This is a genomic window from Wolbachia endosymbiont of Phyllotreta cruciferae (genome assembly GCF_918697765.1).
GTDB classification, from domain to species: domain Bacteria; phylum Pseudomonadota; class Alphaproteobacteria; order Rickettsiales; family Anaplasmataceae; genus Wolbachia; species Wolbachia pipientis.
This window is the reverse complement of the sequence record NZ_OU953855.1, coordinates 1,211,099-1,326,441: the sequence shown is the minus strand read 5'-3', so window position 1 is coordinate 1,326,441 and position 115,343 is coordinate 1,211,099. Positions and strand designations below refer to the sequence as shown.

The 115,343-nt window shown below is 34.6% G+C and carries 115 protein-coding genes, 2 tRNA genes and 7 pseudogenes (2 of these 124 running past the window's edge); 65 read left to right on the top strand and 59 right to left on the bottom strand.

What is annotated here, in order from left to right; all coding sequences use genetic code 11:
• From NL281_RS06160 to carA, 29 genes are all read right to left on the bottom strand, one after another.
• Nucleotides 1-692 carry the 5' portion of a DNA-directed RNA polymerase subunit alpha gene (locus tag NL281_RS06160; RefSeq protein ID WP_253303172.1) on the bottom strand. It extends 376 nt beyond the left edge of the window, so only the first 692 of its 1,068 coding nucleotides appear in the window; its start codon is at nt 690-692; its stop codon lies off the left edge, out of view.
• A gap of 21 nt (nt 693-713) precedes the next feature.
• Nucleotides 714-1,100 (bottom strand): 30S ribosomal protein S11, encoded by a 387-nt coding sequence (gene rpsK, locus NL281_RS06155; protein ID WP_065094543.1) that lies wholly within the window; start codon nt 1,098-1,100, stop codon nt 714-716.
• A 24-nt stretch (nt 1,101-1,124) separates the two neighbouring features.
• Nucleotides 1,125-1,493 (bottom strand): 30S ribosomal protein S13, encoded by a 369-nt coding sequence (gene rpsM, locus NL281_RS06150; RefSeq protein WP_253303171.1) that lies wholly within the window; start codon nt 1,491-1,493, stop codon nt 1,125-1,127.
• Between the two features lie 59 nt (nt 1,494-1,552).
• Entirely contained in the window at nt 1,553-2,194 is a 642-nt protein-coding gene (locus NL281_RS06145) for an adenylate kinase family protein (protein WP_182366930.1), read from the bottom strand.
• Nucleotides 2,191-3,519: a preprotein translocase subunit SecY gene (secY, locus tag NL281_RS06140; protein WP_010962747.1), complete on the bottom strand. Its 1,329-nt coding sequence runs from the start codon at nt 3,517-3,519 to the stop codon at nt 2,191-2,193. The genes NL281_RS06145 and secY overlap by 4 nt, the downstream gene beginning before the upstream one ends.
• A 3-nt stretch (nt 3,520-3,522) precedes the next feature.
• Nucleotides 3,523-3,993, bottom strand: coding sequence for a 50S ribosomal protein L15 (rplO, locus tag NL281_RS06135; RefSeq protein WP_253303170.1), 471 nt, complete (start codon nt 3,991-3,993; stop codon nt 3,523-3,525).
• 3 nt (nt 3,994-3,996) lie between these two features.
• Nucleotides 3,997-4,509, bottom strand: coding sequence for a 30S ribosomal protein S5 (gene rpsE / locus NL281_RS06130; protein ID WP_010962748.1), 513 nt, complete (start codon nt 4,507-4,509; stop codon nt 3,997-3,999).
• A 12-nt stretch (nt 4,510-4,521) separates the two neighbouring features.
• Nucleotides 4,522-4,893 (bottom strand): 50S ribosomal protein L18, encoded by a 372-nt coding sequence (gene rplR / locus NL281_RS06125; protein ID WP_006279867.1) that lies wholly within the window; start codon nt 4,891-4,893, stop codon nt 4,522-4,524.
• A gap of 5 nt (nt 4,894-4,898) precedes the next feature.
• Nucleotides 4,899-5,444, bottom strand: coding sequence for a 50S ribosomal protein L6 (gene rplF / locus NL281_RS06120; protein ID WP_007551152.1), 546 nt, complete (start codon nt 5,442-5,444; stop codon nt 4,899-4,901).
• Nucleotides 5,445-5,460: 16 nt separating this feature from the next.
• Nucleotides 5,461-5,856 carry a 30S ribosomal protein S8 gene (gene rpsH / locus NL281_RS06115; RefSeq protein WP_007551150.1) on the bottom strand — a complete coding sequence of 132 codons (396 nt, stop codon included), beginning with the start codon at nt 5,854-5,856 and terminating at the stop codon, nt 5,461-5,463.
• Between the two features lie 21 nt (nt 5,857-5,877).
• Nucleotides 5,878-6,186 (bottom strand): 30S ribosomal protein S14, encoded by a 309-nt coding sequence (gene rpsN, locus NL281_RS06110; RefSeq protein ID WP_006279345.1) that lies wholly within the window; start codon nt 6,184-6,186, stop codon nt 5,878-5,880.
• Nucleotides 6,187-6,202: 16 nt separating this feature from the next.
• Nucleotides 6,203-6,736: a 50S ribosomal protein L5 gene (gene rplE / locus NL281_RS06105; protein WP_010962750.1), complete on the bottom strand. Its 534-nt coding sequence runs from the start codon at nt 6,734-6,736 to the stop codon at nt 6,203-6,205.
• 6 nt (nt 6,737-6,742) lie between these two features.
• Complete coding sequence (gene rplX / locus NL281_RS06100; protein WP_006279347.1) at nt 6,743-7,060, bottom strand: 50S ribosomal protein L24; 318 nt, start codon at nt 7,058-7,060, stop codon at nt 6,743-6,745.
• Entirely contained in the window at nt 7,060-7,419 is a 360-nt protein-coding gene (gene rplN, locus NL281_RS06095) for a 50S ribosomal protein L14 (protein WP_006279348.1), read from the bottom strand. Before rplN ends, rplX begins: the two co-directional genes overlap by 1 nt.
• A 13-nt stretch (nt 7,420-7,432) precedes the next feature.
• On the bottom strand, nt 7,433-7,669 hold the full coding sequence (gene rpsQ / locus NL281_RS06090) for a 30S ribosomal protein S17 (RefSeq protein WP_007549925.1): 237 nt from the start codon (nt 7,667-7,669) through the stop codon (nt 7,433-7,435).
• Entirely contained in the window at nt 7,662-7,865 is a 204-nt protein-coding gene (gene rpmC, locus NL281_RS06085) for a 50S ribosomal protein L29 (protein WP_006279350.1), read from the bottom strand. Before rpmC ends, rpsQ begins: the two co-directional genes overlap by 8 nt.
• 11 nt (nt 7,866-7,876) lie before the next feature.
• Nucleotides 7,877-8,290: a 50S ribosomal protein L16 gene (gene rplP, locus NL281_RS06080; protein WP_182320428.1), complete on the bottom strand. Its 414-nt coding sequence runs from the start codon at nt 8,288-8,290 to the stop codon at nt 7,877-7,879.
• A 14-nt stretch (nt 8,291-8,304) separates the two neighbouring features.
• Nucleotides 8,305-8,919 carry a 30S ribosomal protein S3 gene (rpsC, locus tag NL281_RS06075; protein ID WP_253303169.1) on the bottom strand — a complete coding sequence of 205 codons (615 nt, stop codon included), beginning with the start codon at nt 8,917-8,919 and terminating at the stop codon, nt 8,305-8,307.
• A 39-nt stretch (nt 8,920-8,958) separates the two neighbouring features.
• A complete protein-coding gene (gene rplV / locus NL281_RS06070) occupies nt 8,959-9,306 on the bottom strand; it encodes a 50S ribosomal protein L22 (RefSeq protein ID WP_007549821.1) in 348 nt (115 codons plus the stop codon).
• A 5-nt stretch (nt 9,307-9,311) separates the two neighbouring features.
• Nucleotides 9,312-9,596: a 30S ribosomal protein S19 gene (gene rpsS / locus NL281_RS06065; protein ID WP_006279181.1), complete on the bottom strand. Its 285-nt coding sequence runs from the start codon at nt 9,594-9,596 to the stop codon at nt 9,312-9,314.
• A 3-nt stretch (nt 9,597-9,599) separates the two neighbouring features.
• Entirely contained in the window at nt 9,600-10,424 is an 825-nt protein-coding gene (gene rplB / locus NL281_RS06060) for a 50S ribosomal protein L2 (protein WP_253303168.1), read from the bottom strand.
• A gap of 1 nt (nt 10,425) precedes the next feature.
• Nucleotides 10,426-10,713: a 50S ribosomal protein L23 gene (locus NL281_RS06055; protein WP_253303167.1), complete on the bottom strand. Its 288-nt coding sequence runs from the start codon at nt 10,711-10,713 to the stop codon at nt 10,426-10,428.
• A complete protein-coding gene (gene rplD, locus NL281_RS06050; RefSeq protein ID WP_012673183.1) occupies nt 10,710-11,324 on the bottom strand; it encodes a 50S ribosomal protein L4 in 615 nt (204 codons plus the stop codon). The genes NL281_RS06055 and rplD overlap by 4 nt, the downstream gene beginning before the upstream one ends.
• A 2-nt stretch (nt 11,325-11,326) precedes the next feature.
• The gene (gene rplC / locus NL281_RS06045) at nt 11,327-12,049 is read right to left on the bottom strand and encodes a 50S ribosomal protein L3 (RefSeq protein ID WP_253303166.1); all 723 of its coding nucleotides are present in this window, start codon (nt 12,047-12,049) and stop codon (nt 11,327-11,329) included.
• Between the two features lie 9 nt (nt 12,050-12,058).
• Nucleotides 12,059-12,379, bottom strand: a complete 321-nt coding sequence (gene rpsJ / locus NL281_RS06040) for a 30S ribosomal protein S10 (RefSeq protein WP_012673184.1) — start codon at nt 12,377-12,379, stop codon at nt 12,059-12,061.
• A 14-nt stretch (nt 12,380-12,393) separates the two neighbouring features.
• The gene (tuf, locus tag NL281_RS06035; RefSeq protein WP_253303165.1) at nt 12,394-13,566 is read right to left on the bottom strand and encodes an elongation factor Tu; all 1,173 of its coding nucleotides are present in this window, start codon (nt 13,564-13,566) and stop codon (nt 12,394-12,396) included.
• A gap of 78 nt (nt 13,567-13,644) precedes the next feature.
• A tRNA-Gly gene (locus tag NL281_RS06030) sits at nt 13,645-13,715 on the bottom strand.
• Between the two features lie 4 nt (nt 13,716-13,719).
• Nucleotides 13,720-13,802, bottom strand: a tRNA-Tyr gene (locus NL281_RS06025).
• A gap of 114 nt (nt 13,803-13,916) precedes the next feature.
• Complete coding sequence (carA, locus tag NL281_RS06020; protein WP_253303164.1) at nt 13,917-15,008, bottom strand: glutamine-hydrolyzing carbamoyl-phosphate synthase small subunit; 1,092 nt, start codon at nt 15,006-15,008, stop codon at nt 13,917-13,919.
• Between the two features lie 205 nt (nt 15,009-15,213).
• Between carA and NL281_RS06015 the strand changes: the two genes are divergently transcribed.
• Nucleotides 15,214-15,708 (top strand): hypothetical protein, encoded by a 495-nt coding sequence (locus NL281_RS06015; RefSeq protein ID WP_010962761.1) that lies wholly within the window; start codon nt 15,214-15,216, stop codon nt 15,706-15,708.
• A 400-nt stretch (nt 15,709-16,108) separates the two neighbouring features.
• Here NL281_RS06015 and NL281_RS06010 read toward each other — a convergent pair whose 3' ends face one another.
• Together NL281_RS06010 and glpX are read right to left on the bottom strand one after the other, a co-directional pair.
• Complete coding sequence (locus NL281_RS06010; RefSeq protein WP_253303163.1) at nt 16,109-16,276, bottom strand: hypothetical protein; 168 nt, start codon at nt 16,274-16,276, stop codon at nt 16,109-16,111.
• A gap of 81 nt (nt 16,277-16,357) precedes the next feature.
• Nucleotides 16,358-17,284 (bottom strand): class II fructose-bisphosphatase, encoded by a 927-nt coding sequence (gene glpX, locus NL281_RS06005; protein ID WP_213863134.1) that lies wholly within the window; start codon nt 17,282-17,284, stop codon nt 16,358-16,360.
• A gap of 115 nt (nt 17,285-17,399) precedes the next feature.
• On the opposite strand from glpX, the gene NL281_RS06000 reads away from it, so the two are divergent.
• On the top strand, nt 17,400-18,275 hold the full coding sequence (locus NL281_RS06000) for an ankyrin repeat domain-containing protein (protein WP_253303162.1): 876 nt from the start codon (nt 17,400-17,402) through the stop codon (nt 18,273-18,275).
• Nucleotides 18,276-18,393: 118 nt separating this feature from the next.
• On the top strand, nt 18,394-18,690 hold the full coding sequence (locus NL281_RS05995; RefSeq protein WP_253303161.1) for a hypothetical protein: 297 nt from the start codon (nt 18,394-18,396) through the stop codon (nt 18,688-18,690).
• A gap of 85 nt (nt 18,691-18,775) precedes the next feature.
• On the opposite strand, the gene ppdK is transcribed toward NL281_RS05995, so the two are convergent.
• Entirely contained in the window at nt 18,776-21,511 is a 2,736-nt protein-coding gene (gene ppdK / locus NL281_RS05990) for a pyruvate, phosphate dikinase (protein WP_253303738.1), read from the bottom strand.
• 210 nt (nt 21,512-21,721) lie between these two features.
• Here ppdK and NL281_RS05985 point away from each other — a divergent pair.
• The 13 genes and pseudogenes from NL281_RS05985 to NL281_RS05925 all read left to right on the top strand — a co-directional run.
• A pseudogene (locus tag NL281_RS05985) lies at nt 21,722-22,270 on the top strand (Rpn family recombination-promoting nuclease/putative transposase); the annotation flags it as partial.
• Between the two features lie 426 nt (nt 22,271-22,696).
• Nucleotides 22,697-24,484: a group II intron reverse transcriptase/maturase gene (ltrA, locus tag NL281_RS05980; RefSeq protein ID WP_253302976.1), complete on the top strand. Its 1,788-nt coding sequence runs from the start codon at nt 22,697-22,699 to the stop codon at nt 24,482-24,484.
• Nucleotides 24,481-24,636 carry a hypothetical protein gene (locus tag NL281_RS05975; RefSeq protein WP_253303160.1) on the top strand — a complete coding sequence of 52 codons (156 nt, stop codon included), beginning with the start codon at nt 24,481-24,483 and terminating at the stop codon, nt 24,634-24,636. The genes ltrA (NL281_RS05980) and NL281_RS05975 overlap by 4 nt, the downstream gene beginning before the upstream one ends.
• A complete protein-coding gene (locus NL281_RS05970; protein WP_253303159.1) occupies nt 24,629-26,026 on the top strand; it encodes an ankyrin repeat domain-containing protein in 1,398 nt (465 codons plus the stop codon). The genes NL281_RS05975 and NL281_RS05970 overlap by 8 nt, the downstream gene beginning before the upstream one ends.
• Before the next feature lie 121 nt (nt 26,027-26,147).
• Nucleotides 26,148-26,897 carry an NTP transferase domain-containing protein gene (locus NL281_RS05965; RefSeq protein WP_265027770.1) on the top strand — a complete coding sequence of 250 codons (750 nt, stop codon included), beginning with the start codon at nt 26,148-26,150 and terminating at the stop codon, nt 26,895-26,897.
• 124 nt (nt 26,898-27,021) lie between these two features.
• Complete coding sequence (locus NL281_RS05960) at nt 27,022-27,975, top strand: NAD-dependent epimerase/dehydratase family protein (protein ID WP_253303157.1); 954 nt, start codon at nt 27,022-27,024, stop codon at nt 27,973-27,975.
• The gene (locus NL281_RS05955; RefSeq protein WP_253303156.1) at nt 27,932-30,259 is read left to right on the top strand and encodes a glycosyltransferase; all 2,328 of its coding nucleotides are present in this window, start codon (nt 27,932-27,934) and stop codon (nt 30,257-30,259) included. Before NL281_RS05960 ends, NL281_RS05955 begins: the two co-directional genes overlap by 44 nt.
• Nucleotides 30,220-31,896 carry a WG repeat-containing protein gene (locus tag NL281_RS05950; RefSeq protein ID WP_253303155.1) on the top strand — a complete coding sequence of 559 codons (1,677 nt, stop codon included), beginning with the start codon at nt 30,220-30,222 and terminating at the stop codon, nt 31,894-31,896. The genes NL281_RS05955 and NL281_RS05950 overlap by 40 nt, the downstream gene beginning before the upstream one ends.
• A 4-nt stretch (nt 31,897-31,900) precedes the next feature.
• Complete coding sequence (locus tag NL281_RS05945; RefSeq protein WP_155969548.1) at nt 31,901-32,890, top strand: phytanoyl-CoA dioxygenase family protein; 990 nt, start codon at nt 31,901-31,903, stop codon at nt 32,888-32,890.
• Nucleotides 32,891-34,666, top strand: coding sequence for an ABC transporter ATP-binding protein (locus NL281_RS05940; RefSeq protein ID WP_253303154.1), 1,776 nt, complete (start codon nt 32,891-32,893; stop codon nt 34,664-34,666). It abuts the gene before it with no gap.
• Between the two features lies 1 nt (nt 34,667).
• A complete protein-coding gene (locus NL281_RS05935) occupies nt 34,668-35,717 on the top strand; it encodes a threonine aldolase family protein (RefSeq protein ID WP_006280069.1) in 1,050 nt (349 codons plus the stop codon).
• Nucleotides 35,714-36,766 (top strand): threonine aldolase family protein, encoded by a 1,053-nt coding sequence (locus NL281_RS05930; RefSeq protein ID WP_006280070.1) that lies wholly within the window; start codon nt 35,714-35,716, stop codon nt 36,764-36,766. Before NL281_RS05935 ends, NL281_RS05930 begins: the two co-directional genes overlap by 4 nt.
• A 127-nt stretch (nt 36,767-36,893) precedes the next feature.
• Nucleotides 36,894-38,039 carry an MFS transporter gene (locus NL281_RS05925; protein WP_253303153.1) on the top strand — a complete coding sequence of 382 codons (1,146 nt, stop codon included), beginning with the start codon at nt 36,894-36,896 and terminating at the stop codon, nt 38,037-38,039.
• A 17-nt stretch (nt 38,040-38,056) separates the two neighbouring features.
• Here NL281_RS05925 and NL281_RS05920 read toward each other — a convergent pair whose 3' ends face one another.
• Entirely contained in the window at nt 38,057-39,313 is a 1,257-nt protein-coding gene (locus NL281_RS05920) for a UDP-glucose dehydrogenase family protein (RefSeq protein ID WP_253303737.1), read from the bottom strand.
• Between the two features lie 98 nt (nt 39,314-39,411).
• A complete protein-coding gene (locus NL281_RS05915) occupies nt 39,412-40,311 on the bottom strand; it encodes a DMT family transporter (protein WP_214303431.1) in 900 nt (299 codons plus the stop codon).
• A gap of 972 nt (nt 40,312-41,283) precedes the next feature.
• On the opposite strand from NL281_RS05915, the pseudogene ltrA (NL281_RS09265) reads away from it, so the two are divergent.
• The 11 genes and pseudogenes from ltrA (NL281_RS09265) to NL281_RS05860 all read left to right on the top strand — a co-directional run bounded on the left by ltrA (NL281_RS09265) (nt 41,284) and on the right by NL281_RS05860 (nt 50,462).
• A pseudogene (gene ltrA / locus NL281_RS09265) lies at nt 41,284-42,381 on the top strand (group II intron reverse transcriptase/maturase).
• 106 nt (nt 42,382-42,487) lie between these two features.
• Nucleotides 42,488-43,618: pseudogene (locus NL281_RS05900) on the top strand (IS4 family transposase); the annotation flags it as partial.
• Between the two features lie 201 nt (nt 43,619-43,819).
• On the top strand, nt 43,820-43,948 hold the full coding sequence (locus NL281_RS08485; RefSeq protein ID WP_256469364.1) for a hypothetical protein: 129 nt from the start codon (nt 43,820-43,822) through the stop codon (nt 43,946-43,948).
• A complete protein-coding gene (locus tag NL281_RS05895) occupies nt 43,948-45,924 on the top strand; it encodes an ankyrin repeat domain-containing protein (RefSeq protein WP_253303152.1) in 1,977 nt (658 codons plus the stop codon). Before NL281_RS08485 ends, NL281_RS05895 begins: the two co-directional genes overlap by 1 nt.
• Nucleotides 45,925-46,113: 189 nt before the next feature.
• Nucleotides 46,114-46,315 (top strand): annotated as a pseudogene (locus tag NL281_RS05890) (IS256 family transposase); the annotation flags it as partial.
• 527 nt (nt 46,316-46,842) lie between these two features.
• On the top strand, nt 46,843-48,012 hold the full coding sequence (locus NL281_RS05885; protein WP_253302993.1) for an IS4 family transposase: 1,170 nt from the start codon (nt 46,843-46,845) through the stop codon (nt 48,010-48,012).
• Entirely contained in the window at nt 47,984-48,475 is a 492-nt protein-coding gene (locus NL281_RS05880) for an ankyrin repeat domain-containing protein (RefSeq protein ID WP_253303151.1), read from the top strand. Before NL281_RS05885 ends, NL281_RS05880 begins: the two co-directional genes overlap by 29 nt.
• Before the next feature lie 60 nt (nt 48,476-48,535).
• Nucleotides 48,536-48,685: a hypothetical protein gene (locus NL281_RS05875; RefSeq protein ID WP_253303150.1), complete on the top strand. Its 150-nt coding sequence runs from the start codon at nt 48,536-48,538 to the stop codon at nt 48,683-48,685.
• Between the two features lie 229 nt (nt 48,686-48,914).
• Nucleotides 48,915-49,202 carry a hypothetical protein gene (locus tag NL281_RS05870; RefSeq protein ID WP_253303149.1) on the top strand — a complete coding sequence of 96 codons (288 nt, stop codon included), beginning with the start codon at nt 48,915-48,917 and terminating at the stop codon, nt 49,200-49,202.
• A gap of 25 nt (nt 49,203-49,227) precedes the next feature.
• Nucleotides 49,228-49,617 (top strand): IS4/Tn5 family transposase DNA-binding protein, encoded by a 390-nt coding sequence (locus NL281_RS05865; protein ID WP_253303148.1) that lies wholly within the window; start codon nt 49,228-49,230, stop codon nt 49,615-49,617.
• A gap of 116 nt (nt 49,618-49,733) precedes the next feature.
• Nucleotides 49,734-50,462 (top strand): hypothetical protein, encoded by a 729-nt coding sequence (locus NL281_RS05860; RefSeq protein WP_253303147.1) that lies wholly within the window; start codon nt 49,734-49,736, stop codon nt 50,460-50,462.
• Here the strand turns inward: NL281_RS05860 and NL281_RS05855 are convergent.
• A complete protein-coding gene (locus NL281_RS05855; protein WP_253303146.1) occupies nt 50,451-51,362 on the bottom strand; it encodes an Rpn family recombination-promoting nuclease/putative transposase in 912 nt (303 codons plus the stop codon). The two genes, NL281_RS05860 and NL281_RS05855, sit on opposite strands and share 12 nt — an antisense overlap.
• 569 nt (nt 51,363-51,931) lie before the next feature.
• Between NL281_RS05855 and NL281_RS09260 the strand changes: the two are divergent.
• The 11 genes and pseudogenes from NL281_RS09260 to NL281_RS05805 all read left to right on the top strand — a co-directional run.
• Nucleotides 51,932-52,589 (top strand): annotated as a pseudogene (locus NL281_RS09260) (IS3 family transposase); the annotation flags it as partial.
• A gap of 165 nt (nt 52,590-52,754) precedes the next feature.
• Nucleotides 52,755-52,883: a hypothetical protein gene (locus tag NL281_RS08480; protein WP_256469363.1), complete on the top strand. Its 129-nt coding sequence runs from the start codon at nt 52,755-52,757 to the stop codon at nt 52,881-52,883.
• Nucleotides 52,884-52,886: 3 nt separating this feature from the next.
• Nucleotides 52,887-53,051 (top strand): DDE-type integrase/transposase/recombinase, encoded by a 165-nt coding sequence (locus NL281_RS08835; protein ID WP_264705614.1) that lies wholly within the window; start codon nt 52,887-52,889, stop codon nt 53,049-53,051.
• Nucleotides 53,041-53,205 carry an IS3 family transposase gene (locus NL281_RS08830; protein ID WP_370273926.1) on the top strand — a complete coding sequence of 55 codons (165 nt, stop codon included), beginning with the start codon at nt 53,041-53,043 and terminating at the stop codon, nt 53,203-53,205. Before NL281_RS08835 ends, NL281_RS08830 begins: the two co-directional genes overlap by 11 nt.
• A 1,212-nt stretch (nt 53,206-54,417) precedes the next feature.
• On the top strand, nt 54,418-55,182 hold the full coding sequence (coxB, locus tag NL281_RS05835) for a cytochrome c oxidase subunit II (protein WP_010962498.1): 765 nt from the start codon (nt 54,418-54,420) through the stop codon (nt 55,180-55,182).
• A gap of 15 nt (nt 55,183-55,197) precedes the next feature.
• Complete coding sequence (ctaD, locus tag NL281_RS05830) at nt 55,198-56,748, top strand: cytochrome c oxidase subunit I (RefSeq protein ID WP_253303143.1); 1,551 nt, start codon at nt 55,198-55,200, stop codon at nt 56,746-56,748.
• A gap of 1 nt (nt 56,749) precedes the next feature.
• Nucleotides 56,750-57,637 carry a heme o synthase gene (locus NL281_RS05825; protein WP_064124674.1) on the top strand — a complete coding sequence of 296 codons (888 nt, stop codon included), beginning with the start codon at nt 56,750-56,752 and terminating at the stop codon, nt 57,635-57,637.
• Nucleotides 57,638-57,812: 175 nt separating this feature from the next.
• Nucleotides 57,813-58,250, top strand: a complete 438-nt coding sequence (gene rnhA, locus NL281_RS05820; protein ID WP_151807582.1) for a ribonuclease HI — start codon at nt 57,813-57,815, stop codon at nt 58,248-58,250.
• Complete coding sequence (locus NL281_RS05815) at nt 58,243-61,365, top strand: YhdP family protein (protein WP_253303142.1); 3,123 nt, start codon at nt 58,243-58,245, stop codon at nt 61,363-61,365. Before rnhA ends, NL281_RS05815 begins: the two co-directional genes overlap by 8 nt.
• Before the next feature lie 973 nt (nt 61,366-62,338).
• On the top strand, nt 62,339-63,496 hold the full coding sequence (ltrA, locus tag NL281_RS05810) for a group II intron reverse transcriptase/maturase (protein ID WP_253303141.1): 1,158 nt from the start codon (nt 62,339-62,341) through the stop codon (nt 63,494-63,496).
• Nucleotides 63,497-63,602: 106 nt separating this feature from the next.
• Nucleotides 63,603-64,840, top strand: a pseudogene (locus NL281_RS05805) (IS4 family transposase).
• Nucleotides 64,841-64,858: 18 nt separating this feature from the next.
• Here the strand turns inward: NL281_RS05805 and NL281_RS05800 are convergent.
• Nucleotides 64,859-65,429: pseudogene (locus tag NL281_RS05800) on the bottom strand (helix-turn-helix domain-containing protein); the annotation flags it as partial.
• Nucleotides 65,430-65,558: 129 nt separating this feature from the next.
• Here NL281_RS05800 and NL281_RS05795 point away from each other — a divergent pair.
• From NL281_RS05795 to NL281_RS05775, 5 genes are all read left to right on the top strand, one after another.
• On the top strand, nt 65,559-66,500 hold the full coding sequence (locus NL281_RS05795) for an Rpn family recombination-promoting nuclease/putative transposase (RefSeq protein WP_253303140.1): 942 nt from the start codon (nt 65,559-65,561) through the stop codon (nt 66,498-66,500).
• A 217-nt stretch (nt 66,501-66,717) separates the two neighbouring features.
• The gene (locus NL281_RS05790; protein WP_253303139.1) at nt 66,718-68,169 is read left to right on the top strand and encodes a cytoplasmic incompatibility factor CifA; all 1,452 of its coding nucleotides are present in this window, start codon (nt 66,718-66,720) and stop codon (nt 68,167-68,169) included.
• An 11-nt stretch (nt 68,170-68,180) separates the two neighbouring features.
• Nucleotides 68,181-72,788: a cytoplasmic incompatibility factor CifB gene (locus NL281_RS05785; protein WP_305879712.1), complete on the top strand. Its 4,608-nt coding sequence runs from the start codon at nt 68,181-68,183 to the stop codon at nt 72,786-72,788.
• Nucleotides 72,789-73,120: 332 nt separating this feature from the next.
• Nucleotides 73,121-73,348 carry a hypothetical protein gene (locus NL281_RS05780; protein WP_253303138.1) on the top strand — a complete coding sequence of 76 codons (228 nt, stop codon included), beginning with the start codon at nt 73,121-73,123 and terminating at the stop codon, nt 73,346-73,348.
• 693 nt (nt 73,349-74,041) lie between these two features.
• Nucleotides 74,042-75,988 carry an ankyrin repeat domain-containing protein gene (locus NL281_RS05775; RefSeq protein ID WP_253303137.1) on the top strand — a complete coding sequence of 649 codons (1,947 nt, stop codon included), beginning with the start codon at nt 74,042-74,044 and terminating at the stop codon, nt 75,986-75,988.
• Nucleotides 75,989-76,272: 284 nt separating this feature from the next.
• Here NL281_RS05775 and NL281_RS05770 read toward each other — a convergent pair whose 3' ends face one another.
• From NL281_RS05770 to NL281_RS05665, 22 genes are all read right to left on the bottom strand, one after another.
• Nucleotides 76,273-77,757, bottom strand: a complete 1,485-nt coding sequence (locus NL281_RS05770; RefSeq protein WP_253303736.1) for a recombinase family protein — start codon at nt 77,755-77,757, stop codon at nt 76,273-76,275.
• Between the two features lie 10 nt (nt 77,758-77,767).
• Nucleotides 77,768-78,199 (bottom strand): DUF2924 domain-containing protein, encoded by a 432-nt coding sequence (locus NL281_RS05765; RefSeq protein ID WP_253303136.1) that lies wholly within the window; start codon nt 78,197-78,199, stop codon nt 77,768-77,770.
• Nucleotides 78,200-78,203: 4 nt separating this feature from the next.
• Nucleotides 78,204-78,680, bottom strand: a complete 477-nt coding sequence (locus tag NL281_RS05760) for an ankyrin repeat domain-containing protein (protein WP_253303135.1) — start codon at nt 78,678-78,680, stop codon at nt 78,204-78,206.
• 33 nt (nt 78,681-78,713) lie between these two features.
• A complete protein-coding gene (locus NL281_RS05755; RefSeq protein ID WP_253303735.1) occupies nt 78,714-79,409 on the bottom strand; it encodes an ankyrin repeat domain-containing protein in 696 nt (231 codons plus the stop codon).
• A gap of 168 nt (nt 79,410-79,577) precedes the next feature.
• Complete coding sequence (locus NL281_RS05750) at nt 79,578-80,744, bottom strand: phage tail protein (RefSeq protein ID WP_253303134.1); 1,167 nt, start codon at nt 80,742-80,744, stop codon at nt 79,578-79,580.
• A 264-nt stretch (nt 80,745-81,008) separates the two neighbouring features.
• Nucleotides 81,009-81,809 carry a baseplate assembly protein gene (locus NL281_RS05745; RefSeq protein WP_253303133.1) on the bottom strand — a complete coding sequence of 267 codons (801 nt, stop codon included), beginning with the start codon at nt 81,807-81,809 and terminating at the stop codon, nt 81,009-81,011.
• Nucleotides 81,810-81,811: 2 nt separating this feature from the next.
• Nucleotides 81,812-82,147 (bottom strand): GPW/gp25 family protein, encoded by a 336-nt coding sequence (locus NL281_RS05740; protein WP_253303132.1) that lies wholly within the window; start codon nt 82,145-82,147, stop codon nt 81,812-81,814.
• A gap of 2 nt (nt 82,148-82,149) precedes the next feature.
• Complete coding sequence (locus NL281_RS05735) at nt 82,150-82,404, bottom strand: PAAR domain-containing protein (RefSeq protein WP_253303131.1); 255 nt, start codon at nt 82,402-82,404, stop codon at nt 82,150-82,152.
• Nucleotides 82,401-82,865 (bottom strand): phage baseplate assembly protein V, encoded by a 465-nt coding sequence (locus tag NL281_RS05730; RefSeq protein WP_253303130.1) that lies wholly within the window; start codon nt 82,863-82,865, stop codon nt 82,401-82,403. Before NL281_RS05730 ends, NL281_RS05735 begins: the two co-directional genes overlap by 4 nt.
• Complete coding sequence (locus NL281_RS05725) at nt 82,852-83,334, bottom strand: hypothetical protein (protein ID WP_253303129.1); 483 nt, start codon at nt 83,332-83,334, stop codon at nt 82,852-82,854. The genes NL281_RS05730 and NL281_RS05725 overlap by 14 nt, the downstream gene beginning before the upstream one ends.
• The gene (locus NL281_RS05720; RefSeq protein WP_253303734.1) at nt 83,331-83,846 is read right to left on the bottom strand and encodes a phage tail protein; all 516 of its coding nucleotides are present in this window, start codon (nt 83,844-83,846) and stop codon (nt 83,331-83,333) included. Before NL281_RS05720 ends, NL281_RS05725 begins: the two co-directional genes overlap by 4 nt.
• Before the next feature lies 1 nt (nt 83,847).
• Nucleotides 83,848-84,153 (bottom strand): head-tail joining protein, encoded by a 306-nt coding sequence (locus tag NL281_RS05715; RefSeq protein WP_253303128.1) that lies wholly within the window; start codon nt 84,151-84,153, stop codon nt 83,848-83,850.
• A gap of 124 nt (nt 84,154-84,277) precedes the next feature.
• Nucleotides 84,278-85,282, bottom strand: a complete 1,005-nt coding sequence (locus NL281_RS05710) for a major capsid protein (protein WP_253303127.1) — start codon at nt 85,280-85,282, stop codon at nt 84,278-84,280.
• Between the two features lie 32 nt (nt 85,283-85,314).
• Nucleotides 85,315-85,683: a head decoration protein gene (locus tag NL281_RS05705; RefSeq protein WP_253303126.1), complete on the bottom strand. Its 369-nt coding sequence runs from the start codon at nt 85,681-85,683 to the stop codon at nt 85,315-85,317.
• 67 nt (nt 85,684-85,750) lie between these two features.
• On the bottom strand, nt 85,751-86,785 hold the full coding sequence (locus NL281_RS05700) for a S49 family peptidase (RefSeq protein ID WP_253303125.1): 1,035 nt from the start codon (nt 86,783-86,785) through the stop codon (nt 85,751-85,753).
• The gene (locus NL281_RS05695; RefSeq protein WP_253303124.1) at nt 86,785-88,191 is read right to left on the bottom strand and encodes a phage portal protein; all 1,407 of its coding nucleotides are present in this window, start codon (nt 88,189-88,191) and stop codon (nt 86,785-86,787) included. The genes NL281_RS05700 and NL281_RS05695 overlap by 1 nt, the downstream gene beginning before the upstream one ends.
• The gene (locus tag NL281_RS05690) at nt 88,192-88,416 is read right to left on the bottom strand and encodes a gpW family head-tail joining protein (RefSeq protein WP_019236402.1); all 225 of its coding nucleotides are present in this window, start codon (nt 88,414-88,416) and stop codon (nt 88,192-88,194) included. It abuts the gene before it with no gap.
• A 3-nt stretch (nt 88,417-88,419) separates the two neighbouring features.
• A complete protein-coding gene (locus tag NL281_RS05685) occupies nt 88,420-90,246 on the bottom strand; it encodes a phage terminase large subunit family protein (protein WP_253303123.1) in 1,827 nt (608 codons plus the stop codon).
• On the bottom strand, nt 90,243-91,727 hold the full coding sequence (locus tag NL281_RS05680; RefSeq protein ID WP_253303122.1) for an ankyrin repeat domain-containing protein: 1,485 nt from the start codon (nt 91,725-91,727) through the stop codon (nt 90,243-90,245). Before NL281_RS05680 ends, NL281_RS05685 begins: the two co-directional genes overlap by 4 nt.
• 3 nt (nt 91,728-91,730) lie before the next feature.
• Nucleotides 91,731-92,210, bottom strand: a complete 480-nt coding sequence (locus NL281_RS05675; protein WP_253303121.1) for a hypothetical protein — start codon at nt 92,208-92,210, stop codon at nt 91,731-91,733.
• Nucleotides 92,207-93,439 carry a DNA modification methylase gene (locus NL281_RS05670; RefSeq protein WP_253303120.1) on the bottom strand — a complete coding sequence of 411 codons (1,233 nt, stop codon included), beginning with the start codon at nt 93,437-93,439 and terminating at the stop codon, nt 92,207-92,209. Before NL281_RS05670 ends, NL281_RS05675 begins: the two co-directional genes overlap by 4 nt.
• A 103-nt stretch (nt 93,440-93,542) precedes the next feature.
• On the bottom strand, nt 93,543-93,995 hold the full coding sequence (locus tag NL281_RS05665; protein ID WP_226079873.1) for a crossover junction endodeoxyribonuclease RuvC: 453 nt from the start codon (nt 93,993-93,995) through the stop codon (nt 93,543-93,545).
• Between the two features lie 591 nt (nt 93,996-94,586).
• Between NL281_RS05665 and NL281_RS05660 the strand changes: the two genes are divergently transcribed.
• The 22 genes from NL281_RS05660 (at nt 94,587) to NL281_RS05555 (ending at nt 114,470) form a co-directional block, all read left to right on the top strand.
• Nucleotides 94,587-95,081: a sigma-70 family RNA polymerase sigma factor gene (locus NL281_RS05660; protein WP_019236463.1), complete on the top strand. Its 495-nt coding sequence runs from the start codon at nt 94,587-94,589 to the stop codon at nt 95,079-95,081.
• 93 nt (nt 95,082-95,174) lie between these two features.
• A complete protein-coding gene (locus NL281_RS05655) occupies nt 95,175-95,996 on the top strand; it encodes an ATP-binding protein (RefSeq protein WP_253303119.1) in 822 nt (273 codons plus the stop codon).
• An 11-nt stretch (nt 95,997-96,007) separates the two neighbouring features.
• On the top strand, nt 96,008-96,796 hold the full coding sequence (locus NL281_RS05650) for an AAA family ATPase (RefSeq protein ID WP_253303058.1): 789 nt from the start codon (nt 96,008-96,010) through the stop codon (nt 96,794-96,796).
• A gap of 37 nt (nt 96,797-96,833) precedes the next feature.
• Nucleotides 96,834-97,334: a hypothetical protein gene (locus tag NL281_RS05645; protein ID WP_010962695.1), complete on the top strand. Its 501-nt coding sequence runs from the start codon at nt 96,834-96,836 to the stop codon at nt 97,332-97,334.
• Complete coding sequence (locus NL281_RS05640; protein ID WP_253303057.1) at nt 97,331-98,569, top strand: AAA family ATPase; 1,239 nt, start codon at nt 97,331-97,333, stop codon at nt 98,567-98,569. Before NL281_RS05645 ends, NL281_RS05640 begins: the two co-directional genes overlap by 4 nt.
• Nucleotides 98,570-98,586: 17 nt before the next feature.
• A complete protein-coding gene (locus NL281_RS05635; RefSeq protein ID WP_253303056.1) occupies nt 98,587-100,635 on the top strand; it encodes an AAA family ATPase in 2,049 nt (682 codons plus the stop codon).
• 90 nt (nt 100,636-100,725) lie between these two features.
• Nucleotides 100,726-101,409: a hypothetical protein gene (locus tag NL281_RS05630; protein ID WP_141456755.1), complete on the top strand. Its 684-nt coding sequence runs from the start codon at nt 100,726-100,728 to the stop codon at nt 101,407-101,409.
• 15 nt (nt 101,410-101,424) lie between these two features.
• A complete protein-coding gene (locus NL281_RS05625; RefSeq protein ID WP_253303055.1) occupies nt 101,425-103,362 on the top strand; it encodes a DUF4815 domain-containing protein in 1,938 nt (645 codons plus the stop codon).
• Between the two features lie 4 nt (nt 103,363-103,366).
• Nucleotides 103,367-104,551: a hypothetical protein gene (locus NL281_RS05620; RefSeq protein ID WP_253303054.1), complete on the top strand. Its 1,185-nt coding sequence runs from the start codon at nt 103,367-103,369 to the stop codon at nt 104,549-104,551.
• A gap of 4 nt (nt 104,552-104,555) precedes the next feature.
• Nucleotides 104,556-104,750, top strand: a complete 195-nt coding sequence (locus NL281_RS05615; RefSeq protein ID WP_015589010.1) for a hypothetical protein — start codon at nt 104,556-104,558, stop codon at nt 104,748-104,750.
• Nucleotides 104,747-106,123, top strand: coding sequence for a hypothetical protein (locus tag NL281_RS05610; RefSeq protein ID WP_253303118.1), 1,377 nt, complete (start codon nt 104,747-104,749; stop codon nt 106,121-106,123). Before NL281_RS05615 ends, NL281_RS05610 begins: the two co-directional genes overlap by 4 nt.
• A 6-nt stretch (nt 106,124-106,129) precedes the next feature.
• Complete coding sequence (locus NL281_RS05605; protein ID WP_253303117.1) at nt 106,130-106,681, top strand: hypothetical protein; 552 nt, start codon at nt 106,130-106,132, stop codon at nt 106,679-106,681.
• Complete coding sequence (locus NL281_RS05600; protein ID WP_253303733.1) at nt 106,674-107,861, top strand: phage tail sheath subtilisin-like domain-containing protein; 1,188 nt, start codon at nt 106,674-106,676, stop codon at nt 107,859-107,861. Before NL281_RS05605 ends, NL281_RS05600 begins: the two co-directional genes overlap by 8 nt.
• A gap of 20 nt (nt 107,862-107,881) precedes the next feature.
• Nucleotides 107,882-108,388 carry a phage major tail tube protein gene (locus NL281_RS05595; RefSeq protein ID WP_253303116.1) on the top strand — a complete coding sequence of 169 codons (507 nt, stop codon included), beginning with the start codon at nt 107,882-107,884 and terminating at the stop codon, nt 108,386-108,388.
• A 46-nt stretch (nt 108,389-108,434) separates the two neighbouring features.
• Nucleotides 108,435-108,692: a phage tail assembly protein gene (locus NL281_RS05590; protein ID WP_253303115.1), complete on the top strand. Its 258-nt coding sequence runs from the start codon at nt 108,435-108,437 to the stop codon at nt 108,690-108,692.
• A gap of 109 nt (nt 108,693-108,801) precedes the next feature.
• On the top strand, nt 108,802-111,222 hold the full coding sequence (locus NL281_RS05585) for a phage tail tape measure protein (protein ID WP_253303114.1): 2,421 nt from the start codon (nt 108,802-108,804) through the stop codon (nt 111,220-111,222).
• On the top strand, nt 111,222-111,560 hold the full coding sequence (locus NL281_RS05580) for a phage tail protein (RefSeq protein ID WP_265035237.1): 339 nt from the start codon (nt 111,222-111,224) through the stop codon (nt 111,558-111,560). The genes NL281_RS05585 and NL281_RS05580 overlap by 1 nt, the downstream gene beginning before the upstream one ends.
• On the top strand, nt 111,557-111,766 hold the full coding sequence (locus tag NL281_RS05575) for a tail protein X (RefSeq protein WP_353280185.1): 210 nt from the start codon (nt 111,557-111,559) through the stop codon (nt 111,764-111,766). The genes NL281_RS05580 and NL281_RS05575 overlap by 4 nt, the downstream gene beginning before the upstream one ends.
• Nucleotide 111,767: 1 nt before the next feature.
• Nucleotides 111,768-112,718 (top strand): phage late control D family protein, encoded by a 951-nt coding sequence (locus tag NL281_RS05570; protein WP_253303112.1) that lies wholly within the window; start codon nt 111,768-111,770, stop codon nt 112,716-112,718.
• 37 nt (nt 112,719-112,755) lie between these two features.
• Nucleotides 112,756-113,247 (top strand): ankyrin repeat domain-containing protein, encoded by a 492-nt coding sequence (locus tag NL281_RS05565; RefSeq protein ID WP_253303111.1) that lies wholly within the window; start codon nt 112,756-112,758, stop codon nt 113,245-113,247.
• A gap of 53 nt (nt 113,248-113,300) precedes the next feature.
• Nucleotides 113,301-113,528, top strand: a complete 228-nt coding sequence (locus tag NL281_RS05560; protein WP_253303110.1) for a hypothetical protein — start codon at nt 113,301-113,303, stop codon at nt 113,526-113,528.
• 21 nt (nt 113,529-113,549) lie between these two features.
• Complete coding sequence (locus NL281_RS05555; protein ID WP_253303109.1) at nt 113,550-114,470, top strand: patatin-like phospholipase family protein; 921 nt, start codon at nt 113,550-113,552, stop codon at nt 114,468-114,470.
• Between the two features lie 420 nt (nt 114,471-114,890).
• Here NL281_RS05555 and NL281_RS05550 read toward each other — a convergent pair whose 3' ends face one another.
• Nucleotides 114,891-115,343, bottom strand: partial view of a DMT family transporter gene (locus tag NL281_RS05550; protein ID WP_253303108.1) — the 3' portion only. It continues 447 nt past the right edge of the window; the window shows 453 of its 900 coding nt (coding positions 448-900); its start codon lies off the right edge, out of view; the stop codon is at nt 114,891-114,893.

The window sequence follows — 115,343 nt, the reverse complement described above, 5'->3', positions numbered from 1 at the left end:
TCAACAGCTTGACTCGGAGAAATTGTACCATCAGTTTCAATTGACAATATCAGCTTATCCTTATCAGTCACTTGGCCAACACGACTGTTCTCTACCCTGTACGAAACCCTGTTGACAGGGCTATACAAAGCATTAACTGGAATAAAACCAATTAAATCCTGTTCACCCATAAGCTTCAAAAGTTCATTTTCTTTATATTTAGTTACAGGAAGATAACCTTTTCCGCTAGCCACATATATGGTCATGTTAAGCTCCACATTTTGCCCCAGCGTACATATTAACAAATCTTTATTAACAATAGAGCATTGATCATCAGTTTCTATCATCCCAGCTAATACCTGGCAAGGCCCTTTAGCGTTTAAATTTAAGCATTTATTAGAAGCACCATTTAATTTACACCTCAACATACCCATATTTAATACTATATCAGTTACGTCTTCTCTCACCCCTTGAATTGAAGTGAACTCATGAGTTACACCTTCAATTTTTATTCCATAAACAGCACTACCTTTAAGAGAAGATAACATTACACGTCTTAATGCATTACCTAATGTTAAAGCAAAACCACTTTCCAACGGTTCTAGCACTATATCACTTTTTTCACTTGAATCATCTGATATTACCTTAACTGAACTAGGTTTAATCAATTTATCTAAATTGCTACAGAGAGAAACATCATTATTATAATACATAAAACAACCTTTTCAAATATCCTATACTCTTCTTTTTTTTCTTAACCTGCACCCATTATGAGGAATTGCGGTTTTATCTGCAATTGAAGTCACAGTCAACCCACAGCTCTGAAGTGCTTTAACCGCAGCTTCGGTACCAAAGCCAGGACCGCGAATTATTACAGAGACAACCTTCATACCAAATCTCTCCATTGCGTTCTTCGCAGCAGACTCCGCAGCCTTACCTGCAGCATAAGGTGTGGATTTTCTCGAACCTGAAAAACCACATGCACCCACAGAAGTTTGACATAGCGTATTACCATGAACATCAGTTACATTTACAAAAGTATTATTAAAAGTTGCACGAATATGGACAACACCAGTAATAAACTCCTTCTTACTCTTACCAACCGTTTTGACTTTTTTCATTAAAACTCACAATAATAATAAATTTTATTTTTTCCCAGCAATAGGCAACCGAGATCTACCTTTACGAGTCTTAGCATTAGTATGAGTCCTTTGCCCTCTCACAGGTAAACCTTTTCTATGCCTCACCCCTCTATAGCATCCCATTTCCACTAAAGATTTTATGTTCATAGCCACTTCTTTTCTGAGCTCACCTTCTATAACATAATTTTGTCTAATGAAACCGCTGATCTTTTCTATATCTTCATCTCGTAATTCTGAAACACGTTTGCGCTTATCAACTTCGCAAGCGTGACAAATTACATTCGCAGTAACAATACCTATACCATATATATAAGTTAATGCAAAAGGAACACATTTCCTCACTGGAATATTTATGCCTGCAATACGTGCCACTGGTACCTCGATACTTTATTAATAACAACTCTTAATTTATACCATAAAACAACTCAGAGTCAAACCAAATTACAAGAAATTTTACTTTCAATCTCTTGCGTTACCTCATCAACACTCAAATTAGCGTCAATTGTTAATAATTTGCCTTTATAATACTCGCGTAAACCTTTCATTTGAAGGTGATATTCACTTATTCTCTTATTAATTGCAGACATATCAGCATCATCAATTCTTTTCTCTAACCTCGTACTTTTACATTTAGCACAAGTAGTACTCTTAAAAGAAGATACACTATATATGCTTTTACAGTCCAAACACGCGAGACGATTTTTTAACCTATCGATTGCAATATTATCGTCAAGCTGCAGCTCAACTACAATGTCAACATCCCTATTATATTTTTCTTGCAAAACTTGAGTCAAAAAATGAGCCTGGTTTAAATTTCTCGGAAAACCATCTAATAAGCAATTATCATCCACTAATGCAAGCTGGTCACGTAATAATCCACATATAATTTCATCTTGAATTAAATTACCAGATTCCACGGTACCCTTTATTTTTTTACCTAACTCATTACTGCTAGATATAATATTCCTTAATAAATCCCCTACTGAAATTAATTTTAAATTATATTTTGCTATTAACAAGCTTGACTGAGTACCTTTACCAGAACCTGGAGGACCAAAAATCGTAATGATCATCTTACTTTCCTCGTTTTAGACTCATATTTCTTTATCCAGTTGTCGTACCTATTTGAAAAAATATAAGATTGTATTTGCATAATAGTATCAGTAATAACGTTCACTATAATCAGTAAGCTCGTCCCACCAAAAATAAATGGTATATCATAATAATATCTCATAACTTCAGGTACAGTACATATGACTACCAAATACGCAGAGCCAATGAATGTCAACTTAAAAACTATATCTTGAAGGTAATCAGAAGTATGTTTCCCAGGCCTTCTACCAGGTATAAAACCACCATTTTTTTTAAGAAAATCTGCGTTTTCCTCTGGATTAAATATAAAATTGGTATAGAAAAAATTAAAAAATACTATCAGCACCAAATAGGCTACAATATATACTACTTTATTTGCCATAAAGTAATTCAAAATAAAATCAGAAAAAGCGTGCCCCTTATAGAAATTTGCAATTGAAATAGGTGTCAATAAAATTGCATTAGCAAAAATGGTTGGTACTACACCAGATAAATTAATCTTCAATGGAATATAAGTAAAATCGTCATTATGTAATCTTTTAAATTGCTTTTTAGGATGTTGAACAATAACCTTTCTATAAGAAGACTCTACAAAAATAACTAAGAGTAGCAGCAAAAAAAACAATACCAAAACAAAAAGGATAATAAATAACGATACGCTACCGTTTTTATTTAACGTTAACAAAGATGACAAAGCGCTGTGTAACTCTGATATTATACCCGTGAAAATGATTAATGAGATACCATTGCCTATACCGCTAGCGCTGATTCGTTCACCAAGCCATATTAAAAGCATAGTTCCACCTAAAAGGCTGAAAACACCTATTGTACGAAACATAACACCAGGTTCGATTACAACCAATACCCCTTCCCTATTCATCCCTTCCAATCCAACCAAAATTGGAATTGATTGAAATACACAAATTACTATGGTCAGATAGCGTATATAAGAATTCATCTTTCTACGGCCTGACTCTCCATCATTCTTAACTTCCTTCATTCCTTTAATCGCAGAAGAAAGTAACTGAATAATGATAGAAGCCATTATATATGGCATAACGTTCAATGCTAGAATTGTCATTCTAGCCAATGCACCACCAGAAAATAAATTAAATACTCCAAAAACGCCTGAGCCATCTTTGGGAAATATATCATTAATTACATCAAGATTAATTCCAGGAATAGGCACATAAGTACCCAAGCGATAGCAAATTAAAGCTATTAGCGTAAAAAATATACGCTTTAATAAATCGCCTTTATATAACAACGTAGGATCCAAGCTATTAAATGCTGATTTATTGCCCATGACTTACGATAGTATTTCCACACTACCACCAACTGAAGCTACAGATTTTTTTGCAGCTTCTGACGCAAAATCAACACGAAACACAAATTTTTCGCTCAACTTACCTTTATTAAGAAGTTTAATTTTATCCTTAATAGACTTTATAAAACCTAATTTATACAGCCTCTCCTTATCTATAACAGAGTCTTTCACTATTTTTTTAGCTTCCATTAAGCGCTGTATATCGCCAACATTAATTATAGAGTATATGCTCCTACGTATAGGCTTAAAACCTCTTTTAGGCAAACGAGTATATATAGACTGTTGTCCACCCTCAAAACCATTTATAGAAACTCCACTTCTAGCCTTCTGCCCTTTATGCCCTCTACCGGATGTTTTACCTTTACCACAACCGATACCTCTACCCAGCAACTTAGGCTTCTTTTTCTTAGATAATTTAGTAAATATAGAGTTTAATTTTACAGCATTATTCATACTTTACCTGTTTCCAACTATCTCGCTAATCTTTTTGCCTCTTTTGCTTGCTACCTGACGAGGAGATAACATACTATCAAAAGCCTTAAACACCGCACATATAACGTTATGAGGATTATTTGATCTAGTGGATTTAGCTACCACATCCTTTATACCTAACACCTCAAAAACTGATCTAATCGCTCCACCAGCAATAATACCTGTTCCGGCTCTTGCGGTTCTTAAAACTATCTCACCAGAACAAAATTTAGCTTTAATATCATGATGCAAAGTTCTACCTTCACGCAAGTACACTCTAATCATTGATTTCTTTGCAGCATTTACAGCTTTGACTCTTGCTTCAGCAACTTCTGCGTGCTTACCTATTCCACACCCTACCCTACCCTTCTCATCGCCAACAACAACCAAAATTGAAAATGAAAATCTTCTACCACCTTTGGTAACCGTTGTCACTCTTCGTACCGAAACTAAAAGCTCTGATAAATCATTATTATTTTGTAAATTCTTTATAGCCATATTCAAAACCTTCTAAAATTCAAATCCAGAACTTCTTAAAGCCTCAGCAAATTGAGAAACTAATCCTGTGTATTTATACGCTCCACGATCAAACGTAAGCTGCTGCTCTAATTTCATGCCAGACAGACGCTCAACCATTAAAGAAGAAACCTGTTTTATAGTTTCAGCGTTGACTTTCCCTTTACATACATCCTTAATTTTAGCATCCAAAGTAGAAGCTGAAGTGAGAGTTATTCCTTTTACATCATTAATTAACTGGACATAAAAATGCCTATTAGATTTAAATATGGATATACGTAAACGTTCAGCGCTCTTGTCAAGCTTCGCTCTATTACGTAACTTCCTTTTTTCAGAATTACTTAAAAAATTATACGATCTTTTCATTTTTATTACTTCTTTTTACTTACAACCTTACGCAGCATAAATTTGCCTTTTATTACAACACCCTTACCTTTATAAGGATCATATTTTCTAATTTTGCATATATCAGACGCCACCATATAGACCTTCTGCTTATCCATACCACTAACTACTAAGTGAGTTGGCTTTATGCACTTAATCTCAACATCTTTAGGCACTTTATATTTAACATTATGGCTATAACCAAGATATAAAGTCAAATACTTACCATCACACTCTGCCTTATATCCCACACCGTTAATCTCAAGATTAACAGAAAAACCATCAACCATGCCGTTAATGATATTATTAATATTACTCCTATAAGTGCCCCACATAGGCTTTATTTTATCATAATTATCTTTATCTTGATCAACAGAAAGCAATAGCTGATTATCAATAATCTGACACACAACATCCCTGATCAAGCTAACTTCCTTTTCAGCCTTAGCACTCTTTATTAACATACTACCATTATTATATTCAACTGAAACACCAGCAGGAATATTGATAGGAGCAGCACCTATACGAGACATGAATTTCTCCTATTATTTAAAACACACGACACAAAACTTCTCCACCAACCTTTAACTTATGTGCATTATAATCAGTCATCACTCCTTTGGGTGTCGATATAATAAAAATACCAAGACCATTATATGCTTTAGAAATGTCCTTATACTTAGAATAACGACGACAACCAGGCTTTGACACCCTAACTATGTCACTAATTACAGGTGACTTCTCATAATACTTCAATTTTACAATGAAAGAAGGTAAATTATCTACAACTTGCTTTTCATAATCAAGGATATACCCTTCCTCTTTTAAAATCTCCAATATAGAAGAATTCATCTTAGAAAATAGTACCCTTGTTGCCCTATGCATTGCCAATTGAGCATTACGTATCCTTGTTAAAAAATCACCAATACTATCAGATAACGCCACAATATACTCCTTATATTATATTTACCAACTAGACTTTGTAACTCCTGGAATTTGCCCAAAAGAACATAAATCACGCAAAACAATTCTACATAAACCAAATTTTCTATATACTCCTCTTGGTCTCCCAGTTAAAGCACACCTATTTCTAATTTTGGTTTTAGAAGAATTTCTAGGCAATTTTTTAATTAATTTATTTTGAGCTGTAAACCTTTCTACAATAGACAAATTCTTATTATTTATTATAGATTTCAATTTTTCTCTTTTTTCTTTATATTGATCGCACAACTTTATTCTGCGAAGATTTCTTTCTATCATAGATTTTTTTGCCATATATTTCTCCTCTCAATTAATCAAAAAAAGGAAATTTAAGAGCCAGTAATAATTCCTTTGCTTCCTTATCACTAACTGCACTTGTTATAATATTAATATCCATACCTCTAATTTTACTTATTTTATCATAGTCTATTTCTAAAAACGAGATATGTTCCTTTATACCAAAGGAAAAATTACCATTACCGTCAAATTGCTTCACACTAAATCCTCTAAAATCTTTTTCCCTTGGCAAAGCAATATATATCAATCTTTCTAAAAACTCATACATTTTATCTCTACGCAAAGTTACTTTGCAACCTACTGTAGCACCTTTTCTGATCTTGAAGCCAGAAATAGATTTTTTTGCAAAAGTTGATAAAGGCTTCTGCCCAGCAATCAAATATAGGCTATCAAGTGGTTCATTTATTGCTTTACTATCTGTAGCAGCATCTCCAACGCCCATATTGATACACACCTTGACAAGTTTAGGCACTTGCATTATATTGCCGTAATTAAACTTATCCTTCAAGGACTTTACTATGCTATCTTTATACAATTCTTTAAACATATCAACCTAATCTATCACTTCTCCAGAAACTTTTGCAAAACGCACTTTTCTACCGTCTATAACCTTAAACCCCACTCTAGTTGGAGTTTTATATTTAGGGTCCAATGTTGCAACGTTGGATATATCAATAGCTAACTCTTTATTTAATATACCACCACTACTACCAGCTTTTGGTTTAGTATGTCTCTTATGCACATTCACTCCAGAAACAATTACTTTCTTTTTAGCATCACGTGCTATAACTTTGATTACCTTACCAATTTTTCCCTTATCTTTACCAGTTAAAACTATAACGTCGTCACCACTTTTTATTTTAGCACTCATTATAAAACCTCAACAGCTAATGACATTATCTTCATAAAAGAACCAGATGATAACTTTTTTACCGGACCAAACACCCGAGTGCCAAGTGGTTCACCTTGATCGTTAATCAAAACTACAGCATTGCTAGAAAAACGAATTACAGAACCATCAGATTTTCTAATAGGGCTTTTCACCCTCACCACAACTGCTCTATATACTTTTCCCTTCTCAACTTTCCCTCTTGGAGTAATAGATTTAGTAGATACAATAACTGTGTCACCTATAGATGCAGACTTTCTACCACCCAATAAACCAATACAAAGCACTGCACGCGCGCCAGAATTATCAGCTACTTCCAACAATGTATTTTTTTGAATCATATAAATATCCTATTCAATGTGAGCTATTAACAATAACCCATTTTTTAGTAGTAGAAATAGGCTTGTGTTCTTGTATTAAAACCTTGTCCCCTTCTTTACAACTATTATTCTCATCATGTGCTGTATACTTCTTGTATTTTTTTATAACCTTTTTATACAGCTCATCCTTATACACTTGTAATACCGAAACCTTTACAGTCTTATCACACTTAGCCTTAGTTACAGTACCACAAAAAACCTTTTTAGGCATTCTTTTCCTCTCTTCTTCTTTTATTTAATGTAGTTAAAATACGAGCTATGCTCTTTCTTATTAAGCTAAAACGCGAAATATTGTTGCACTGGCCCAGCTTCTTTTGAAAAACCAAATTAACAAACTCTTTTCTCAAATTCACAAGAATTTCATGCAATTCTTGCGAGGACCTCGATTCAATGTCAGCTATATCCATTGCAACTCCATTTAATTATGATTAGATACAAATTTACACTTCATAGGAAGCTTAGCAGTTGCCTTTTCAAGCGCCAATCTTGCTAAATGCATGGGAACATCACTGCTAATTTCAAACAACATTCTACCGGGCTTAGCTTTAAATACCCAAAACTCAACACTACCTTTCCCTTTACCCATACGCACATCCGCCGGCTTTTTACTAACAGGGGTATCAGGAAAAATTCTTATCCACACTTTACCAGAGCGTTTTAATGTTCTAGATATTACACGCCTTGCAGTTTCAATATGCTTAGATTGAATCCTACCTGCTTCCATAACCTTTAGACCATAATCTCCAAAAGATAATGTGCTACCACCTTTCGTGTTACCCTTAATTCGTCCTTTAAATACTTTTTTATATTTACTTTTTTTAGGAACAAACATTTCAATATACCTAATTAGCTACCAATATAAACCCAGACCTTAACTCCTATGATGCCATATATAGTTTTTGCTTCAGCAAAAGCATAATCTATATTAGCACGTAAAGTATGCAAAGGCAAACGGCCTTCTTTATACCACTCAGTACGAGCTATCTCAGCTCCGCCAAGGCGCCCAGAACAACTTACTTTAATACCTCTAGCACCCATCCTCAAACAACTTTGAATAGCTTTTTTCATCGCTCTTCTAAATGAAACCCTTTTTTCTAACTGCTGTGCAATGCTGTTTGATATTAAAACTGCATCTATTTCAGACCTTTTAACCCCTACTACATTCACTTCCACATTATTTTTTACTTTTTCAGCTATCTTTTGCTTTATCTTCTCAATATCCGAGCCTTTCTTACCTATTATCACTCCAGGTCTAGAAGAATGTATTATTACAGATACCAAATCGATCGTACGCTCTATAATTACTTTAGAAACACCAGCATGCTTAAAAGATTCATTTATATAACTGCGAATAGACAAATCTTGATGCAACCCTTGTTTATAACCCTTCTCAGCATACCAAATAGATGACCAAGTATTAATTATTTTTAACCTAAATCCTTTAGGATTAACGTTTCCCATATTTTTGCACTTTCCTTATTAATTTTCTATTTTTATGAATCATATAATTTCCCCCAATTTTACAGTTATATTACTATAACGTTTACTAACTCTATTAGCTCTACCCATAGCTTTTGGACATACCCTACGCAAAGTAAGAGACTTACCTATTAAAATTTCTTTTATATATAAATTATCGATATCCAATCCATAATTTTGAGCATTAGCAATCGCAGAATTTAATACCTTCCTTATAAGACCTGCAGCTTTCTTTTCACAAAATCTTAATTGCACAGTGGCAAAAGAAACTTTTTTATTACGTACTAAACCAGCAACCAAATTCAATTTACGAGGAGTTGATTTTAAAACCCTAGAACCAGCTTTAACTATTACATCTCTGTTTTTCATATCAATTACCTTCTTGTCGCCTTTTTATCACCACTATGCCCAGTAAATTTACGAGTGGGTGAAAACTCACCAAACTTATGACCTATCATATTCTGATCATTAACATTCACAGGAATGTAATCCTTACCATTATAAACAGCAAACTTTAAACCTAAACAATTAGGAAGAATTACAGAAGCCCTGGAATGAACTTTTATAGCCATGTTAACAAACCCCTTGTTTAAAGCATTATTCACCGACTTTAATATAGAAGGATGACAAAAAGGAGGCTTCCATGCAGATCTACTCATAAACTAACCTTTCAATTGTTTTATATACTTATCACTAGATTTATTTCTCCTTCGAGTTTTCTTTCCTTTTGTTGCAACACCCCAAGGAGTAACAGGATGACGACCACCAGAGGTTTTTCCTTCCCCGCCTCCATGAGGATGGTCAACCGGATTCATTGCAACTCCACGTACAGTAGGTCTAATCCCAAGCCACCTACTTCTCCCAGCTTTACCCAACTTTCTATTCTTATGGTCAGGGTTAGATACTACACCAATAGTAGCCTTGCAAGAAGATAAAATCAACCTAATTTGACCAGACCTGAGTCGTAATAAAACATATTGGCCATCACGACCAACGATTTGTGCATAACAACCAGCAGCTCTAGCAATCGCAGCACCATTACCTGGCTTCAGCTCAACATTATGAACGAAAGAACCAACAGGTATATGCTTGAGTAGTAAACAATTCCCTGGCAAAATATCAGCATCATTCCCAGCTGTAACAACATCACCTGGCTTCATACCTTGAGGAGCTAATATATAAGACTTAATATCATCTTCCTTATATGATATTAACGCCAAAAACCCACTTCTATTTGGGTCATACTCTATTTTTTCAACTATACCTTGACCACTTCTATTACGCTTAAAATCTATCATTCTATACTTCTTTTTGTGACCACCACCCCTATGACGAGTTGTAATTCTACCATGATTATTTCTTCCACCACTGGACTTTTTACCGGATGTAAGAGACTTTTCTGGCTCATCTTTTGATAAACCAACTTTACTTACTAACACAGTCCCACGAGAAGACGGAGTAACAGGATTAAAAAATTTCATACCCATACTAAATGCTCATTATATCTAATTTTTGACCATCCATCAAAGAAAAATAAACTTTCTTTTTCTGTTTTTCACAACCAATCACACCCCTAAAACGCCTATATTTAGGCTTAATTCTAACAACATTTATAGAAGAAATTTTAACATCAAATAGAGACTCTATTGCCAACTTTATTTGACGCTTATTTACATTTACAAAAACATACAAAGAATATTTATTAAACTTCTCCCTCAAAAAAGAGGCCTTTTCTGTAATTATAGGAGATTTTATTATATTATTATATTTGATCATAACAATCTACCTTCAAGATGCTTTAAAGTATCCTTTGTCAACATCACGCATTCGTGATTCAATATATCAAAAACATTTAACCCAATAGGTTTGATTAAGTCTACATAGTGCAAGTTTTTAGCCGCACGCAACAAATCATCTCCATAATCACCAACTATCAAAAAGGAAGAAAATTTAAAATTTTTAATACATTTACACATTTCAGACGTTTTCTTCACATCAATATTTAAATTATCCAGAATAATTACTTGATTATTTAAATACTTTAGAGATAAAGCAATTTTTAAACCAAATTTGCGTACCTTCTTATTAAGAGAATAAGTATGACTCCTCACAACAGGGCCGAAAATAATCCCACCACCTCTAAATTGAGGAGATCGCAAGCTCCCTTGTCTTGCCCTACCGGTACGTTTTTGACCATAAGGTTTAGCTGTTGTACCAGAGACATCACTAATACCTTTTGTTTTATGAGTACCAGCTCTTCTCTTCGCTAATTGCCATCTCACTATATCATGCAAAATACTCAATTTTTGCTTAGCAGAAAATATCAAAGGATTGAGCTGAGCAGTACCTACATTATCATTAGATAGATTAACTAAATTACATTCCATAACTAACTTACCAAATTACTAGCATCATCATTTACATCTAACAGTAAACCTACCGGAAAAGGAACATCTTTATGTAAAGATTTTTTAACTGCATCTCTTACAAAAACATAGGAATTTTTAAACCCAGGAACATTATTACCCTTCACAGCAATTATACTATTTTCATGATCAATGGATAATATCTTCATATTTTGTGCAGTTATCCTGCTGTTACCTAAATGACCAGCCATTTTCTTTCCTTTGAATACTCTACCAGGATCCTGACATTGGCCAGTGGAACCTTGTGATCTGTGAGCAATAGAAACACCATGAGATGCCCTAAGCCCACTGAAATTATGCCGCTTCATCACACCAGCAAATCCTTTACCTATAGAATAACCCGTAATATCAAGATATTGACCAACCACAAAATGATTGATTCCCACTTTTTTACCACATTCTATTCCCGACAGGTCATTTAATCTACTTTCGTATAACTTACATTTATTATTTATACCCCTTTTCTTTAAATATTCCAACTGAGGTTTTGCTATATTTTTAAAATCTCCTGTGCCTAAAATGACTGAATTATAGCCACATTTATCTTGTCCTTTTATATCAATAATATAAGTTTCGCTGAGATGCAATAAAGTTACAGCCATGCGACTATTGTCAGAATACATAGCAGTATGACCAATATTCATCATTAGTAAACCAATTCTCCTCAGCGAATTTATTCTCTTCATTTCCTTCTCCTAAACCTTAACTTCCTTGACTTTTAAATCCACTTCTACGCCAGCAGAAAAAGATAAACCTGTAAGCATCTGCATCATAGTAGGAGTAAGATCATGTAAAACAATCAAACGCCTAGAAGTTCTCATTTCAAACTGTTCACGAGATTTTTTATCAACGTGAGGAGATCTATTAACAATAAATTTAGAATCTTTCCTTGGCAACGCAATCGGACCAGATAATTTTGCACTGGACCGCTTTAATTCATCAACAAATTTTCGAACACACTCCTCCAATAAAGAACAATCGAAAGCCTTAATGTTAATATATATATCTTGCTTCATCTTAGTTACTACACTCACTCCAAAATTTCAGAAACAACACCAGAACCAACAGTTCTACCGCCTTCTCTTATCGCAAAACGCAATCCCTTATCCATTGCTATCGGTACTTGCAATTCTACTTCTACACTCACATTATCTCCTGGCATTACCATCTCCTTCCCATCTAGCAATTTTATGCTCCCAGTTACATCCGTTGTCCTTAAATAAAACTGTGGCTGGTAATTCGCAAAAAATGGTGTATGCCTTCCTCCTTCCTCTTTCTTTAATATATAAACCTCCGCCTTAAACTTTCTATGCGGTGTTATCGTCCCCGGTTTCGCTAATACTTGCCCTCTCTCCACTTCTTCTCTTTTTGTTCCTCTTAACAATATTCCTACATTGAGTCCTGCACTTCCCTTATCCAGCAACTTCTTAAACATCTCAACACCTGTGCATATCGTCTTTTGCGTCGCTTGCAGACCTATTATCTCTATCTCTTCTCCCGTCTTTATCTCTCCCTTCTCTATTCTTCCTGTTACCACTGTTCCTCGCCCCGATATCGAAAATACATCTTCGATTGGCAATAAAAATGGTAAATCCACAGGCCTTGGTGGAACCGCTACATATTCATCTAACTTTTCCATCAATTTGTCTATTGATTTCTTTCCATATTCGCTGCTGTCATCCTCCAGCGCCTTGAGTGCTGAACCAACCACCACAGGCACTTCATCCCCTGGAAATCCGTATTTACTCAGTAATTCCCTCACTTCCATTTCTACTAAATCTATCATATCAGCATCAGCAACATCAGCTTTATTTATATACACCACGATATATCCAACACCTACCTGCTTCGCCAGCAATATATGCTCTCTCGTTTGTGGCATTGGCCCATCAACCCCCGACACTACCAATATCGCCGCATCCATCTGTGCTGCACCTACTATCATGTTCTTTACATAGTCAGCGTGTCCAGGACAATCAACGTGTGCATAATGCCTTTTTTCCGTCTGATACTCAACATGCGCTGTTGCTATCGTTATCCCCCTCTTCCTTTCTTCTGGCGCTTTATCTATCTGATCGTACGCTACAAAATTTCCATAATGCTTCGTTATCGCCGCTGTTAACGTCGTCTTCCCATGATCCACATGTCCTATTGTTCCCACATTTACATGCGGCTTTCCAAATGCTTCCACTATTGCTGTCATAATTTAAACTTTTCTACCTAAAATACAAATACATCAATAAATAATATGTTGATTTTATAAAAATACAACAAAAAAAAGAGCGGATAGTGGGAATCGAACCCACGTCACTAGCTTGGAAGGCTAGAGCTCTACCATTGAGCTATACCCGCACAATGGAGGAGGTAGGATTCGAACCTACGTACGCTCACGCGGACAGATTTACAGTCTGTTACCTTTAACCACTCGGTCACTCCTCCGCAAAAATTTGTTAAGAGAATACTATTTTAGCATCTTAACTTAAGCTCTTATTGTATTTAATACTAAACGCCTAAAATTAAAAAATCAAGCAATAAAACCTACCCTGATTAAAATCACGCAGATTTCATTTTATACAACACAATATTGTCAATAAAACGTTTAAACAAATAATGCGAATCATGCGTACCTGGCGCTTCTTCTGGATGGTATTGCACAGAAAAGACTGGGTAATCCTTCATCATTATTCCCTCTACACTATTATCAAATAGAGAAATGTGAGTAATTTCAACATTACTTAGAAGAGAAGCTGAATCAACAACGAAACCATGATTTTGGCTAGTGATCTCAACTTTTCCACTAATTACATCATAAACTGGATGGTTACTCCCTCGGTGACCTATATCCATCTTGATGGTCTTTGCCCCCAAAGTAATCGCAAGTAATTGATGGCCCATGCATATGCCAAAAATTGGTATTTTAGATTTTATAATAATGTCTATTTCTGAAACTACACTTTCTCCTATTTCTTGCGGATCACCAGGACCATTTGAAAGCACTATCCCATCTGGATTCATACTCAACACTTTTTGAGCAAAACCTGTGCTTGGTCTGATTAATTCAACTGTACAACCAAGTTCTATTAAGCATGAAACTATACTGATTTTTACGCCAAAATCAACGATTACAACCCTATATTTTGCATTAAGGTCACTTTTAAAATTACTATGCAAGCTGACTTTATTGGTTATTTCTATCCCATTTACAGATTTATATTCCTTCAATTTGTCCAACGCATGCGCCTTACTCGATGAGCATATCATTCCATTTTGAGATCCATGTTCTCTCAAATGTCTCGTTAAAGCTCTAGTATCAACTCCTGATATCCCAATCACGTTATTTTTCTCTAACCAATCATTTAAACTGATATATGAAGAAGGGTGGGACATAGAAGAAAGTTCACGCATAACCACACCACTTGCAAAAATTTTCTTTCCTTCATTATCCTTATGGTTTATTCCAACGTTACCAATATGAGGAAAAGTGAACGTTATAATTTGATCGGCAAAAGAAGGATCAGTTATAGTATGCTGATAACCGGTCATACCAGTGGTAAAACAGACCTCACCTATGCATTTGCCTTTTTTACCTACTGATTTTCCCCAAAAGCACTTGCCATCTTGTAAAATTAAAACTGCGTCCTGCACTTCATTATCTATTTAACTGATTCAAAACAGTATACAAGAATTTCAAATAATACGTAACTCTTTCTAAAATTCCAAATTTAACCACGAAGCAGCAAAAAATAACATGAAAAACTTTTAATACAATCTTTCATATAAAATATATAGTTGACTACCTTCATATTTCGTATTAGATATAGGTAAATCATAAGTAAAGTGGAGGGTAATAATGAACACTGGTACAAATCAATCAAAAAAAATAAATGAGAAGTGGTTAGCTGGAGGAATTGGCGCGCTATTATTTGTAATGATGCTACCGTCGATTCTTCTTTTAGCAAAAATAGCTATAGGGCTAATTATGGTTTCAGTTGCAGCAATAGCGATAAAAGTTGCCTTAAAAACAATATCGAATGCTTTAGAGGATAAACAGGCAGATCAAAGCCAAGCGACGCAACAAACAACACAAAGTAAAATTATAAACCTGGCTATTGGATTAACATCTATATTCGTAGGAGGATTATCACTATTCATTATAGCACAAACTGGCTTAATTGCAGCATGTGCAGCTATAACTGCTTTAGCTCTACACGAATATGTTAAAAATCAAGAAATAGGAAAAGAGATAAATGATAAATTCGACAAGGTAGCTGACGATACAATCAATTTTATTGTTAGCAGTGTTGAAAAACTTATTCCAACAAAGCCGCCAGGCATAACAGCCTAAACTGTCTCCGTTCAGGGCATAAGTGTTACAAGTAGCATTATATAAAGCGATTAATGGCATCCTCCTGATAATAGAATAATTGTATCTGTTCAGGCAATGGCGTCAACTTAAGAGCCTCCATTAGCAAACTCTCCTAAAGATATGATGGCGTTTGGGCTTATCTACCTTATCGCGGCTATACAATCGTCCCGGTCGGATTTTAACTCTTACTATTACCCACAAATATAAATGTTTGTTGCATAGCTCTTAATGGCATAACTTTTGCTTGAAATAACTGTTTATATGGTGCAATTTACAGCTTTTAGTTGCTAAAATTATAACTCTTAGTTTAATAATTTTAATCTAATAAGCTTTCAGGTTAATAAAATTAAATTATTTGAGTAAATACAATACTATGTTTTTATTTGTGGGTAATAGTAAGCTCAAAATCTGAGAGCACACTTTGTACCTGAGTCTCATCGAATTGAAGATTTGCTTGAGGAGATAGAAGAGTCAACTTTTCTTCACTTTCCTTGGTACTCGAATTTTTGTACAAACCATTAAATAGATTTATAATACTAGAAAACATTTCACACCTCTATTGTTATAAGTAAACTTGATTATATCTTAATGCTAAATGTTGTAAAGCTAAAATTAGAAACTAAAAAAGCTAACATAAGTTCTGCATTGTTTGCAGCTTTATCAGCCTATTAGGCAGAATTATTAAAGAATTAGTTGAATAGGTATTATGATTCAATTTAACTCCATCCACAAGTTCTCCGCTTGTTACTCCAGTTGCAATGAACACTGATTCACCTCTTGCCATATCTTTTACGGCGTAGACTTTTTCTGGGTCATCAATATTTAAATTTTTTGCTCTTTCTCTTAACTGATCCGTATCAAGTACTAATCTTCCCTCCATCTGTCCGTCGATAGAGCTTAGCGCTGCAGCCGCAAGCACTCCCTCTGGTGCTCCTCCTATACCGATATACATATCATGATTGCCATTTACTAGTGAAACTATGGCCGCAACATCACCATCATCTATTAGTTTAATTTTTGCTCCTAATTTCCTGATTTTCTCTATTAATTCACCATGCCTTTCACGTTTAAGTACAGTTACCACGAGATCATTCACTTTGCATTTTTTTGCCTTGGCTAAATTGTCTAGATTCTTTTCAATGCTATTTTTTAGTGAGACTACACCCTCTGGAAGATTTTTTCCTACTGCTATCTTTTCCATATAAACATCAGGTGCATGTAAAAAATTACCTTTTTTCGTTGCAGCAAGAACGGACATTGCCCCTGATTTGTAATGAGCACAAATCGTAGTGCCTTCAAGTGGGTCAACAGCAATGTCAATCTCAGGACCATTTCCAGTGCCAACCTTCTCGCCAATATATAGCATCGGCGCTTCATCTCTCTCACCTTCACCAATTACGATAGTACCATTTATTTCCATTGAATTTAATACTGTACGCATTGCATCAACTGCAACCTGATCAGCCTTTTTTTCATCGCCGAAGCCTGCTAGTTTATATGCAGCAAGCGCCGCAGCTTCGGTCACTTTAACTAATTTATAGGCTAAATCTTCCATCATTTGCTTTAAGAACTATATTCAATATATATCATGCTGCTTGAAACTGCAATATGCCTTGACTGGTTGTGGGAAAGTTGCTATAATAAACTAACATATAGTAGTAGGGTTAGTTATGATATATAGTAATGATGATATTAGAGAGTTGTATCTAAATATAAATGAGACTGTAAAACAGAAGCCTCAAGCAAGTCTTGAAGAATTAAGTAAAGAGCTAAATGCAAGAATTGATCTAAAGCAAAAATTTCATAATGGCTGTGTGTTGGGAGATTTACTATTAGCACTTGCAATTGAAAAAAGTAATCTAGATTTTATAAAATTTCTCTTTAAAAATGAGCTAAAAATTATTAGTATCATTTCCCAACAAGAAGAAACATGCCATATTCCCAAAACTATAAATGGTCAATCTATATTAAATTATGCTGTCCATTTTGGTAATACCGAAATTTTAGATCTACTCTTACAAAATGTTAACGCAGAACAATCAAAGCTAATACCTAAAAGCAAGCTGTACAAGTTGTGTCAACAATTAAAGAGTAATGCGTTAGATAAGGCTATAGACAAAAACAATGAAAAACTTGTTACGTTACTCGTGTCAGCGATAGAGGAGAAACAAGAAAAGCAAAAAATATCTAATGAGGAAATTAAAGTAGGATCTGGCAGTAATAATAATGCCACTAGTAAATCTATAGCAACATCAACAAAAAAAACAAATCCAACTACTGTACCAAATAGTGGTAACGGTAGGAGTGTTATTAATAAACCAGTATCTCCTGTAGTATCAACAAACGCCGGCACATCCGCTATGTCAAGCGGTAATGATAAGTCTAGTAATATAAGAACTCACGGCGATGGTCTATCAAATCATACTATTACACCAAATAGTGGTAACGGTCAGCATCATAATAACAAAAATGAAACGCCTGTAGTAACAGTGCCTTCTATATTAACAAAGAAGACAAATACCAATCAAACTTGTTACACCAAATAGTGGTAACGGTCAGCATCATAATAACGAAAATAAAACGCCTGTAGTAACAGGGATTGACCAAACTGCCACACCAAATAATGATAATAAAGCTAACGGCTTTGTAGATGCTCAATTTTCTATGCCAAATGAACAAGAAACTAAATATAAAGAGAGCAAAAAGGATTTTTACACCTCATTGACAAAAGATGTTGTTGGAGTTGTTATTACAGGATTATTCATTACTGCTGCTGTGATGGTTCCATTTGTAGCTGGTGCAGTAGTTTGCAGTGTCATAGCTGCTTTGATTGCAATATATACCGGGTTGCATGTAAAAAATTCTACATTACCAAGTTATAGGGAGATGAGAGAGAATGAAGTTGAACGTGTAACAGGATGTCATCCCAGTGCCCAGACACTGGGATCCAAAAGGCCATAATAAAAACTAGATTCCAGCGTCACGCGCTGGAATGACACCCTCTGGTGGGCTCAAACCATATGAGTAGCCAACACTGCCACTATACTTACCTAGCAAATTTAGATCTAACACTAAACTGTGCTGCCACTAACTTTGCAATCGGTACTCTATAGGGTGAGCATGAAACATAATCTACCCCTGATTCGATGAGAAACTCTATAGATTTTGGATCTGCTCCATGCTCTCCACATATACCCAGTTTTATTTCTTTTCGGGTTTTTTTGCCTCTTTCAATGGCTATCTTGATTAACTCCCCTACCCCTTCGATGTCCAGCACTTCAAATGGGTCGTTTTCGAATATGTTGCTTTCCTTATAAGAATCGAGGAAATTAACTGAATCATCTCTTGAAAGTCCCATGGTTGTTTGCGTTAAATCATTAGTGCCAAAACTAAAAAACTCTGCATGTTTTGCTAACTTATCAGCAATCAGTGCTGCTCTTGGTAGTTCTATCATCGTTCCAATTGAATAAGCCTTGTCTGATGTCATTCCAGCGCGTGACGCTGGAATCTGCGTCTGGATCCCAGCTGAGATAACAGAGGATTCTTTCTTTGCTAGCTCGCATATCAGAATAAATTCTTTCTCGCTCATGATAAAAGGAATCATGATTTCAGGCTCCACTTCTATCTTCTTTTCTTTCTTTAATTCACTTGCAGCACTAAGTATTGCCCTAATCTGCATGCTATATATTTCAGGATGAGAAATAGCAAGTCTACAACCTCGATGGCCAAGCATTGGGTTCTTTTCTGATAACTGTGCTATTTTATTTTTTACTGATTCAACTGACTTACTAAGTGATTTGGCGATTTTTTCTATAGTAGACTGATTATTGGGTAAAAATTCATGTAAGGGCGGATCAAGCAAACGTATAGTGACTTCCCTGCCCTCCATAATAGAAAATATTTCTTTGAAATCAGACTTTTGCATTTCTTCTAGTTTAATGAGCGCATTTGCCCTTTCATTTTCATCGTCAGCTATTATCAATTTTTGAATGAATTCGATTCTATCACTAGCGAAAAACATATGTTCTGTGCGACATAAGCCTATACCTTCTGCACCGAATTCTTTTGCAATTTTTGCATCTTTTGGAGTATCAGCGTTCGCTCTCACTTTGATCGTTTTGATTTCATCTATCCAGTTGGTTATCGTTTTGAATTCTTGCGATAATTCAGGTGAAATTGTAGGAAGAATGCCAAGCATAACCTCCCCTGTTCCTCCGTTGATGGTAATTGGTTCACCTTTATTTACTTTTGCATCCCCTACAGAAAAGAAAGTTCCATCTTTATCGATATAAAGTCCACTCACACTGCAAATGCATGGCTTACCCATTCCACGGGTTACAACAGCAGCATGCGAGGTCATCCCTCCCCGTGCTGTTACTATGCCACTTGCAGCATTCATTCCATTAATATCTTCAGGACTCGTTTCTGACCTTACTAAAATCACTTTTTTACCCTGCTCTGCAGCTTTTTCAGCATCACTTGCACTAAACACTACATATCCAGAAGCAACCCCTGGAGAAGCCGGCAGTCCCTTCCCTATTACTTTCTGGTCACCCTTAACGTCAAGAACTGGATGCAATAAATTGTCAAAAGTTTTTGGATCAATTCTCAATATTCCTTCTTCTTTTGTAATCGTTCCTTCGTTTACCATATCAACTATTATGCGAATAGCAGCTTCAGCCGTGCGCTTGCCAGACCTAGTCTGCAAAATCCATAACTTACCGTCCTGCACAGTAAATTCGATATCCTGCATGTCTTTATAATGCCTTTCAAGTTTTTCACATACCACGCATAATTCTCGGTAGACACTTGGCAGCAACTTCTCCATGGTGTTTTTTTGCTCTCCGTCAATTGGCATAGGAGTATAAACACCAGAAACCACATCCTCACCCTGAGCATTAATCAGAAATTCACCAAAGTATTTTTTTTCTCCAGTTGAAGGATTTCGTGTAAATATCACACCAGTTGCAGAATTATCATTTAAATTACCAAAAACCATTGCTTGCACGTTGACCGCTGTTCCAAGGTTTTCAGGAATATTATGTATTCTTCTATAGGAAACAGCCCTATCATTTTTCCAAGAGGCAAATACTGCATTAACTGAGTTTAACAATTGCTCTTCAACGTTCTGCGGGAAATGTTTCTCAGTTTTTTCATATACTATCTTTTTAAAATCGTTAACAATTCTCTTTAAAACATCAACATCAAGATCAGCTAAGCTTTTTGCTCCACTCTTTTGCTGCTCATTATCAACAACATCTTGAAATAGGTGATGATCAAGCTGTAGTACAACATTGGAGTACATCATGATGAAACGGCAGTAGCTATCGTAAGCAAAACGTTCGCCACTTTTTTTTGCAAGCCCAACAACGGTTTCATCATTTAGACCAACATTTAAAATAGTATCAAGCATGCCCGGCATTGAACTAACACTACCAGAGCGTATTGAAACTAATAAAGGATTATTTAAATCCCCAAATTTACAACCGATGTCATTTTCGAGCATCGCCATGTAGTTTTTGATTCCACTACATATGTCATTCCAGTGCGTGACCACATTTTTTTCTGGATCCGAGTAGTCAGCTACTTGGATAACAGAAGATCTATTGTCTTGATAATAGACTTTGCAAGCAGAGGTGGAAATTGTGAAACCAGGTGGAACAGGAATGCCAACATTGCACATTTCTGCTAAATTTGCCCCCTTTCCTCCCAGCAGATTTTTCATTTCTGCATTGCCTTCGCATTTACCCTGGCTAAAGTAATGTATTAACTTTTCCCCCATCATTTTCTCCGGATTTTCACTGATAAACACATTGTACATATAGTTCCAATAAACCTGTGAGAACTTGAAACCTTAGGATAATAAATTTTACAAAATTTTGCAACAACGTTCCTTCTGGCAACATCAGTAAAGTTAACAAAAAAGATGACAAATTATTGAATTATTATCAATAAGAATATATAATATAAAGATACATTTAAAAATTTTTTTATGGCTCTTTCTAAATTTCTCGACCCCAAGAATGATGTTGCGTTCCGGCGTATTTTTGGTACTGAAAAAAATAAAGACATCCTCATTCACTTTCTCAATGATATTTTGGGGTTCACTGGCAAAGATGAAATAAAAGAAATAGAATTCCTCAGCACTATTCAAGATGCTGAAATTGCCTCTAAAAAACAAAGTATCGTTGATGTTCTTTGCAGGGATGAAAATGGGGTGCAAGTAATAGTCGAAATGCAAGTTGCCAAAACTAAAGGCTTTGAAAAACGCGCTCAATATTACGCTGCTAAAGCTTATTCAAGGCAAGCTGATAAAGGTGATCAATATCAGGATCTTAAAGAAATCATTTTTATAGCTATTGCTGATTGTATTCTCTTTCCTAATAAATCTGAGTATAAGTCAGATCATGTAATGTTAGACAAAGATAGCTATGAACATGATTTAAAAGATTTTTATTTTACATTTATTGAGTTACCAAAATTTCCTAAAACTAAAGAAGACCAATTGGAGAGTATAGTTGAAAAATGGATCTATTATTTTAGTGCGACCTGGAAGGTCATGGTTTTGTGGTGGTTAAATTCCATCTTCCCAGACATCAGGGATAATGTATATCTCACATTTCAAAGAGTGGCAACCTCTGGGATGCAAGCATGAGATAAAAGCAGGTAACACTAAATCTCGTGGTGAATCCCTGCAAACAGAGTTAGATATGATTACGAGAGAAACCTATGTTTGAATTGTCGTCAAAGCATAATATGCGAAAAGAGATTGAACTACGCATAGACCAAAATGGTACGAAGCAAAAAGGGGACTAAAGATTGAAGACTTTAGTTATTGATGTTCCAAGCTTCCGGCAAATAGTAGGAATCTAAGTTTAACGTGAAACGAAGCCATGGAACAGAGTAACCACATAGAAGCTCTTATATTCATTAAAATATAAGTAAGTAGCCAGCCACAAGCTACTATGTGGAAGGATTGTTTAAGAAGCTAATGCCCAAAGTAATATCTGGGATATGCAGACGTAAACACTTTAATTTGGAAGGTAAAGTGGTGAATAGTAGTGAATATGTTATGGACCAGCAAAAAGTTAGGTATGAATGGAATGGAATTCCTTGGCGCAAGCTAAAGAAATCTTCATTTAAGCTACAAAAACGAATTTACCAAGCTTCTAAATGTAATGATATCAAAAAGATGCATAATCTTCAGAGATTATTACTCAAATCAACAAGTGCAAAAACACTCGCTGTTAAGAAAGTAACACAGGACAATAGGGGGAAGAAGACTGCAGGTATTGATGGAAAAGCTAACCTTAATCAAAAAGAAAGATTACAACTATCATATTCTTTAGATATAAAAGAAAAAGCAAAGCCATCAAGACGTGTCTGGATTCCAAAATCTGGTAAGCCATCGGAGCATCGCCCACTTGGTATACCCACTATATCGTGTCGAGCAAAACAAACACTTGTAAAAATGGCTTTAGAACCAGAATGGGAGGCAAAACTTGAGCCAAACACTTATGGTTTTAGACCTGGTAGATCATGTCATGATGCAATTGAAGCCATATTTGATGTGCTAAAACAGAAAACAGCATATGTATTAGATGCTGATATTTCTGGATGCTTTGACAATATTAACCATAATAAATTGCTTGAAAAGCTCAATACCACACCAACATTAAAGAAAATCATAAAAGGATGGTTAGGAGCTGGTGTTATGGAAGATGGAAAGCTTCAATCCACAAAACGTGGTACAATTCAAGGAGGGACGATCTCACCGTTGCTAGCTTGTGTTGCATTACACGGATTAGAGCAACATGTCAAAAAAGCATTAACAAACGAACTCTTTCAATGCATGAAAAGAAAATATGGTAGGATATCGCATAGAAACGCGCAAAAGTCTATTAGTGTAATTTTCTACTGTGATGATTTTGTCATCATACATGAAAACGAAGAGATTATTCTTAAAGCAAAAATTTTAGTTGAAGAATGGTTAGAAACCATTGGACTAAAATTAAAGCCCTCTAAAACAAGAGTTTCTCATACATTAAGAACCATTGACGAAACAAAACCAGGATTTGATTTTCTTGGATTTTCAATAAGACAATATCCAATAAAAGAAAGTAAGAAAGGTTACAAGTTATTAATCAAACCAAGTCGTAATTCTATAAAACAGCATACACTAGCTATTAAACATAAACTCAGAGAAATGCGTGGAGCACCACAAGAACGTGTGATAAAGGATCTCAATCCAATAAACAGAGGATGGAGTCAATATTACTCCTCGGTAGTTTCATGTAAAATCTTTAGCTCATTGGATAATATTATGCATAGAAAACTCTGGAAGTGGGCAGTTTTTAGGCACCCAAACAAAGGGAGATGCTGGATAAAAAGAAAGTACTTTAAGAAGTATAATAACGAAAACTGGCGCTTTATGACAAGTAACAAGGTACGTCTTACTATACACAGCGATCATGTTATTAAACGACATATCAAAGTGCAAAAAACCAGATCCCCATATGATGGTGATTGGGTATATTGGGGTAAACGTCTGAGAAAAATACCAGATAAGCCACTAGGAGTAATAAAATTATTGAGGTTGCAACAAAGTAAATGCGATAATTGTAGACTATGGTTTAAAAGTGATGATACAATAGAAATACATCACAAAGACCGGAATAGACGAAACAATATGATCACAAACTTATCTTTGTTACATGGACATTGTCACGATGAATTACACAGGAGGTGTGCATGAAAAGCACCAAATTAGAGAGAAGCCGTATGAGGCGCAAAGTCTCACGTACGGTTTTGCAGTCGAGTGAGGAAGGGCGACCTTCTTCACTTAGACAACAAAATAGTAGAGAGCTTAATTGCAAAAGGAGCAAATATAAATGCAAAGATGGATGATGGTAGAAGAGCTCTACATTTGGCAGCAGAACATAATCACTTGGAAATAATGAATTTCTTGATTGAAAATGGAGCAGATATTAATGCTCTAGATAACAGAAGTTGGACTCCTCTACATTGTGCAGCATATGATGGTAGTTTAGAAGTTGCTAAATCTTTGCTTGATAAAGGAGCAGACATTAATGCTAAAACAGTTAAAAGTACTACACCTCTACACTTTGCAGTAGACCATGATCATTTAGAGGTGGTTGAATTGCTCTTAGAAAAGGAAGCAGATATTAATGCTTTAGATCACACAAATTGGACTCCTTTACATTTTGCAGCAGAAAAAGGTTATGATCAGATAGCAACCGTTCTATTGAAACATGGTGCTGATGTAAATGTAAAAGAAAATCAAAATAAAGGCACAGCCCTACATCTTGCAGCTCAATATGGTCATCCTAAGGTAGTTAAAACTCTTATTATAAATGGAGCGGATGTTAATGCAAAAATGGATAAAAATGCTACGCCTTTACACTTAGGGGCACAAATTGGTAATTTAGATATAGTTAGGTCTCTACTTATGAGCGGAGCATACTTTAATGCTAGAGCTGAAGGAGGTAGATATGTTTTACCATTACACTTTGCGGAAAGAAGAGGAAACCCAGAAGTTATAAAATTACTAAAATTGACTGAGAAGTTATTTAAGGCTATAGAAGATAATAATTATTTAGGAATTGAGAGTTCCATTAGAGATGGAGCAATCATTGATTCGAAAAACGTGGATGGAAGAACGCCATTACATTATGCTGTTAATAATGGGCACATAAAAGTTGTAAATATCTTGCTAGCAAATGGAGCTGATGCTGCTAAAGTTACTAACAAAGGTAATACACCATTACACACTGCTGCTTCCAAAGGTCATAAAGAAATTATTGAAGCTTTGTTACAACGTATAAGCCACAATAAATTGAGTGATTTTATTAATGCTAAAACAATAGTTAAAGGCACTACATCGTTGCATGTTGCTACTGAAAATAGCTTTTTCGAAGCTGTAAAATCTTTGTTGAAACATGGTGCAATTTATAACATCAAGAATAAAGAAGGTAAAGCACCACTTGATCTTTCTCGAGACCAAAATATTACTAACCTATTGAAATTAGTAGAAGAGCTGTTTGAGAATGCAAAAAATGGTAATGTTGAAATTATCAGTAAGCTGAAAGCAATAAAACCTGATGAGCGCGTAGCTGTAACAAATGCTCGTAATGATCAAGACAAGTCATTAGTCCAGGTTGCAGTAATCAATAAACACTCAAACCTTGCAAGTAGATTATTAGAAATATTAAAAAGTCCAGATCAGAGTTTACAAGATGTCAGCGTAGAAAATAGAGTAAAGAGTTTAAAGTTATAGCTCTCTTAAATGAAACTCTAATGAGGGTGCCAAGATCTAGAAAATATACAAAAATTACAGTGGGATTTACATCTTACTAATTATGAATTAACTTACTACCTAATCAATTCCTGAGTTATGTATGAGTAACATTTTGATAATATTAGCAGCAGGAAAGAGCAGTAGAATGAATTCTGAATATTCAAAAGCGTTGCACCAAGTGGGAAATCTTACTCTTTTAGAACATATAATTTCTAATGCAAAATTGCTGAGTCTAAAAAGCTTATCAATTGTTGTTAACAACTCCCTTCTAAAAGATTTAGAAAACTTTGATAGCCTAAAAAGTATAATCGATCAATACAATATAAAACTAATAATGCAAGAAGATATTACAGGCACTGGCACTGCAGTTAAAATTGCTCTAGAAAATCTGGAGGAGTTATCTGATCAAGACATAGTTTTAATACAGTATGGAGACACTCCCTTTATATCTAGTGATACAGTTATGAAAATGACTGATTGTTTAAAGTATAATAATTTAGTTCTTCTTGGATTCAATAGTCAAGATGAACAATATGGAAGATTAGTAATTGATAATTACGGAAATGTTCAAAAAATCCTAAAAAATGGAGATAAAATGCTTCTTGCAAACTCTGGAATAATGGTTTCATATGCTAAAGATCTCTTTACCTTAGTAAAAGAAATAAAATTTAATAATTCGACCAATGAATATTGTCTTAATGATATAGTGCCCATTGCAGCAACCAATAACTTGAGTGTAGGTTATGTAGTTTCTGATGAAAGAGAAGCAATGGGAGTAAATAATAAGGAGGATTTGATTAAAGCCGAACACTATTTTCAAGAAAGAAGGCAGCCAACTTTTCTTTCATAACTACATTTTTTTATTCATTAATTTAAGTTGACATTTGTTTTATACTGGTTTTATAATACCCTTTAATTCTTACTTGTAAGATAATTGGTATGACAAATTTTCCTAGTTGTAGTAGAGGGTATACATGGGGATATTAATAACAGGTGCTGCAGGTTTGATAGGGTCGACCTTGGTGAAAAAGTTAGAAAACCAAGGTCATGAAGTAATAAGCTGCGATATTAGGTTTCACGGTAATCCACTCAGTTTTTTTTCAGAAGATATAGTACCACTACTTGCTCAGTGTACAGGAATCATTCATCTGGCTGCAATTTCTAGAGTTATACATGGTGAACTTTATCCTACACTGTGTCAAAAAATTAATGTTGATGGTACAATGCGGTTTTTAGGGTTATGTAAGTCACTTCCAAATAAACCATGGTTTATATATGCAAGTAGTAGGGAAGTCTATGGAGAGCAGAAGGAACTGCCAGTTACAGAATCTGCTAGTATCGATCCAATAAATAATTATGCACAAGGTAAAGCATTTATTGAGGAACAAATAACAAGTTCAAAAGATTTTAATGTAGCAATATTACGCTTTTCAAATGTATACGGTGGTTTACTAGATCATAACAGTAGAGTAATTCCTGCACTCTGTATTAATGCATTAAGAGGTGATCCAATTAAAATAGAAGGTAAAGAATGTGTTTTTGATTTTACCTATTTGGATGATGTTATAGAGGGTATATGCTTAACTGTTAAATATTTACAAAGCGAAAAATCTTCTCTTCCTGCTATTCATCTTACTACTAATAGCCCATGTACTTTAGAAAACTTAGCAAAAACAATATTAAAAGTCACGAAAAGTGATTCTAGAATTGATTTTTATCCTCCAAGAAATTTTGATGTAACTAAGTTTCATGGTGATTTTACTAGAGCTAAAGAGCTACTTGGTTGGTCTCCAAAACATTCATTAGAAGTAGGATTAAGTAAATTTATAAAAAGTCTACAAAACAATACACAAGAATATCCTAACAATATAGATATGGTAATATATGAAAATATTAAAAGTTATTCATGGTTACCCTCCTTATTATAGTGCTGGTTCAGAGGTTTATAGCCAAACTCTTGCTCATGAACTAGCAAATAACAATGAGGTACAAGTATTTACTAGGTATGAAAATAGCTTTTTACCTGATTTTTATTACACTACAGTCCTAGATAGTAGTGACTCTCGAATCTTACTGCATTTAATTAATATACCCACAGCTAAATATCGTTACAAATTTATCAATGAAGAAGTAGATATACAATTTAAAAGAGTAATAGATAACTTTCAGCCAGATCTTATACATTTTGGTCATCTTAATCATCTATCAATTACTTTACCAGAAATTGCTTTTAAAGAAAATATACCTACAATTTTTACGCTACATGACTTTTGGTTAATGTGTCCAAGAGGAAGGTTTATTCAACGCAATTCTGAAGATTTGTTACGGCTTTGTGATGGACAAAAGGATCAAAAATGTGCAACTCAATGTTACAAAGGATATTTTACAGGAGATGAAGAATTCCTGAATTTAGACATAAATTATTGGGAACAATGGGTTGCAACTAGAATGAAGCACACAAGGAAAATAATAGACTATATAGATTACTTTATTTCCCCATCGAAATTCTTGATGGATAAATTTACTCAGGATTTTTATGTTCCGATAAACAAAATTTCTTATCTTGATTATGGTTTTGATCTCAATCGTCTTAAGAATAGAAATAGAGCACAAGAAAAAGAGTTTATTTTCGGTTATATTGGTACTCATACTCCCGAAAAAGGTGTTAATCTATTATTGAAAGCTTTTTCTCACTTATCATCTAAAGCAAAACTTAGAATTTGGGGAGCAGCAAGAGAAGAAACTAAAGCTTTAAAAGCGATTGCCGATCAGTTTTCACCTGTTGTTAAAGAAGGAATAGAGTGGATGGGAAGTTATGATAATAAGAATATAGTTACTGACGTATTTAATAAAGTTGATGCAATAGTCGTTCCTTCAATTTGGGGTGAAAATTCACCATTAGTAATACATGAAGCACAGCAACTTAGAATACCAGTTATAACAGCCGATTATGGTGGTATGGCAGAATATGTAAGAGATGGACTATTATTTAAGCACAGAGATGCAAGTAGTTTGTCAGAAAAAATGCAAGTCCTATCTACAAATCAGGAGTTATACAATAAACTTACCCAAAAAGGCTATCCTTATACTGAAAATGGGAATATACCTTCTATGAGTGAGCATATTGAGAAACTTAACAAGATTTACCGTAATGCTATTGAAAAGAAAGGCAAATCAGTAGCTGTGAAACCCGGTCCTTGGAGAATTACTTTTGATACTAATCCAGATTACTGCAATTTTGCTTGTATAATGTGCGAATGTTTTTCACCATACAGCAAAGTTAAAGAAGAAAAGAAAGCTAAAGGAATAAAACCTAAGATACTGTCGATAGAAACTATCAGAAAAGTAATTAAGGAAGCAGCTGGAACACCTTTAAGGGAAATCATTCCTTCTACTATGGGTGAGCCTTTAATGTATAAAAGCTTTGATGAAATAATCAATTTGTGCCATGAGTTCGGTCTTAAGCTTAACCTCACAACCAATGGTTCTTTTCCCATTAAAGGAGCTAGAAAATGGGCTGAACTATTGGTACCAATTTTATCTGATGTTAAGATTTCCTGGAATGGGGCAACTAAAGAAACTCATGAAAGAATCATGAAAGGTTCAAAATGGGAAGTAGTGACAGAAAATTTAAAAACTTTCCTTGAAGTTAGAGATAAATACTTTAGCGATACAGGTGAAAGGTGTACCGTTACTTTACAATTAACATTTTTGGAAAGTAATTTACATGAACTCTATGACATAGTTAAGATGGCCATAAAAAACGGCATAGATAGAGTTAAAGGACATCATCTTTGGGCACATTTTGAGGAAATTAAGGATCTATCTATGAGAAGAGATGAGTTAGCAATTAGTAGATGGAACACGGAGGTGAGAAGGTTATACGAACTTAGAGATAATATTCTATTGCCAAATGGTAAAAAGATAAAATTAGAAAATTTCACAATCCTTTCTCAAGAAGGTATTAAGGATTTGGCTCCAGGTGGTCAATGCCCATTTTTAGGTAAAGAAGCATGGATAAACAATGAAGGAAAGTTTAGTCCTTGCTGTGCTCCAGATGAACTCCGTAAGACATTAGGAAATTTTGGTAATGTTAATGAGGTTAAACTCGAGGAAATATGGCAGAGTAGTGAGTACCTAAGCTTACAAAAGAATTATTTAAATTACAAATTATGCAAAACATGCAACATGAGAAAACCTTTGATCAATTAATCAAAGATAATCTTAAATCTATTAAAATTTCACCGTGTGAGAGTTTTCACGAATTACTAGGAAATCCTTTGTATGAAAATAGGTTTATAAAGGTTGGTAAATTTCATGAGCCCGGTCTTGCACCGGTTTATGATCAGACAGGTGCTTATCATATCAATGTGAGAGGAGAAGCAGTTTATCATCATAGATTTCTAAAAACTTTTGGATTCTACTTCAATAGAGCAGCCGTAGAAGATGATACAGGGTGTTACCATATTGATTCATCTGGATGTAGAGTATACAAACAGTCGTATCAATGGATTGGAAATTATCAGGAAGATGCTTGTGTAGTTAGAAGACATGATAAATGTTTTCATATTAATTTAAATGGCAACAGGATTTATCAGGAGGAATATGATTATGTTGGAGATTTTAAGGATGGTATCTCTGTAGTCTATAAGGATGGCAAAGCTACACATATTAATCATCATGGAAAGTTAGTACATAATAAATGGTATAAAAAACTTAATGTTTTTCATAAAGGGTATTCTATTGCAGAAGATCAACATGGTTGGTTTCATATAGATATTAATGGTGATCCTGTTTACCAGCAGAGATTTAAAATGGTAGAAGCATTCTATAATGGCATGGCAAAGGTTGAAACTTTTGAAGGTGTGTTAGGACAAATCAATATTACCGGAAATGTAAAGTTTAGTATTTTTGATTTAGGTAAAGAATCTCAAGTGCATAGGATTTCTGCAGAACTTTCAGCCTTTTGGAAAACTTACCTAACAAGCGTTGCTATTGAACTTGATTTGTTAAATATTTTACCTGCAACTATGCCAGTTTTATCTAAAAAGTTAAACATTATCGTACCAAATCTAGAAAGGCTGTTAAGGGCGTTGTGGGAAATAGGGTTTATTGATTACGATAAGGACAAGGACTTATGGCAACTATCATCAAAAGGTAAGTGTTTTAAGGAAATACCATTTTTGCCAAAAGCAGCAACGATGTGGGCAAGAGTTGCCGCTGAAAAGAATTGGTTAAAGATTGCCGATATACTAAAACAGAAGTCCATCTCTTCATTTGAATCTTTTAAGGAAAGAGAAGCATCAGAAGATAAGAAAATAGCGTTTTACCAAGCATTGCTAGGATATTCTAGGTTTGATACTAAAGAGTTTAATTCTAGGATTAATATAGATGGTGCTAAGAATATATTGCTATTTGGTGTACACTCTTTATTTCTTGCTTATTCTGATATACACAATAAAGGTTCTATAGGCCTATATAACGAACATAAAGTACCAAGACAGTTAGTAGAAAATTTAAAAGTCAAACTTATAACTCAGGAAGAACTATCAGTTACAAATTATGAATTAGGTGTCTTTTGCCGCTTTCTGCAGCATTATGATGATGATAAAGTATTATCTTATTTAAAATTGGTCAAAGGAATATCTCGTATTTTATTGATAGAAACTATTTTAGATTACCGCTCTCCAACTGGAGGCTCTGTAGATATTAATGTAATGGTTGAAACAGGAGGTAAACTAAGAACATTAAGCGATTGGGAAAAAATATTAAAACAAGTAAAAGGATTCAAAATTTTTGCTGTTGTGCCTTTAACAGATTACTTATCAGTCATTGATGTCAGGTATTAATCATATGGAAATACTACAAAAAAATGGTTTTTTTATTATCAAAAATCTGGTTCCTTTAAAGCTAATAACTCAGTCTTTAAGTGATATAACAAATAAGATATCAGAGCTATCCCAAGAACTAAGTGTTTCAACTTCTGACTACTTAAACTGTACCGGCAGATGGGGCACGTCATCTCAAGTAACTAGAATTATCTCTCAAGCATTAGATGAAATTATTAAAAATTACCTTGAAAAGTCACTTCAGTGTCAGATACTGCAGAAAAAATCAAATGTTATATGTAAAACTGCTGATTTAATAGATGCAGTTCCCTTCCACCAAGACATCTCCTATAGTTTCAATGATCCTTACCACTTTTCTGTTTGGTTAGCTTTGAATAATGTAAGTGAAACTTCAGGTGCACTGCAAATTATAGAAAACAGTCATAAATGGGAAATACAGCCTTTAGTTGATTTTTGGTACCCATATTTTTTTGATCAGTACTCAAATAATCGGGAAAATTACAAAATTAAGTCATTACCTATTTCAGCAGGAGATGCAATAGTTTTTGATTCACGGTTATGGCATGGTAGTGATAAGAATACAGATGCTAAAGATAGATTTGCTTATGTAACAAGGTGGATTATAAAAGATCAAGATCTTCCCTATGTGCCAAAACCTCAGCCTTCAGTTTTTGGTATACTCAATTGTGGTGAGTTAACAGAATCTGTACTGAGAGAATGCTTGTCATTGTTTGGCTACCAGGAAAGTGTAAAAGCAAAAAACATGGAAGAACTTATCAAGAGCTGGTTAGCCTTTATTACAGACACAACTACAAATATTTCTGAGATCGACACTACTGAGGCTAAGCGAGATTTATATAAGCTACTTATTCTGAATCGAGCATCAGCACTACATGATGCTGGAGACATCTCAGGAAAAATATACAAAAATTTATGGTTTTCACTACTTGTATTTCTCAATAAAAAAGTCAACGTAGTGGAGCTAGCATTATAAATGAACAGAAGTAGAGTTGATAGCTTCAAATGTGTATTGATGTTCATCTTGAATATAGTATCTAAATTCAAACTTAATGTACTTATAATGTCTTTAGTTGCCCTGGTGGTAGCTGTTGATTTGTCTTTTAGAAAGTATTTAGTAAAAAATATTCTAGATACAGCTGTAAAATATCAGGAAGGTAATGTAATTGAGAATCTTTTATTACCTGTAAGCGCTTATCTTGGTATGGCATTACTTATCACTACTGCTTTTAGATTCTATGGCTATTTTGTTGACATTCGAATGTTTACCTTAATGCGTCAAAAGATAGCTGATATATCTTTTTGTAGACTACTCCAACAAGACCATTCCTATTATCAGAACAATTTATCTGGAAGCTTAGTACATAAGGTCAGTAGCTTAATGGATAGTGTGATAGAGTTAATAAGATTGCTTATAGATTGTTTTTTCGGTTACAGCATAGCATTAGTCTTAGCTATTTATACCTTATCATTGGTAAACATAAAATTTGCAATCGCTACATTCACTTGGGTAAGCATTTTTATTTTAGTATCGATTTTCAGCTTTCGTGTACTTACTGAACTAGCTGATAATTACTCTAAACAAAATTCACAAGTAATAGCTAGTATAGCAGATAGTATTTTAAATGTTATATCAGTAAGGCTATTTTCTCAGCAAGCACATGAGAGACACAAATTTTTTCAAATATGCAAGAAAAGAACTATTGCAGAGAGAAAATTACAATGGGCATACTTTTGTCTTTGGTTTATATATGGCTATTCATTTGATATACTCCAAGCAGTAAACTTGTACTTTTTAATTTATGACTATCAATTGAACAAGATCGCAATAGGAGATATAGCTCTTGTACTTGGAATTAATATATCTATTATAGAGTTTCTTAACCATCTAACTAGGAATCTTACGCAATTTTCTACTCATTTCGGCAAAGTTTCAGATGCATTGCCAATCTTAACTACCGTACCAGAAATTCAAGATAAGAAAAATGCTAAAGAATTAAATTTATTAAGTGGAAAAATAACGTTTAATAATGTTTCTTTTTCTTATGAAGGTCAGGAGTCATTATTTCAAGATTTCTCAGTTACCATTAATCCTTGCGAAAAAGTAGGTCTAGTTGGTTGTTCTGGAGGTGGTAAATCTACTTTTATAAACTTAATCCTAAGGCTATTTGATGTTAAAAAAGGTAATATACAGATTGATAATCAAATAGTATCAGAAGTTACACAGAGTTCTTTGAGGCAACAAATATCTGTAATACCTCAAGACCCATTGTTATTTCATGATACTATTTTAGCAAACATCATATATGGTAGACTTCAATCTACTATCGAAGAAATAATGAGAGCTGCAAAGCTGGCTGGTATTCACGATTTCATTATGACTCTACCAGATCAATATGGAACTACAGTCGGAGAAAAAGGCATCAAGCTATCTGGAGGAGAAAGACAAAGAATAATAATAGCCAGGGCATTTTTAAAAAACGCTCCAATATTATTTCTCGATGAACCAACTAGTCAGTTAGATTCTATAACAGAAAAAACAATTCAAATGAGTTTATTCAAATTGATGAAAAATAAAACTACGATTACTATAGCACACCGTATTTCTACACTTTTACACATGGACCGAATTCTAGTATTTAACAAAGGAAAAATTGTCCAAGATGGTAAACACGCTGAATTAGTTTCTAAGCAAGGTCTTTACAAGGAACTTTGGAATGCTCAAATTGGTTGTTTGAATGGCAAAAAATAAGATGGAAAAAATTATTGATCTGAGAAGTGACACTACAACTCTGCAGAGCTCCAACGTTATACATGCAATAAGTAATGCAACTGTTGGAGATTTTGCTTATGGTGAAGACAAAAGCTGTAATGACTTATCAGAATATTGCAAACAATTATTCAAAGTAGAAGAAGCATTATTTGCAACCAGCGGTATGCTTGCAAATAGATTAGCCATTGCCAGTCAAACAAGTCCTGGTGATGAACTAATAACTCATTATAATTATCACGTTAATTTTTTCGATAGCGCAGGCAATGCAAAAGTAAATAATATCGTATTTAATTGTATTAGAAATAATAGCGGAATCTTAGATGTTGCTGAAGTAGAATATGCTATTAATTCTAAGCCAAGGTACAAAATTTTTGCTCAGGTGAGTCTTGTTTCTATAGAAAATAGTATAAACGGGTTTAATGGTAAAATTTATCCTTTTGAAAAACAAGTCGAGTTATATCACTTTTTAAAAGCTCACAATGTAAATCTTCATTTAGACGGTGCAAGAATATTTAATGCTCATGTCGAAACAAATATTGCTTTAGCAGATTATGCTAAATATGTGGATACAATGAGCTTTTCTTTTACCAAAGGACTTGGAGCTCCTTTTGGTTCAATGCTTATGGGTAAAAGAGAGATAATTGAAAGGGCTAAAAAGCTACAGGTTTGGCTAGGTAGTGGTTATCATCAGATAGGGTATTGTGCTAATGCAGCAAAGTATGTACTACAGAACAATATTTCTAGGCTTAAAGAAGACAATAAACTCGCCAAACTGTTTGCAGACAAGATTAAGGAAATTCCACACATAAAACTGGTACTACCTTATCCAGAAACTAATATAGTAAGCTTTAGTATAAAAGCACTAAATGTAACTAATGAGGTTTTCTTGAGTAAGTGCCAAGCTTATGGTTTATTGCTTTTTCCTTGGCTCGAGTCTCATATAAGAGCAGTTACCCATCTTGGCACAAAGGAAACAGACATCATGAAAGCTGCTGAAATTATAAAGGAGGTTGTGTTAAATTTAATATGAGAGTAAAAATAGATTTCTTTAGCGATTCAAACACTGACCCTTCAGCTAAAATGAGGGAAGCGATGGCTAAAGCAAAAGTTGGAAACGAAGCTGCATGTGAAGATCCAACTGTGAACGAATTAGTGGCAACCGCATGTAAAATATTAGGTAAACCTGCAGGAATCTTTTTGATTTCAGGAACGATGTCCAATGTAATTGCTTATAAAGTACACATTCAAAGACCTGGTGATTACTTGCTGCTTGATGAAACTTCACATCCACTCATAGTACAATCTGGCTTGATCGCAGCCCAGGCACATGCTACTCCTTTGCCCATCAAAGGTACAAGAGGAATATTTACTGGAGAACAAATTGTTGAGTTTATTACTCGTCCTAGTTTAAGAAATATTCCGAGAGTTGGGCTTGTTTCTATCGAACAAACGACAAATTTTGGTGGTGGAGCTGTGTGGCCTTTAGAATATATTCAAGAGATCTCAAGTCTCTGCAAAGAGAATGACGTATTCACTCATTTAGATGGAGCAAGACTGTTCAACGCTTGTGCTCATACTAAAATATCTCCAAAGGAGTATGCAAGTTATTTTGATTCGGTATTCATTGATTTTAGTAAAGGATTAGGTGCTCCAATGGGCGCAATATTGCTTGGAAGTGAAGATTTTATTGAAAAAGCTTGGTACTATAAGTTTCAAATTGGCGGAGGTATGCACCAAGCTGGCATTATTTCAGCTGCATGTTTATATGCTCTACGTAATAATGTAAATTCTTTAGAAGAAGATCATAAAAAAATGCAGCACCTTATAGAAGGCCTAGACTCCATAGATCAAGTTATAATTGATATCGACCTGTATAAAACTAATATAGCGTATTTTTCATTACGTACTAATTGTATATCTACTCAAGAATTAATAAACGTACTAATGACAAATTATGGAATTAGAATGGCTAACATCAAAGGTAAAATCAGAGCTATAACACATAGAGATATAAGCTATGAAGATATTAATACTACTGTATCTGCTATAAGAAAGATACTAAGTAATTTTCTGCACTAATTGTTTGCAAACTTCTTGTCAAACAATATTATACCAATATAGTATTATGCTAGCATCTGCATAGAGCTATTTGGGAATAGGTGTGAACTTTGTCTTCTTTCAATATTTACTATTCTTCTGTGGATATATGCTGCTTTATTTATCAAGACAAAGTATACCAATTGCTCTACCACTGTTAATAGATACTGACCATGTAAAATTAAGCTATTTTTTTGCCTGCTTTTCTTTTTTTTATGGAGTATCAAAATTTGTTAATGGAATAATCATGGACTCCAAAAATAATCCACTATTTATGTTTGGGCTATGCAATATTGCAACTGGATTATTAACCATTGGTATAACTTTATCATATAATAATCTAACTTTATTACTGTTAACATTAATATTATTAGCTTGGACACAAGGGTTAGGTTGGCCAGCTATTACCAAGTTTATGGTTACAAACTCTAGCATCTCTTCAATTGCATCATCATGGGGAGTTATGAGCGCATCTCAGCAACTTGGTTCTTGTATTACTTTAATTGTATTACCAAGTATAATTAAAATATATGATGCAAAAAGTGCATTTTTGTACTCTGGTTTCTTATGCTTACTTTTTGGAATTTATATAATATTAAAGGCATATTACAAAGAAAGTGCCAACTTTACTACCTATTATAAGGTGCAGAAATCTCAAATAGGTATCAAGGTAACAAGTTCCATATGGTTTCTATGTTGTGCTACTTTTTGTGCTTATATTATAAAAATGGGAATCTTCTTTTGGTTTCCTATAATTTTAAAGAATAAATTACAAATTTCTCTTGTACAATCCTCACTAATAACAGGCATATATGATTTAGGTGGAATCCTTGGAACTTTAATCACAGGAAGAATTAGTGATATGTACTTCTTTCAAAATAGAAGCTTGCTGGCATCACTTTATATGTTGGGTATAGCACTCACTTTTATTGCAATGAACTTTGGTCAAAACATAATTCTTATGAACCTTGGTGCAATCTTATCAGGATTCTTTATATTTGGAGTGCAAGTACTGACAGGTGTTATAGCTGTAGAAATTGCTCCACAAAATAATGTATGTGCAATTGTAAGCTTAACAGGATTATTTGGGTATATTGCAAGTTCAATATTTTCATGCGTGCTCTTAGGAGTACTTGTTAAGCACTGTGGTAACAGTATTATGTTTTCATTTTTTTCCATTTGCTCTGTTGTTGCACTCGTTTGCTTTTCCATACTATCAAGCAAAGATCTAAAAAAACTAAGTAAAGCGGTGTAAAAAAAATTTCTCAACAGTTAAACTTTGTAGATAGATTTTTTACCCAAGGAATAAACATGGTAACCATATCTTAGTAATAGCTCGCTATCTAATAAATTACGGAAATCAAAAACATTAGGTGCAGCCATAATACTCTTTAAACTTGCAAAATCTTGATTTTTAAATTCTTTCCACTCCGTTAACAATAACAAGGCTTCCGCGTCCCTTGCAGCCCCTATAGCATTGTCCGCGTATTCTATATCCTTTAGAACTTGCCTAGCATTATCCATCCCCATTGGGTCATATGCAGTAATTTTAGCCTTGTTATTCACTAACAATTGTGCAATATCTATAGCTGGGCTATTTCTTACATCATCAGTACCAGACTTAAAAGTTAGCCCCCATATTGCTATTTTTTTATTTTGGACTCCATTTAATACATATTCTACCTTTTTAGCAATGTTTGTTATATGATTATAGTTAGATTCCTTAACTGAATTTAAAATTTGTAGCTTGACATTGTGATCTTCAGCAAGCCTTATTAAAGCTGACAAATCTTTAGGAAAACATGATCCTCCAAATCCTGGACCAGCTTTGAGAAATTCCTTACCTATTCTATGGTCCATTCCCATACTGTTAGCTAAAAGGTCAATGTCTGCTCCTAATAGCTCACATAAACCTGCCATCTCATTGATAAAAGCAACCTTTGTTGCTAGAAAAGCATTAGAAGCATATTTAATCATTTCAGCAGTAACTGTATCAGTGACTATTAACGGAATATTCTTATCTATAAATGATCTATATATAACTTCTAGTTTTGCTCTAGCTAGCTTAGTTTTTACTCCTATTATTATCCTATCTGGGTATAAAAAATCTGATACTGCAGAGCCTTGCTTGAGAAACTCTGGATTAACCCCCAAATCAAAGTTATAGCCCTTATTAGATAAATAATTATATATATTTTCTGCAGTACCAGGAGGAACAGTTGACTTTATCACTATTAAGCAATCTTGATTAACTCTCTCAGAAACTTCACTTACTGCATTATATACATTCTGTAAATTTGCATTTCCTAGGGAGTCTGATGGAGTATCTACAGTTATAAATACTACTTCTGTATTGGGATTTATTTGAAAATACGAATCGAAAAATCTTATCCTTTGTGACTTTATATTATTCTCTAAATAATCTGCTAATCCAGGTTCATATAGAGGAATTTTCCCTGATTTCAAAAGTTCAATCTTCTCAGTATTTATGTCAATGCAATCAACTTTATGGCCCTGCTCCGATAACATTGTACCAGATACTAAGCCTACATACCCTACTCCTATAATAGTTATGTGCATTTTATTATCACCTTAAAAATATAGCTTAGCATCTAAAATAAATACCATTAACAATTATAAACTTTTGTTGTTACATTATTTTTCTTAATTGCCTTACCTTCCGAATAAGCTATAAATAAGGTTGATGGTATTAATATCAAAGTACCATATAAAGCACTTTTATCAGGTAATTCATTAAATATAACGTATGTTACTATTGCAGAAATTATTAGCTCTATGTATCTATACGGTGCAAGTGCAGTAGCATCAGTAAGAGCAAAAGCTTTTAACATGAAGAACAGAATTAGGTTTGAACTTATTCCTAAAATCAGCAGTAATACTAACTCCAACAAGGAAGGCATATGCCAATAAAATAACAAAGGTGGAGTAGAAAAAATAGTTGTCGTTAGAGCTGAATAAAATAACATACTTATTACTGACTCTTTTATTACAAGTTTCTTATTAAGTATATCTAATATAGCAAAGATCAATGCAGATACAATAAAAATAAGAATTTTAGGATTAAAATCTTCACTATGAGCTTTGGTAGTAATAGCAATACCAACAAAGCCAATAACAGTTACTATCCATCTTTGCCAAATTATATTTTCGTTTAGCAAAGGGATTGCAAGAAGTATAACAAATAATGGTATAGAAAAACTTATAATCGTTGCAGTTACTATGGGGAAAACAGTCAACCCGTAAGTCCATAAGGTCATTCCACAAAACAACAACCCACCCCTGGTTATTTGAGTAGATATTTGACTTGTTTTAAAAGTTTCTATTCCATAGTAAAACATAAAAGGTACAAGGGTAATAGTGGTAAACAGAAAGCGGAAAAAAATTATTTCAAAACTCTGAAGATGTAAACTTAGATATTTTGATATAGTATCATTAGCTACACTACTAAGTAAGCTAAGTATAAACCAGATAACCCCAAACAAATAAGCTCTCAATCTGTAATCCATAAAGCTTCTGATTTAATAGATACGATGTACTCATATAATTTTACTACAAAACTAATAATATAAAAGTTTTCTGATGTACGTCCCCAGAATGTGATCGTAAGGGTTCATTCAATGGCGTCAACTTAAGGAAAAATATCAGCGATAGTGTATAAAATTTCTCTCTAAATTTTTTATCATTAAATTATCCAAAGAGTGCAATAAACAGCACTTTTGTTTCTGTTTTATTTCAATAAAGAAGTCTAAAATGTGTCCTTTTTAGGTGAAACATGCGTGCGCCAAGCAAAGTGCGTAAAGTCCAGTTGGTGAAAATCCAACCCAGGCAAAGCCTAGCCAGCAGGCTGGAACAAACCACTATGCTGCGTAAGGTAACGAGCGTAGTAAAGCTAGTGGAATGGACAACACAGGGTACAACGAAAGTGAAGGTATTGAGTCCCGAAATTCTCGATGTCATAGAGGTCGACACGTTGCATATAGTGGAAGACAGCAAGAAGGGTAACAATAGGGCAAGTTATCACTCACTCTATCGGGATCTGAGGCCGTATCACGTGTTGAGATGGAGTTTACGTAAACTTGGGAGATCCTTTGTATTCCTATTAAGGTACGTTGGAACAAGTCAACAAAGGCGAGTACTGACGGAAGATATAAAGGAAGTCGGACTGATTGATAGTACTCAGAGTGTGGGAAAGCCACATACAAGGGGAAGCGGTCAGCAATATAGTGACTGGTTTAGGAATTGCTATGCCAATACAACGGAGGTTGGAATAACGTGCAAAGAAAACTAAATCAGATAGCAGTAAGAGCCAGGCAAGATAAACGATTGAAATTTAATCGTTAATTCATCTGATAAACGCAGAGAATCTTGCTGAATGTTATAAAGAGCTAAAGCATAACAAAGCATGCGGTATAGATCAGGTGACAGTAGAAGCTTATGGAGAAAATCTTGAAGAGAAGCTCAACACTCTGGTGGATAGTATGAAAAGAAAGCGATATCAACCGCAACCAGTGAAAAGAGTATATATACCAAAAGCTGGAAGCAAAGAGAAACGCGGGCTTGGAGTACCGTCTACAGAAGATAAGTTAGTCCAGATAATGCTGAAGAAGATATTAGAAAATATTTATGAAGCTAACTTTCTGGATAACTCATATGGTTTTCGTCCTGGTAGAAGCTGTCATCAAGCGGTAAATGCACTAAATAAAGCAGTTATGTACAGACCAACTAACTATGTAGTAGAAGTTGATATCAAGAAATTCTTTGATAATGTCCAGCACAAATGGCTAATGAGATGCTTGAGAGAACGGATAACAGACCCAAACATACTGTGGTTAGTAAAACGATTTCTTAAGGCAGGAGTAGTCGAAGCAGGACATTATGAAGCAACTGAACTAGGCACACCTCAGGGGGGAATAGTAAGTCCTATACTAGCTAATATATAGTTGCATTATGTGCTGGATTTGTGGTTTGAAAAGAAATTCAAGCTAAGATCTAAAGGTTATATGGAGCTAGTTAGGTATGCAGACGATCACCTGATTTGCTGCGAAAGAGAAAAAGATGCTAGAGAACTCTTAGAGTCACTGAAACAAAGGCTAGGAAAATTTGGACTGGAAATATCTGAAGACAAAACAAGAATAGTAAAGTTTGGCAAAAAGGAGTGGCAACAAGGAATAAGGGAGAAACGAAAAACGGAAAGTTTCAACTTTCTAGGATTCACCCATTATGGTACAAGGAGTCGTAAAGGTAGAGTAATGGTAGGTCATAAAACCTCGAAAGAAAATCTATCTAGAAAACTTAAAGAAATCAAAGAATGGGTGAAAAAGATTCGAAATAAAGTTCACCTTAAAGATTGGTGGTCAATACTTAAAGCAAAACTAACAGGACACTATAACTACTTCGGAGTTAGCGGAAATTACCGGTGGTTGAATAAATTCTTCTGGCGGGTAATCAAGCTAGCGTATAAATGGATAAACCGACGTAGTCAGAAGAAGAGTATGAATTCAAAGCAATTTATACACTATCTACAAGTTAATCCATTACCAAAACCAAGAATATGCTACTCATTATATACAAAATAGGAAATGCTGTGAATACTACATTGTGGAGCCGTGTGCGGGAAAGCTGCAAGCACGGTTCTGGTGGGGGAGTCATAGCGATAAAACTTAATCAGGAGGATTTAAAACTATGACTTCTACCAAACAAAAAGGAAAAAATTTTATTCTACAAATTAAAAATATAATATACTCGAAAGCTTTTCAGAGAATCCATTGTGTTGAGTTTTACACGAACAAGAAAACTTCCTTTTTCGGCAGTATTTTCTATGATTTTAAAGTTAGTTAAAAAAAGTTTGGGAATAGAATGTGAACTTATGGAGCCATTGACATGTACCCTCAAAGCAAGCTTTTTCTAAAGCAAGATATAAGATTTGTCATACAGGTTTTAAAGAATTTAAGCATCCAAACAGCCTATCAAGATGAGCCTGAGTTGGAGAGGCTATAGGCTTATTGCAGCAGATGGTTCTGGTATTCGATTACCGAGCTCTGAGGAAATTGTATCCGAGTTTGAACCAAATGGAACAACAGGTATAATGCCACCATTAGCAAGGGTTTCTTTGTTTGTTGATTTATGTACTTCGCTGATTTGCAGTGCTCGCCTTGCGGCTTGGAATGTGGGTGAGCAAACGTTAGCAGAAGAACAATTACCTGAAGTCGTTACTCAAATGCGTTCATTAAATCAAGATAGATTATTATTTATCTACGACCGTCTTCAGTAAAATTCATTCAGCAGCATTATGATTTGGAAGTAGATTTTATTTTTCGCTTGCAAAAAAGAAATTATAGCAAGCTATGGGAACGAATTGCATCTGGAGAATTAGATTTCGATTTTATATTAGAAAATGAAAAGCTAAAAAATAAAATGAAAGGACAGAAAGTAAGAGTAATAGTGCTGACATTAGCCAACGGAGAAACAGAGGTATTGATTACTTCACTTTTTGACCGAGTAAAATTTACTTTGGAAGATATCAGCAAAGCTTATGTGTTAAGGTGGCATATAGAGGAGTGCTATAAACGACTCAAAATAGGTGCAGAATTAGAGAATTTTTCTGGCGTAAATTTAGAGGCTGTATTACAAGAATTTTGGGCAAACTTAGTCATGTGTAATATATTGTCGCTTCATATGTGTAATGCACAAGGGCCTTGGAATCCAGATCAAATTGCTGAGTATCGTTTAAATTTTTCGGTTTTATTTGGTGTAATGAGGCAGAAACTCTATCAGGTACTTATTGCGCCAAAAAACTTTCAAGCCCTTTTTGATCTTACTATTACCCACAAATATAAATGTTTGTTGCATAGCTCTTAATGGCATAACTTTTGCTTGAAATAACTGTTTATATGGTGCAATTTACAGCTTTTAGTTGCTAAAATTATAACTCTTAGTTTAATAATTTTAATCTAATAAGCTTTCAGGTTAATAAAATTAAATTATTTGAGTAAATACAATACTATGTTTTTATTTGTGGGTAATAGTAAGCTTTTTGATAGAGCAAGTATACGCGCTAAAGTTAAAATCCGACCGGGACGATTGTATAGCCGCGATAAGGTAGATAAGCCCAAACGCCATCATGTCTTTAGGAGAGTTTGCTAATGAAAGTTCTTAAGTTGACGCCATTGGCTGAACTTCTTCTTGGCCGTGGTACTATGATTGATGCTGAAGACTGTTTTGGTATGGCTCCTCTACACTATGCTGCTTACCACAATAGAAAAAATATGGTTAGCTTTCTTATAAAACAAGATGCCAAAATTGAGGCCGTGGATAAAGAAGCTAAAACACCTTTACATTATGCTGCTGGGAAAGGTCATTTAGATGTAGCTGAACTTCTTCTTGACCGTGGTGCTATAATTGATGCTGAAGACCGTTTTGGTATGGCTCCTCTACACTATGCTGCTTGCTACAATAGAGAGGATGTGGTTAGCTTTCTTATAAGCCGAGATGCTAAAGTTGAGGCCATGGATGAAGAAGATAAAACACCTTTACATTATGCTGCTGGGGAAGGTCATTTAGATGCAGCTAAACTTCTTCTTGACCATGATTCTATAATTAATGCTAAAGACCGTTTGGGTATAGCTCCTCTACACTATGCTGCTTACTACAATAGAGAGGGTATGGTTAGCTTTCTTATAAGCCAAGGTGCTAAAGTTGAGGCCATGGATGAAAAAGCTAGAACACCTTTACATTATGCTGCTAGGGAAGGTCATTTAGATGTAACTAAACTTCTTCTTGAATGTGATGCTATAATTGATGCTAAGGACTGTTATGATCGGGATCCTTTATATTATGCTGATTCGTATAATAAATTAGATGTAGTTAGACTGCTTGAAGGTAGGAATGGTGTGAACACTTGTAACCCTCTTACTAATTTTTTAAGTGCATGTATCCATTCCCCTATTGCTCGTTATTTCGGAAGTGTTTGCGTAGAAGGAGCGCCAATTTTATACAGAAGGCAACGTGCCTCTGCGATTGATCACAATGCTTTGGAAGGTAGTTTGCGACTCTTCAGTATCTGTAAAGGAGGAAGAGAAGGTATAGATAAAACACGTTTCAATAAAGAGATTAGTTATCTACATGAAAATGCTTATTTGTATGATGTTTTACTGTTACAAGATGAGGAAAATCAAAACACACTTTTGCATGTGGTTATTAAAGAAAATCAGGTTGATCTTGTAAAAGAACTTTTGTGTATTCTTAAGGAGCCATATCGTTCGAATAAGGTGTATGAGTGCAAGTATTTTGAAGGTAAGCAAGAAAATGAAAAGCCGCTTTCTAAAGTTATTAATTCTAAGGATAGAGATGGAAAAGATGCAATTACTCTGGCTATTGAAGGTAATGACCCAGAATGTATTTCGGCTCTTTTCAAGTATTTAACTTATGAAAATATTAACAGAAGGAAAGATGTTAAAAGCGATTACACACCTCTACATGAAGCTGTGCGTTCTAGAAGTAGTAACGCAATTAGTGCGCTTCTAAAATCAGAGCATGTAAACGTTGAGCTCATAGATGGAAGATCTTATAGAGCATGGAAATATGTTAATAATGAAGAAACAAAACAATTGTTTATTAGGTACTATAGTGATAAAATTGATGATTTGCGTAAAGAATTAGCACATTGCAATAAAAAATTAGCGCAAGTTGAGTATTTCCTGTGCAGAACAAAACTTGCTTTTGTATGCTCTGCAGCTTTTGGCTCTTGTCTTAATATGTATAAAAATTTTCATGATGCAGGAAGTGGAGATATGCCAGGTGTTACCATTCGTCCTCTCTTGTTGTTATTTCCTAGTGCTACAGGTCTAATAGTGTTTTGTAATCATTTTATCGATTTAATACTTTCAAAGTATAAAGAAGAAAGTGTTAGCTTGCAAAAAAAATTGGACAGTTTTAGAGAAGCAAGAGATAAGTTGGAAAATAAATTACTTCATTTTCAAGAAGGTACATCTCAGGGTATTAGAACGAATTCAATTCCTACGCAACTATCTGATTATGATGACGTACCTGGAACATTAGAATCACCTACCTCTATAAAGAGCTTTGAAAGCTCAGCAAAGGTATGTTCAGAACCTGTCTAAGGGATTAAGTAGCTAATTTAGTAAGCATAGAAATCATGTTAAAGAAGATATTGGTTTTTGAAGTAAGAGGAAAAAGCTCATAATCTTTGCTCATATGTCTAAATTGGAGAGCCAAGCAAAAGTTTGTTCCACAATAGAGATGTTCAAAAAAGTGTGTCAAATCAAAAAGAAAGTAATAAATTGATATAAAAAGGTGAAATAGAAAACCACTTATTGGCTGAAAGTGAAGAAAATAATAGAAAAAATGGGAGAAATGCAAAGGCTTTACGTACAAGTGCAGATTTATTTGAACTTTTAACACCAAGAGATAGAGAAGGAACCCCAAATAGTCAAAAAAAGGCAAACAAACTTACATCCAGGGCTTGAAACGAAGATTTTAAGCACATTTGCAATACCAATCGATTTCCAAAAAAATCTTCTCATGCTAGCTGGTTTTTATTGCTGAAAGTGGTTGTATTATTTAGGTTCTTAGTAATATTTAATATTAAATTAATAGTAATTCATTAAAAATTTTCATCAAAAATTATTTCAGAAAAATTTTAAATTAGGGGTTGACAAGTTTTAAAAGTGGAGTACTATTCCTGAAATACATTAGATTACTAATTTTTTATGGTATGTAAGTGTGTGATGGCTAAGGTAATTTTACTTTTGTGAGCGGGCTATGTTATGTGAGGGCATTCCAGAATTCTTGTTTGAGGGAAGATGGTCCTTTCTGTGTTGCTTGAGGAAAGAAAAAAGCTCAGGGTAAGAGTGGCTTGTTATAGTGTGATTGCTTAGTTAAGTTAGGTAAGTTTTTATAAATGTGGAGGGACAAATGACTTTAAACAATGATGATTTATTAGTTAGTGCTGCAGGAGTAGGACGCATAAGTGTTGAAAGTAACACAAAAAAGACATAAAGAACTATTATTGCAAGAAAATGGAGGCAATAATGGATCAAATAGAAAGAGTACTAAATTTAATAAAAGATGAGGATTTAGAAAGGCTAGGAAAATTAAGTGAAGTAGATAAATGTAATACTAAATTGTTGGGCAAGATTATATTTAAAGGTCTAATGAAGTTAATATTAATGGGGCAAAAAACAAGCCTAAGAGCGCTAGAAATGGTAATAAACAGGTGTATAATGGATAAGAATAGCGATAAAAGTACAGTAACATACAGTGGTTTGTCAAAAAGGTTAAAAGTTATAAATCCAGAATATTTTAAGGGAGTATATATTGATTTGATGAGCAAGATTAAAAAGCTATTACCCCAAAAAACATTAAATAACTTACATAAGTTTGATTCGACGATCATAAATTTATCGGGATATCTCATAAAAGATGGGCTAAAAATAGGCGGTAAAAGTAACGACAGTCAAGTTAAAGTGAGTGTAGGATTAAAGGATCAATTGCCGACAAGTATAAGATTTTGTAAAGGACAAGAAGAAAGTAGTGAAGATATAGCATTAGTGAGAGCAATTAATGAAGCTAAAGTTGAAAAAGAGGATATTTTATTATTTGATAGAGGAATCAGAAAAGTTGGAACTTTTGCCGAATTTGATGAAAAGGAGTACAAATTTATCACAAGAGTTAAAGTAGGAAGAAAACATGATGTTATAAGCAGGAACAAAGTTATAAGAGAACAAAAATCGGATGGATCAGAGATTTTAGAAGATATAATAGTTAATCTTTATCGTGCACGAGGTAAAGTGGCAGAAAAGCATGATCTACGGCTAATAAAAATCAGAAATAAAATTGGAGATGAAATATGGTTTTTGACAAACTTGTTTGAAATGCCAGCTTATGAAGTAACAGAGCTATATAGGCGCAGATGGGATATAGAAGTGTTCTTTAAATTTATAAAGCAAAATCTTGGATATAAGCACTTTTTAAGCCATACTATGAATGGCATGAAGGTGTATATTTACATGATTATTATTACGGCTTTGTTATTTCTTGTTTATAAAATCAAAAATAATCTACATGGGTTCAAAATAGCATTACTGCAATTCACATTGGATCTAAATGACTCTTTTATACGTTCGATTGTTTTACTGTCGGGAGGTAATTTACATGCCGTTGATCATCTCATATCACGTTATTTTTGATACTTTCAACACTTATGGAGTAGGACGCCTTAGTGACGTTAGAGAACTTCTTGAGAAAGGGGCTAATATTGAAGCTAGAGATAGTGATGGTTACACATCTTTGCATAGGGCTGCTGAAGGAGGTCATTTAGAGATAATTAGATTTCTTATAGATAAGGGGGCCAACATTGGAGCTAAAAATAAGGATGGTAAAAACCCTTTAGATGTAGCAAATGACCTTGGTAAAACAGAAGTAGTAAACTTTTTAGGACCAAAGCAAAGTGAGTATGATAGACTTTTATTTGCTGCTGTAGAAAGTGGGAATGTTAGTGAAGTTACAAATCTTCTCAATATTGGAGCTAGTATTGAAGTTAAAGGTGTAGAAAATGCGGAGTTTAGGTTAGCCCGTTATGTAAAAAGAATTATGGAGATGAGTAATTACCATAATGTTCATTCGGAAAAAAATCTGAGCTTGAAAGGATAAAAGGAGAATTACCAGAGTCAGTAAAGAATGCAGTATTTTCATCGGAGGTATGTATTAAAAGTGTTTACTATAGTAATGAGTATTTATATCCTGCTAGTGATTATCTTAGCCATGATAGGGATAGAAGGAGAGTATTTACTTGGAGGCCAGGGGGCAAAGATAGTTCATGTCAATGGAAATTTGAACCTGAAGGTAACAACATATATATAAAAAGCACTTATTTTAATGAGTATTTATATCCTGCTGGTAATGGTCTTAGCCATGATAGGGATAGAAGGAGAGTATTTACTTGGAGGCCAGGGGGCAAAGATAGTTCATGTCAATGGAAATTTGAACCTGAAGGTAACAACATATATATAAAAAGCACTTATTTTAATGAGTATTTATATCCTGCTAGTGATTATCTTAGCCATGATAGGGATAGAAGGAGAGTATTTACTTGGAGGCCAGGGGCAAAGATAGTCCATGTCAATGGAAAATTGAGGATTGTGGATCTACTCGCAAGAAGCGTGATGTACAATATAGTATTACAAAAGAAGCTAAGTATGATCTATCTTATGATAATGCATCAGACAATTCATCGCAAAGTGACGAAATAGGCTATAACAAAATAGGAGCTACAAGCGGAGCAAGTAAGCCGTCTTCATGGATAGATGCTGTTAAAGGTGTTTTTCAGTTTATCTCTTCCCCTTTAAGGCTTACTTTTACCCACAAATGTAAAAAGTGAGTAAGCTAAATAATTTAGGATCAAAATGATAGAAACAAGTACAAGCGTGCAATATACAGATGGCTTAGGGGATAAATGGCTGGAAAGAGAGTTAAAACACATTAATTTGGGAGATAAAAGGCTTAATAAAAGGCTTATAAAAACAAGTTATTGCATAGAGGGTAAGGCATCTGGTTCAATTAATCAAAGCTGTAGTGGGTGGAAAGAAGCTAAGGGTGCATATAGATTATTTAGCAATGAAAAGCTTGAAGATAAGGAAATTTATTCTTCCCATTATAAAGAAACTAAGGAAAGAATAAAAGGAAACCAGTTGGTCTTTTCAGTTCAAGATACAAGTTATTTGGATTTTGACTCTCATATAAAGACCTTACTATTACCCACAAATAAAAACATAGTATTGTATTTACTCAAATAATTTAATTTTATTAACCTGAAAGCTTATTAGATTAAAATTATTAAACTAAGAGTTATAATTTTAGCAACTAAAAGCTGTAAATTGCACCATATAAACAGTTATTTCAAGCAAAAGTTATGCCATTAAGAGCTATGCAACAAACATTTATATTTGTGGGTAATAGTAAGCCTTTAAGGGCTGCGTTGCCTTCATTTTCAGAAAATAGCTCTAGCCGTTCTGGTACAGCAGGAAGTAGCTCCAATCATTCTGATACAGTAAGAAACCCAAATATCCAATATACTAGCCAATTTAGTCGTGAAGTTTGTGCGAGTAATAATGCTAGCTTGATGTTTTTCTTGTTACAAGCTTTTCTAGATAAAAAGTGTCCTCTTCCTAAGTTTTCTGATGTTAATCCTGTAAAGGCTCTTTTTTACACATCGGATATTATAAAGTCGTTCAAGGAAGTATTAGAGAAGCAAGCTGAATCGAAAGGTGGTATAAAAATGCACCGCTTAGATATTAATTTTGAGAAATTATTTGAGAAGATTAATGAAAAAATTAGGAGTGGTGAATTTAATGAAATTTCAGGGATTTTAAAATCATACGCAGAGGAAGCATTGCCTGGTAGAGAACCCGGAGATCCCGGTAGATTAAGTCCGAAAAAGTTTGATAAGTTTATGGCTGAATTTAATAGAAGAATAGACCCAGTAATAAATCAATTAATGCAACAAATGTTAAGCAGATTAGAAGTGAGTGACGTAAAAGAACAACAAATAAGCTTGGAGCCTAAAAGTTATCTAAATAATACTTCTGTTCAATGTCATTTAACTCAAGCTAGAGGTCAAGGTAAAGTATTAATTCCTTAATTTTTGAATTTCATCTATCGAAAGGCCGGTAATTTGAGCGATAACATCAATAGAGACACCGGCCTTAAGTGAGTTCTTTGCCACTTCGATTTTCTCTGCTTTTCTGCCTTTTTCATGTCCGATTTGGATGCCTTCTTCTCTACCTTCTTCTCTACCTTTTGCAGTAGCATCATCAAGTTTTTGAGCGAGGACAGCCTGTTCATCAAGAATACGTTTTATTTCCTGTTCATAGGCAATAAATTCTTTTTCTGACCAGTTGAATCTATTTAGCTCTTCATAGGCCTTTTTAATTATTACATCACTACCTATTATTTTTTCCAGCTCTTCTTCACTAGTCTCATCTGCATATCGAAAAAAATAAACCCATTTTTCAACTATATTTTCCAACTGATCTTCCTTATTCTTTGGAAATTTTGGCAACTCAATAAATATAAAATAGAAATCTTTTAGATCATGCTCATTAGTGTCTTCATCTCGAATAGTATGCTTTGATTTGTACTCAGATTTATTAGGAAACAGTACACAATCTGCTATAGCAATGAAGATAATTTCCTTAAGGTTATGATACTGGTCACCTTTATCAGCTTGCCTTGAGTAAGCTTTAGCAGCATAGTATTGGGCACGTTTTTCAAAGCCTTTAGTTTTAGCGACCTGCATCTCGCAAATGTATTGAGCACCTGTAGAATCTCTACAGAGAACATCAACAATACTTTGCTTTTTAGCGGCGATATCGGGGTCTTGAATAGTACTTAAAAACTCTATATCCTTTATTTCATTTTTACCAGTAAAGCCAAGAATATCATTGAGGAAGTGAATAAGGATATCTCTATTTTTTTCAGTACCGAAGATACGCTTAAACGATACATCATTTTTGGGATCAAGAAACTTAGAAAAAGTCATAAGAAAGAACCTTAAAAAGCATTAATAATTATACACAATTCTGAAGAAATGTTCAAGTTTTTTATTTTTTTAAGTTTTGAATGCGTTGATGAAAAAAATGTCTCCCATAGATGGCTTTAGAATGCTACTACGCACCTTAGACGTCTTTTGTACATCTTTTATCAACCCTTCTATAAAGCGCCTTAAAAGGCCGGCAAATGGATGCTATGAGTTTGGAGCTGTAGGAGACATCAAAGATACCCTTTTTGGTGTATAAAAATACGAATCTACGACAACATCGTTTAAAGAAATTAGCAGCTATTAATATCTTCTACCTTTTCATAAAAAAATAAACAAAAAAAAATTGAAAATTTGATTTGACTTCACCCAAAAGCTATGGCTTTATGCCAATACTGCTAAGAAAATAACAGTAAACATTTAAAAATAATTTATTATTAGTGAAGGGTATATTATATGAACAATAAGAATAAAAGTAAAGATCGTAAAAAAGAAATAGTGACCTTACCCAGAAAAAGTGGAGAGAAAGAAAAGAGTTTTTTTGGGTAAAATAAAATTTTGGAGGATTAGAAATGGTAAGAGAATATACAGCAGAATTCAAATTGGAAGCTGTTAAGCTGGCAAATGAACAAAGAAAGGTAGGTCAACCAGTTGCAAAAGTAGCAAGAGATCTAGGAATAAGGGATAGTGTATTAGGAAAATGGATGAAGAAATATAACGAAAAAAGTCAGCGGCAAATGCATTTCCAGATGTAGCACCTTATGACAAAGAGAGATTTGATTTACAGAAAGAGTTAGCAAAAGTAACAAGAGAAAGAGACATTTTAAAAAAACCCTGGCCAGTCAAAAAGAGTAAAATATTTTTTCATAAAAGAGCATAGTAAACACTATAAAGTGCAGGAATTATGTAGGGTTTTCTGCTAGTGGCTACTATAAGTGGACTACAAGGAAAATAAGCAGTAGAGAATCAGCAAATAAAGAGTTATTAGCAGATATTCAAAAAATATATCAAGCTTCTAAATGTAGATATGGAGCTCCTAAAATTCATGCTGAATTAAAGGCTTTGGGTAAAAGTTGCAACTTAAAAACAGTGCAAAGTATTATGCAGAAAAATGACATCAGGGCTATACTGAAAAGAAAGTTTAAAATTAAAAAACAACAAACAGATAATAGAGCTGTAGCTCCCAATATACTAGATCAAAACTTTATTGTTGATCAACCAAATAAAGTACTTACTATTACCCACAAATAAAAACATAGTATTGTATTTACTCAAATAATTTAATTTTATTAACCTGAAAGCTTATTAGATTAAAATTATTAAACTAAGAGTTATAATTTTAGCAACTAAAAGCTGTAAATTGCACCATATAAACAGTTATTTCAAGCAAAAGTTATGCCATTAAGAGCTATGCAACAAACATTTATATTTGTGGGTAATAGTAAGAATAAAGTATGGGATTACTTACATCAAAACCAAGGAGGGATGGCTATATTTGGCAGCAATAATTCTCACGTATGGTAGTTAATGAGTAGTGCAATAAATAAACAATTGGTTATGAACTCTTTATTAATGGCCGTTAACAAGCGTAAACCTGCCAAAAATCTACTATTACATAGTGATCAAGGTTCACAATATACTTCGCAAGGTTATCAATATCTCTTATCCATAAAAAACATAGATGAGTCATAAAGGTTGTTGTTACGACAATTCTGTTGTGGAAAGCTTCTTCAGTTCTCTAAAAATGGAGTTACCAATAGACACCTCTCGGCACTCTAAACAGCATATCAAAACTGCTATATTTGAATATATAGAAATTTTTTATAACAAACAACGTCACTATTAACTATTGCATTCCTGAGCATTTTGATTCATCATTCTCTTTGTGAAAAACATTCCAAACTTTCTCTCCACTTTTTCTGGGTAAGGTCAAAAAAAACGCCGATATTTTAGTACATAGTAAATAGCCAACCACCACGGGGCTTCTTTTGCCTTTTTTTTTATTTGGTAGATTTCTTAATGTTTATGGCTAAACGACAATCGTCATCCCGCTACTTGTTAGCGGGATCTAGAGATACCGCGAATGAATCGCGGTATGACGGTTTGTGGCGGCATGACGATAAGGTTTATACCTTGTCATCCCAGTGCTTGACACCTTACTATTACCCACAAATAAAAACATAGTATTGTATTTACTCAAATAATTTAATTTTATTAACCTGAAAGCTTATTAGATTAAAATTATTAAACTAAGAGTTATAATTTTAGCAACTAAAAGCTGTAAATTGCACCATATAAACAGTTATTTCAAGCAAAAGTTATGCCATTAAGAGCTATGCAACAAACATTTATATTTGTGGGTAATAGTAAGGCTTGACACTGGGATGACAGCTAGCCTGACAATCGTCATCCCGCTACGTGTTAGCGGGATCTATGCTTTGAGATACTGCGAATGAATCGCGGTATGACGGTTAAGTAAGGGATCTATGCTAAGAGATGCCAAAGACCTTCATGAAACTTTGCCCATTTGGCTTCTCTAAAGATTTCGTTTACAGAATCTAGTAACTCAGCTATGCAGAATGAAAAAAGTTTGTATGGTATATAAATAGTGTGTTTTTTTTGTAATTATTTTCTATAATACGCAAACCTTTGGTTCAGTAAATGCTACCATAGGCATTAAAAGTTAATTAACAAACTGCAATGTATAATGAAATAAAGACACTTGCAAGATTTTGATCTTGCAAATCATAAACTTATCATAAAGTTTAATAGTGTCTGTTACTGCTTTTAGGTGTGAGGCTAGAGGGTTATTAGCAGTAACAGACACTATTAAACTTATTATAGAATTTACTTAAAGTAAATACTTAATTTAAAATATTATAATATTTTTACTTACAATAGATTTATGTAAATGCTTTTTTCCTCAATTAGTATTGTACTATTATACTTGTTGAATGCTAAAAAATTATTAACCATCACTAATCTCTATTTGCATAGTAAGTTTATATATACTATTATACAGTATATCACTTAGTTTTATAGCAAACAAACAAAAGATATGGTGAAGTTATTTGCACTATTGATAATATTTTACTCAAATATATCTGTTGCCTCTGCTCCTACTTCCTGGCAATTTGGATTTCCTGCTCCTGCAACTGAAGTAATGGAGGCTGTAGTTAGGTCACATTCGTTTGTGATGCTTGTGATGGTTACAATAATGCTTTTTGTGTGGGCGCTGCTTGCTTATATAGCGTTTCGCTTTCGTAAAAGCAAAGTAACAAACATAAGTAAAACTACCCATAGTGTTCCTTTAGAAATTATTTGGTTTGTTATACCAACTATCATTGTTGGAATATTAGCCTTTGAAAACGCTAAATTACTGAAGCTACAGGAAGAAATACCGAAAGCTGACATAACACTAAAAGTTATTGGCCATCAATGGTATTGGAGCTACCAATATCCAGAATATCAAGGTGTGTCATTTGATAGTTATATTAAGGGAAAAGAAGACTTTATCGAAGGAGATTTAAAGCTATTCTCTGTTGATAACAACATCATTTTACCCGTTAATACTAACGTTCGTTTACAAGTTACAGCAGGAGATGTGATACACAGTTGGGGAGTACCGGCTTTCGGTGTAAAAATTGATGCGATACCAGGTAGGCTGAATGAGGCGTGGTTTAATATCAAAAAGCCTGGTGTTTATTATGGGCAGTGCTACGAATTGTGTGGTCAAGGCCATGGATTTATGCCAATTGTTGTTGAAGCAGTAAGCAAAGAAGATTTTAATAAGTGGATTGAAAATAGAAAATTAGTGAGTTAAATTTGGAGTATAGATATGAGTGACGTACCAAAGGGCATAAAGCGTTGGTTGTTTTCCACTAATCATAAAGACATAGGGACACTGTACATTATTTTTTCCATATTAGCTGGAATTATTGGTGGATTATTATCGGTGATTATTCGCACTCAGCTAATGCACATTAATATACTTAACAATAATTATCAATTATATAACGTAATGGTTACAGGGCATGCGTTGATAATGGTGTTTTTTATGATAATGCCAGCCTTAATGGGAGGATTTGGTAATTGGTTTGTACCTCTCATGATTGGCGCACCAGATATGGCATTTCCTCGTATGAATAATTTAAGTTTTTGGTTATTAGTGTCATCTTTTATTTTGCTCATTCTCTCAGTGTTTATTGGTGAAGGTCCAGGTACAGGTTGGACTTTATATCCACCTTTATCACAGGTAATGTCCCATCCAAGTGCAGGAGTTGACCTTGCTATACTTGCACTTCATGTTGCTGGTATGTCGTCAATTGTTGGGGCGATCAACTTTATAGTTACTATATTTAACATGCGCGCAAAAGGCATGTCATTAACTAAGATGCCACTGTTTGTTTGGTCTGTCTTGCTAACAGCATTTATGTTGATTGTTGCTTTACCAGTGCTTGCCGGTGCTATAACTATGCTTCTTACTGATCGCAATATTGGCACTTCCTTTTTTGATCCTGCCGGTGGTGGCGATCCTGTGTTATTTCAACATCTATTTTGGTTTTTTGGTCATCCAGAAGTTTACGTAATTATTTTTCCTGCATTTGGCATCATAAGTCAGGTTGTATCAACTTTTTCTCACAGACCTGTATTTGGTTACATAGGGATGGTTTATGCAATGATAGGTATAGCAGTATTTGGCTTTATGGTTTGGGCTCATCATATGTTCACTGTTGGGCTTAGTGCTGACGCTGCTGCATTTTTTAGCACTACCACAATTTTTATCGGTGTTATAACTGGTGTAAAAGTCTTTAGCTGGATTGCAACTATGTGGGGTGGAGCAATTGAGTTTAAGACCCCTATGCTATTTGCACTAGGTTTTATTTTTATGTTTGTTGGCGGTGGCATAACGGGAATAATTCTTTCTCATGGTGGAATAGATAAGCTCCTGCACGACACCTATTATGTTGTTGCTCACTTCCATTATGTCATGTCACTTGCTGCATTATTTGGAGCTTTTGCTGGCTTTTATTATTGGATTGGTAAAATGTCGGGTAAACAATATAATGAGCGCTTAGGTCAAATCCACTTTTGGCTTACTTTTATTAGCACCAATATCACTTTTTTACCTCAACATTTCTTAGGATTAGCTGGTATGCCAAGGCGTATACCTGATTATCCTGATGCGTTTATCCCTTGGAATTATATATCCTCAATTGGTTCGTATATGTCCTTTGTTTCAGTTATGTTTTTTGTGTTTATAGTTATACATCTCTTTAAATGGGGCAAGAAAGCTGGAGATAATCCTTGGGAAGGTGACACCTTGGAATGGACGGTATCTTCACCACCGCCTTTTCATACTTTCGAAAAACCACCAGTGGTAAAATAGAATGTACACAAGTGTTTTGCTAAATGTTGAATCAACAATACTGGATTTTTGGCGTTTGCTGAAGCCAAGGATAATGTATCTTGTGGTATTTACTGCAGTTGCTGGTATGGTTACTGCACCAGGTAGTATGCACCCTTTTCTAGCACTAATATCTCTTATATGTGTTGCTCTTGGCTCAGGATCTGCAGGTGCTATAAATATGTGGTATGACAAAGACATAGATCTGCTCATGGAAAGGACAAAAAACCGCCCTATACCTTCAGGTAGAGTTTCTGCAGAAAGCGCGCTTGAATTTGGTATAACTCTTGGAATATTGTCAGTATTTATCATGGCAATAGCAGTAAATTATATTTCTGCTGCTTTGCTTGCAGTTAGCATATTATTTTACGTTTTCGTATATACAATTTGGCTAAAAAGGCGTACTCCGCAGAATATCGTTATCGGTGGTGCAGCAGGTGCTTTTCCTCCAATGATTGGCTGGGCAGCTGTAACTAATTCTGTCAGTTGGGAAAGTTTCATTTTATTTTTAGTAATTTTTATGTGGACTCCGCCACACTTTTGGGCCCTATCTTTAAATAAGTCTGAAGACTATGCAAAGGCATCGATTCCAATGTTCAATATTGTTTATGGTCCGGAAAAAACAAGAAAATATATATTAATTTATAGTGTCTTGCTGGTGCTAACTAGCTTGCTTCCAGCTCTATTCTTGAAAAAGGCTTTACTTTATCTAAGCATGGCAATTTTTGCAGGTTGCATCTTTATTTGGTACGCTATATCAATTCTCAGATTCAAGAACCACAACTCACAGAAACAAATGTTTTCTTACTCAATTTCTTATCTATTTTCCCTATTTGCCAGTATTATTTTTTGTTCTATTGATTTATTTTAGTTATGAAAGAACGGCAGAAACATAAAAACTATTTTTTCCTTTTCCTTTTGGTAATGCTCGTTGTCACACTTTTTTTTGTTTCTATAATAAAATTTAAAGGTGCAGCTTAAACTACCTTTAGAAATTGTGCTTTCATAAAAGCAACTATATACTTTGTTAACCGATATAAACAAAGATGAGTAAAAAAGAAGTGACAATATATACGGATGGGGCGTGTTCTGGTAATCCTGGAGCGGGAGGATGGGCAGCTATCATATTATTTCAAGATTACAGAAAAGACATTTATGGTAGAGAAGAAAATACCACAAACAATAAAATGGAGTTAACAGCGGTGATCAATGGGCTGAAAGTATTGAAATTTTCTTGTAATATTAATTTATATACGGATAGTCTTTATGTTAAGCATGGCATAACAGAATGGATAAATAAGTGGAAAATGAATGGCTGGAAAACAAGTAATAAAAAATCAGTAAAAAATATGGAATTGTGGAAAGAGCTAGACAACGTTGCTTCACAACACGAAATTGATTGGAAGTGGGTTAAAGCACACAGTGGCGATAAGTATAATGAGGAGGCTGATAGTTTAGCAAGAAAAGCAATAATCGATGCTTAAAAAAATTACTATATTATTTTCCGTAGCTTTATTATTCATATTGTGCTTCTTTATTTTTTTTAAGCCTTTAGAAATCAATATTAATTATATTGATTTTTATGTTAAACATAAAATATCAAAAATATTTGTTGGCTCAAGCGTTAATATGGAGAATACCTCAGTTGTTTGGCAGAAAGATGGCAAAGATCCGTATTTAGTCATTACGGATTTGGCAATAGCAAACCCTAATTTTACTATAAAAGTTCCTGAGCTTTTTGTACATTTTAAGTTAAGTTCCTTATTTAAAGCTAGCACAAATCTCTCTCAGGTTTCAGCTGATAATGTGCATGTATGTATCAAGAGAGAAGAAACTAATGTTAATCCGCAAAACTCATTAGACCTTTTGGATAATCATTATTTAAGTAGTAACCGCCTTCCTTCGGTGTCATTCCAGCGCGTGACGCTGGAATCTAGAAAAAAAGAAACAAGTAGTCAAGCTACTTGGATGACAAGGACGAGTGCTGGGATGACAGGAAAAAAAGATACTGGGATGACAGGGAAGAATTTCAAGATGACAGAAAGTAGTGCAAAAAATCTATTAAAAACAATAAGGGAATTTTTTTTTGACTTAAATGCGGATTCAAAAATTGAATTTACTAACATCGCTATTGATAAAAGCACAGAAGATGAATTTTTTATTGATAAATTATATATAGGGAAGGGGGAAGATTTTAATGTTTTAGATATTCATGTGAATACAAAAGATGGAAAGGGATTTTTGGATGATTTATCAATTACGATAAAAAATCGCAACAATTTGCTAAATGTGTACGGGACATTTTATGATCTAAAATTGGGACTATTGAGCAAGTTTTCTACATTAGTTAAAAGCTACAATTTGGACAAAAATATAGGATTCAAAGGAAGCTTCTCAGTGAAAATTAATAAAAAGGATGAAATTGTAGATGGAAATATATACGTATTAAATACAGAAAATTATTTGAACAAAAATTTGGCCTTAACTAATGTAAATATAAATTTAACATATAGTAATGGAATTATTAGTGTAAAAAACTTCCATTTTAAGTTAAATGACACGTATCTCTCTTTAATAGGCAAAATGAACTTTGGTACAAGTCATGCTTTGCTTAGAATTAATATTAGTAAGTTTGCTGCAAAGGATTTATGTACTTATATACCAGATAGTGTAGTAAATAGTAAATTTAAAAGCTGGTATTGTGATAATATTGATGGGGATGTTTTAAATACCATTGTAAGTTTCAATGGCAAAATTAACAATTTGGTTGATGACGATCTGTCAGACATTGTAATTGTTGCTGATATAGAAAACGGTAGCGTAAAATTTGATGAAGATTTTGAGCAAGTAAAGGAATTAAAGGGTGATTTGATCATCAAGAATAACGATCTTGAAATTACTGTAAATAGCGCTAAGTTTCAGAATTTCACTGTTAATGGTGGTGATATTGAAATGAAATCTCTAAATAAGGAAGATTCAGTTCTAACCATTAATGGCAAAGCTGTAAGTGATGCGTATGGTTTATATGAGCCTATAAGATTTAAGCTGGATGATGTGGTGAAGGTTGAAAGGGATAAAGTAAGTGGAATGGCAAAATCCGTATTTAATTTTCGCATTTTTAATCTAAATGCTGATGACAAAAAAGTAGACTTCTCAGCAAATTTTCATTCTGAAATTGACAATTTGGCCGTCTATAATGCAAGTCTTGGTAAATATGATATTAAGCTTAGTTTTGGCAGTGACTTTATAGATTTAAATGGTAGTGGTATGGTGAATAACACACAGCTATTATTTGACCTGAAAAGTAGCAATAGGAATGAAAGTTTCGCCTGGAATTTGACCGGAGATTTACCCGCTCAAATATTTAATTTTGATAGTGGCTATGTCAGTGCAAATTTAGAGTCAGTGATAAATCAAGATAAGACGGGGTATGTTAATGGTGATATAGATTTATCAGAATTTGAATCACATTCAAGCTACTTAGGGTGGAAAAATCGCTTTGAAGATCACAATAAAATTTTGTTTTCTACAAGGTTAAAAGGAGCAGGTGAATTGTTAGTAGATAAATTAGACATTGTAGGAAATGACCTAGATATAAAATTCAGCGGAAGAGTAGAAAATGGAAATTTATATTTAAATTCTAGTAGCTTTAAATTGCCTGATAATGATTTTAGTATAGAAATTGAATCAGGTAAGGAGAAAAATGCCATAACTATTTATGGTGAGGAAATTAACTTAAGTGATATTTTAGGCTTGCTTGGCAAAAACAGTAATGGATTAAATAAAGATATAGAGATTAGTATGAATGTTGACAATGTAATTATGAAAGAAGGCATCGTTATCAAAAATGCTAAGCTGAATGTAACCTGTACTAAAGGTAATTGCAATGGAAGTCAATGTACAGGGCAGTTTCTGGAAGATAGCAGCAACATACTAGCAGAATACAGTGGAATAGGGCTCGAAATATATGCGGATAATTCAGGTATGCTTTTGCGTTCCTTAGGCATTAGTAAATCAATTAAAAACGGCAAATTGTCTTTTTATCTCTCTCCTCAGAGAGAAAGTGGAGAACATTATGGTACGTTATCCATTAGCAATTTCTACATCAAAGATGCTCCACTACTTACTACTTTATTGTCGATGTCTTCATTGCCTGGCATTGTAAATGCCATAAAAAATGAAGGTGTATACTTTTACAAATGTAATGCACCTTTTTCATACAAAGATGGCACTATTGAAATTGAAGAATCTTGGCTTGAAGGGGCGGAGTTAGGTATTAGCACTGGTGGTAAGCTCGATATTAGAAATTATAAATTCCAGGTTGCAGGACAAGTAATACCAGCATATTCAATTAATAAATCTTTGTTAAAAATTCCTATAATTGGAAAACTTCTTACTGGTGGGAAAAGTAGGGGAATCGTTTCAATAGACTATAAAGCAAGTGGTGATGACAAAAACAATAACGTATCTGTTGATCTTATCTCTTCGCTAACTCCAAACCTATTAAAGAGGTTATTGGGAGTGTTTGATCGCATTATGACAAAAACTAACGAAAGTGGCTTAAAAGGTGGTGTGAAAAAGAAATTTGGTTCGATATGACCAAAAGGGAAGTTATTTAACAAAATTATGGACAAAAATGCAAGAATTTCAGAATGATCTACCTGGTTTTTTATTTAGTTGTTTAAGTAATACCACTCCCTTTAACCTCTCTATATTTGCTGAACAACTAAAAAGGGTAGGGGGGTGGTTGTAAATTGTATCTGTTCAGCCAATGGCGTCAACTTAAGGAAAAATATCAGCGATAGTGTATAAAATTTCTCTCTAAATTTTTTATCATTAAATTATCCAAAGAGTGCAATAAACAGCACTTTTGTTTCTGTTTTATTTCAACAAAGAAGTCTAAAATGTGTCCTTTTTAGGTGAAACATGCGTGCGCCAAGCAAAGTGCGTAAAGTCCAGTTGGTGAAAATCCAACCCAGGCAAAGCCTAGCCAGCAGGCTGGAACAAACCACTATGCTGCGTAAGGTAACGAGCGTAGTAAAGCTAGTGGAATGGACAACACAGGGTACAACGAAAGTGAAGGTATTGAGTCCCGAAATTCTCGATGTCATAGAGGTCGACACGTTGCATATAGTGGAAGACAGCAAGAAGGGTAACAATAGGGCAAGTTATCACTCACTCTATCGGGATCTGAGGCCGTATCACGTGTTGAGATGGAGTTTACGTAAACTTGGGAGATCCTTTGTATTCCTATTAAGGTACGTTGGAACAAGTCAACAAAGGCGAGTACTGACGGAAGATATAAAGGAAGTCGGACTGATTGATAGTACTCAGAGTGTGGGAAAGCCACATACAAGGGGAAGCGGTCAGCAATATAGTGACTGGTTTAGGAATTGCTATGCCAATACAACGGAGGTTGGAATAACGTGCAAAGAAAACTAAATCAGATAGCAGTAAGAGCCAGGCAAGATAAACGATTGAAATTTAATCGTTAATTCATCTGATAAACGCAGAGAATCTTGCTGAATGTTATAAAGAGCTAAAGCATAACAAAGCATGCGGTATAGACCAGGTGACAGTAGAAGCTTATGGAGAAAATCTTGAAGAGAAGCTCAACACTCTGGTGGATAGTATGAAAAGAAAGCGATATCAACCGCAACCAGTGAAAAGAGTATATATACCAAAAGCTGGAAGCAAAGAGAAACGCGGGCTTGGAGTACCGTCTACAGAAGATAAGTTAGTCCAGATAATGCTGAAGAAGATATTAGAAAATATTTATGAAGCTAACTTTCTGGATAACTCATATGGTTTTCGTCCTGGTAGAAGCTGTCATCAAGCGGTAAATGCACTAAATAAAGCAGTTATGTACAGACCAACTAACTATGTAGTAGAAGTTGATATCAAGAAATTCTTTGATAATGTCCAGCATAAATGGCTAATGAGATGCTTGAGAGAACGGATAACAGACCCAAACATACTGTGGTTAGTAAAACGATTTCTTAAGGCAGGAGTAGTCGAAGCAGGACATTATGAAGCAACTGAACTAGGCACACCTCAGGGGGGAATAGTAAGTCCTATACTAGCTAATATATACTTGCATTATGTGCTGGATTTGTGGTTTGAAAAGAAATTCAAGCTAAGATCTAAAGGTTATATGGAGCTAGTTAGGTATGCAGACGATCACCTGATTTGCTGCGAAAGAGAAAAAGATGCTAGAGAACTCTTAGAGTCACTGAAACAAAGGCTAGGAAAATTTGGACTGGAAATATCTGAAGACAAAACAAGAATAGTAAAGTTTGGCAAAAAGGAGTGGCAACAAGGAATAAGGGAGAAACGAAAAACGGAAAGTTTCAACTTTCTAGGATTCACCCATTATGGTACAAGGAGTCGTAAAGGTAGAGTAATGGTAGGTCATAAAACCTCGAAAGAAAATCTATCTAGAAAACTTAAAGAAATCAAAGAATGGGTGAAAAAGATCCGAAATAAAGTTCACCTTAAAGATTGGTGGTCAATACTTAAAGCAAAACTAACAGGACACTATAACTACTTCGGAGTTAGCGGAAATTACCGGTGGTTGAATAAATTCTTCTGGCGGGTAATCAAGCTAGCGTATAAATGGATAAACCGACGTAGTCAGAAGAAGAGTATGAATTCAAAGCAATTTATACACTATCTACAAGTTAATCCATTACCAAAACCAAGAATATGCTACTCATTATATACAAAATAGGAAATGCTGTGAATACTACATTGTGGAGCCGTGTGCGGGAAAGCTGCAAGCACGGTTCTGGTGGGGGAGTCATAGCGATAAAACTTAATCAGGAGGATTTAAAACTATGACTTCTACCAAACAAAAAGGAAAAAATTTTATTCTACAAATTAAAAATATAATATACTCGAAAGCTTTTCAGAGAATCCATTGTGTTGAGTTTTACACGAACAAGAAAACTTCCTTTTTCGGCAGTATTTTCTATGATTTTAAAGTTAGTTAAAAAAAGTTTGGGAATAGAATGTGAACTTATGGAGCCATTGACATGTACCCTCAAAGCAAGCTTTTTCTAAAGCAAGATATAAGATTTGCCATACAGGCTTTCAAGAATTTAAGCATCCAAACAGCCTATCAGGATGAACCTGAGTTGGAGAGGCTATAGACTTATTGCAGCAGATGGTTCTGGTATGAGATTACCCAGCTCTGAGGAAATTGTATCCGAGTTTGGCCGCTTTAAACCAAATGGAACAACAGGCACAATGCCACCATTGGCAATTTGTTTGTTGATTTGTGTACTTCGCTGATTTGTAGTGCTCGTCTTGCGGCTTGGAATATAGGTGAACAAACGTTGGCGGAAGAGCAATTACCCGAAGTTATCACTCAAATGCGTTCATTAAATCAAAAGAAATTATTATTTATCTATGATCGTCTTCAGTAAAATTCATTCAGCAGCATTATGATTTGGAAGTAGATTTTATTTTTCGCTTGCAAAAAAGAAATTATAGCAAGCTATGGGAACGAATTGCATCTGGAGAATTAGATTTCGATTTTATATTAGAAAATGAAAAGCTAAAAAATAAAATGAAAGGACAGAAAGTAAGAGTAATAGTGCTGACATTAGCCAACGGAGAAACAGAGGTATTGATTACTTCACTTTTTGACCGAGTAAAATTTACTTTGGAAGATATCAGCAAAGCTTATGTATTAAGGTGGCATATAGAGGAGTGCTATAAACGACTCAAAATAGGTGCAGAGTTAGAGAATTTTTCTGGCGTAAATTTAGAGGCTGTATTACAAGAATTTTGGGCAAACTTAGTCATGTGTAATATATTGTCGCTTCATATGTGTGATGCACAAGGGCCTTGGAATCCAGATCAAATTGCTGAGTATCGTTTAAATTTTTCGGTTTTATTTGGTGTAATGAGGCAGAAACTCTATCAGGTACTTATTGCGCCAAAAAACTTTCAAGCCCTTTTTGATAGAGCAAGTATACGCGCTAAAGTTAAAATCCGACCGGGACGATTGTATAGCCGCGATAAGGTAGATAAGCCCAAACGCCATCATGTCTTTAGGAGAGTTTGCTAATGAAAGTTCTTAAGTTGACGCCATTGCTTGTTCATATTCATATATTCTTTGATTTATTATGCCCACTTTGCTTGCTTTGAGTGTATCTTCGTATCGATCTCCATTCTTTTATTCTTTGACCTACTTTATACGGAATAGAAATTTTTTTCTCATCATTATCATATTCACCAATAGATAAATTGGTTATTCGAGAGAACAGAAACTCCTGCCTTAACTAAGCCCTTTGCCACCTCTATTTTTACTGCCTTTCCACTTTCTTCCTCACTAATACGGATGAATTTAGTTAATAAATAAAACGTTTCACGTAATTCTTGATCCTTAATCTCTTTATGTCTTCTTACTAATCTCCTCTCCCTCGTACCTTTTCTCGTTTGATACTTCTTGTCCGCAAGCTAGATCTCTAGCAGTTGTTGATAATGCTTCTGCTAATTCATATGATTTCTTAATTGAAATTCTGCGTGTTCCTTTTTCATATTGCAGTATATGTTGTATCGATTTTTTTTGCTAAATCTTTTTGAGTATATCCCTTTGCTAATCTACGATTTCTTACTTTTTGTGCTATTTGGTACCTTATGGAGATATTTGCCATAAATATTATACAGATTAATACTACCAAATAAAGATATACAAAAAGGATGCTTCCTTCTATGTTTGAATTTTAGTTGAATATTTCTTCAGAATTGTGTATAATTGTTAATGCTTTTTAGGTTAGTTCGTTATGGCTCTTTCTAAGTTTCTTGATCCCAAAAATGATGTCGCCTTTCGCCGTATCTTTGGTACTGAAAAGAATAAAGATATCCTCATTCACTTCCTCAATGATATTCTGGGTTTTACTGGCAAAAATGCAATACAGGATATAGAGTTTTTAAGTACTATTCAAGACCCTGATATTGCCTCTAAAAAGCAAAGTATTGTTGATGTCCTCTGTAGAGATTCTTCAGGTATTCAGTACGTTTGCGAAATGCAGGTCGCTAAAACTAAGGGCTTTGAAAAACGAGCTCAGTACTATGCTGCTAAAGCCTATTCAAGACAAGCTGACAAGGGTGATCAATACCATGATCTTAAGGAAATTATTTTTATTGCTATAGCAGATTGTATACTGTTTCCTGATAAGTCTGAGTATAAATCAAAGCACACTATTCGCGATGAAGATACTAATGAGCACGATCTAAAAGATTTTTATTTTATATTTATTGAATTACCTAAATTTTCCAAAACTAAAGAAGATCAGCTTTCAAATATAGTTGAGAAGTGGGTGTATTTTTTTAAGTACGCTGATGAAACAAGTGAAGAAAAATTGGAAAGGATAATAGGAAGTGACGTAATAATCAAAAAAGCGTATGAAGAGCTAAATAGGTTTAACTGGTCAGAAAAAGAATTTATTGCCTATGAACAGGAAATAAAACGTATTCTTGATGAAAAGGCTGTCCTCGCTCAAAAACTCGATGATGCTACTCAAAAAGGTAGACAAGAAGGCATCTTAATTGGTGAAGAACGCGGTATCAAAATTGGTGCAGAAAAAGGGAGAGAAGAGGGCGAAAAACAAGCTAAAATATCTGTAGCCAAAAACTCACTTAAGGCCGGTGTCTCTATTGATGTTATAGCTCAAATTACCGGTCTCTCTCACTCTGAAATTTTACAACTCAGGAAAAAAGCATAAGTATCCCAGCCTATTCACTTCACTTTTTAACATTTATGAAAATCTTTCCTAAGTTAGACATACCCCTTAATTAAGAGTCTAATGAACTGTCTAAAATAGCTATAATGTCTAAATATAGAAGATGTTTTTCATAAAGTTTTTATCCTTGATAATTTTAGTGTTGACATTTGATTCTAACTCTTGTATAACGCAGTAAATATTTTTTATGGGGGGTAAAATGCCAATAGAAACAAAGCGTCAAGCTGCAGTACTTAAAAAGCTACAAGATGTTATAAAATATACAGATCCTGAAGTTGCTGCTGGGAGGAAGTTAGCTATTAAAAGGTGGGTGGAGACCTATATAGAGAATATTAAATCTTTTGAGGGTGATAAGCTGCAGTTTTTGTACAATATATTCCAAGATAAAAATTGTTGGTCAGGTACAAGGTTAGATAATGCTGTTTTAGGTCAAAGATTAACTGAAGAGAAAATAAGAGAAATTGATAATCCACTTCGCAGATATGATATGGCTTGTAGATACTGTGTAGTAGATAAAATTCCTTCTCTCTTTAAGGAACAATTTGATTCCTATAAAAGAAGTTTTTCATCTAATGCAGTTGATGGTAATGGTCGTCCTGTAAAAGATGATAATAAATACATACTAAATTCACTTTTGTATGGGATGAAAAGGGAAGATCCTGTATTAAGTTTCTGGATAGATAAAGAATCTGGGGAATTAAGGCAACCTGGTAATGCAGAAGAGGGTTTTGACAGCGCTATAAAACTTAAGTGGAGTGAAGGAGCGGAATATTTTTCTAATCAGTTAGAGGAAAAAGCTAAGGAGAAGAAGCTTGCGGAAGCAATTATTGCTCTATCTCGCGTTCAATCTGTCGAGAAAGACGCTCCTATTTTAGATTTTTGTATAAGGAATGTAGATGATAAAGATACTCTTTTACAAGAATTATTACGGAGAGATGATGGAGTATATCACTTTTTTAGTAGATTAATACGTTCGTGTTTTTTTGATACAGTTCATGATTTGGTGCAGTGCTGGTGTTATAAAGAAGTTTCAGCACGTGGAAGCCATTCAGAGAAAATATTCTCACAGGATAAGTATGAACTTCTTCTTTATTCACTTTCAAATGTGATGTTGAAAAATCCTGAGTTAAGCGTTGAAGCTAGATCTCTTATTATGGAGATTTGGAAGTGTGACCGCTTTACTGAATACAGAAAGACTTCTGTTAATACTTCTAATTATACAGTTCCTATAAAGAGTGTACTTGGGGGATTAATCATTAATTGGAAACGAGGAGATGTTTGTAAGCCTGATGAGGAAAAGAAAATAGAGAAAAAAGAAATATTAGATATAATATCATTTGCTCGAGTTTCCTTTCCTAAAAAATTTGAACTTTTTAAAGAAATCATGATAGAAAACCTTAGATTATGTGGTAGAGAAGGAATGGAAGAAGATATAGACTATGGTAGTTTCGCAAAAGAGTTGTTTTCTGAGTTAGAAAAAGCAACTTTACCTCCTAGAGATGATGGTTCCGGTGATTATCGAAGACGGTCCATATCCACAGTGGAAGCTGAAGATTCTAGTCTTTCTATTAGACATGATGGTTCTGGTGATGCTCCGAAATCCATTCTTGGAACCCCTGGTATAAGAGATTTTTCTCCTCGTAGCAAATAAAGGTATATTATATGAGTAATGGTGATGGGATTATTAGAAGTTTAGTAGGTCAAGATTTTGAAGGTTTTAGACAAGAGTTTGAATCCTTTTTAGATCAATGTCCATCTTTCTTGTATCGTGTAGGTACAGGTCGTTTCCTTCCTGTACTCTTTTTCAGTATGTTTGCTACTGCACATGACGCAGGTATTTTAGCTCCAGATGAGAGAGTCTATATTCGTTTTGATAATCATGGTATTGATACAGGTGGTAAAAATAGAAGTACAGGAAACCTGAAGGTTGCAGTGTTAACTAATAAATTCCATGGTAAAAAGCGAATTGTCAGATGTTACAGCATTTCTGATGTCCCTAATAGTGATGGGTTGAGATTTAGTGAAAGGGAGATAAATGCTCTAGTGCGAGAGATTAGACGGCAAAATCCGGATTTAAGGGAAGAAGGCCTAAGTTTTGAGCAATACAAAGTGTGTATGCATGGGAAAGGCAAGAGCCAGGGAGAGAAAGGGGCAGTAGTATTTGAAGCGATTCGTGAAAAAGGTTCTGAAGGTAGAGATAGATTTGCTAAATATTCGGCATCTGAGATTAGTCTTCTTAGGCACATAGAGCGTGATAGGCTTAGGGAGATTAACGCGCCTGCGCCATTTAGTGTGTTGACAATTAAGGAAATAGAAGGTATGGTACTCAATCAAAATCAGCGTGGACAGCTTGATACGCTGATCAATTTTGCACAAGTTGAGCCTGGTCAACAAAGAATCGACGGTTTTATAGGAATGTTAGCAAGTAACAATGAAGAAAATACAGAACGTCAAATAAATGAAGAAATTTTGCCATACATAACTCGAATCTATCGTCATTACGCAGGCACACTAGAAAATAATATTCAAAATCGCAATCAAAAGTTTGAGAGTCATGGACTTTTTTTAGGTTTGTTAGCAAATTTTAGTCATCTCTACACGATAGATATTGACCTTAACTTGTCTCTTGTAAATTCATATGTTGCTTTTCTTGTACACCATCAAGCAGAGAGAGAAAACATTCCTATCGTTATTAATACTGGATGGAGGACATCGTTTGCATTAGAACGCGCTAGAGGTGACGCTAAAAGATTACATGCTTCTTCATTTATATCTATTCATACTGAATCAAGACATGCTGTTTGTGTTGGATTAAATTTTAATTCACGTCTAGCCCCTTTTAGGGTTGGCATAGCAGAGCTTCAACAGAATAGATTTCCTTTAGTACAAAGATTATTTGAATATGTAGAAGATGAAGAAATCGGAGAAAATATTAGAGATTTCTTGCTTCAACATCTTCTTGCTGAAATACCAAGAAATGCAGAAAATCGTGACAGAATACTTGATTGTATAACTGGTTTTGCTTTTGGGAATAGTGCTTTTGATCACGAGCAGGTATTAATACAAAACAATAGACTGCAAGTAATAAAATACATATTTAGATATGATAATGAGGATTTAAGAAAACATGCTTTAGCTATGGTCTTCCATGCTCAAGGTTTTCCTATAGTTATGCTTGATATTAGAAATCCCCATGATATACAATCAGTAAAAGCCATCGCTCTACCACCAGGTTATAATGGTGCTGTGAATAGAGTTACATACATACTTAATAATCAATATGGACTAAATGTTCTATTAGATAGATTTAATTCACCTAATCATTACCTAAATAGGAATAGATATGCTTCTTTTGATGGTAATCTTATAGAAGTGCCTAATGCTGAAAATGTACATAATACTTTGAATCAAGTTATGAATGATGGGTGGCAAAGTATAGCTCAGCATAGAGAATTATTGAGAGCTATTTCTAGAGTATTAATGCCAGAGAATATGAATGGTAGTGCAATAATAGATGTAAGTAACAATGACAAATTTCGTTCTATACTGCACGGTATATTTTATGTTTGTGACAATCCTGATAAAGTGGTTACTGAATACAGGGTAGGTCAAACGTATAGTCCTGATATAAGAATGGCAGGAGAAATAGTGGAGCAAGTAAGTACAAGAGTTGCAGAACAGAGATTAGGTCTTCTATTATTAAGATCTACAATAAATCATCCGGAAGATACTCATCCGATTGGATATGTATTAGGGTTTGCTAATACTGAACAAACATTAGCACAAGAGCAACGTAATACAGAACAGCAAATAACAAGACTTATGGACAAGCAAAGAGGATATTTGCCCATTACTTCTGGAAATGAGGTGGTCTTATCTTATGCTGTATTTTATGCAGGTGCACAGAGGGCAGAGAACCTTATATCTTTTCCACAAGAAGTGTATATACATAGATTCAACCGTGATGATACTTTAAGACGGGTAGGACTACGACAACCTGTAAGGCTAGTAGGACCTAATAGTGTTATTGATGAAAATCCACCAGAAAATCTATTATCAGATATAATTAGTAAGAGATTAATAGATTATTTTCAAGGCAATCAAAAACAGTCTTCGATTCCATTATTTAATCTTGGTAATAATCAATGGGTTGCATTTCGTTATCTTGAAGGTGATAAGGAACAGGTCATAAGAAGGTTAAGGTTTGGTACAGATGAAACACTTACAGCACAAGGAATATTAGAACGAATAAACAATATTCTTAGAGATCATGATCGTGGTACCATACAAGATGTTAATGATCTAATTACACTAGATTTTGCAACAGAAAATGGCTATTATCGTTATTGGTTTCAACAACATGATATAACTTATGTTGCAAGGGCACAAGGATATAATTTCCTAATTGGGAATGAAATGCGGTTTCATATTATGGGTATTGAAAATGGCCAGGTCGACGTTTTGAAAACTCATATTGAAAGTTTTAAAGATGAGGGAGGTGTAGGACCTCGAAGGTCAATTTTAATTGTTAATTTAGGTGGTAATCATTGGGTCACATTAGTGATTGATTACCGAAATGGGAATTATATTGGGTACTATGCTGACTCACTTGGTCATGATGTTCCACATGGTATCACACGAACTTTAGAAGATAATAGTGTTACTCTCCATAATGTTCTTATTGATCAGCAAGGTGGTCGGTTAGTACAGCAAAGAGGTGGATATAATTGTGGCTTCTGGGCATTGGAAAATGCTAGAGATATTAATGAAGTTTTACAACAAAATAACAATCTTGGAAACCAAGGTAGAGGTATGTTAGGTGAAATGCGTAATTCTCTTACATTAAATGTTCCAGGCTTAAATAATATAGTTGATGAAAACAATCTTAGAAATGAAGAGTACTTTAAAGGTCTGAGAAGAGATATCTCAAGGGAACTTCAAGACGTTAATACTAATGCTGGTAGAGCTCGTTCTGATGATGCTGGTGATCCTAATAGTGTCATGTCTTTTATTATAAACAATCAGAATAATCCTGAAATCAGTCGCTTACTATTAGAGTACTTAAAATTAACATTTCCTCATGTACAGTCATTACACTTCGATGAAGAGCAACAAGCAGCACTTTTGCAGTTTGTATCTAGCAGCTTTCCAAATGCATCTATTGAATTAGTGAAACAAGGCCTTTATTTGCCTTCTTTTGAAAAGCGAGGAGTTAATATTAATGGTAAATGTGTAGCAATTACTCGTGGTTTATCTCAAGCTTTATCTTTACACAAAGACAAATCACTTTTAAATAATCTAAAAACTTCAGCTGAAATTTATGAGCGTATAGCTCAAGGTAAGCAGATATCTAAAAGGGAAGAAAAAGAGGCTTTTGCTTTTAGTAAACTGCTTAGTAATTTTGAAGAGCAGGTAGATTGTGTTACAAGCACTTTGCCTTCAAGTTTAACTCATAGTAGGAGTTATAAAATGCTTAGTGATTTGTCAAATTATATAGCTGAAATTAATGATGATTTTGCTCTTCACTTAGTAACAAGTAACCATGTTGTAGCCATTTACAGAATAGGTGATAGTTACACGTATTTTGATAGCAATGCGGCATTTATTTCTGAGCTAAAAAGCGTTGATCAGCTTATGCAAGTTGTAGAAAAAGGAATAGAATTTGCCGGCTATGAAATGGGAGAAAAAGGCTTTCTAATTGAACACTTTGATGTTAATCAAGCTAATGGTCTATTAGATGATGAAGATAAGCAAACCCTAACAAGAGAAATTAAAACAGAACGAGAACTTCTTGCGGAACAGGATAAAGAGCTTGGTCTTATTAAAATTGATGGTCAAGAAGTATCCAGAGTGCAATTATATGACTTTGGGACTAAAATTAATGTAAAAGGTAGCGTGCCATTGCTTATTAATGCTGATATGAAGTTAAATAGCAAAAAATTTCTGGATTATTTAGATAAAAAAGAAGTAAGCATAACAGCTAGAGAATACCTTGATAACTTACAAAATAGCAAAAATGTGAAAGAGGTAGTACAAGCAACCAAAGCAATTCCTTTTGAAGGTTCAAATCAAGAAGTTAAGGAAGCAGAACACCAACGTAGCCAAGAACTTAAGTTTTCTATGAAGCAATTAATAAAATATCTTTTGACTGCTGTCATTAGGCAGAAAAGCCAACTGTCAGAGGATAATAGCAAAGCAGATGATAATCCTAATCATTATTTGAGTAGTGTAACAATAAGTAGTCAACCGAAAGAGTCACAAAGATATTAATCTGTTTATTTCTGAAGTTGTGAAATTTTATCTACAGAAAGATGCCGTCTTGTAATTCAACAAGAAAATTATAAAAATTGAATCTTAAGTTGTGTTGTGAAATAAAAAATATTTTCTATTCGCGACCTGTGTAGAGGTGTACAAATTATAGTAAGTGTGTATGTTGATAAGTAAATTGGTTTTATATATACTTAGAAATTTACTTATCAATATATATATTACATTCAATAAATTCATATAAAATACTATTTTACATAAGATCGGATGGTAGCATTTTTTGATTTTAAATTACTAAAACCTTCACTCAGTCTCCTAGTCCTGTAATTTTTAATGTGGTCAGGATTAAAAGTAATCTTGAATCTAAGAACATGTCTGCAAAGGAAATAGAAAGAAATCAAGAAGTAATCTTAGCCAGAAAAAGTGGTAGAGAAGTTAAGAATATTTTTCACAAAAAGAACGATACCAATAAAAAGGATTTCATTCTACTGGGGATAAAAACTGTTATGAATTTTCCTGTTATTTCCGAGTTCAATAATATTAATTTAGCAATATTTTATTAAGATCTTAAGCAATATAACCATGTTTAGCAACCCAAAACAGGTAAGTGTGAGAAGAGTTTGTTTTGGGATGTGTTGGTCTACCAAACGATACATACGAACTTTTTTATATGGTAATTTCACTGTACGCTAAAACCAACTATATTAGCCTACTTTAGCCATGTTTACATACGAACTGTTTTGTATAACTTCGTTGCAAAGATTGCAAGCTTCTATTTTTATAACCTTATTTTTACGCGACTTGTTCTCACAAATATAAGACCCTTTTTGCAATCTTAGGAAGAGTCAATAATTCAATTCTTTAACTAGCATGGTACTTTTACTAAAGTATTTTTTGAAAAAGTTAGTTGACTTGTAAATAATTCTCTACTAATACTGGCATGTGTTTGTTTATTCTGCTGAAGTGGCTCCATGCAGGTTTGCTGTAAAAACTTCAGCAGTTTCCGTACTCCTTTAAAGCATCATGCTCTTATAGTAGTGATATCAAATATAGGTCTTAACTATGTTCATCTATAGTAAAATTAGCTCAAATTTGCAGTCATAAGCAACTTTTAACCTCTCTATATACTCCATTGTTACTCACCACAAAAACTTAACAAAAGCTTAACGACGTGAGTAGTAAAAAGATTATGGTTATTGACTTAATGTTACATATCGCATACAATATATCATATATCTTAGCTTAGAGGGATAAGTATGGGTGAGTCTACTGGGATAGTAAAATCTATCATCAATCTACTAAAACCAAAATCCAAACCAGAACTATATGATTTTGAATATGAATCCATTATAGAACATTTATCATCTAAAGAGCATTTATTAAATGAACTGATGAATGATATGTGGTACTCAGGAGATTTACCATCAGTTAGAAATTATAATGAACCATCATCTTTGATAGATAGCAAACTTGGATTAAGTGAACAGATTTGTGTTTGGTTTGCTCTAGATCATGATCTTACACCAAGTCAAAAAAATTTAAACAAAAAGTTACTTAGTGCTCTAAAATGTTTAGCTTCTAACTGTGGTTCATTTGATAATACTGAGCCCCTTGAAGAATTTTTACATGATAATAAAAACAATAAAGATTTAAAAGTAATTCTTAACCTAAGAAGAGGAGAATCTCGATCAACAGTATTGCATGCGATTGCAGGAGCAAATATTGGTGGATTTCGTCGCACAGGAAATCAGGCTATAGATTTACTCTTAGAAGCAGGCGCAGATCCTAACATACAAGATAATAAAGGAAAAACACCACTATACCTTGCTGCTGCTAAAGGTCATTACGATAATGCAAACTCTCTTCTCTTGAAAGGAGCTAACCCTAATATAACAAGTAGAAAGGGAAAAACTCCACAACAAATAGCAACTAATAAACTCTGCTATAATATAGAAGAATTATTTCTAACTGATAAACAGAAAAAGTTAAATGCAGAATTGTATGACTTACTTGTACTCGATTCAGACTGCACTAAAAATTTAAAGGAGTTTTTAAGTAAGCATAAAAGAGATTCAGACCTAAAAGTGGTGCTAAATATTCGGCAAGGAATGGGTGAATCAAAAGTGTTTTCGTATGTTGATCGTTTTTCTTGGGACAATGAAGGTCTTATTCAAGAGTTAAGAAAGATATTTTTAGAAGCAGGAGCATTAGATTGTGGTATAAATATTTATCGTCAGCAAAAGGAAGTACAGGCCAGTAAATTACTCGTTAATTTAACTTCAAATCAAAAGGAGAAGTTAAATAAGTTTTCTGATAAGGTATTTCGAGCTCAAAACATGGCTGAACTTGAAAAGATTGTAAACGATGCTATAAAGTCTGGCGTACGATTAAACTATTCTCTTTCACAAGATTTCTTTTCAGGCAATGAGTACACTTTTACCGATTATGTGATGAAAAAAATCAGTGAGTTGGAAAAAAATCCTAAAGTTTCTAGTAGTATAATATGTCAATTAGTATCAAAAGGGGCAGTGTTTGGTAATACAGTTGATGCTAACACACTGACATCAGAATTTAAAGAGCATAAAACTAACCTAAAAAAAGCTTATATAGATTATGTTAGCAATTCTCATAAGTTTATTGAAATCGCAAAAAGTGCAACCAATAGCGAGCTAAAAGATGCAAGAATAGACAACTCCGTTTTTTACTTAGAATATTCTAAAGATAGTAAAATAGACATTATAAAGATAACAGATGGGGTAAGGGATTTAGGTCTAACCGATGGAGAGATAAAGTGTGGAAGAAATATAGTAAAGATCGGTAAAAGTGAAGTAGAAATTAAAACTGAAGATGGCATAAGGAATTACACAGATCTTACAGAAGGTAGCAGTATAGTATTAACTTTCTATACTAGTTTGGGAAATGTAGACGTTAGGCTGTATCCTGACATACAGAATAAAAGCAAAATTATAGTAGAAGTGAGTGATAGAGAAGAAATATTAGAAAAATTCAAAGGTCGCGAAGAAGAGTTGGGCAATGATTGCGAGCTTGGTAACTACTGGGTCTACGATGCTATTGAACAGGGATATTTTGAAAGATCTGGTGGATTAATACGTCCTGAAGTAATAAGCGAGTCTAACAACAAATGGACAGAACGTGAAGAGTTAAGAAGAACTTCTGATTCTAGGGGAGAAGTTTCTAGGTAGATTAATTTGCCATAAAGGTTAAAGATTATTATTTAAATATAAACTACTATAATTTATAGATTTTGGATCATTTTCTACCACTGTTGCATCCAGTATGCTAAAATCTTCATTATTTATATTGATATTTTCACATAATTGATTCTGTAACATTGACTTACTTTTCTATATCAATTTCAGCATCTTTTTGTGTGGCCCTTTGCAGTAGCTCCTTTTGCAATAACCTTTTTTAATTTTCTGGCACATACTTTTTTCGATGTTTTTTCATATTGTTGTTTTTATAAACGTTACGACGCTGAGCCGTAAAACTTCTCCAGTTGCTCACCCCAAAGCATCGGTATTTCTCTCAAATCAACTAGCTTCAAACCTCTCGGTTGTCTCCCATTTACTATGTCTTCTTTTATCTTTGGAGCTAAATAATTTAACCTTAAAATTTGCTGTATACGTCTTGTACCTATATTAATTTTCTTACTCAGCTCTTTTATATTTGCGTATTTCCCTTCCTCTAGTTGCCGTCTCCACAGATGGGCTCTTACCACTGCTTTCAGTAATGCATTGTTTGTTTTCCCCTCTGGCTCTACTACTGTGCATTTATTTCCTTTCTTCTTCATTGGTATAAATATCTTCTCTGACTCAGAATGCACTTCTAGTCCATCTTCCTTTACCATTACTCCCTTTATTAATTTCTTCACTGCTTCTTTCTGTTCCCCGAAACTTAAATTTTTCCATTCTTCCGCTTTTTCTTGCCAATTTTTGTATAGGTGCTCTGCTCTCTTCATTACTTCTTTTTCTACTTCTCCGGCTACTACTGTTCGGTTTATTGATTCACAATTTTTTCCTCTTAAATGATTATTGCACACATAATATCTATACCTTTTATTTTCCTTTTTTGCATACGTCAGCGTCATATTTGCATTACAGCTCTTGCACTTTATTATTCCCTTTAGCAGTGCTTCCTCATATTTTGCTTTTCTATATGGTTGATTCCTTATTAATTCTTGTGCTTTTTTCCACTTTTCCTCTTCTATTATTGCTTCATGTTTTCCTTCATACTCTTTCTCATAATGCCTTATTTTTCCCATATATATTGGATTTGTTATTATTCTCCTTACCGTCGCTTTTTTAAAGATATTTGATTTTGTTCTGTAACCTTGACTATTTAGCTCTCTTGCCAATTCTGCCATTGACTTCAGCTTCAAATATCTCTCAAATATATAACTTACCACTTTTGCTTCTTTCTCATTTATTATTAATTCTTTATCCTTTACATCATATCCAAGCGGTAAAGTTCCACCCATCCATAAACCTTGTTCTTTTGATGTTGCTATTTTATTTTTTACTCTCTCTACTATCATTTCTCTTTCTAGTTGTGCTGCTCCTGATAACACCGTTTGTACGAATTTTCCCATTGGCGTATTATTGTCAAATATTTGTGTTACTGCTACAAAATTTACTCTATGCCTTCTAAAAAATGACGTTACTTCGATGCTGTCTTTTGTTTCTCTTGATAATCTATCTAGCGTATATACTACTACACAATCTACTTCTCCTTTTTTTACATCTTCAAACAACTCCTTTATCGCTGGTCTTTCTAAATTTTTCCCTGAAAATCCGCCATCATCGTACCTTTTTGCCAATGCTACCCAGCCTTCTTTGCTCTTTACGTACTTTTCACATGCTACCCTTTGCGCATCAAGACTGTTAAACTTTTGTTCTAGACCATCCTCATTTGATTTTCTTGTATATATCGCACACCTTACTTCCTTTAGCATTTTATTCTCTTCAATTTTCATTTTTATCACGCATCCCAAATAATAAAGGTCCGTTGTAGCTCATTCCCATTATTTTTCCTGCCACTGCTGACAATGATGTATAAAACTCTTCTTTGTAGATTAAACCTTTATCTGTTACCATTACTGCATGAGTCTCTTTACCTCTCTCTAATATTAGCTCTGTTCCTGCTACTGGCAATTTGTCACTACTTATTCTTTTTCCCTTCTCTAGCCGATCTGCCAGATACTCTAGTCTTTTTGCTCCTTTTCTTGACATTTCTCCATATACTTTTTCCTGCATTCTATAAGCTAATCTCGGTATCAGATATTTCTTTGAATGTTTAGGTGCTTCTTCCCCAAATACCTTCTTCCACATTCTCCTTAGCTCTTCTAACGTTTTTTTCTCTAAATTCATTACTTTCTTTTCTGTTTCTTCCTCCATGTTTTTAGCCTCTCATAGAAGATTTCCCACTTTGCTGTTCAAATAACCTTTCAATTCTGTCTATTTCTTTCTTTAATACTTCAGTTACTTCTTTACTGGTTTTCGCATAATCCATCGCTGTCATTCCAAATTTATCTGCTTGTTCTATTTCTCCTCCAGCTTTCACTAGCTCCTCCACTATTTCTTTTTCTCCTACCATGCACGCAAGGTGTAGAGGTATGCATTTATTTCCATATTCCTCAGCATTTACTTCTGCTCCTGATTTTATCAATTCCCTCACGATTTCTAGGCGTTTCTCGGTTACCGCTAGATGCAGTGCTGTATATCCTCTTGCATCTGCTGCATTCACATTCGCTCCTTTTTCGACTAATAACTTCACTGTTTTTGCTTCTACTGCATAATGCAGAGCTGTTCTGTCTCTTGCATAAATACTTTTAAATGAGTTCTCTAATAGTGACTCCTCTTTTCCTTTTTTACTCATAACCTACCTCACCTTTTTTTTGAATTTAAATTCCTAAGCCCTCCTTTTCACCACCTCATCTATCATTTCATTTACTTGGCTCATTATTTTGCTTGCTAAATTTTTACATTCTTCCTTTATCAGTGATTTGTCTCTCTTCCTTATTTCTTCTATCTCTATTATTTTTAGCTCCGGCATGTAGCTTCCATTCAACATGTCTGCTATTTCTCCTACTAGCCTCTCTATTCCATAGCACGTCAGTTCTCTACTTTTTGTTATTCCTCCTTTTTCTCTCAGAAATTTACTCGCCCTTTCACTTTCTTTGCTATCACATAGACGATACTTTTCACTTTCCCAGATGTAATACATTGGTGTTGCACCATATTTATTCAGTTGATTAACCTCAGCTCCTGCTTTTACTAGCTCTTTTATTATTTCAACTCCTCCTATTTTGCATGCAGAGTGGAGTGGCGTACATCCAGTGACATATTGAGTGGCATTTACTTCTGCTCCCGACCTTAGCAGCACTTTTACATTTTCTAAGCTTTTCGCAAATACTGCACAGTGTAGTGGTGTATAACCCTTTTTATCTCTTGCATTTACCTCTGCCCCTTTTTTTATTAATAATCTCACTGTTTTGTAATCAGAGATTTCTACTGCTTGATGCAAGATCGTCTCTCCTTCTTCATTTCTTTTATTAATATCGTTACTTGATACTTCTTTAAAAAACTTACTCTTGCTAAAACTCATTTCATACCTCACAAAACTAGCTTTTCTAGCGCCAGATAAATTTCTTATGTTTACCTGCTGCTATTCAAGTCATGTCCGTTTTGGCATGAGAAAGCAAGTCTTTTTCTTTTTATTTCATACACTTTTACCTATTATTAATATAATATATGAGTATCTAAATATAAATACTTAACTTATTAGAGATATTATTCGACTATCTTTCCAACTTCTGTTCAAATGTCGATGTTCATGCCACTTCAGTACTCCTGAATAAAATACTAAAATGTGCTTTTCTAATTCGTGTATTGAGTCTTTTTTCTCTGAATCCAAATCATTTTTATAGTAAACGTTGTGTTCTGCTAAAACATATTTTCTGACCTTCTGATCTGTATAATTTTCTACTTTATAGTTGTGAGTAACGCTAAACCTTTCTAAAATTGGCTTGTGTTTTAAACTCCAATGTTGCCCTGAAAGTTTATCGTTTCCCAATACAAATTTATTTCCTTCTTCTTCTATTCTACCAACCGGAAAACAGCTATTTATTTCTCCTAATTTCCAGCTATCTGACAGTACAATCTGCGCTTTGACAAACTTAATTGCTGGTAATAAACTTTGTGGTAATGGATATAGTGCTTTTAAGTTGTACCACTGATGATTCCTTCCATAGATGCCTTTGTAATCCTTTATGTGAGGTTCTGTTTCTCCAAGTACTGCCACATCTAACCGATATATGTCATTACTAAATGCTTGCTCATAATGAACACGAAAAGTACTAAACTTAAAACTTGGATTTAAGATTTTTAGCTCAAATGTATTCTTCCGACCAAACGATAATACTGGTCCATCCTTTTCAACCTTTATCCCTGAGTAATCCGATAACAAACTTCCAAATAAACTTTCATCTAAAATAAACCTATCAACGTTATAGTGATCATTGAAAATCCTCATTAGCCGCGATCTTGCTGGTAACGATAGTTTTGCAAGTTCTACTACTGCATCCACAAAAAAGTCATTTGGAACATCTTTTATTCCTATTTGCAACTCGAAAAAATGTTTACCAGGTGGTTCTTCGATAATTGTAATATCTTCTATATTTGCCCATTTTAGTGCTATTTTTAGTGATGCTGGAGTTCCTCGCAGTCTTTGAAATTTTACTCCTTCTACTATGGCTTTTCTTCTATCTTTTATCCAGCGCAGTATTTCCCCCAATTCATATTCCTCAATCAACCACGGCAATGTTTCTTCTTTAAGATTAAACTTAAATCCTTTGATACAGCTTGGATCAACCTTATAATCTATTGCATCAACCAGTGCTTGCTCTTGCTTTGTTGCGTTTGGCGGTAATAAACTTTTCATTTGTCTTTTCTTTCAAGTTGCTTTAATTTCCTTTATTTAGGTAGCTTATGAGTAACCAAGAGATCATTGCAGAAAAATAAAGATGTTCTCTAATATCGAAAACACTCTCCATAATATTTGACCATATTATCCATACTTTAAAAAACAAGTTACAACTTCTGGAAGAAAATCAATACTTTCGTCTCCCTAACATTGGATCCAGTAAACCTTAAACCACTTATTGCATGCAATCCCCTCACTGGCACAAAACAAAAAAAATACGTTTTAAATCCTATCTAACTTGACGTGGCCAAGCACTGCACACTCATTCCCCAATACTACAACATCCTCTTTTGGCTCTATTAATTCTACGTTTTCTACACCCTCTACAAATAGATTTGCTATTATCCAAGATCTTGTTACACTCCACCCTAATCTTTTTGCTAATTCAAATTTCTCAATAAACTGCTTCTTGATTTCTTCCTCTGATATTATATAATTCGTGCTGATTCTGCTGTGGATATCTATTTCTATAATATTGCAGCCAATTACTGTTACTGTATCGGTTAAAACCCTTATATCATCTCTAGTAACTTGCTTTCTTACAATTTCAAGTAGCTCTTCTAATGCTATGCCAGTTGTGGATAATTGTGTTGATAAAATCGAGATCTGTACTTTCCCTGGTATAGGTGATTCTACTAATGCATCTTTTACTCTACTATCTGCTGACAGTGCATAATACCTATAATACTCCTTGCTCCCACATGTGCTACAGCCTTTTATTTTTGCTTTTACCTTCTTTCTAAATCTTTCATCCTCTTCTTCTTTCTGCCTCTCTACTCCATAAAACCCAGCCAAATTATCAAGATCTTCTCCTGTCGCAAATTTAAGTAAGTTACTCTTTACTGTTTCATTTATTCTTTCTCTAAGCAAAAGTTCTCTCCATGCTGCTACCTCCAGAATCTTTATTGCTGGATCCGACTCTACTAATCCTGAAAAGGTTTCATCCCTACGGACCAATTCTTCCTTCATTCTCGAAAAGATTTCTTCATAACTTAGCTTTTCAATAATATTAGGTGTCTGCATTTCTAAACAACTACTCCATTAATATTTATGAACTTACCTTCTGAAAGATAGACACCTTCTAAATTCAATGTTACTCTCCCTTCTTTTACTCCTTCAACTTTTACCTTTTCTAACTTAAATCTCTTTTCCCATTTTTCCAAAGCTTCTCCTGTTGCTGCATATATCTCAAGTGTTAAATTTCTATTTATTGGCTTATCCACCAATTCAAATAATCTTGACCCATAATCTCTCCTCATTATTCTACTGTTTACTGGAGTGGTCAGTATATCAATTATCGATTGCTTTAAGTGCTCTATTCCTTCTAACGCTTTTCCTGTTTTAGCATCCATACCCTTCATTTCTATTTTGCAAAAACGCTTTCACTGCCTTTTATTACTTTAAAACCACATGAAACTATATCTCCTACTCTTCCTACACTAAGACCATTTGCAAACACTGTTTTTGATCCTTCAGTTAATGCTCTTCCTTCACTAAAATTGTCTCCTTGTCTGCATATTGACTTACCGTTTACAAAAACATTGTTACTCCCACTAATGCAGAAATGTGGTATAGCTTCTCCACAGTAGTCTCCTAACCTCACTATTCCTTTGTTCAATTTAAGTCGATCCTTTCTGCTTTCAGTTTTATTCCACTTTTTGTCATTTCTATTCTCGATTCCCCAGCTTTCAGTGTTATTTTGTCTACTACTTCAATCTCTAAATGATGTTTTGCCTTATCATATAACAATCTTGTTCCATCTTGAAACTTCACACTATTTATTTCTTTTTTATTCTCTGGTGCATGGTATTTTTCCTGATATATTCCTGCTAACACCACTCCTAATGATAGTTCACCAAGAGGAGAAAATACCATAACCTGTTCATCGATATCTGGCGGAGACCAATCTCTATCTTTTCCTGCCTTGCTTGTTATCCATGGCAACCAATCTGTTAAAAATTCTCCTATTTTCACTCTTACTTTTGCTTTTTCATAATCTATTTCTTTTACAACTCCTATACGAACAATGTTGGCCATTTTCCTCTGTAGTTCCGAAATTGCAAAATTATTTTCTAACATTTATTTCACCGATTTCTATTTTGTGTGGCATAAATTTTCCTTCTTTCCAAATAAATCGCCCTACGTGTATTGTATGCACCCATTCAACCATCCACACGAGATATGCATCTAATTCTGGCCTAAAATCATCTCCTCCTCCTGATATAAATTCTCCTGGTGAAACATTTTTCACGTTCCAAGTATTTTTATTTACTACTTTTGCAACTTCGCTAGCTAATGATCTAACAATAATAGGTGCATTTTCTATTGTGCTATCAATCACTATTCGTGCCTCAAATCTTGCTTTCAGCGCTAATTCTTCTGTTCCTGGATCTTTTCCCGATTCTAAACTCACAAGCTCTACAAATAACGCTGGCGCTAATAATTCTTTTCTTATCGATGGATAAATTTCACATGTCTGTATAGACGGTATTTCTTCCTTCAGTGTGCTGCAAATTGTTTGATGTAAATCTTTCCAGAACTTTGTCATATCTTTAAAATATAGTTTAGCTCATGCTTAAAGTATTTCTCAAACTCTCTCTCACTCTCATAATTAACAAGGTCTTTTATTATTCTTGAGCCTTCTGGTTCCAGCGGTAGTTTTACTTCCTTTATTGGCAATGCTGCTCTTCCTTCACGTTTAAAAATACCGCTATTTCCTTTTGGCATAACTGCTGCAAATCCTCCTATAAACTCATGCTTTCCTACTTTCGATCCTCTTCTTGTTTTTTGTATTTTGCCAATTGTCGATGCTCTAATGTCGTAGAGATTTGCTCTAATTAACACTTCTAATCTGCTAGTTTTTGCCTTAAAAATTCTTAATCTCTTTCTTATCAAACTTAATTTTATCTTCTTTTCCTCACTAATTTCTTTTGCTGTCTTCAATTTTAGCCATAGTGCTGTTCTGTTTAACGCTCTCACTATTGCTAATTCTATTTTTTTTCTTTTAGCATTTACACTTTCTATTACCTCATTACTATTAACTTCTATATGCACAGACATTTTACACCCCATACGCTTCGATTCGCCAGACCATTCCAGATTTATCTCTAAGTGGTGGTGTGTGTATTTTGTATTTGCAATCACCTATAACAAAAATATCTCCTACAATTGGCCTCAGTATATCAAAAATGCTTACCTCAAGAAAAAGCATCTCTCCCACAAATTGTCCTTCACCAATCTCGTATAATTTATCTGGCTGTTGCTTTAGTACTTGTACCATATATGACTTACCCTTTGACTCATATAAAGCCAGCTCCCCTAAATGGGCAAGACAATCTTCTAATAACCTCTTTACATTTTCCTGCATACCATTTTCTATTCATTCAAATTCACTTCTAAAGGCTTCTAAAAATATATTGCATCCTTATATTTTTTTAGCATACTCAACACATATTAAAACCATAAGTAGAGTTTTCTACGTGAGGGCTCTACTATGTTGTTACTATTTTTACCAAAACTCCCGGACGATGGCACATTGGCAATGGATTCGACTGCGTATGTAAATCAGTCCCTCTATCAAACCTCCTTGGTTCTTGCTTTGCATATAGTGGCTGTCCAAGAGTATTTACTGTCTCATTAAAATCTGCTGGTGCAAAATATGTCGTAAATGTGCTTGCTGTTCCTACTGGAAAACAGTGCCCTGTATCTTTCTCAATAAATCTTCTCACGGTTCCTTCAGGGTCAGTTGCTTGCCCTCTATATTCCTCAAATGTTATACCACAAAACGTAAATCCTGACCTCATATCATTTCGAAGCGCTGCTCCTTCTTGCCATCTCTCGTATGCTTCTTTCACTTTAGTATGTGAAGTTAGTGCATCAAAAAACTCAGGGCTTACCAAGGCATGAATTCCGGTCATATATTCACCACTTAGATTATCTTCTATATGCCGGAGTACTTCCAGACACTTACGTTTTACATCAGTTGTTGCAGTTCCTAGTGCAAAATTTACTACTTTTGGTGTGATTTCAAATTCGTTGTACAGATTTAATAATTCTGACCCATCAGCATCTAAAATTATTCCTTTTAGCGCTCCCATTCGCAAATGCTCTAATGTTATTGCATGTTTGTTTCTCATTAGCTGTAAATGGTCAGTTATTACGTCTGCTAGCGCTTTAAGTTCACTTTCTGATCCAAATGCCCTTATTCCCTGTACTTCCTCTGGTAACACTACATCATCATGCGGAATATGTGGAATCGTAAATGTTCTTACCTTTCTTTTTCCTCTTTTTCCTACTGTTGCTGGCGCCCCTGGTACTTGCGTTGGTAATAAACTTAATACTCCGTTGTGTTCTTCTATGGTAATATGTCTAAATCTTACTGACCTACTTGGAAACAAATTTAGATTTTCAACTCGTCCATAATTTATCGGCAATATATTTATCGCATTTGTTAGTGCCGTCATGCTAAATGCTGTATTTGTAAATGGATTTTGCATTTTTTCTCTCCTTTTTTTCCTATTAATTTTAGTTAAATTCCCTTGCGGACAATGATCCCTCGTTCTTCAAGTTGCTTTATTGCTGCAGCTTTCTGCTCTTCAGTGATATTTGCTGGCCACACAACCGCATGATCTGCTAGTATTGCACAACGAGTAATAATTACTGCTTTAGCATTTTCTGTCGCATTTACATCACTTACTACTGCACCTATCGCTGTTTGTGTACCATCTGTGGCAGTTGGATTTATTATCTTAACCATGCTATCTTTATCGAGAGCCACTACTGTACCAAGCTTTAGGTTCTGCCCTTTTGCTACTGTTATCTGATCTCTTGAATATAGACTTGATGCTTCATACTTTAATAAGTCACCCAGATTATTTTGTTCGCTTATACAACTCATAAATTTCTCTCCTTAACTGCTTACCGCCGCTTTTATCAATGCTATATACGGCGGTTATAAAAATACTTTAACTCCTACGACTTTTCGCTACCTGCATCATCAATTCTTCTCCTGAATTCTGTGGTATTGCACTCAGTATCTCTGTCTTCTTTGTTCTCTCTGCAAGTAATTCCATTAAAACTTCCCTAGCTTGCTCAACACTTACACTTTGCTCAATAAATTCTCCTATCTTTTCTGGCATCTTCGATAAATTACATAAACGTATTAATTCAAGAACTTCAGTACGATACTTGGTTAAATTATCAGTTTCTAGGTCATTTGTAGTTTGTTCATTCATAGTAATACTCCTGTTTTTATTAATAGATGAAAGAATTGTCATTCCGTCTGCAAGGCCTATTTCTACTGCTTTCTCCCCAAAATATAGTCCTGCCTCTGTTGATCGAATCTTTTCAATTGAAAGACCTCTGTTCCTTGCTATTAGCTGCAAAAACATTTCATATAGTCGTCCTACTTCTTTTTGTAAGCTTTCTAAACTTTCAGACGTTATTGGCTCATGCGGATTTAAATCATTCTTTCGACTGCCAGCAAAGATTGTGGTGTATTTTATTCCCTGTTTTTCATCAAACCCACTTTGATCTATATGACTTGCTATTACTCCAATACTGCCAACACCAGAAGTTCTGCTCACAAATACCCTCTCAGCGCTTGAAGCTATAGCATATGCAGCAGAGTATGCATCATCATTTGCTATCGCTATTATCCTCTTTTTTGCTCTTGATTCATAAATAAAGTCAGCTAGGTCAAATATACCGTTTACCTCTCCTCCGGGGCTATCTATTTCCAGCATAATTGTCTCTATGCTACTATCTGCTAATGCTTGTTTGATTTGTTCTTCTATTTGCTCATATGATGTCATCCCGAGCATTTCATCAAACGCACCTGGTTTTTTAGTCAAGATTCCATGTATTGCTATAATTGCAGTTCTTTCTACGTTACTTTTGATGGAGTGCTTTATGTTTTTAAACGTGGGATGTTTTTGATTGTTTAATGACAATAGCTCAAAACTCCTTGGTTCAAGCATTAATGGTTTTCCTAAGAGCATCATAATCCTTTACAATCAGAGTCAAACATTAAGTTGAGACTATTTGCACGTTTTTGATCTTCTGCTATTTCTTGATCTATTTCTTCAACATCGTAACCCATTTCTGATACTACTTCCGATCGACTCTTAAATCCATTCCTTACTGCCATTTGCTGCGATTGCTGGTCTTTCAGTGGATCCACCCAATCAAATCCCTGTGGTATCCATTTTACTTCTTCTTTCGCTGCTTTTACTACTTTTTCATCTATACAGAGTTCTCCACAAAGCACTGCTAATTCTAGCCATCTATTCCAAATAGGTCTACAAAACTGGAACACTATCACGTTATGCTGTAACATTGCGCACCTTCTGCGAAACTCTATCAACCCTGCCCGAATGGATGAATAATTAACGCTTGTTAAATCTCCTGTTAGCTGCTCATATGTTATTCCTGTACCTATTGCTATTGCCCTCAGTTGCTGTCTCATAAACGCTTCATAACTTCCTCCAACATCTGATGGCTCTGAAAATTTTATGTCCTCTCCTGGGTCTAAAAGCTGCATTGTTCCAGGTTCCAGGCCAGATAGTGCTACTCCTTGCTCACTTGCTTCACCTTCTCCCATGATATTTGCTTCTGGATCAAGTCTCGTAATAAATCCCGCAAACATTGCTGCAGTCTTTTTTCGTACTAATTCTGCATCATCATATTGATCAAGTTCATAGAGCTTTAGCAGTATACTCGAAAGCCATGGCTCTCCTCTAATTTGCCCAGGTCTTAGTGGTCTATAAATATGTAAAACATCATTTGCTGGTACTCTTACTGATTCTCCAAATGAGCCTTCGCCTGGATGTTCTCTAAATAAGTAATATGCTTCTCTTTGCCCAAGCTTGTTAAACTCAATCCCGTTTCTTATTACATTACCATTTGCTAAAGTTTGATTTGTTTTATTGTCTAAATGTTCAGACTCAAGTACTTGCAGTTGTAGTGGTACAGAAAATCTATCTTCCAGCTTTCTCGTTCTTAAACGTACAAAACATTCTCCTCCCTCTATCATACTTCTGCATACTAGAGCTTGTAATCCATAAAAATCACTTACTCCACTACTGTCTGCTTCATCTGTCCATCTTAGCCATAATTCTTGCACCTTCTTTCGAAATTCTCCATCTCTTGCTTTTGATTGTGGTTTTATTCCTGTTCCAATAGAGTTACTTACTATCGTATCAATTATATTTGCAGCGTAAGGATTTTTTCTCACCATATCACGTGATCTACTACGTAAAGTTTCAAGGCTTTGAGACAGCAAATTGTTTATACTTCCTAACTCTGGTTGAAAGTGAAAAAATCTTCTTCCTGAGCCTGCTGCATCCCAGGCTGAACTTTTGATTTTTGGCTTGTTGAATAATTGTTTGAAGGTTTTTAGTAGCATTTATAAAATTCCTTTACTCGTTGAAAAAATAATTTTCCTCTTTGGCTCCACTCCAGCAATCTTTAGCTCAGCTTTAATTCGTTGTCTTAAGTTTAGTAAATCATTTATATCTACTTCTGCATATCTTACCACATGATCACCATATGCAATTGATACTACTCGCTCTCCGTTTTGCAGCTTCTTTATCGCTTCTTCGACTTGAATTAAATAATCTTCGTTATACATTTATTACTTGCTGATCCATTTGCTTTTGACTATTTTCTTTGATTTTTTACTTTCCGGTTTTTCACTTAAACTATTCCATTTACTCTCTGGCCATCTGTCTATTCCCAGTGCTATCGATGCTGCTCTTGCATAAATTCGGCAATCTAGTACTTCATTTCTTTCTCTTACCTTTTGCCACTCTTGTTTGGTATATCCTTTTACTACTTTGCTGACTAATTGCTCTGCCGTTAGCTGCTTAAAATACTCAGGTGCATACTCGGGAAAATGACAATACCCTGGCGGTGTTTCTTCACCTTCTTTTAAAATATTAAGTAATTGAAAAAGCTCTGACTTTAATATCGATACTCCGACTGGCCAGAGCTTTATTCCTCTTTTCAGCTTTTGCCCTCCAACTGTTATATCTACTCTACTTGGGCTGCTCAGCGGCACTAGTGCTTTATTTACACCTTTCACTGCCATTACTCTTCCAGACCCTTGATGACTTCTCACCCAGTTGTAAACTTCCTGCGTTGCATACCCTGCATCAACCGCCATCATACTTATCATATATTCAAGCCCATTTTCACCAATAAAATGATGATTGAGGAGCTCCGAAAGCTTTTTCCATACTTCTCTACTTCCTGTATCTCCTTCAAATACTCGGTAGTCTATTGACCAACTTTCACGACTTTTTCCCCATGCTACAACTTCCACCTCTAGACGATCTTTTTGGACATCTACTCCTGCAGTAAGTACCACTTCTCTCCTTGGTACTGTGCCAATCTGAAAAAATTCTCTCCTGTTAAATAATTGCTTCCAATCAGGTACTTCTCCTTTATCTACCCAGGTTTCTCCAAGCGTTGTGTTGATCCAAACTTTCAGTAATTGTTCACTTTCCTTTGCATGCAGAAAATCCTCTACTGCTTGTTGCCAACTATACCACCCAACTGGGCTATAAAGACTTGAAAGGTGAAATCCTATTACTTTGCTATTGTGTACTTGATTTGTAGCTCTCCATTCTCCACGTTCAAGCATCTCTGTCTTTTGATGATTTTCTATCTTTTCACCACATTCTATACATATATAGTGTGCTGTACTTGGATTTTTATCTTCCCATTTTATTTGTGACCATTTTAGAACTTGATAGTAATTACAATGCGGACATGGTACAAAAAAATATCTCTTATCTGTTGCTTCAAATTCCTTCTCAATTCTGCTTATTCCATGAATCGTTGGTGTTGATACTAAAAAAATCTTTCGCCGTGCAAATGTATTGGTACGAGCTATGCTGAGTAAAACTGGATCTCCTTCTCCTCCTGAATCTCCTGGATATGCATCTATCTCATCAAGAAAGAGATATTTTACTGGCATAGAACGAAGTCCTACACTGCTATTTGCTCCGGTTATTACTACTATTCCACCTGGAAACTCCTTACTTTGCACAGTATTTCCTGAGTCTCTTGACCTTGGGTCTTTTACTTTACTTTTTAAACATGGTGTACTTTCAATCAGTGGCGCAAATCTTCCTTTTGACCAACGCTTTCCCATTTCAACTGTTGGCTGTACTACCAGCATTGGACCTGGTGTCTGATCTATGATGTAGCCAATCCAATTGTTACCAGCTTCTGTTCCCCCAATCTGCGCTCCTTTCATGAATACTACTTTTTCTGCAGGTGAAGATGGTGATAGTGAATCCATTATTTCTTTTAAATAAGGAGTTCTTTCTGTTCTCCATTTACCTGGCTCTGATGCTGCAGTTGATGCTAGAACTCGATACTCATTCGCCCACTCTGATACTTTAAGTAGTGGATCTGGTCTTAAACCTTCAGAAAAAGATGTGGCGTATATCATTGTCTGCATCTACTCATAATTGGTTCTATCTCGATATCATTAACAGTAGAACTACACTCCTCCAATTCCATAAACATCTTTTTCTGAAATTCCTTTTCTATATATCTTTTGCTCATCTCACTTATCATTATTGCTATAACAAGCGCAAATACTCCTGTTATTGTTGCAAAAATGATTGCACTGCTTATTGTTGTTGCCGTTAAACCTATATATGCCGCTACTGCTATTGCACTAATTGAAACATAGATGCAGACAATATTATTATGTTTTTTCATCCTTTTATCTGCTATTTCTCTCTGTGCTATATATTTATTATGAATGGTTGGAAAATTAACAACGGTATCTCTGCAGAGCAATGCCCCATTTTTTTCAGTAAACAAAACTTTGAGTAACTCTAAATTGTTTGATTTGATTGCTAAGTGCAGAACAGGTGTATAATTTGCTCCTTTTTTCAGCAATAACTTTACTACATGTAAATGCCCTTTTTCTGCAGCAAGGTAAATCGGTGATAGACTCTTATTATTTGAAATATCAATATCAATTTCTTCTTTTAAGATAGACTCTACAAGCTCAATTTCTCCTCTTTGTGCAGCTAAATGGAGTAGACTATTCTTTTCAGAACCGTATTTATTACTCATCAAAGCCTTCTTTATCTCAGGTTTAGCGTAATCAAATGGTGTTTTACCGCTATCGTCTTTTACCAGAGGGTCTATATCTTCTCGCGTTAGTAAAACTTCTATTGTTTTAAGTCTTTCAGCATAGTGTAGTGGTGTTTTATTTTCGTAGTCTTGCAAATTGACTTGAGCATTAGGCTCCCTTATTAAGCATTTGAGGATATCCAAACACAAATCTCTTTCATCGTAATTAGTATTACTTACAGCTATATGAATAGGTGACAATTTCATTGAGTTTTGTCCCATGCGCGCGCTATTTACATCTGCTCCAAGCTTCAGCAGTAACTTTACTATCTCCAACTTTTTATTATTAACTGCATAGTGCATTGGTGTCTGATTTCGCACATCAAAGACATCTATTTCAGCGTTTCCTTCTCTTATCAAAATCTTTACAACTTCTGCATGTCCTATGCCTGCCGCTAGATGTAATGGCGTATGATGCAAAGCATTTCGTGCATTAACGTCAATACCTTTTCTGATCAAATATCTCACTGCATTAATTTCACCTATCATTGCAGCTAAATGAAGTAAACTATCTTGTTCTGACCCGTATTTGTTATTAATTAGCGCTTGTAATATCTCTGCTTTTTTCCCTTCTTTGGCGTAATCAAGAGATGTTTTACCATCATTATCTTCTACAAAAGGATTGATATTCTTTTTTGTGAGTAGCAGATCCACCATACTTAATTCATCAAACTCTATAGCGCAATGTAGTGGGGTTTTTCCATTTAATCCTCTGACATTAACATCTAATCCAGGTTGATTAATGAGGCATTTTATTAACTCCAGACTTAAGTTATCAGCCATTATTTAAAATTTAATATTAGATAACTCTTCAAGTGAGTTTGTAATTTCCTCAGTCAATGTTCCATGAATCTTTTCAGTGTCACTCAGTGATGCAAGCAATGCTGAAACTCTATTCGGAATATTAAGCAAATTATTACGTATAACTCTTGCTACATTAAATGCTTCGCGCTTTACTTCCTCTACTGCTACAAGTTCACCAATCTCAGCTTTTGCCTTTGCCTCAAGAAGTTTACCTCGTTCCATTTCATTTTTTATTCTAGTTTTTAGCAACATCGTGGAAAGGTTACTTGTATTTTCGTTTTCTGGATTTTTCCTCCTAAGTGGCTGACTTGGATCTCTTATTGCTGCCACCGCTTCATTTGCCTGTTCTCTATTGATCAAACCATTCTCCAACTCAACTATTCCTTTTTTTACTAAATAACAGACATATTGCTTTGAAAATCCTTGTTCTCTTGCCCATTCTGTTTGTGTTATTAATTTCACTTTTTTTGCTCCTTTTTTTCTTCTTGAATCTCTTGAAAAGTTTTACCAGCACCAGAAAGAATTGCCTCCCTGCCTGTATACACTTGCCAACGTTTTATGGTTACATCTACAAATTTTGAATCTAGCTCTATTGTCCTACAAATTCTTCCTGTTCTCTCACATGCAATCAGTGTACTTCCAGAACCGCTAAATGGATCAAGTACTATGTCTCCTGATCTGCTGCTGTTTACTATTGCTCTCTCCATTAGCTCTACTGGCTTCATTGTTGGGTGCAGTGAGTTATGTATTGGCTTATCATAAAACCACAGATCACTTTGATTACGTCCTCCATGCCACTCACGTTTATTGCCGCTTTTCCATCCATAAAGCATTGCTTCGTATTGTCTTTGATAATCTGATCTTCCTAGCGTAAAGTGATTCTTCGCCCAAATGATAAAAGTTGACCATTTTCCTCCCGCTTCCTCAAATGCTTTTTGCAACGTTGAAAACTCTGATGATGATGCACAGATGTAAATTGCACCTTTAGTATATGCTAAAATATGAGTACAAATATCATAGAGAAAAAGCTCATACTTTTCACCTTGATTATCGTTTAGTATCTTTTTATCCTCTCTTTCTTGACTGCTACCATAATCAACGTTATATGGAGGATCACAAACAGTAATGTCTGCCATTTTATCATCTAACAGCGCTTTATATGATTCAACTACAGAGCTATCACCACAATAGATTCGATGATCACCTAAAATCCATAGATCACCTGGTTTTGTTATTTCTACTTTTTTGTCATCACCAACCAAGTCAGAAAAATCTTCTTTTTCACTATCTAAATCATCAAGGAAATGTTGAACTTTTTCTAATTCAAATCCAGTCATTTTAAGATCAAACTGTAAATCTTCTAACTCTTGAATTTCTACTTTCAAAAGCTCATCATCCCACTTTGCCCAATTAGCTGATTGGTTTGCCAGTAATCGAAAAGCTTTAGTTTGTGGTTCATTTAAATTATCACTTAAGACCACTGGTATACTTTCCATACCAAGTTTTCTTGCTGCTTTAAGTCTTAAATGACCATCAACCACAGTGCCATCACTTTTTGCAACTATTGGTATACGAAAGCCAAATTCTCGAATAGAAGCACACATTCTGTTGACCACATCGTCATTTTTACGTGGGTTACGCTCATATTCAACTAGGTTTCGAGTAGGATAGTAGTGGATTGCTAAATTCATATCTTAATAATTAAAAAGTTAATATTCAAAATATCTCTGACGCTAGAGAAGGCCTGGGGTTGAACCCACCAAACCCGCCATTATGGACGAAAGGACCCACTTTTTATGGATTTTTCGTCTTATTAATATCTTTACTAATATAGAACATTAATGCCAAAGCATCGGCCTCATTATCATCTCTAGGTGAAAAACTTTTTTCACGTATCGCTTCAATAACTTCACTCTTACTTGCATTGCCTTTGCCTGTTATAAAGCGTTTTATAGTTTTAACATTAACACCTTGGTAGGGAATATTGTTCTCTTCACACCAAGCAGACAGAACTGCGAGAAAACCGCCATAGCAATGCGCTGCATCAGTTCCTAGATGTCTTCTTACTTCCTCAAAATACACTGCAGTGAACTCATGTTTCAAAGAATTAAGCCAATTGTGAAAACTTAAAAAACACATTCCACCTCCACTGAAACGGCTACCATGAAAGCTTTTGCTTCCACTTTCAATTACTCCATCTGTTAGAATTGCCCAGCCGGTTTGCTTGCCGAGATCTAGCGTTAAGATTGACGTACAAAAACTCCTTTGTGTAATTAAAGTTCAATGCCCTGTATAATATATATGTACGATGACTCGCAAATTCGTCCGCAATTTTGAAAAAAAATTAAAAAAAATTTCATATCCTGCCATTTGAGTTTTTTTCATCTTTACTTATCTTAATAACTATTTTACATAACTTATATTACGCCAATATTTATATTATTATATTATCATATATTATATTTTACCTGTATTTAAATATATATATAATATATATAAGACTTCAGTAATCCGTAAACCCTCTTTACTGGCCGATTTTAGCCACTTAACTTTAGAAACGGCTTTTAGGAATAGAACATAAAAAAGACAATATTATCAATAACTTAACGATTACTGCTTTCTGAAATACTAATTAGTAACTCAGAAATTAGGTACGAAATTGGTAGTTTTTTACCTATGAAAAAGTAGCTTCAGTAGTGTATCAAAACGTTTAAATCTTATTTTAACTTTTAAAGATTTTATTCTTTTAGATAAAAAAATTATTACTACTTTTTTATAATAAATTAGTCATACAAAGTCTTGGTAAAAATCTCTATTCATGAAACTTTTGGAGTTTTTATGAAGAATTCTTATCAAGGAATCGATTCTACAATTGTTAAACATGTGAGATTTCAAGCTTCGCGCCTTAAATCCAAAAGCTGTTTTATTAACGAAAGTCTCGAAGATATAGAACAAGAGCTTTTTTGTCAGGTTTGGCAATATCTTAACCAGCACGATGAGAAAAGAAGTAGTTTTAGTACTTTCGTTGCTAGATTAGCTAATTATTGTGCTCGCAATATGTTACGCAATCAGTTATGTCTAAAACGTAATATAACTTTTGATGATATAAACGACGATATTCCAGATCATAGGAACTCGGAAATCGAAGCGATAATTCGCACTGACATAAATAATATAATTTCAACTTTGTCTGAAAAAGATAGTAATTTATGTCAATTACTTAAGGTATTTACTATTACTGAAGTTTCTGTAATAACCAAAATACCAAAGACAACTATCTATCGCACACTAGAACGAATACGCGATAAATTCTCAGTTTTAGAGAAGTTATAAGCTCTCGATTATATTTGCTCAAAATTTTTTTTTGCAAATTGCGGACGAATTGCCTAGGTCATCGTACATATATATTTAGGTACTGGGAGAAAAATGAAAATAATGAACAGCAATGAACGGCTAAAAGTTCAAACAGGTATAAAAATGGTCATCTTTGGTCCTTATGGTATAGGTAAAACTAGTCTCTTAAAGACCATAAATGAACCAACACTTTGTCTTGATTTTGAGGCAGGTTTACTTGCTGTTCAAGATTGGCAAGGGGATTCTGTAAGTATTCGTACTTGGAATGAGGCAAGAGATATTGCATGTCTCATAGGTGGTCCTAATCCTGCGTTAAAATCTGACTCAGCATATAGCCAAAAACACTATGAGCATGTATCCAGTAAATACAAAGAGCTTGCTTCAGAGTTTCTCAAGTATCGATGTATTTTTATCGATAGTATTACAGTAGCCTCGCGTTTATGTCTATTGTGGGCAAAAATGCAACCTGAAGCTTTTTCTGAAAGATCAGGAAAACAAGATATGAGAGCTGCTTACGGGTTACTTGCTCAAGAAATGATGGCTTGGCTCAATCAGTTTCAACATATTCCAAATAAAGACATCATTACAGTTGGAACTCTTGGACAATACCTCGATGATTTCAATCGCTCAACTTGGCTACCTCAATGTGAAGGAGCTAAAACTGCAAGTGAAATTCCAGGTATTGTTGATGAGGTAATCAGTATGGTTGGAATCAAGAAAGATGATGGTACAGAGGTTCGTTCATTTGTCTGTCAGACGATTAATTCTTGGGGATATCCTGCTAAAGATCGAAGTGGTTGCCTTAATATGGTTGAAGAACCGCATCTAGGAAAACTTCTTACAAAAATTAAAACTAAAGCTTTTGCAATTCAACCTGTCACGCCCAACATATAGGAGGTTATTATATGCTACAAAACTTTTTAACTATTGGTCAAAAAATTCCTTTTTTCAGTGTGAAAGAATACTTGGACGATCGATCGCCAATACCAGAGGATATAATCTCACCAAGAATTTTAACAAAAAGAGGCTTATTGGTACTGGGTGGCCCACCTAAAATCGGCAAAAGTGACTTTTTGATTTCATGGCTCGTTCATATGGCTGCAGGTGTTCCTTTTCTTGGTATGGTTTCAAATAGACCTTTAAAAATTTTCTACATGCAAACTGAAATTGAATATGAATATATGAAAGAACGTTTGCAACAACTTGATAATGAACTTTTGAATGTAGCTGCTAACAACTTAATCATTACGCCAAAAGTGCACTTATCATTTAATCATGATGAAATAAGTGAAATTAAGGAGATTGTAAATGAACGCTTTAAACCTGATGTTTTGGCCATAGATTCATTACGTAACATCTTTAGCAGTGAATATGGGAATGAAAATGATAATAGTGCTATGCTGTTCTTTCTGCAAAAGACTCTTGAGAAGCTACGCAGTGCTGTCAATCCAGATGCTTGTATTGTACTCACTCATCATACAAAAAAATTATCGAAAAAGATGCTCGAAGAAGATCCATTTCAAGGCCTAAGTGGTGCTGGATCTTTACGTGGATTTTACAGTACTGGTATGGTGATGTTTGCTCATGATGAAGAAAGCAGTGCACGCCAGATAGTATTTGAGCTTCGCAATGGTGAACGCGTGCCAAACAAACTTGTCGATAAGATAAATGGTCATTGGCAGCTAATGGAATAGCTAACTTTCACTTTAAAGTCAACTTATAGGAGAGCGTATGCTACAAGATTTTTTAACTGATTTTAATAATGCAAAACTGCAGAGCAGTTTAATACCGAAAGGTACAATAGTCAAGGTAAAAATGGCAATAAAGCCTGGAGGTTATGAAAATTGGTTCACTAAAAACTACACTACTGGCAGTATCTATTTAAATGTAGAATTTACCGTCACTGAAGGCCCATATGCAAAACGCAAGATTTTTCAGATTATAGGTATCAAAAATGGCAAAGCAGAAGGTGAAGAAGACATCTGGGGAGAATCTGGACGTTCTATGCTGCGTAGTATTTTGGAATCATCCAGAAATATTCATGCAAATGACACTTCAGAGAAAGCAGTTACTGCTAGAAGAATAAACTCTATAGCTGATTTCAACGATTTAGAGTTTACAGCAAAAGTAGGCGTTGAAACTAATAATACATACGGAGATAGAAATAGGATTACTACAGTTATTACTCCAGAATTACAAAAAAATTTTCAAGATGATTGGTTGCCATTTTGAAGTATGACGAAGGAAAGTTGTGGGCTGCTGTTATTACTAGAGCTATTCAGGATGCAGCAGGAAAAAACCCTAAACTTAAAAAAGAGGCTTGTCAATGGATTCGCTCACGATCTTTTGAAACTGTTTGTGAGCTGGCTAATCTTGACTTTAAACGTCTAAAAAATATGTTGAACAAATTTGGAATAAACAAGGAGAACTTTATGGATTTTTCATCTAAAAATGCTTTGAAAATAAAATCGTTATTAATTAATAATATCAAAGATTGTTTATCTTATTTGTTGCCTGATGGCAAATCTTACCAAGATAAATTCTATATTGGAAGTAGAAATGGAAATAAGATAATAGTTGAAATGGAAGGAGAAAATGCAGGAAATTGGTACAACCTGATCGAAGAAAAGAAAGGAAATATAATAGACCTTTGGACTTTAGTTAAAGGTAATATAGATTCTGCTGAAACATGGTTGAACGGTAAAGATGAAAGAAGTTCCATATTACAAGAAAAACAAAACGAAGGAAAAGCATTTTCTGTAAATCATTACTTAAATGACAAATCACCAATGCCACAAGATATAATAGGCCCAAGAATTTTGACACCAGGTGGTCTTTTGGTCATAGGTGGTACTCCAAAGATTGGCAAAAGTCATTTTCTTCTTTCTCTATTAGTACATCTGGCCGCAGGAAGATCATTTCTTGGCATGAAACCTACAAGACCGCTAAAAATATTCTATCTACAAAATGAAATGGAATATGATTATATTAGAGAACGTATACAACAACTCAATAAACTTCCTCATTTAGCAACAGAAAACTTAGTTGTGACGAACAAGATGAATTTGACCTTAAATGAAGAAGGTATAGAAAAAATAAAAAATATGGTAGAGGAAAAGTTTGATTTAGTTGTGATTGATTCTCCTTATAATTACGTTAACTATGGTCTACAGCATGCAATAGAAAAACTACGTTCCAAGATTAATCCTATGGCTGGAATAATCATCACAAATCACACCAAAAAAGTATCTACCTCTACATTGGAAAAGAATCCATTTCAAGCTCTCGTTGGTGCTAATGCTTTAAGAAGTTTTTATACATCTGGAATAGTAATATTTCAACCCAATAAACGTACAAATATCTTGCAAGTAGTATATGAACTTAGAAACGGTAGATCTATACCAACAAAATTCATCAACAAGATTAATGGATGTTGGAAATCTGCTAACGTTATAGCTAGAACATAAAAATTCTTCAGGTAGGTATGGATATTTATTGTTCACAAAGAAATGGACATTATAAATTATTAGGGAAGAAAGAACAGTTAAGAACTCAACTCCTATCAAATATAAGGTCATGTCTTTCTTATTTACTGCCAAGAGGAACTTTTCGTGGTGATAAGTTCTATGTAGGTGATCTACAAGGCAATAAAGGACAAAGTATGATAGTGGAGTTAACTGGCAGTAAAGCCGGATTATGGCATGATTTTTCTACCGGAGAAGGAGGAGATATTTTTGATCTTTGGGCTGCTGTTACTGGAAAAAATCAATTTACTGATACGATAGAAGATATTGCTAAGTGGATTGGTTATTCGGAAAAAAATAACACTCTGGGGCAACCAACGGCATCATGGAACTATTACGATAAAAGTGATCAAGTGATTGTTACAGTTTATCGTTATAACACTGATTCAGGAAAAAGATATCTTCCTTTTGATGTAAAAAGGTCTAGTTTTACTCTACCAGAGACCAGGCCTTTATATAATATTCCAGGTATCATGAAATCTGATAAGGTAATTTTAGTTGAAGGTGAAAAGTGTGCAGATGCTCTGATAGAGCAAGGTATGACTGCCACAACTGCAATGTTAGGAGCAAATGCACCAATAGAAAAAACAGACTGGTCACCACTTAAGGGTAAGCATGTTATTATTTGGCCAGACAATGATGAACCAGGTAAACAATATGCTGAGAAAGTTGTGAAAAAGCTTACTTTTCTTGGTGTTTTATCACTTACTCTTCTTGAAATACCGGAAAATAAACCAAAGGGATGGGATGCGGCAGACGGCATACAAGCAAATATAGATATTTCTGAATTCATTGAAAGTAACTCGAGAAAAGTAATTGTTAAGCAATTGCTTAATATTCAAGAATGGAGCATAGAACGTTTTATAGGTCCAGTACCAGAGCAAAAGTTTCTTGTTGAAGGGTTATTTCCTTTAGGAGTGACATCTATTCTAGCTGCAATGGGAGATACTGGTAAAGGTATGCTTCTGCTTGATTTAGCACTGAAAGTTGCGAGTAGAAAAGATCAGCCATGTGGTTTTGGTCCTTTAGTTACTGAACATGGATCTGTGGTAATTTTCTCAGCAGAAGATGATATGAGTGAAATACATCGTCGTTTGGAGCGTCTTGACTCACAATGCGAGAGATTAAAATATAAAGATAGGCTCTTTATTGTACCATTACCAAATGTTAGTGGATCACTTACAATCATAAAGAGTGTTTCAGGTAAAGTGATAGAGACTTCTCCTGAATTTGAATCGATAACAAAACAACTTAATAAAATAAAAGACTTAAAATTAATCGTATTTGATCCACTTGCATCATTCGTGCATGCTGATTTAAATACTGACCCAGCCGTAGGCGATTATTTGATGTCTTTATTATCTGATTTAGCAGGTAGCACTGGAGCATCAATAATTACTGCCCATCATATGAGAAAGCCAAAAAGTGAAAAACCTATATCGACTGTTGAGCAAGCACGTGATGCCATTAGAGGTACATCTGCTCTTGTTAATGGTGTTAGGTGTTCATACGCTTTTTGGTCTGTGGAAGATGCAGCTAAACCGACAATTTTTAAATCAATAGGAGAATCTGTAAGACAGAACGCATTATTTTATGGAGCAATTGTTAAAGCAAACGGTTTGGCTGATCGCACTTTACGCACTTATTTAAGAAATGAAGAAACAGGATTGTTAGAGGACATAACTGAAAGATTAAGAATAAAAAATATGAACGAAAAAGATTCAAAGCAGCATCTTATAACTGCAATTACACGAGCAGCAATTTCTGGACATCCATTTACCCATACAGGAAGTACAGGAGTGTATAAACAGCGGCATAGACTACCTGAGGAGTTTCACAGTATAGGAAGAGATAGAATGGAGCGTATAGTTCAAGAGCTGTTACAAGCACGGAAGTTGGTTAAAGGAATGGCTACTGGTTCAAAAGAAGATAAATGGCTTGACATTCCTAGCGGACCATTTGCTCGCGGTGTTGGAAAGTTTAGCTGTGGAGCTGAGCTATTCTCCTAAAAAATTTTCCTGATATAAAAAAATATTTTGATTTTTGCGGACGAATTTTGAACTCACCGTACATATATAATATAGGGGGCTTAATTAAAAATGTCAATACTCACACAGTCAGGAAGAGCAGCAATAGCAGCCAGCATCAAAAAGCAATCTATCCATCTTGCTTGGGGAACAGGTGATTCAAGTTGGGAAAGTAGCCACAAAGTAGAAAAAACTTTCGTTAAGGGTGAAATAAAATTTGATCATCAACCTATTAAAGATGTGAAGGTTTTTACAGGGCAAACAACTTATCAGCCAAGTATTGACTATACAGTTAATGGCAGTACTGGTGTAATAAAACTTACGGAAAATAGCTCTATTCCAGTAAGTGATAAAGTTACTGTAGAGTATAGTGAAAGCACACCACCAGAGCTGATAACTTCTGAAAAGCTGCTCAATGAACTTGGCAGACGTACTGCAGACGAAGTGCTATTCTGCACAGGTGATGAAAACGGTGAACTTATAACTCCATCTGGAAGGTTTAGGCCCTCAAATGTACCAACTAATAATCTCTATCTCAAATTTACTTTCGATTTCACAAACGCAGCAAATCAAGTTATACGGGAATTAGGGGTTATGGTTGGTACTAAAGTAAAAGAAGAATTACCTATAGGACAGAGATATTTTGAACCACAAGATATAGAAGACCCAGGGATCTTATTAGTTTTAGAGCATACAGTACCGCTCATTAGGACTTCAGCAACCCGGGAAACTTTTTCGTTTGTAGTGACATTTTAGAAAAAGAGAAAAAAGATGACCTTAAATAGCTATTATAACCGCTTTAATCCTGACAAAGAATACGAAAAAAGTTTGTTCCTGGCAGGAAGAGGTCTACAGTCTGCAGAATTAAACGAGACTCAGGAGTATGCTCTCTCTAAGCTTAAAGGCATAGGCGATGCAATATTTCGTGATGGCGATGTTATAACAGGAAGCAATTGTATTATAGATGGGGAAACTGGTAAAGTTACACTTGAGTCAGGAAAAATCTATCTTCGTGGAGCAGTTAGAAAAGTAGAAGCAAAAGAGTTTGTTATTCCACTGAGTACCACAGTGCGTATCGGTGTTTATTATCTAGAATCTACGATTACAGAACTTGAGGACGAAAATCTTCGTGATCCTGCTGTTGGTACACGTAATTATCAAGAAGTAGGAGCTGCAAGACTTAAAGTTTCCACCATTTGGGGTTATCAAGCAGAAGGTGTTTCTTCCACTTTTTCTGTAAATGGCGAATTTTATCCAATTTATAACATTGAAAATGGAGTATTGATAGAACATTCACCGCCACCACAAGCAAATATAGTAACTACTGCTCTTGCTCGTTATGACAAAGAAGCCAATGGTTCCTACGTCGTAAATGGTCTTGAAGTAATGTTCCTGCAAAAGGAAGAGGGAGAAGGAGGAAAAAAAATATTTGTGATTAATGAGGGCAAAGCTCATGTTGATGGCTATGAGATTGAACTTCCTCACAGTATTCGTGTTTCTTTTGATGAAGATCCGGATATAAAATCAGTTGAATCAGAACCACATACTTTTCAGCCAAATAGCCAAAGAGTAATGGAACTTAAAGTTAATGATTTTCCAATAAGTGAAATTAAAAAAGTAGATATAACCGTTCAAAAAACCATTACCATTACTCATGGTTCATATTCAGGAGCTGTTGATCCAATACCTGACTCTGCAGTACTTGAGATTATTCAAGTTAAACAAGGCAATGTTATTTATGAAAATAGTATAGATTACAAATTAAACGCAGGAAATGTTGATTGGTCATTACCAGGTAAAGAACCAGCTCCTGGAAGTAGTTATCAAATAACTTACCGCTGTCGTACTCATGTAAGTCCTGAAGATATAAGTGAACAGGGATGCAAAGTAAAAGAAGCAGTTGATAACAGCTTGGTTTTGATTGATTACACCTGGAAAATGCCCCGCTATGATTTAATTACTATCGATAGCAAAGGGGTGGTAAGAAGAATAAAAGGAATTTCCCACTCTTGGAGACCATCGATGCCTAAAGCACCTAGCGGACAACTTTTGCTCTGCTACATTCATCAGACATGGAAAAACGGAGAAAAAGAAGGGGTAAAAATAGTGAATAATGCTATTCATGCTGTACCGATGAATGAGCTTGAAGCAATGAAAAAAGGAATAAATGATCTTTATGCGCTGGTTGCACAGGAACGTTTACGCAGTGATGCAAATTCAAGAGAACCTACAACGAAAAAAGGAGTATTTGTTGATTCGTTTTTTGATGATGATATGCGTGATCAAGGAATTTCGCAGTCTGCAGCAATAGTAAACAAAGAATTAATTTTACCTATAGATGTGGAAATTATTGATGTTGAAAGAGGTAAAGAACCTTATCTTTTACCTTATAAACTTGAACCGGTACTGGAGCAGCTTTTACAGACTAAAGGAGAAAAGATCAATCCATATCAAGCTTTTGATCCAGTTCCGGCACAAATTACTCTAAATAAAAACATTGACCACTGGACAGAGGTTACCACGAATTGGAAAAGTCCAGTAACCAGAGTATTTAATGTTAAAGAAACAACAGAGCTGCTGTCAAGTACCTCATACGAAACTGAATTTATGAGAGAAGCAGTACAGAATTTTGAAATTGAAGGTTTTGAGCCAAGTGAGAAGCTTAAAGAGATAAAATTTGACGGAATAATTATTCAACCTATAGCATAAAAATATGTTAATAGTTAACAATCAAGGACAAATAAGTGGAAAAATAAAAATCCCAGCAAATATTCCAGCAGGTACTAAATTAGTACAGTTTTATGGTGATAAAGGAAGCTATGGAGAAGCAACGTACACTGGTAAAAAAACTATTACCATAGAAGAGAGAAGAAGAGTTATCGCAGCAAGAAGAGTTGATCCTTTAGCGCAAACATTTACTTTAAATGAGAGCAGACACATAGGAGGTCTAGAGTTATGGTTTATAAATAAAGGCAAAAAACGTGTTGTTGTGCAGATTAGAGAAACAGCAGTGGGAATGCCCTCGCAGACTGTCATTGCTGAAAGTTATATTGAGCCAAAAGATATAAAGATAGATGGCACAGCAACACGTATAGAATGGTCACCAATGTTTTGCCATGCAGGAGAGGAGTATGCGATAGTACTACTTACTGATGATGCAGATACTGCAGTAAAAATAGCAGAGCTTGGCAAGTATGATGCAGTAAATAGCCGTTGGGTAACAAGTCAACCATATCAAGTAGGAGTATTACTGTCATCTAGCAATGCAAGCACCTGGACTCCACATCAAAATTTAGATTTAACGTTTCGACTACTAGCTGCAAAATTTAGTGAAGTTTCTCATGTTGTTGACCTGGGCAAAGTTACTGTAAATAATGTATCAGATTTAATTGTTTTGACGAACGTCGAAAAAGTAGCATTTGATACCAATGTAGAATTTATCTTAACAGATGAAGAGGGAAGAGAAAACTTTTTGTCTGATAATTTGCCGCTCGCGCTGCGTGAAAGAATAAATGGGGAATTAACGGTAAAAGCAAGCCTAAAAGGAGGGCGAGAAAAAAGTCCTGTTCTCTATCCTGGGTTACAGCTAGTTCTGGGTAATCTTTCAGAGTTCGGAGATTATGTTACAAGAAGCATTACAGCAGGAGCTAACACTAAGATTACCATAACATATGATGCGCTGATACCTGGCACTGCAGATGTTAAAGCATATGTACAAAAAAACGTGGATTGGCAATTAGTAAATTTAACATCAGGAAAACCAATTGGAGAAAATTTGGTAGAGAGAACTCATGTGCTATCAAATTTTAATGGTAATGATACAAGGATAAAATTGGTTTTAAGTGGAACGGTTGTCTATCGTCCAAAAGTCAAAAATCTACGAATCATTATCACTTAGCAGAATGTCAGATGATAAAACAAGTAGAGGATACTCTTTGCCTCATCCAGAAAACATTGCTGTGCAAGATGTTGTTCGTATCCGTACCACAATTAAGAAAATAGATGAAGATATTACCGAAAGAGAAGATGAGCATAATCAACTTAAGAGTAATTTTGAGCGGTTTAATTTTGAGACTTTTTTAAATTTTTGGAAATGAAAGAAGCAATATACCAAAGGATAAAGGATTTAGCAGCAAACAGCACACCTGATCAACTGGCATATCTTGCAAAATCGCTGGAATTGATAGCAGATAAAAAAGCTATTGCTGACATTGTGCAGATGACTGAGGTAAAAGAGATAATTGATGCACTACAAAAGAGGCTTAAGGATTTAGCAGCAAACAGTACACCAGATCAATTAGCATATCTTGCTAAAGCATTGGAATCAATAGTCGACAAAAGTGCAGTTTCTGAAATTGTACAGATGACTGATGGTAAGCTAAAAGAACTTCTTGATAGTGCAAAAAAACACTTAACTGATCTGGATAATAAAAAAGCTAGTTCTTTAGCAGTGATCTCTGAATCAGAGAAGCAGTTATTAAAGAGAATTGATGAAAAAGGAACAACAAATTTATCGCTACTTGATACGAGAAAGAATGCCAATATTGCAGCAATAAACAGTGTTGGCAATGATCATAAAGATGGTCTTAAAGGTTTAGTGAATAACTTCCGTACTGTTAATGATGTACCAAGTGGCTCATCAATCATGAAAGAAGTAAGAAATCGTCATATGATTGAACCTGGAGCATTACCTTTTTTATTTGGTGTACTAAGTAGAAAAAATAATTACTTTGGCCACGGAACTTTTACAACTGAGCTTGGTCAGTGGAGTAGTGATGTAACAAAAACAGACTATATGCTACAACTACTAGCAGGTACTCACACATATGATACAAGCTATGTTAGTTTTTATCGGCCAAGACAACTCAGTTTTTTAGAGGGAAGCAAAGGTACATTTATCTATGGAGAATCATACCCAAGATTTATGTATGATGGATTTTCTGAGCAATTCAATATGCTGAAATACCCTTATGCTGCACTGGGAGTAATATTCGTAAAAAACACAAGCAATGTAGATATAAGTAAAACTCTAAACTTTGTTGGATCTGCAATGTGGTATAAAGATGAAGTTAATTATGGAGGAGCAGGATTATTTATAGGTACACCTGATAAAACTAATACAAGGAAGTCAGAGATTTCGAGAATTACTTGGACACGTATTTACCAGCATGAAATTAACAGTCCTGAATTTATTGCATCAGGTAACATACTCATTCCAGCAGGAAAAACCGTTACAGTGTTACTTTATACGTCATCTAATCTTCACTCAGAAGGTGAAAGAGTTGGTGAGACACCTGAGTTCTTTGCAAGTGAGCACACGTATAGCACAATCTATGGTCAATTTATTCAGTGGGGAATATATAACTTTCGCAGCAATTTTCTAACCACGGGGCTTGAGATAGATGTAGAGAGAACGCTAAGGGCTTGGCAATGTCCAGGATTATCTAACACGCATGAGATTTGGAGGTAACAAACAATGTCTATCTACATTAGATTTGAAAATGATAAACAAGTAGAAACAACAATACTTGAAAGCAAGCCAAAAGGTAAAAATTGGTATGAAGCGCCAAAAGATTTTGATTGGCAAAAAAGTTATTGTTTAACAGAAGGAGGCAAAATTGCTCAGCGGAATCAAGAGGATATTGAATTGGAGTTATTACAAAATGCGAAATTTTCTGCACTTTCTAATCTTCGTGCTTATTATGATAACTATACTAACCAATACACAGGACATTCTCACCAGAAGTCTAAGTCGTATGCGATACAAGCGAAAGCCGCAAAAAGCATTCTAGCAGACCAAGATGAAAAGGATAAAGAAATTATAGAACCTTTAGCAAAAGTCCGTGGTATTACGGTTATTGAAATGGCAAGAATAATTGAGGAAAAAGTGAAAAAAGCAGTAAAAGCAATAATTAAATGTGAAGAGCTTGAAAATTTAGCCAAAAGAAAGATTGAAGAAGCCAAGAGTGAAAATGAGCTAAAGACTTTGCTCGATGATTTTAGGAAAAAAATACAAAGAAATGGCTGAAGAATTTTTGCACGGAGTAAACGTTATAGAGGTAACCTCTGGAGCAAGGGCAGTACGTACAGCTAAATCATCAGTGATAGGTGTAATCGGTACTGCACCTGAAGCTGACGAGCAAAAGTTTCCACTAAATAAACCAGTATTAATAGCAGGAAGTTTAAAACAAGCAGCAAAACTTGGAAGGAGTGGAACTCTTTTTTCAGCAGTAAATGGAGTATTTTCCCAAATTGGTGCAACAGTAGTAGTTATTCGAGTTGAAGAAAGTGAAAACAGTAATCCAAAATTAAAAGAAGAAGAGACGCTGAAGAATATAATTGGTGGAGTTAACGAAGAAACTGGAGAATATCAGGGAATAGAGGCGTTCCTCAGCAGTGAAAGTATAGTCCATGTTGCTCCAAGAATATTAATTGCACCTCAGTTTACTCATCAATTGCCTGAATCTGAAAATCCTAAAAACCCAGTAGTAGCAGCTTTGATAGGAGTAGCAGAAAAGCTGAGAAGCATAATAGTAGCAGATGGGCCAAATACTAATGATGAAGAAGCAATAAAATGGAGAAAAAGTGTAGGCAGCTCAAGAGTTTACGTAGTTGATCCATGGGTGAAGGTACTTATTGAAGGAAAAGAAGAAATCTTGCCATCGAGTCCATTTGTAGCTGGTTTAATAGCTAAGATAGACAGCGAGCAAGGCTTCTGGCACTCACCTTCAAATAAAGAGATAAATGGTATTGTTGGAACAAGCAGGCCTATTGATTTTACGCTCGGTAATATAAATTGTAGAGCAAACCACTTGAATGAAAATGAAGTAACAACGATAATTCATCAAAGTGGCTATAGGCTTTGGGGCAATAGAACATGTTCAGATGACTCAAAATGGGCTTTTTTATCAGTGAGAAGGACTGCAGACCTTATTAATGACAGCCTACTTAGGGCTCATCTCTGGGCAGTTGATCGCAATATCACCAAAACTTATATAGATGATGTGATTGAGGGGGTGAATTCTTACCTGGCAAATTTAAAAGCGCAAGGAGCTATTATCAGCGGAAAATGTTATGCAACACCAGAGCTCAATACACCTATAAATATTGCAAGCGGAAAAGTATATTTTGACTTTGAGTTTACACCATCATATCCAGCTGAACAGATTACTTTTAGGTCACACCTCGTGAGTGGTACAATATTATAAAAAGGGGAGAAAGAGGAAAAATGTTACCGAAAATACTGAGAAATTTTAACGTATTTGTTGATGGTAGAGGCTATGCAGGGAAAATAGATGAAATAACTTTGCCGAAGCTTACCATAAAAACAGAGGAGTACCGTGCTGGTGGTATGGATATCCCAATAAATATTGACATGGGCATGGAAAAGCTTGAAGCAGACTTTACTTTCGCTGAGTATGATTCAGAACTATTTAGACTTTTTGGCTTGATAGATGGAAACTCAGTATCTTTGACGCTCCGTGGAGGAATGCAAGGAAGTGGTAGCAATGATATTGAAGGAGTAATTATCAACCTCAGAGGCATATTCAAAGAATTTGATTTTGGTAGCTGGAAACCTGCTGAAAAAGCCACTCTAAAATGCACTGTAGCTGCCCATTACTATAAACTTACGATAGGTGGTAATGAACTGATAGAGATCGACGCTGAAAATATGATTAGAAAGATAAATGGTGTGGATCAAATGGCCTTGCTGCAAACGGTTTTAGGTATTTAGGTTTAGTTTTAAAAAGATTTTAGAATTTTATTTTTTAGGAGAAAGTATGACAACAGTAAAACTTGATAATCCAATAACAGTTGATGGTATTTCTATCTCAGAGCTTACCATTAGACGTCCAAAAGTTAGAGATTATATAGCTATTGAGAGACTTAATGGTAGTGATCTAAGTAAGGAAGTAACTTTGACTGCCAATTTGACATCAGTTGCAAAAGAAGCAATTGAAGAGTTAGATATTGCTGATTATGTAAAAGTACAAGAGGTATTAAAGGATTTTTTTTCACCGATTATCCAAAAAACTTGAGGTCAGAAGTAATCGAGCTCAGTTCTATTATTGGTAGTGGAATTGAGCCTTTGCTTGATATGGAAATTAATGAATTTATTCTATGGCATGAAGCAGCGAGGAAGGTACAATGTCAACGTTATCTATAAAAATTGGAGCAGTCCTAGATGGCAGTTTCAGTACTGTAATAAAAGGAAGTAGCAGTCAACTTACTCATCTTGGTGAGAATATAAGAAAGCTTGACTCATCTTTAAAATCAGTATCAAAGTTTAAGCAGTTAGGTCATGATGTTTTGACTAGCAAGAGGTCATGGAAAGGCTTTGAAGATCAAGTAAAATCTTTAGCTAAACAAATGAAGGCAATAGAGAAACCGAGCAAAACTTTAAAAGCTGAGTTTGATAAAGCTAAGTTTTCTGCAACAAAAGCAAAAGAAGCATATTTGAAAAAGAGAGATGCTTTACATTCATTTAATGAAGAAGTAAGAAAAAGTGGAAAAAATATTAAGTCATTAGTAAGCGACCAATATAAACTTGGCTCGTCCATTGAAGCGCTGAAAGGCAAGTATGGTAAGCTTGGATCTGCAATACGTAGTCACCAAAGTTTTTTAGCAAGCAAAGCACATTTTAAGTCACAAATTATAGAGACTATTGGACTAGGTCTTTCGTTTGCAGCACCAATTAAAGTTGCAATTGATTTTGAAAGTGCTATGGCTGATGTTAAGAAAGTAGTGCAATTTGCTGAGGATGAGGCAGCTCACAATCAAGGAGCCGCAGAATTTGGTCAGACATTAAAGGAACTATCCCGTACGATACCACTGTCGGCTGCAGGGTTAGCTCAAATTGCTGCAAGTGGTGGACAACTTAGTGTAAAAAAAGATGATCTGATTAAGTTTACGACAACAGTGGCTAAAATGTCCACAGCATTTGATATGTCTGCAGAGCAGGCAGGTGATTCCATAGCTAAACTTGCCAATATCTATGGAATAGATGTAGACAGGATGGAGTGGGTGGGTGACATTATAAATCACTTATCAGACAAGACTGCTGCTAAAGCAAAAGATATGGTTGAAGCTCTAGCAATAGTTGGTGGTACTGCAAACCAGTTTGGCTTTGGTATTAAGGAAACAAGTAGTTTAGTAAATGCCTTTATTAGCTTAGGTAAACAACCAGCAAAAGCAGCAACTGCAATAAACGCTCTACTTAGTAAACTCCAGACTGCTGAGGGACAGAGCAAAGAGTTCAAAACAGCATTAGAAGGCATGGGAATAGCTGCAGAAGAAATGGTACAAAGGATTGGTGAAAATAGTCAAGGCGCACTACTTTATTTTTTTGAAACTCTGGAGAAAGTAGATAAACAGGAACGTTCTCAAATTCTTCTCAACCTCTTTGGTCAAGAATATCAGGATGACGTTGCGTTACTAGTTGGAAGCCTAAAAAATTTTAAAGAGGCTATAACTCATGTAGCTGACGAAAAAGAATTTGAAAAATCCATGCAAAAAGAATTTAACAATCGTGCAGCAACCACAGCAAATAATTTACGATTACTGAGAAATGCAATAGCAGAAGTAGGAATGAATTTGGGCTCAGTAATGCTACCTCCTTTAAAATCGGTAAGTAGTCTTTTAAGAGAGATAACTAACCCCATAGCTCGATTTGCAGAAAAATTTCCAGTTATTACTACAGGAATAATGAGTACCATAGCAGCACTAATAGGTCTTAAAGTTCTAGTAGTAAGCGGTGGTTATGCATGGAATTTAGTTAGAGGTGGAATGCTTGCTTTCTCGGTTTTTTTGCATGGAATACTGAAGCCAGCATTAATATCATTATCAACGTATGCTATTCCAGCAGTAATTACTGGACTAAGTTTTTTAAAAGCTGCAACTCTGAGCTTAGCAATGAAAGCTTTTCCTCTACTGTCATCAGCTCTACCAGCAGTAATCACAGGACTAAGAGCAATAACACTTGCTGTAATGAGTAACCCGATTGGATTTTTGATAGCAGGTCTTGTTACTGGTGCAGCTCTTGTTATAACTAACTGGCAAAAGGTAAAAGACTTTTTCTCTAACTTTTGGCAGTATATAAAATCGATAATAAAACCCATAGAAGAAGCTTTTTCATGGATAGGGGAAAGTGTATTTGGAAAAGTATTAGGGAATAGCCCACTGAAAGAGTTTGAAAAAAGAAAAACTGAAGTAAAAGCAGTACATACTCCCCTAAAGAGTAATATTCTCAACAGTGGAAATCCTTTGCTAAGTAACAGTATAATTAAAGAATTTTCCAAGAGAAATCAGAATAATTTCAGAATCAAAAGCCTTATTGAGGAAAAAAAATCCACAGAAAATGATAGGATATTTGCAGATTTTGCAACGAGTAAATTTGAAAACAAAGAACAGAAAACTATGAATCAAACTCAGAACATCACTAATAATTACACTATCAGCATTAAAGCAGAGCCAAATCAAGATATTCGTAATCTTGCAGATGAAGTAATAAAAAGAATAAGAGAAAAATCACGTGATGTTATGTTCGATACGGTAGATCCCATTTACTGATGCTATCCCTTGGTCCATATAAATTTACTCCGATAAGTTTGAAATATAGCAAAGAGAAGCGTTGGAGTGTGGTTGAGTGTATTGGTAAGCAATTACTACAGAATATTGGCCAGGGAGCAGAAAATATAGATTTAGAAGGAGTAATTTATCTTCATAATGGATTAGATCAATTAAAGAATATAAAAGAGGCAGAAAAACCTCACACTTTAGTTGATAGCATGGGAAATGTTTTGGGGCAATTTGTAATTACTCGCTTTGAAGAAAAGCAAACATCATTTTTCTCTTGTGGATTGCCAAAAAAAGTTGAATTCAGTTTAAGTTTGAAGCGTTATTCATGACTATATATTACTTAGCAAAAGAAAATGATATGTTAGACTATATTTGCTGGAAGCACTATGGATTTACTTCAGGAGCAGTAGAAATAGTATTAGAAGAAAACCCTGGAATTGCGGAATATGGAAGTTTTTTACCGGCAGGACTGAAAATTAAGCTGCCTATAATTGAGAAACCTCTACAGAAATCAACCTTGAAGATTTGGGGGTAAGATGCAACCAGAGTTTATCATTGAAGGGTATGAATTAGCAAAAGACCGCTTGGTGTCAATGCATGTTACTGATGAATCAGGGACTATAGAAGATATAGCTGAAATATGTGTCGATTACAGGGATGATAACATAAAAGTTCCAAAAGAGCTAAAGATTGCTTTGGGATATAGAGAAACAGAGGTACTACCCATAGGTATATATAGAGTCAATGAAATTACAGTACAAAGTCCACCAAAAACCTTAATAATCAAAGCTCATGCAACAAATTTGATGATATCGCTAAAGGAAAAAGTATCCAGAGAATGGCACCAGATTACGTTAGGTAATTTAGTCAAGGAAATAGCAAATAAACATGGATATGGATACAAAGTTGCTGAGGAATTTAAAGACATATTAATACTACATATTGACCAAACTGAAGAGAGCGATATAAGTTTGTTGACTAGAATAGCTATAGAGCGCGAAGCCATGGCAAAACTGGCAGGAGGGTATATATTGTTTATTCCAAAAGGTGCAGCAAAGTCAGCAACGGGAAAAGCTTTAGGAACGACAACTATTAGACCTCAAGATACAATTAATTGGAAAGTGCATTTTACTGTACGTGATAAATACAATTCAGTAGTAGCGAAATGGCATAACTATGAAAAGGGAGAGACTATATCGGAAAGAGTAGGTAGCGGTGAACCAAGTTACGCTATACAAACAGTTTACTCAAATGCAGAATCAGCTTTAAGCTCTGCAAATGCCAGATTTAAACAACTACAGCGTAACAATGAGAATCTAGAGATGACAATACCAGGTAATCCAGAGTTATGTGCAGAGGCAAAACTTAATCTTGTAGGGTTCAATCAGGATATAGATGGTGAATGGGTAATTGATAGAGCAGAACATATTTTAAATAGCTCAGGATATCGTACTACATTATCAGCTTCTTTGAGTAATTATGTTTAAGAGAAAATAAGTACATTGTTGATTTAATGCAAAAAAAATGCCGAACATGAGCAAGAAACAAGCTACATTGTGGTTTATAGTGGTCATAGTATGTGTTGTTATTACGTATTACTATCAAAAACCCAAGGCTGCTGAGGAGTATCAGAAAATGTTAGAAGTAGCAGCTAAGAACTGTGACTTAGAAACTGTGAAATCATTAGTAAAAAAAAGTAGAAGTGATTCAAGTATTAGTGAAAAGGCATTATATTATGTTTCAGAGAAAGGATGCTTAGAAATTGTTACATTTCTATTAGATGAAGGAGTAGATATAAATATTAGCTTAGCACTACTTGGTGCTGCTGACGGTGGTCAATTAGAAGTTGTAAAACTTTTGTTGAAGAGAGGAGCCAACCCTTATATTAGAGGTTGGAAAGAACAAACTCCAAGAGCTAGAGCATTTAAAAGATCATTTTATTATAGAGATAAACCTTACAGAGAAATTATAGACCTGCTTGATCAGGCGGAAAAGCAATATAAGTCAGAGCAATAAAATTATAGTTATTTTCTCACAACACGCAGTACAAATTTTCAATAACACAAATTATGAAAAATCAAAAAATCCCAATTACAGTAATTATCACGTTATTAATACAAACAGTAGCATTCATATGGTGGTTATCCAAGCTAGACTCAAGGGTACAATTTCACGATAAACTTATTGAATATGGTTTAATGGAGAAGGTTCTTGTACTTGAGGAAAGGGTAAAAAATCTCTCTGAAGAATTAGATGAGTTTAAATTGCAGGTTTTAAGCGGAAAAATTAAATCTTAATATCTTTACCTAAATTTACAATTGATTAAATACATTTTATCCGTTGACGGCGGAGGCATAAGAGGCATAATACCAGCGATAATATTAGCAGAAATAGAGAAGAGAGCAAGAAGGCCTATAGCTGAAATCTTTGATCTTATTGCAGGGACCTCAACCGGTGGAATTGTTATTGCTGGATTATGTAAAAAAGATAAACCTCAATATTCTGCTAATGATTTAGTCGAGTTCTATCGGGAATATGGACCATATATTTTTAAGTCTTCATTCTTTAGGCGATCAATATTATCTTGGTTTAATTGTGCACAATACCCACATAAAAATATTGAATTTGTACTGGATAAATATTTTGGCGATGATATCCTTAAAAATACTTTAAGTAATGTGTTGATTACGAGTTACGATATTCATAACAACCGTCCTTTCTTTTTTAAGAGCTGGAGAGAAGATAGAAATTTTATCAAATTGAAAGATGCATTACGAGCTACAACTGCAGCACCTACTTACTTTGCACCGAAATATCTTAAAATTAACCAAAAGGAAATGGTATTAGTGGATGGAGGGGTTTTTGCCAATAATCCAGCGGCTTGTGCATATGCAAGTGGTAAGAGGTTATTTCCAAATGATGATATTGTACTGTTATCGATAGGTACTGGAAGAACAGACAGAAGCATAGAGTATGCCAATTCAAAGAGATTTGGAAAAATAGGCTGGATAAAACCTTTGTTAAATGTGATGTTTGCTTCAAGTTTAGATGCAGTAAACTACCAACTTGATCAAGTAATAGGTGATAAATATATACGAATACAATCGCAATTAAAAATAGCATCACCTGACATGGATAATATTACATCAAAAAATATCAAATCTCTTCAGCAAGAGGCAAATGCAATGATAGAAGGTAACCAAAAAGTAGTCGATAAATTCTGTGATATTTTATCTTGATACGTAGAAATGCCAAAAAAGTTCTGTAACAAGGGATATCTCTTCTCCAAAAAAATGTTTTAAAAAGCTAAGCCAAAAACACTACTTAGAAAAAATGATTTACTGATATTTGCCATACTCGTTAAGTTAAGAAGTGGCATAAAAAAAAGAGAAACGGTAAAAATTATTTTAGATATTAAATGATAAAATTAGTAATTTATAGACTATTTAAAAAAAATTATCTCATTTCAGATCAAAACTTCTCAAAAAAATAAATAAGATACCTACTTAAAATGGTTGCTATATTGGGTTTATTCTTTTAACTTAACCCGTATGCTTTTTTGGACATTTCTGAAATATTCAAAAATTTCAAATTCAAGTTTATATGATAGCGATAGTTCAAAACTTTAAACGGATAATTAAAATTACCTTCTTATATCTTTATTTGTTACTACCCAAAAGTATTACACTATTTTTCTTAATTGCCTTACCTTCCGAATAAGCTATAAATAAGGTTGATGGTATTAATATCAAAGTACCATATAAAGCACTTTTATCAGGTAATTCATTAAATATAACGTATGCTACTATTGCAGAAATTATTAGCTCTATGTATCTATACGGTGCAAGTGCAGTGGCATCAGTAAGAGCAAAAGCTTTTAACATGAAGAACAGAATTAGGTTTGAACTTATTCCTAAAATCAGCAGTAATATTAATTCCAACAAGGAAGGCATATGCCAATAAAATAACAAAGATGGAGTGGAAAAAATTGTTGTTGTTAGAGCTGAGTAAAATAATATACTTATTATTGACTCCTTCATTACAAACTTCTTATTAAGTACATCTAGTGTAGCAAAGATTAATGCGGATACAATAAAAATAAGAATTTTAGG

Coding starts and splice junctions, on each gene's coding strand:
- rpsQ (WP_007549925.1), bottom strand. CDS start 7,669: ATGCCTAAAAAGGTTTTTTGTGGTACTGTAACTAAGGCTAAGTGTGAT.
- NL281_RS05755 (WP_253303735.1), bottom strand. CDS start 79,409: ATGAGTTTTAGCAAGAGTAAGTTTTTTAAAGAAGTATCAAGTAACGAT.
- NL281_RS05590 (WP_253303115.1), top strand. CDS start 108,435: ATGACAACAGTAAAACTTGATAATCCAATAACAGTTGATGGTATTTCT.
- rpsJ (WP_012673184.1), bottom strand. CDS start 12,379: ATGAAGCAAGATATATATATTAACATTAAGGCTTTCGATTGTTCTTTA.
- NL281_RS05945 (WP_155969548.1), top strand. CDS start 31,901: ATGGAAATACTACAAAAAAATGGTTTTTTTATTATCAAAAATCTGGTT.
- NL281_RS05720 (WP_253303734.1), bottom strand. CDS start 83,846: ATGTCTGTGCATATAGAAGTTAATAGTAATGAGGTAATAGAAAGTGTA.
- NL281_RS05760 (WP_253303135.1), bottom strand. CDS start 78,680: ATGAGTAAAAAAGGAAAAGAGGAGTCACTATTAGAGAACTCATTTAAA.
- NL281_RS05635 (WP_253303056.1), top strand. CDS start 98,587: ATGGATATTTATTGTTCACAAAGAAATGGACATTATAAATTATTAGGG.
- NL281_RS05585 (WP_253303114.1), top strand. CDS start 108,802: ATGTCAACGTTATCTATAAAAATTGGAGCAGTCCTAGATGGCAGTTTC.
- NL281_RS05580 (WP_265035237.1), top strand. CDS start 111,222: ATGCTATCCCTTGGTCCATATAAATTTACTCCGATAAGTTTGAAATAT.
- NL281_RS05920 (WP_253303737.1), bottom strand. CDS start 39,313: ATGTTATCGGAGCAGGGCCATAAAGTTGATTGCATTGACATAAATACT.
- rplV (WP_007549821.1), bottom strand. CDS start 9,306: ATGAAAAACAGAGATGTAATAGTTAAAGCTGGTTCTAGGGTTTTAAAA.
- rplD (WP_012673183.1), bottom strand. CDS start 11,324: ATGGAATGTAATTTAGTTAATCTATCTAATGATAATGTAGGTACTGCT.
- rplO (WP_253303170.1), bottom strand. CDS start 3,993: ATGAATAATGCTGTAAAATTAAACTCTATATTTACTAAATTATCTAAG.
- NL281_RS05935 (WP_006280069.1), top strand. CDS start 34,668: ATGGAAAAAATTATTGATCTGAGAAGTGACACTACAACTCTGCAGAGC.
- rplB (WP_253303168.1), bottom strand. CDS start 10,424: ATGGGTATGAAATTTTTTAATCCTGTTACTCCGTCTTCTCGTGGGACT.
- NL281_RS05595 (WP_253303116.1), top strand. CDS start 107,882: ATGTTACCGAAAATACTGAGAAATTTTAACGTATTTGTTGATGGTAGA.
- rpsK (WP_065094543.1), bottom strand. CDS start 1,100: ATGAAAAAAGTCAAAACGGTTGGTAAGAGTAAGAAGGAGTTTATTACT.
- NL281_RS05730 (WP_253303130.1), bottom strand. CDS start 82,865: ATGTTAGAAAATAATTTTGCAATTTCGGAACTACAGAGGAAAATGGCC.
- secY (WP_010962747.1), bottom strand. CDS start 3,519: ATGGGCAATAAATCAGCATTTAATAGCTTGGATCCTACGTTGTTATAT.
- NL281_RS05740 (WP_253303132.1), bottom strand. CDS start 82,147: ATGAAGGGTATGGATGCTAAAACAGGAAAAGCGTTAGAAGGAATAGAG.
- rplR (WP_006279867.1), bottom strand. CDS start 4,893: ATGAAAAGATCGTATAATTTTTTAAGTAATTCTGAAAAAAGGAAGTTA.
- rplP (WP_182320428.1), bottom strand. CDS start 8,290: ATGTTTGTTCCTAAAAAAAGTAAATATAAAAAAGTATTTAAAGGACGA.
- NL281_RS05615 (WP_015589010.1), top strand. CDS start 104,556: ATGTCAGATGATAAAACAAGTAGAGGATACTCTTTGCCTCATCCAGAA.
- NL281_RS08480 (WP_256469363.1), top strand. CDS start 52,755: ATGCCATTAAGAGCTATGCAACAAACATTTATATTTGTGGGTAATAGT.
- NL281_RS06010 (WP_253303163.1), bottom strand. CDS start 16,276: ATGTTTTCTAGTATTATAAATCTATTTAATGGTTTGTACAAAAATTCG.
- NL281_RS05765 (WP_253303136.1), bottom strand. CDS start 78,199: ATGGAGGAAGAAACAGAAAAGAAAGTAATGAATTTAGAGAAAAAAACG.
- NL281_RS05825 (WP_064124674.1), top strand. CDS start 56,750: ATGTACACAAGTGTTTTGCTAAATGTTGAATCAACAATACTGGATTTT.
- NL281_RS05925 (WP_253303153.1), top strand. CDS start 36,894: ATGCTGCTTTATTTATCAAGACAAAGTATACCAATTGCTCTACCACTG.
- NL281_RS05785 (WP_305879712.1), top strand. CDS start 68,181: ATGAGTAATGGTGATGGGATTATTAGAAGTTTAGTAGGTCAAGATTTT.
- rpsS (WP_006279181.1), bottom strand. CDS start 9,596: ATGAGTAGATCTGCATGGAAGCCTCCTTTTTGTCATCCTTCTATATTA.
- NL281_RS05795 (WP_253303140.1), top strand. CDS start 65,559: ATGGCTCTTTCTAAGTTTCTTGATCCCAAAAATGATGTCGCCTTTCGC.
- NL281_RS05695 (WP_253303124.1), bottom strand. CDS start 88,191: ATGCTACTAAAAACCTTCAAACAATTATTCAACAAGCCAAAAATCAAA.
- NL281_RS05680 (WP_253303122.1), bottom strand. CDS start 91,727: ATGGCTGATAACTTAAGTCTGGAGTTAATAAAATGCCTCATTAATCAA.
- NL281_RS06055 (WP_253303167.1), bottom strand. CDS start 10,713: ATGATCAAATATAATAATATAATAAAATCTCCTATAATTACAGAAAAG.
- ctaD (WP_253303143.1), top strand. CDS start 55,198: ATGAGTGACGTACCAAAGGGCATAAAGCGTTGGTTGTTTTCCACTAAT.
- NL281_RS05965 (WP_265027770.1), top strand. CDS start 26,148: ATGAGTAACATTTTGATAATATTAGCAGCAGGAAAGAGCAGTAGAATG.
- NL281_RS05725 (WP_253303129.1), bottom strand. CDS start 83,334: ATGACAAAGTTCTGGAAAGATTTACATCAAACAATTTGCAGCACACTG.
- NL281_RS05565 (WP_253303111.1), top strand. CDS start 112,756: ATGCCGAACATGAGCAAGAAACAAGCTACATTGTGGTTTATAGTGGTC.
- NL281_RS05715 (WP_253303128.1), bottom strand. CDS start 84,153: ATGCAGGAAAATGTAAAGAGGTTATTAGAAGATTGTCTTGCCCATTTA.
- NL281_RS05960 (WP_253303157.1), top strand. CDS start 27,022: ATGGGGATATTAATAACAGGTGCTGCAGGTTTGATAGGGTCGACCTTG.
- NL281_RS05655 (WP_253303119.1), top strand. CDS start 95,175: ATGAAAATAATGAACAGCAATGAACGGCTAAAAGTTCAAACAGGTATA.
- rnhA (WP_151807582.1), top strand. CDS start 57,813: ATGAGTAAAAAAGAAGTGACAATATATACGGATGGGGCGTGTTCTGGT.
- NL281_RS05690 (WP_019236402.1), bottom strand. CDS start 88,416: ATGTATAACGAAGATTATTTAATTCAAGTCGAAGAAGCGATAAAGAAG.
- rpsC (WP_253303169.1), bottom strand. CDS start 8,919: ATGGGAAACGTTAATCCTAAAGGATTTAGGTTAAAAATAATTAATACT.
- NL281_RS05970 (WP_253303159.1), top strand. CDS start 24,629: ATGGATGATGGTAGAAGAGCTCTACATTTGGCAGCAGAACATAATCAC.
- NL281_RS05815 (WP_253303142.1), top strand. CDS start 58,243: ATGCTTAAAAAAATTACTATATTATTTTCCGTAGCTTTATTATTCATA.
- NL281_RS06000 (WP_253303162.1), top strand. CDS start 17,400: ATGATATATAGTAATGATGATATTAGAGAGTTGTATCTAAATATAAAT.
- rplE (WP_010962750.1), bottom strand. CDS start 6,736: ATGTTTAAAGAATTGTATAAAGATAGCATAGTAAAGTCCTTGAAGGAT.
- NL281_RS05710 (WP_253303127.1), bottom strand. CDS start 85,282: ATGCAAAATCCATTTACAAATACAGCATTTAGCATGACGGCACTAACA.
- NL281_RS08835 (WP_264705614.1), top strand. CDS start 52,887: ATGAGTAGTGCAATAAATAAACAATTGGTTATGAACTCTTTATTAATG.
- NL281_RS05705 (WP_253303126.1), bottom strand. CDS start 85,683: ATGAGTTGTATAAGCGAACAAAATAATCTGGGTGACTTATTAAAGTAT.
- NL281_RS05865 (WP_253303148.1), top strand. CDS start 49,228: ATGATAGAAACAAGTACAAGCGTGCAATATACAGATGGCTTAGGGGAT.
- NL281_RS05885 (WP_253302993.1), top strand. CDS start 46,843: ATGGAGGCAATAATGGATCAAATAGAAAGAGTACTAAATTTAATAAAA.
- NL281_RS05560 (WP_253303110.1), top strand. CDS start 113,301: ATGAAAAATCAAAAAATCCCAATTACAGTAATTATCACGTTATTAATA.
- NL281_RS05750 (WP_253303134.1), bottom strand. CDS start 80,744: ATGAAAAGTTTATTACCGCCAAACGCAACAAAGCAAGAGCAAGCACTG.
- NL281_RS06015 (WP_010962761.1), top strand. CDS start 15,214: ATGAACACTGGTACAAATCAATCAAAAAAAATAAATGAGAAGTGGTTA.
- NL281_RS05620 (WP_253303054.1), top strand. CDS start 103,367: ATGTTAATAGTTAACAATCAAGGACAAATAAGTGGAAAAATAAAAATC.
- tuf (WP_253303165.1), bottom strand. CDS start 13,566: ATGACAGCAATAGTGGAAGCATTTGGAAAGCCGCATGTAAATGTGGGA.
- NL281_RS05625 (WP_253303055.1), top strand. CDS start 101,425: ATGACCTTAAATAGCTATTATAACCGCTTTAATCCTGACAAAGAATAC.
- NL281_RS05670 (WP_253303120.1), bottom strand. CDS start 93,439: ATGAATTTAGCAATCCACTACTATCCTACTCGAAACCTAGTTGAATAT.
- NL281_RS05570 (WP_253303112.1), top strand. CDS start 111,768: ATGCAACCAGAGTTTATCATTGAAGGGTATGAATTAGCAAAAGACCGC.
- NL281_RS05950 (WP_253303155.1), top strand. CDS start 30,220: ATGCAAAACATGCAACATGAGAAAACCTTTGATCAATTAATCAAAGAT.
- NL281_RS05955 (WP_253303156.1), top strand. CDS start 27,932: ATGAAAATATTAAAAGTTATTCATGGTTACCCTCCTTATTATAGTGCT.
- NL281_RS05860 (WP_253303147.1), top strand. CDS start 49,734: ATGCCATTAAGAGCTATGCAACAAACATTTATATTTGTGGGTAATAGT.
- NL281_RS05975 (WP_253303160.1), top strand. CDS start 24,481: ATGAAAAGCACCAAATTAGAGAGAAGCCGTATGAGGCGCAAAGTCTCA.
- NL281_RS05855 (WP_253303146.1), bottom strand. CDS start 51,362: ATGACTTTTTCTAAGTTTCTTGATCCCAAAAATGATGTATCGTTTAAG.
- rplN (WP_006279348.1), bottom strand. CDS start 7,419: ATGATTCAAAAAAATACATTGTTGGAAGTAGCTGATAATTCTGGCGCG.
- NL281_RS05940 (WP_253303154.1), top strand. CDS start 32,891: ATGAACAGAAGTAGAGTTGATAGCTTCAAATGTGTATTGATGTTCATC.
- NL281_RS08830 (WP_370273926.1), top strand. CDS start 53,041: ATGAGTCATAAAGGTTGTTGTTACGACAATTCTGTTGTGGAAAGCTTC.
- NL281_RS05915 (WP_214303431.1), bottom strand. CDS start 40,311: ATGGATTACAGATTGAGAGCTTATTTGTTTGGGGTTATCTGGTTTATA.
- rpsE (WP_010962748.1), bottom strand. CDS start 4,509: ATGGCTATAAAGAATTTACAAAATAATAATGATTTATCAGAGCTTTTA.
- ppdK (WP_253303738.1), bottom strand. CDS start 21,511: ATGGGGGAAAAGTTAATACATTACTTTAGCCAGGGTAAATGCGAAGGC.
- NL281_RS05775 (WP_253303137.1), top strand. CDS start 74,042: ATGGGTGAGTCTACTGGGATAGTAAAATCTATCATCAATCTACTAAAA.
- rpsN (WP_006279345.1), bottom strand. CDS start 6,186: ATGGCAAAAAAATCTATGATAGAAAGAAATCTTCGCAGAATAAAGTTG.
- rplF (WP_007551152.1), bottom strand. CDS start 5,444: ATGTCTCGTATAGGTGCTGCTCCTATCAATATTCCTGCTGGTGTTTCA.
- NL281_RS05630 (WP_141456755.1), top strand. CDS start 100,726: ATGTCAATACTCACACAGTCAGGAAGAGCAGCAATAGCAGCCAGCATC.
- coxB (WP_010962498.1), top strand. CDS start 54,418: ATGGTGAAGTTATTTGCACTATTGATAATATTTTACTCAAATATATCT.
- NL281_RS05895 (WP_253303152.1), top strand. CDS start 43,948: ATGAAAGTTCTTAAGTTGACGCCATTGGCTGAACTTCTTCTTGGCCGT.
- rplC (WP_253303166.1), bottom strand. CDS start 12,049: ATGAAGAGAATAAATTCGCTGAGGAGAATTGGTTTACTAATGATGAAT.
- rplX (WP_006279347.1), bottom strand. CDS start 7,060: ATGAGTGCTAAAATAAAAAGTGGTGACGACGTTATAGTTTTAACTGGT.
- NL281_RS06145 (WP_182366930.1), bottom strand. CDS start 2,194: ATGATCATTACGATTTTTGGTCCTCCAGGTTCTGGTAAAGGTACTCAG.
- NL281_RS05685 (WP_253303123.1), bottom strand. CDS start 90,246: ATGATATACGCCACATCTTTTTCTGAAGGTTTAAGACCAGATCCACTA.
- NL281_RS05770 (WP_253303736.1), bottom strand. CDS start 77,757: ATGCTAAAGGAAGTAAGGTGTGCGATATATACAAGAAAATCAAATGAG.
- NL281_RS05700 (WP_253303125.1), bottom strand. CDS start 86,785: ATGCTCTTAGGAAAACCATTAATGCTTGAACCAAGGAGTTTTGAGCTA.
- NL281_RS05995 (WP_253303161.1), top strand. CDS start 18,394: ATGCCAAATGAACAAGAAACTAAATATAAAGAGAGCAAAAAGGATTTT.
- NL281_RS05645 (WP_010962695.1), top strand. CDS start 96,834: ATGCTACAAGATTTTTTAACTGATTTTAATAATGCAAAACTGCAGAGC.
- NL281_RS05930 (WP_006280070.1), top strand. CDS start 35,714: ATGAGAGTAAAAATAGATTTCTTTAGCGATTCAAACACTGACCCTTCA.
- NL281_RS05575 (WP_353280185.1), top strand. CDS start 111,557: ATGACTATATATTACTTAGCAAAAGAAAATGATATGTTAGACTATATT.
- NL281_RS05605 (WP_253303117.1), top strand. CDS start 106,130: ATGTCTATCTACATTAGATTTGAAAATGATAAACAAGTAGAAACAACA.
- rpmC (WP_006279350.1), bottom strand. CDS start 7,865: ATGGATATAGCTGACATTGAATCGAGGTCCTCGCAAGAATTGCATGAA.
- NL281_RS05790 (WP_253303139.1), top strand. CDS start 66,718: ATGCCAATAGAAACAAAGCGTCAAGCTGCAGTACTTAAAAAGCTACAA.
- glpX (WP_213863134.1), bottom strand. CDS start 17,284: ATGGAAGATTTAGCCTATAAATTAGTTAAAGTGACCGAAGCTGCGGCG.
- NL281_RS05745 (WP_253303133.1), bottom strand. CDS start 81,809: ATGCAGACACCTAATATTATTGAAAAGCTAAGTTATGAAGAAATCTTT.
- NL281_RS05610 (WP_253303118.1), top strand. CDS start 104,747: ATGAAAGAAGCAATATACCAAAGGATAAAGGATTTAGCAGCAAACAGC.
- NL281_RS05600 (WP_253303733.1), top strand. CDS start 106,674: ATGGCTGAAGAATTTTTGCACGGAGTAAACGTTATAGAGGTAACCTCT.
- NL281_RS05660 (WP_019236463.1), top strand. CDS start 94,587: ATGAAGAATTCTTATCAAGGAATCGATTCTACAATTGTTAAACATGTG.
- NL281_RS05650 (WP_253303058.1), top strand. CDS start 96,008: ATGCTACAAAACTTTTTAACTATTGGTCAAAAAATTCCTTTTTTCAGT.